General features: G+C 58.6%; 108 protein-coding genes and 1 pseudogene. 43 read left to right on the forward strand and 66 right to left on the reverse strand.

Annotated features, from left to right (window positions below; genetic code table 11):
* The 16 genes from JFN93_RS16745 to JFN93_RS16820 all read left to right on the forward strand — a co-directional run.
* Nucleotides 1–659 (forward strand): HD-GYP domain-containing protein (locus tag JFN93_RS16745; RefSeq protein ID WP_199385276.1); only part of this gene is annotated, 659 nt, incomplete at its 5' end.
* Nucleotides 656–907: a hypothetical protein gene (locus JFN93_RS16750; RefSeq protein WP_199385277.1), complete on the forward strand. Its 252-nt coding sequence runs from the start codon at nucleotides 656–658 to the stop codon at nucleotides 905–907. The genes JFN93_RS16745 and JFN93_RS16750, both read left to right, overlap by 4 nt.
* A 256-nt stretch (nucleotides 908–1,163) precedes the next feature.
* The gene (locus tag JFN93_RS16755) at nucleotides 1,164–1,373 is read left to right on the forward strand and encodes a helix-turn-helix domain-containing protein (protein WP_199385278.1); all 210 of its coding nucleotides are present in this window, start codon (nucleotides 1,164–1,166) and stop codon (nucleotides 1,371–1,373) included.
* Nucleotides 1,370–2,887 carry a type I restriction-modification system subunit M gene (locus JFN93_RS16760; protein ID WP_199385279.1) on the forward strand — a complete coding sequence of 506 codons (1,518 nt, stop codon included), beginning with the start codon at nucleotides 1,370–1,372 and terminating at the stop codon, nucleotides 2,885–2,887. The genes JFN93_RS16755 and JFN93_RS16760 overlap by 4 nt, the downstream gene beginning before the upstream one ends.
* Complete coding sequence (locus JFN93_RS16765; protein WP_199385280.1) at nucleotides 2,884–3,111, forward strand: hypothetical protein; 228 nt, start codon at nucleotides 2,884–2,886, stop codon at nucleotides 3,109–3,111. Before JFN93_RS16760 ends, JFN93_RS16765 begins: the two co-directional genes overlap by 4 nt.
* On the forward strand, nucleotides 3,108–4,631 hold the full coding sequence (locus tag JFN93_RS16770) for a type I restriction-modification system subunit M (protein ID WP_236021780.1): 1,524 nt from the start codon (nucleotides 3,108–3,110) through the stop codon (nucleotides 4,629–4,631). Before JFN93_RS16765 ends, JFN93_RS16770 begins: the two co-directional genes overlap by 4 nt.
* Nucleotides 4,628–5,785, forward strand: a complete 1,158-nt coding sequence (locus JFN93_RS16775; RefSeq protein WP_199385281.1) for a restriction endonuclease subunit S — start codon at nucleotides 4,628–4,630, stop codon at nucleotides 5,783–5,785. Before JFN93_RS16770 ends, JFN93_RS16775 begins: the two co-directional genes overlap by 4 nt.
* 125 nt (nucleotides 5,786–5,910) lie before the next feature.
* Nucleotides 5,911–8,496, forward strand: coding sequence for a DEAD/DEAH box helicase (locus JFN93_RS16780; RefSeq protein WP_199385282.1), 2,586 nt, complete (start codon nucleotides 5,911–5,913; stop codon nucleotides 8,494–8,496).
* Nucleotides 8,493–11,474 carry a type I restriction endonuclease subunit R gene (locus JFN93_RS16785; protein WP_199385283.1) on the forward strand — a complete coding sequence of 994 codons (2,982 nt, stop codon included), beginning with the start codon at nucleotides 8,493–8,495 and terminating at the stop codon, nucleotides 11,472–11,474. Before JFN93_RS16780 ends, JFN93_RS16785 begins: the two co-directional genes overlap by 4 nt.
* A gap of 22 nt (nucleotides 11,475–11,496) precedes the next feature.
* Nucleotides 11,497–13,659: a hypothetical protein gene (locus tag JFN93_RS16790; RefSeq protein ID WP_199385284.1), complete on the forward strand. Its 2,163-nt coding sequence runs from the start codon at nucleotides 11,497–11,499 to the stop codon at nucleotides 13,657–13,659.
* Nucleotides 13,659–16,310: a hypothetical protein gene (locus tag JFN93_RS16795; RefSeq protein ID WP_199385285.1), complete on the forward strand. Its 2,652-nt coding sequence runs from the start codon at nucleotides 13,659–13,661 to the stop codon at nucleotides 16,308–16,310. The genes JFN93_RS16790 and JFN93_RS16795 overlap by 1 nt, the downstream gene beginning before the upstream one ends.
* 4 nt (nucleotides 16,311–16,314) lie before the next feature.
* Nucleotides 16,315–17,919, forward strand: a complete 1,605-nt coding sequence (locus JFN93_RS16800) for an AAA domain-containing protein (RefSeq protein WP_199385286.1) — start codon at nucleotides 16,315–16,317, stop codon at nucleotides 17,917–17,919.
* Nucleotides 17,920–17,968: 49 nt separating this feature from the next.
* Nucleotides 17,969–19,198, forward strand: coding sequence for a DUF6361 family protein (locus tag JFN93_RS16805; protein WP_199385287.1), 1,230 nt, complete (start codon nucleotides 17,969–17,971; stop codon nucleotides 19,196–19,198).
* Entirely contained in the window at nucleotides 19,192–21,006 is a 1,815-nt protein-coding gene (locus tag JFN93_RS16810; protein ID WP_199385288.1) for a phospholipase D family protein, read from the forward strand. The genes JFN93_RS16805 and JFN93_RS16810 overlap by 7 nt, the downstream gene beginning before the upstream one ends.
* A complete protein-coding gene (locus JFN93_RS16815) occupies nucleotides 20,999–24,229 on the forward strand; it encodes a DEAD/DEAH box helicase (protein ID WP_199385289.1) in 3,231 nt (1,076 codons plus the stop codon). The genes JFN93_RS16810 and JFN93_RS16815 overlap by 8 nt, the downstream gene beginning before the upstream one ends.
* Complete coding sequence (locus JFN93_RS16820; protein ID WP_199385290.1) at nucleotides 24,226–25,611, forward strand: hypothetical protein; 1,386 nt, start codon at nucleotides 24,226–24,228, stop codon at nucleotides 25,609–25,611. Before JFN93_RS16815 ends, JFN93_RS16820 begins: the two co-directional genes overlap by 4 nt.
* 29 nt (nucleotides 25,612–25,640) lie before the next feature.
* Here JFN93_RS16820 and JFN93_RS16825 read toward each other — a convergent pair whose 3' ends face one another.
* The 36 genes and pseudogenes from JFN93_RS16825 to JFN93_RS17000 all read right to left on the reverse strand — a co-directional run bounded on the left by JFN93_RS16825 (nucleotide 25,641) and on the right by JFN93_RS17000 (nucleotide 53,547).
* On the reverse strand, nucleotides 25,641–25,916 hold the full coding sequence (locus JFN93_RS16825) for an integration host factor subunit alpha (RefSeq protein WP_199385291.1): 276 nt from the start codon (nucleotides 25,914–25,916) through the stop codon (nucleotides 25,641–25,643).
* 119 nt (nucleotides 25,917–26,035) lie between these two features.
* A complete protein-coding gene (locus JFN93_RS16830; protein WP_199385292.1) occupies nucleotides 26,036–26,191 on the reverse strand; it encodes a hypothetical protein in 156 nt (51 codons plus the stop codon).
* Between the two features lie 167 nt (nucleotides 26,192–26,358).
* Nucleotides 26,359–26,631, reverse strand: a complete 273-nt coding sequence (locus tag JFN93_RS16835) for a hypothetical protein (protein WP_199385293.1) — start codon at nucleotides 26,629–26,631, stop codon at nucleotides 26,359–26,361.
* 23 nt (nucleotides 26,632–26,654) lie between these two features.
* Nucleotides 26,655–27,050 (reverse strand): TSCPD domain-containing protein, encoded by a 396-nt coding sequence (locus tag JFN93_RS16840; RefSeq protein WP_199385294.1) that lies wholly within the window; start codon nucleotides 27,048–27,050, stop codon nucleotides 26,655–26,657.
* Between the two features lie 21 nt (nucleotides 27,051–27,071).
* Complete coding sequence (locus JFN93_RS16845; protein ID WP_199385295.1) at nucleotides 27,072–27,620, reverse strand: hypothetical protein; 549 nt, start codon at nucleotides 27,618–27,620, stop codon at nucleotides 27,072–27,074.
* An 81-nt stretch (nucleotides 27,621–27,701) separates the two neighbouring features.
* Nucleotides 27,702–28,223 (reverse strand): hypothetical protein, encoded by a 522-nt coding sequence (locus tag JFN93_RS16850; RefSeq protein ID WP_199385296.1) that lies wholly within the window; start codon nucleotides 28,221–28,223, stop codon nucleotides 27,702–27,704.
* 1 nt (nucleotide 28,224) lies between these two features.
* The gene (locus JFN93_RS16855; RefSeq protein WP_199385297.1) at nucleotides 28,225–28,899 is read right to left on the reverse strand and encodes a hypothetical protein; all 675 of its coding nucleotides are present in this window, start codon (nucleotides 28,897–28,899) and stop codon (nucleotides 28,225–28,227) included.
* 74 nt (nucleotides 28,900–28,973) lie between these two features.
* A complete protein-coding gene (locus JFN93_RS16860; RefSeq protein ID WP_199385298.1) occupies nucleotides 28,974–29,198 on the reverse strand; it encodes a hypothetical protein in 225 nt (74 codons plus the stop codon).
* Between the two features lie 30 nt (nucleotides 29,199–29,228).
* A complete protein-coding gene (locus JFN93_RS16865; RefSeq protein ID WP_199385299.1) occupies nucleotides 29,229–29,456 on the reverse strand; it encodes a hypothetical protein in 228 nt (75 codons plus the stop codon).
* Nucleotides 29,456–29,899 (reverse strand): hypothetical protein, encoded by a 444-nt coding sequence (locus tag JFN93_RS16870; RefSeq protein WP_199385300.1) that lies wholly within the window; start codon nucleotides 29,897–29,899, stop codon nucleotides 29,456–29,458. Before JFN93_RS16870 ends, JFN93_RS16865 begins: the two co-directional genes overlap by 1 nt.
* 73 nt (nucleotides 29,900–29,972) lie before the next feature.
* Nucleotides 29,973–30,344: pseudogene (locus JFN93_RS16875) on the reverse strand (JAB domain-containing protein); the annotation flags it as partial.
* A 193-nt stretch (nucleotides 30,345–30,537) separates the two neighbouring features.
* Nucleotides 30,538–31,020 (reverse strand): hypothetical protein, encoded by a 483-nt coding sequence (locus tag JFN93_RS16880; protein WP_199385302.1) that lies wholly within the window; start codon nucleotides 31,018–31,020, stop codon nucleotides 30,538–30,540.
* 80 nt (nucleotides 31,021–31,100) lie between these two features.
* Nucleotides 31,101–32,792, reverse strand: coding sequence for a hypothetical protein (locus JFN93_RS16885; RefSeq protein WP_199385303.1), 1,692 nt, complete (start codon nucleotides 32,790–32,792; stop codon nucleotides 31,101–31,103).
* An 81-nt stretch (nucleotides 32,793–32,873) separates the two neighbouring features.
* The gene (locus tag JFN93_RS16890) at nucleotides 32,874–33,824 is read right to left on the reverse strand and encodes a DUF3150 domain-containing protein (RefSeq protein WP_199385304.1); all 951 of its coding nucleotides are present in this window, start codon (nucleotides 33,822–33,824) and stop codon (nucleotides 32,874–32,876) included.
* A 72-nt stretch (nucleotides 33,825–33,896) separates the two neighbouring features.
* Nucleotides 33,897–34,280 (reverse strand): hypothetical protein, encoded by a 384-nt coding sequence (locus JFN93_RS16895; protein WP_199385305.1) that lies wholly within the window; start codon nucleotides 34,278–34,280, stop codon nucleotides 33,897–33,899.
* An 11-nt stretch (nucleotides 34,281–34,291) separates the two neighbouring features.
* Complete coding sequence (locus JFN93_RS16900) at nucleotides 34,292–35,215, reverse strand: AAA family ATPase (protein ID WP_199385306.1); 924 nt, start codon at nucleotides 35,213–35,215, stop codon at nucleotides 34,292–34,294.
* Between the two features lie 97 nt (nucleotides 35,216–35,312).
* On the reverse strand, nucleotides 35,313–35,750 hold the full coding sequence (locus tag JFN93_RS16905; RefSeq protein WP_199385307.1) for a hypothetical protein: 438 nt from the start codon (nucleotides 35,748–35,750) through the stop codon (nucleotides 35,313–35,315).
* Complete coding sequence (locus tag JFN93_RS16910) at nucleotides 35,747–35,950, reverse strand: hypothetical protein (RefSeq protein WP_199385308.1); 204 nt, start codon at nucleotides 35,948–35,950, stop codon at nucleotides 35,747–35,749. The genes JFN93_RS16905 and JFN93_RS16910 overlap by 4 nt, the downstream gene beginning before the upstream one ends.
* Before the next feature lie 295 nt (nucleotides 35,951–36,245).
* A complete protein-coding gene (locus JFN93_RS16915; RefSeq protein WP_199385309.1) occupies nucleotides 36,246–37,211 on the reverse strand; it encodes a PD-(D/E)XK nuclease family protein in 966 nt (321 codons plus the stop codon).
* Between the two features lie 82 nt (nucleotides 37,212–37,293).
* Nucleotides 37,294–37,455 (reverse strand): hypothetical protein, encoded by a 162-nt coding sequence (locus JFN93_RS16920; RefSeq protein ID WP_199385310.1) that lies wholly within the window; start codon nucleotides 37,453–37,455, stop codon nucleotides 37,294–37,296.
* A 90-nt stretch (nucleotides 37,456–37,545) separates the two neighbouring features.
* On the reverse strand, nucleotides 37,546–40,884 hold the full coding sequence (locus tag JFN93_RS16925; RefSeq protein ID WP_199385311.1) for a DEAD/DEAH box helicase family protein: 3,339 nt from the start codon (nucleotides 40,882–40,884) through the stop codon (nucleotides 37,546–37,548).
* 87 nt (nucleotides 40,885–40,971) lie between these two features.
* Nucleotides 40,972–41,520 carry a MurR/RpiR family transcriptional regulator gene (locus JFN93_RS16930; RefSeq protein WP_199385312.1) on the reverse strand — a complete coding sequence of 183 codons (549 nt, stop codon included), beginning with the start codon at nucleotides 41,518–41,520 and terminating at the stop codon, nucleotides 40,972–40,974.
* Between the two features lie 33 nt (nucleotides 41,521–41,553).
* Complete coding sequence (locus tag JFN93_RS16935) at nucleotides 41,554–42,660, reverse strand: ATP-binding protein (RefSeq protein ID WP_199385313.1); 1,107 nt, start codon at nucleotides 42,658–42,660, stop codon at nucleotides 41,554–41,556.
* Between the two features lie 118 nt (nucleotides 42,661–42,778).
* On the reverse strand, nucleotides 42,779–43,186 hold the full coding sequence (locus tag JFN93_RS16940) for a single-stranded DNA-binding protein (RefSeq protein ID WP_199385314.1): 408 nt from the start codon (nucleotides 43,184–43,186) through the stop codon (nucleotides 42,779–42,781).
* Nucleotides 43,187–43,660: 474 nt separating this feature from the next.
* Entirely contained in the window at nucleotides 43,661–43,924 is a 264-nt protein-coding gene (locus JFN93_RS16945; RefSeq protein WP_199385315.1) for a hypothetical protein, read from the reverse strand.
* Complete coding sequence (locus JFN93_RS16950; protein ID WP_199385316.1) at nucleotides 43,921–44,733, reverse strand: DNA/RNA non-specific endonuclease; 813 nt, start codon at nucleotides 44,731–44,733, stop codon at nucleotides 43,921–43,923. The genes JFN93_RS16945 and JFN93_RS16950 overlap by 4 nt, the downstream gene beginning before the upstream one ends.
* 35 nt (nucleotides 44,734–44,768) lie before the next feature.
* Entirely contained in the window at nucleotides 44,769–45,053 is a 285-nt protein-coding gene (locus JFN93_RS16955; RefSeq protein ID WP_199385317.1) for a hypothetical protein, read from the reverse strand.
* Nucleotides 45,046–45,369 (reverse strand): hypothetical protein, encoded by a 324-nt coding sequence (locus JFN93_RS16960; RefSeq protein ID WP_199385318.1) that lies wholly within the window; start codon nucleotides 45,367–45,369, stop codon nucleotides 45,046–45,048. The genes JFN93_RS16955 and JFN93_RS16960 overlap by 8 nt, the downstream gene beginning before the upstream one ends.
* A gap of 319 nt (nucleotides 45,370–45,688) precedes the next feature.
* Entirely contained in the window at nucleotides 45,689–46,183 is a 495-nt protein-coding gene (locus tag JFN93_RS16965; RefSeq protein ID WP_199385319.1) for a hypothetical protein, read from the reverse strand.
* A gap of 22 nt (nucleotides 46,184–46,205) precedes the next feature.
* A complete protein-coding gene (locus JFN93_RS16970; RefSeq protein WP_236021781.1) occupies nucleotides 46,206–47,693 on the reverse strand; it encodes a conjugal transfer protein TraH in 1,488 nt (495 codons plus the stop codon).
* A 32-nt stretch (nucleotides 47,694–47,725) separates the two neighbouring features.
* Nucleotides 47,726–48,646: a hypothetical protein gene (locus JFN93_RS16975; protein ID WP_199385320.1), complete on the reverse strand. Its 921-nt coding sequence runs from the start codon at nucleotides 48,644–48,646 to the stop codon at nucleotides 47,726–47,728.
* A gap of 71 nt (nucleotides 48,647–48,717) precedes the next feature.
* Nucleotides 48,718–49,554, reverse strand: a complete 837-nt coding sequence (locus JFN93_RS16980; RefSeq protein ID WP_199385321.1) for a conjugal transfer protein TraF — start codon at nucleotides 49,552–49,554, stop codon at nucleotides 48,718–48,720.
* Complete coding sequence (locus tag JFN93_RS16985) at nucleotides 49,542–50,993, reverse strand: HD domain-containing protein (RefSeq protein ID WP_199385322.1); 1,452 nt, start codon at nucleotides 50,991–50,993, stop codon at nucleotides 49,542–49,544. Before JFN93_RS16985 ends, JFN93_RS16980 begins: the two co-directional genes overlap by 13 nt.
* Nucleotides 50,990–52,363 carry a type IV secretory system conjugative DNA transfer family protein gene (locus JFN93_RS16990; RefSeq protein ID WP_199385323.1) on the reverse strand — a complete coding sequence of 458 codons (1,374 nt, stop codon included), beginning with the start codon at nucleotides 52,361–52,363 and terminating at the stop codon, nucleotides 50,990–50,992. The genes JFN93_RS16985 and JFN93_RS16990 overlap by 4 nt, the downstream gene beginning before the upstream one ends.
* A complete protein-coding gene (locus tag JFN93_RS16995) occupies nucleotides 52,332–53,054 on the reverse strand; it encodes a hypothetical protein (protein ID WP_199385324.1) in 723 nt (240 codons plus the stop codon). Before JFN93_RS16995 ends, JFN93_RS16990 begins: the two co-directional genes overlap by 32 nt.
* Nucleotides 53,041–53,547: a lytic transglycosylase domain-containing protein gene (locus JFN93_RS17000; RefSeq protein ID WP_199385325.1), complete on the reverse strand. Its 507-nt coding sequence runs from the start codon at nucleotides 53,545–53,547 to the stop codon at nucleotides 53,041–53,043. Before JFN93_RS17000 ends, JFN93_RS16995 begins: the two co-directional genes overlap by 14 nt.
* Before the next feature lie 113 nt (nucleotides 53,548–53,660).
* Here JFN93_RS17000 and lexA point away from each other — a divergent pair, with 113 nt between their 5' ends.
* The 3 genes from lexA to JFN93_RS17015 are packed head-to-tail and all read left to right on the forward strand — an operon-like array spanning nucleotide 53,661 to nucleotide 54,673.
* A complete protein-coding gene (lexA, locus tag JFN93_RS17005) occupies nucleotides 53,661–54,263 on the forward strand; it encodes a transcriptional repressor LexA (protein ID WP_199385326.1) in 603 nt (200 codons plus the stop codon).
* A gap of 3 nt (nucleotides 54,264–54,266) precedes the next feature.
* Entirely contained in the window at nucleotides 54,267–54,512 is a 246-nt protein-coding gene (locus JFN93_RS17010) for a hypothetical protein (protein WP_199385327.1), read from the forward strand.
* Nucleotides 54,512–54,673 (forward strand): Y-family DNA polymerase, encoded by a 162-nt coding sequence (locus JFN93_RS17015; RefSeq protein ID WP_407931888.1) that lies wholly within the window; start codon nucleotides 54,512–54,514, stop codon nucleotides 54,671–54,673. The genes JFN93_RS17010 and JFN93_RS17015 overlap by 1 nt, the downstream gene beginning before the upstream one ends.
* A 57-nt stretch (nucleotides 54,674–54,730) precedes the next feature.
* Here the strand turns inward: JFN93_RS17015 and JFN93_RS17020 are convergent, their stop codons facing one another.
* Together JFN93_RS17020 and JFN93_RS17025 are read right to left on the reverse strand one after the other, a co-directional pair.
* Nucleotides 54,731–55,081 carry a hypothetical protein gene (locus JFN93_RS17020; RefSeq protein ID WP_199385328.1) on the reverse strand — a complete coding sequence of 117 codons (351 nt, stop codon included), beginning with the start codon at nucleotides 55,079–55,081 and terminating at the stop codon, nucleotides 54,731–54,733.
* A 435-nt stretch (nucleotides 55,082–55,516) separates the two neighbouring features.
* Entirely contained in the window at nucleotides 55,517–56,029 is a 513-nt protein-coding gene (locus JFN93_RS17025) for an Hsp20/alpha crystallin family protein (RefSeq protein WP_199385329.1), read from the reverse strand.
* Between the two features lie 360 nt (nucleotides 56,030–56,389).
* Here JFN93_RS17025 and JFN93_RS17030 point away from each other — a divergent pair, with 360 nt between their 5' ends.
* From JFN93_RS17030 to JFN93_RS17075, 10 genes are all read left to right on the forward strand, one after another.
* Nucleotides 56,390–57,445, forward strand: coding sequence for a type IV toxin-antitoxin system AbiEi family antitoxin (locus tag JFN93_RS17030; RefSeq protein WP_199385330.1), 1,056 nt, complete (start codon nucleotides 56,390–56,392; stop codon nucleotides 57,443–57,445).
* Nucleotides 57,408–58,283 (forward strand): nucleotidyl transferase AbiEii/AbiGii toxin family protein, encoded by an 876-nt coding sequence (locus JFN93_RS17035; protein WP_199385331.1) that lies wholly within the window; start codon nucleotides 57,408–57,410, stop codon nucleotides 58,281–58,283. Before JFN93_RS17030 ends, JFN93_RS17035 begins: the two co-directional genes overlap by 38 nt.
* A 6-nt stretch (nucleotides 58,284–58,289) precedes the next feature.
* The gene (locus JFN93_RS17040) at nucleotides 58,290–58,958 is read left to right on the forward strand and encodes an SOS response-associated peptidase (RefSeq protein ID WP_199385332.1); all 669 of its coding nucleotides are present in this window, start codon (nucleotides 58,290–58,292) and stop codon (nucleotides 58,956–58,958) included.
* 108 nt (nucleotides 58,959–59,066) lie between these two features.
* Entirely contained in the window at nucleotides 59,067–59,528 is a 462-nt protein-coding gene (locus JFN93_RS17045; RefSeq protein ID WP_199385333.1) for a MarR family winged helix-turn-helix transcriptional regulator, read from the forward strand.
* 21 nt (nucleotides 59,529–59,549) lie between these two features.
* Complete coding sequence (locus JFN93_RS17050) at nucleotides 59,550–60,380, forward strand: DUF169 domain-containing protein (protein ID WP_199385334.1); 831 nt, start codon at nucleotides 59,550–59,552, stop codon at nucleotides 60,378–60,380.
* Nucleotides 60,381–60,716: 336 nt separating this feature from the next.
* Entirely contained in the window at nucleotides 60,717–61,523 is an 807-nt protein-coding gene (locus JFN93_RS17055; protein ID WP_199385335.1) for a hypothetical protein, read from the forward strand.
* A 147-nt stretch (nucleotides 61,524–61,670) separates the two neighbouring features.
* The gene (gene groES / locus JFN93_RS17060) at nucleotides 61,671–61,958 is read left to right on the forward strand and encodes a co-chaperone GroES (protein WP_199385336.1); all 288 of its coding nucleotides are present in this window, start codon (nucleotides 61,671–61,673) and stop codon (nucleotides 61,956–61,958) included.
* 91 nt (nucleotides 61,959–62,049) lie between these two features.
* Nucleotides 62,050–63,675: a chaperonin GroEL gene (gene groL, locus JFN93_RS17065; RefSeq protein ID WP_199385337.1), complete on the forward strand. Its 1,626-nt coding sequence runs from the start codon at nucleotides 62,050–62,052 to the stop codon at nucleotides 63,673–63,675.
* 136 nt (nucleotides 63,676–63,811) lie between these two features.
* A complete protein-coding gene (locus JFN93_RS17070) occupies nucleotides 63,812–65,209 on the forward strand; it encodes a DegQ family serine endoprotease (protein ID WP_199385338.1) in 1,398 nt (465 codons plus the stop codon).
* Nucleotides 65,210–65,240: 31 nt separating this feature from the next.
* Entirely contained in the window at nucleotides 65,241–65,912 is a 672-nt protein-coding gene (locus tag JFN93_RS17075) for an FKBP-type peptidyl-prolyl cis-trans isomerase (protein ID WP_199385339.1), read from the forward strand.
* 143 nt (nucleotides 65,913–66,055) lie between these two features.
* On the opposite strand, the gene JFN93_RS17080 is transcribed toward JFN93_RS17075, so the two are convergent.
* The 10 genes from JFN93_RS17080 to JFN93_RS17125 form a co-directional block, all read right to left on the reverse strand.
* Entirely contained in the window at nucleotides 66,056–66,502 is a 447-nt protein-coding gene (locus JFN93_RS17080) for a thioredoxin family protein (RefSeq protein ID WP_199385340.1), read from the reverse strand.
* A gap of 1 nt (nucleotide 66,503) precedes the next feature.
* The gene (locus JFN93_RS17085; protein ID WP_199385341.1) at nucleotides 66,504–67,112 is read right to left on the reverse strand and encodes a hypothetical protein; all 609 of its coding nucleotides are present in this window, start codon (nucleotides 67,110–67,112) and stop codon (nucleotides 66,504–66,506) included.
* 26 nt (nucleotides 67,113–67,138) lie between these two features.
* On the reverse strand, nucleotides 67,139–68,269 hold the full coding sequence (locus JFN93_RS17090) for a S1C family serine protease (protein ID WP_199385342.1): 1,131 nt from the start codon (nucleotides 68,267–68,269) through the stop codon (nucleotides 67,139–67,141).
* A gap of 30 nt (nucleotides 68,270–68,299) precedes the next feature.
* Entirely contained in the window at nucleotides 68,300–68,797 is a 498-nt protein-coding gene (locus tag JFN93_RS17095; RefSeq protein WP_199385343.1) for a phosphate-starvation-inducible PsiE family protein, read from the reverse strand.
* A gap of 18 nt (nucleotides 68,798–68,815) precedes the next feature.
* Complete coding sequence (locus JFN93_RS17100) at nucleotides 68,816–69,118, reverse strand: chaperone modulator CbpM (RefSeq protein ID WP_199385344.1); 303 nt, start codon at nucleotides 69,116–69,118, stop codon at nucleotides 68,816–68,818.
* 11 nt (nucleotides 69,119–69,129) lie between these two features.
* Entirely contained in the window at nucleotides 69,130–70,071 is a 942-nt protein-coding gene (locus tag JFN93_RS17105; RefSeq protein ID WP_199385345.1) for a DnaJ C-terminal domain-containing protein, read from the reverse strand.
* Between the two features lie 24 nt (nucleotides 70,072–70,095).
* Nucleotides 70,096–70,257, reverse strand: a complete 162-nt coding sequence (locus JFN93_RS17110; protein WP_199385346.1) for a hypothetical protein — start codon at nucleotides 70,255–70,257, stop codon at nucleotides 70,096–70,098.
* 321 nt (nucleotides 70,258–70,578) lie between these two features.
* Nucleotides 70,579–71,061, reverse strand: a complete 483-nt coding sequence (locus tag JFN93_RS17115; RefSeq protein WP_199385347.1) for an Hsp20/alpha crystallin family protein — start codon at nucleotides 71,059–71,061, stop codon at nucleotides 70,579–70,581.
* 25 nt (nucleotides 71,062–71,086) lie between these two features.
* Nucleotides 71,087–71,485, reverse strand: coding sequence for an Hsp20/alpha crystallin family protein (locus tag JFN93_RS17120; protein ID WP_199385348.1), 399 nt, complete (start codon nucleotides 71,483–71,485; stop codon nucleotides 71,087–71,089).
* Nucleotides 71,486–71,522: 37 nt separating this feature from the next.
* Nucleotides 71,523–71,972 (reverse strand): Hsp20/alpha crystallin family protein, encoded by a 450-nt coding sequence (locus tag JFN93_RS17125; protein WP_199385349.1) that lies wholly within the window; start codon nucleotides 71,970–71,972, stop codon nucleotides 71,523–71,525.
* Nucleotides 71,973–72,193: 221 nt separating this feature from the next.
* Between JFN93_RS17125 and rpoH the strand changes: the two genes are divergently transcribed.
* Nucleotides 72,194–73,027 (forward strand): RNA polymerase sigma factor RpoH, encoded by an 834-nt coding sequence (rpoH, locus tag JFN93_RS17130; RefSeq protein ID WP_199385350.1) that lies wholly within the window; start codon nucleotides 72,194–72,196, stop codon nucleotides 73,025–73,027.
* Between the two features lie 201 nt (nucleotides 73,028–73,228).
* Nucleotides 73,229–73,387, forward strand: a complete 159-nt coding sequence (locus JFN93_RS17135; protein WP_199385351.1) for a hypothetical protein — start codon at nucleotides 73,229–73,231, stop codon at nucleotides 73,385–73,387.
* 167 nt (nucleotides 73,388–73,554) lie between these two features.
* On the opposite strand, the gene JFN93_RS17140 is transcribed toward JFN93_RS17135, so the two are convergent.
* The 3 genes from JFN93_RS17140 to JFN93_RS17150 all read right to left on the reverse strand — a co-directional run bounded on the left by JFN93_RS17140 (nucleotide 73,555) and on the right by JFN93_RS17150 (nucleotide 76,780).
* The gene (locus JFN93_RS17140) at nucleotides 73,555–73,743 is read right to left on the reverse strand and encodes a hypothetical protein (protein WP_199385352.1); all 189 of its coding nucleotides are present in this window, start codon (nucleotides 73,741–73,743) and stop codon (nucleotides 73,555–73,557) included.
* A gap of 191 nt (nucleotides 73,744–73,934) precedes the next feature.
* Nucleotides 73,935–76,169, reverse strand: coding sequence for an NADP-dependent isocitrate dehydrogenase (locus JFN93_RS17145; protein ID WP_199385353.1), 2,235 nt, complete (start codon nucleotides 76,167–76,169; stop codon nucleotides 73,935–73,937).
* Between the two features lie 68 nt (nucleotides 76,170–76,237).
* Nucleotides 76,238–76,780: a helix-turn-helix domain-containing protein gene (locus JFN93_RS17150; protein ID WP_199385354.1), complete on the reverse strand. Its 543-nt coding sequence runs from the start codon at nucleotides 76,778–76,780 to the stop codon at nucleotides 76,238–76,240.
* A gap of 32 nt (nucleotides 76,781–76,812) precedes the next feature.
* Here JFN93_RS17150 and JFN93_RS17155 point away from each other — a divergent pair, with 32 nt between their 5' ends.
* The 3 genes from JFN93_RS17155 (at nucleotide 76,813) to JFN93_RS17165 (ending at nucleotide 78,697) form a co-directional block, all read left to right on the forward strand.
* Nucleotides 76,813–77,259: a magnesium chelatase subunit ChlI family protein gene (locus JFN93_RS17155; RefSeq protein ID WP_328754243.1), complete on the forward strand. Its 447-nt coding sequence runs from the start codon at nucleotides 76,813–76,815 to the stop codon at nucleotides 77,257–77,259.
* 66 nt (nucleotides 77,260–77,325) lie between these two features.
* On the forward strand, nucleotides 77,326–77,925 hold the full coding sequence (locus tag JFN93_RS17160) for a transposase (protein WP_199385356.1): 600 nt from the start codon (nucleotides 77,326–77,328) through the stop codon (nucleotides 77,923–77,925).
* Between the two features lie 361 nt (nucleotides 77,926–78,286).
* Nucleotides 78,287–78,697, forward strand: coding sequence for a response regulator (locus JFN93_RS17165; RefSeq protein WP_199385357.1), 411 nt, complete (start codon nucleotides 78,287–78,289; stop codon nucleotides 78,695–78,697).
* Nucleotides 78,698–79,008: 311 nt separating this feature from the next.
* Here JFN93_RS17165 and JFN93_RS17170 read toward each other — a convergent pair whose 3' ends face one another.
* Nucleotides 79,009–79,851, reverse strand: a complete 843-nt coding sequence (locus JFN93_RS17170; RefSeq protein ID WP_199385358.1) for an EF-hand domain-containing protein — start codon at nucleotides 79,849–79,851, stop codon at nucleotides 79,009–79,011.
* A 542-nt stretch (nucleotides 79,852–80,393) separates the two neighbouring features.
* Here JFN93_RS17170 and JFN93_RS17175 point away from each other — a divergent pair.
* The 4 genes from JFN93_RS17175 to JFN93_RS17190 are packed head-to-tail and all read left to right on the forward strand — an operon-like array spanning nucleotide 80,394 to nucleotide 84,484.
* Nucleotides 80,394–82,391, forward strand: coding sequence for a SpoIIE family protein phosphatase (locus JFN93_RS17175; protein WP_199385359.1), 1,998 nt, complete (start codon nucleotides 80,394–80,396; stop codon nucleotides 82,389–82,391).
* 22 nt (nucleotides 82,392–82,413) lie between these two features.
* Nucleotides 82,414–82,944, forward strand: a complete 531-nt coding sequence (locus tag JFN93_RS17180) for a SiaB family protein kinase (protein ID WP_199385360.1) — start codon at nucleotides 82,414–82,416, stop codon at nucleotides 82,942–82,944.
* 9 nt (nucleotides 82,945–82,953) lie between these two features.
* Nucleotides 82,954–83,334: a DUF1987 domain-containing protein gene (locus tag JFN93_RS17185; protein WP_199385361.1), complete on the forward strand. Its 381-nt coding sequence runs from the start codon at nucleotides 82,954–82,956 to the stop codon at nucleotides 83,332–83,334.
* Between the two features lie 10 nt (nucleotides 83,335–83,344).
* The gene (locus JFN93_RS17190) at nucleotides 83,345–84,484 is read left to right on the forward strand and encodes a diguanylate cyclase (RefSeq protein ID WP_199385362.1); all 1,140 of its coding nucleotides are present in this window, start codon (nucleotides 83,345–83,347) and stop codon (nucleotides 84,482–84,484) included.
* Nucleotides 84,485–84,753: 269 nt separating this feature from the next.
* Here the strand turns inward: JFN93_RS17190 and JFN93_RS17195 are convergent, their stop codons facing one another.
* The 3 genes from JFN93_RS17195 to JFN93_RS17205 form a co-directional block, all read right to left on the reverse strand.
* Entirely contained in the window at nucleotides 84,754–85,623 is an 870-nt protein-coding gene (locus JFN93_RS17195) for a glycine zipper family protein (RefSeq protein ID WP_199385363.1), read from the reverse strand.
* 157 nt (nucleotides 85,624–85,780) lie between these two features.
* The gene (locus JFN93_RS17200) at nucleotides 85,781–86,302 is read right to left on the reverse strand and encodes a Spy/CpxP family protein refolding chaperone (RefSeq protein WP_199385364.1); all 522 of its coding nucleotides are present in this window, start codon (nucleotides 86,300–86,302) and stop codon (nucleotides 85,781–85,783) included.
* 111 nt (nucleotides 86,303–86,413) lie between these two features.
* A complete protein-coding gene (locus JFN93_RS17205; RefSeq protein WP_199385365.1) occupies nucleotides 86,414–87,445 on the reverse strand; it encodes a hypothetical protein in 1,032 nt (343 codons plus the stop codon).
* 496 nt (nucleotides 87,446–87,941) lie between these two features.
* Between JFN93_RS17205 and JFN93_RS17210 the strand changes: the two genes are divergently transcribed.
* From JFN93_RS17210 to JFN93_RS17225, 4 genes are all read left to right on the forward strand, one after another.
* On the forward strand, nucleotides 87,942–89,195 hold the full coding sequence (locus JFN93_RS17210; RefSeq protein ID WP_199385366.1) for a radical SAM protein: 1,254 nt from the start codon (nucleotides 87,942–87,944) through the stop codon (nucleotides 89,193–89,195).
* A 70-nt stretch (nucleotides 89,196–89,265) separates the two neighbouring features.
* A complete protein-coding gene (locus JFN93_RS17215) occupies nucleotides 89,266–89,493 on the forward strand; it encodes a hypothetical protein (RefSeq protein ID WP_199385367.1) in 228 nt (75 codons plus the stop codon).
* A gap of 243 nt (nucleotides 89,494–89,736) precedes the next feature.
* On the forward strand, nucleotides 89,737–90,432 hold the full coding sequence (locus JFN93_RS17220) for a radical SAM protein (protein ID WP_199385368.1): 696 nt from the start codon (nucleotides 89,737–89,739) through the stop codon (nucleotides 90,430–90,432).
* 135 nt (nucleotides 90,433–90,567) lie between these two features.
* Nucleotides 90,568–96,048 carry a PAS domain S-box protein gene (locus JFN93_RS17225; protein WP_199385369.1) on the forward strand — a complete coding sequence of 1,827 codons (5,481 nt, stop codon included), beginning with the start codon at nucleotides 90,568–90,570 and terminating at the stop codon, nucleotides 96,046–96,048.
* A gap of 109 nt (nucleotides 96,049–96,157) precedes the next feature.
* On the opposite strand, the gene JFN93_RS17230 is transcribed toward JFN93_RS17225, so the two are convergent.
* The 9 genes from JFN93_RS17230 to murI form a co-directional block, all read right to left on the reverse strand.
* Nucleotides 96,158–97,528 carry a sigma-54-dependent transcriptional regulator gene (locus JFN93_RS17230; RefSeq protein ID WP_199385370.1) on the reverse strand — a complete coding sequence of 457 codons (1,371 nt, stop codon included), beginning with the start codon at nucleotides 97,526–97,528 and terminating at the stop codon, nucleotides 96,158–96,160.
* A gap of 49 nt (nucleotides 97,529–97,577) precedes the next feature.
* Nucleotides 97,578–99,110 carry a HAMP domain-containing sensor histidine kinase gene (locus JFN93_RS17235; protein ID WP_199385415.1) on the reverse strand — a complete coding sequence of 511 codons (1,533 nt, stop codon included), beginning with the start codon at nucleotides 99,108–99,110 and terminating at the stop codon, nucleotides 97,578–97,580.
* Nucleotides 99,111–99,234: 124 nt separating this feature from the next.
* A complete protein-coding gene (locus JFN93_RS17240; protein ID WP_199385371.1) occupies nucleotides 99,235–100,041 on the reverse strand; it encodes a type II secretion system protein in 807 nt (268 codons plus the stop codon).
* Complete coding sequence (locus JFN93_RS17245; RefSeq protein WP_199385372.1) at nucleotides 100,038–100,970, reverse strand: transketolase family protein; 933 nt, start codon at nucleotides 100,968–100,970, stop codon at nucleotides 100,038–100,040. The genes JFN93_RS17240 and JFN93_RS17245 overlap by 4 nt, the downstream gene beginning before the upstream one ends.
* Nucleotides 100,971–100,990: 20 nt before the next feature.
* Nucleotides 100,991–101,815, reverse strand: a complete 825-nt coding sequence (locus tag JFN93_RS17250; RefSeq protein ID WP_199385373.1) for a transketolase — start codon at nucleotides 101,813–101,815, stop codon at nucleotides 100,991–100,993.
* Nucleotides 101,816–101,924: 109 nt separating this feature from the next.
* Nucleotides 101,925–102,194, reverse strand: coding sequence for a hypothetical protein (locus JFN93_RS17255; protein WP_199385374.1), 270 nt, complete (start codon nucleotides 102,192–102,194; stop codon nucleotides 101,925–101,927).
* A 115-nt stretch (nucleotides 102,195–102,309) separates the two neighbouring features.
* A complete protein-coding gene (locus JFN93_RS17260; RefSeq protein WP_199385375.1) occupies nucleotides 102,310–104,721 on the reverse strand; it encodes a homocysteine S-methyltransferase family protein in 2,412 nt (803 codons plus the stop codon).
* A gap of 69 nt (nucleotides 104,722–104,790) precedes the next feature.
* Nucleotides 104,791–105,354: a GerMN domain-containing protein gene (locus JFN93_RS17265; protein ID WP_199385376.1), complete on the reverse strand. Its 564-nt coding sequence runs from the start codon at nucleotides 105,352–105,354 to the stop codon at nucleotides 104,791–104,793.
* Nucleotides 105,335–106,174, reverse strand: a complete 840-nt coding sequence (gene murI / locus JFN93_RS17270) for a glutamate racemase (protein ID WP_199385377.1) — start codon at nucleotides 106,172–106,174, stop codon at nucleotides 105,335–105,337. The genes JFN93_RS17265 and murI overlap by 20 nt, the downstream gene beginning before the upstream one ends.
* Nucleotides 106,175–106,801: 627 nt before the next feature.
* Here murI and JFN93_RS17275 point away from each other — a divergent pair.
* Complete coding sequence (locus JFN93_RS17275) at nucleotides 106,802–110,248, forward strand: pyruvate carboxylase (protein WP_199385378.1); 3,447 nt, start codon at nucleotides 106,802–106,804, stop codon at nucleotides 110,246–110,248.
* A gap of 131 nt (nucleotides 110,249–110,379) precedes the next feature.
* Here JFN93_RS17275 and JFN93_RS17280 read toward each other — a convergent pair whose 3' ends face one another.
* Together JFN93_RS17280 and JFN93_RS17285 are read right to left on the reverse strand one after the other, a co-directional pair.
* A complete protein-coding gene (locus tag JFN93_RS17280) occupies nucleotides 110,380–113,121 on the reverse strand; it encodes a sigma factor-like helix-turn-helix DNA-binding protein (RefSeq protein ID WP_199385379.1) in 2,742 nt (913 codons plus the stop codon).
* Nucleotides 113,122–114,154: 1,033 nt separating this feature from the next.
* Nucleotides 114,155–114,817: a hypothetical protein gene (locus tag JFN93_RS17285; protein ID WP_199385380.1), complete on the reverse strand. Its 663-nt coding sequence runs from the start codon at nucleotides 114,815–114,817 to the stop codon at nucleotides 114,155–114,157.
* Nucleotides 114,818–115,343 lie beyond the last annotated feature (526 nt).

Genomic DNA, 115,343 nt, shown 5'->3' on the forward strand with positions numbered 1-115,343 from the left:
CGAGCACCTATTTCGACCACCCAAAAATACGCCAAATCCACAGCTGGCGCTACTTTAGAGTCTATGGGACAGCAGTGGCCAGAAATCTAAATCTCTACAAGCACTCCATCCTTACTGCAGAGATAGCAAAGGATATAGTGGTTTGCACCGACAAAGACTTCGGTATTACTCCTGCTCAGGCCTACCTGGCTGGAATGCTTCATGATGTCGGTAAGCTTTTTGTCCAAGACAGGATTCTCGATAAAAGACATCCTTTGACGGAAAAAGAATGGGAAGTCATGGAGAAACATCCTGCATGGGGCCATGAATATGTCAAGGGTACCGTTTTCGAGCACTATGGGGATGTGATTCTCCATCATCATAAACTCCCTGATGGCTCTGGATACCCGAAGGGGCTGGCATCTAAGGAATTGGATGAGCGTGTTCGTCTTATTTCCGCTGCTGACAAAATCGCGGCGTTTATCGAAGATCGGCCTTATCGAAGGCGCATTCCTCATACGGAACTCATATACCAAGAAGTGAGATTAGTAGCGGAATTGTTATTCGATGATGAGAAAGCTGAGACGATCATTGCCACTGTCATGGGAGCCATTGCCATGGACCGCTGGTCACCTCTCCACAAGGAGCAATTTTCTACAATTGCCTGGAGGGAACTGTGAAGATCACCGAACGGATATTGGTCGATTTATGCCGTAAGATGAATGCTGATAAGCTTAAGCGTTGGGATTCAGGGTTGAAAATCGAACGTCGCGGAGATGAGTACTTCGTAATACGACTTTTTCGAAAACCTCAAAATGGAAGACCAAGGTGTCTCGACCTTTATCGAGGATCTTCCCGTGAAATCAAGGCCTTTTGCGACGGTTTTGCCCATGCTGCTGAACTCGTAAATAGCGCCTCTGCCGAATGAAAAATTAATCGAAGATACAGATACCTGCAAACATCCCCCCTACATCTGAAGCCATCCATTTCCACGCAAGTTAATTAGCAATCAAGTGGTTACATCGAAGCAAGTCTTTGCGGTTATTTGCGGCAAAAAGCGGTTGACAATCGGTTTCTGCCAAAGTATTTTGAGTAAAATTTAAGCTGGGATTAGTGTATCCAGGCTGGCCCGCTTCTCCTCCGGTGAAACGTGGCAACAATTCTGCCATGAGGACCAAATTGATATGGCCGAGATAGAAGATCGCTGGTTATCAGTAGACGAGATAGGCAAGTACCTCGGTGTCAGCAGTGACACCGTTTACCGCTGGATCGACAAACATGTGATGCCCGCCCATCGCATGGGCCGTCTTTGGAAGTTCAAGAAAGACGAGGTCGACGAGTGGGTGAAGGCTGGCGGCGCGGCGGACAAGACGAGACAGGATCAAGCTGAATGAGCAGGAAGAACGGAAATAACAATTCAGTCGATCTGGATATCGGGACCCTCTCCGGGCATCTCTGGGAGGCGGCCAATATCCTGCGCGGTCCTGTCGACGCGGCCGACTTCAAGACTTACATCTTCCCGCTGTTGTTCTTCAAGCGGCTCTCCGATGTCTATGACGAGGAGTATGCCGCGGCCCTGGAAGAGTCCGACGGCGACGTGGAATTTGCACAGTTCCCCGAGAACCACCGGTTTCAGGTTCCGGAGGGCTGCCATTGGAAGGATGTCCGGGCCAAGAGCGCCAATATCGGCCATGCGCTCCAGAAGGCCATGCGCTGCATCGAGCAGGCCAACCCGGACACCCTGCACGGCATATTCGGTGACGCCCAATGGACCAACAAGGACCGCCTTTCTGACGCGCTGCTCAAGGACCTGATCGAACACTTCTCATCGCTCAACCTGGGTAATGAGCACTGTAAGGCGGACATCCTCGGCCAAGCCTACGAGTACCTGATCAAGAAATTTGCCGACCTGACCAACAAGAAGGCTGGTGAATTCTATACTCCGCGCTCCGTGGTCGCGCTGATGGTTCGCATCCTTGCACCCAAGGCCGGGGAAACTATCTATGACCCGGCCTGCGGGACAGGCGGCATGCTCCTCGAGGCGCTGCACCATGTCAAAGAGCATGGCGGTGACGAGAACCTCATGCTGGGCAAGCTATATGGCCAGGAAAAAAACCTGACCACCTCCTCCATCGCCCGGATGAACCTCTTCCTCCATGGTGCGGAAGATTTCCATGTCGAACGCGGCGACACCCTGCGCTTGCCCGCCTTTTATTCAGGCGACAGCCTCGCCACCTTTGACTGCGTCATCGCCAATCCTCCGTTTTCCCTGGAAAAATGGGGGGACGACGTCTGGATCAATGACCCCTACGGCCGCAATTTTGCCGGGTTGCCGCCAGCCAAATCCGGCGACTTCGCCTGGGTTCAGCACATGGTCAAGTCCATGGCCCGCAAGATCGGCCGCATGGCCGTGGTGCTTCCCCATGGCGTGCTGTTCCGCATGTCCAAGGAGGGCGAGATCCGGCGCAAGCTACTGGAGATGGACATCCTCGAAGCGGTGATCGGTCTCGGGCAGAACATTTTCTATGGCACCGGTCTCGCGCCCTGCGTGCTGGTCTTCCGCGACAGCAAGCCCAAGTCCCAGCGCCAGAAGGTGCTGTTCATCGACGCCTCGAAGGAGTTCAAGGCCGGTCGCGCCCAGAATGAGCTTCTCCCGGAACACGTGGACAACATCCATCGCTGGTACGAAGGCTACCAGGATGTCGAAGGGATCTGCCGGGTGGTCACGCTCGACGAGATCCGCGAGAACGATTTCAACCTGAACATCCCCCGCTACGTGGAGCCGGTGATCGAGGAGGAATCCATGACCATCGATCAGGCCATCGCCAACCTCAAGGAATCGCTGCAGGCGGCGTACGCGGCCGAGGATCGCCTGAAGGGGCTGCTGCTCCGGGAGGGACTGCTGTGAAGATCTACCAGTATAGATCACCCATCGGTCGCTTCCTCATCAAACCGCAAGCGAACAGTCGCTGGGGGCTTTGGTTCAAAGACGACCTGCTTGGCTCCTATCACTCTGCCATGGCTGCCGCCGATGACGTCTATATGCAGGCGACCGGCGATTACAACTGGGACTCCCTGGATGGCGTCGATATTCCAACGGACATTTCTGAATGGGAAGTGGTAGCGCGATGAAGAAGAACAAACACATTTCCCAATCGGAGCTGGAATCCTACCTCTGGGGCGCAGCCACCTTGCTGCGCGGTTACATTGACGCCGGGGACTACAAGCAGTTCATTTTCCCGCTGCTGTTCTACAAGCGCCTGTGCGATGTGTACGACGAGGAGCTGGCCGATGCGCTGGAGGAATCGGGCGGCGATCAGGAATACGCCGCGCTTCCCGAGCAGCACCGCTTCCAGATCCCGGAAGACGCCCACTGGAAGGCTACCCGCACCAAGGTCAAGAACGTGGGCAAGGCTATCCAGGACGCCCTGCGGGCCATTGAGACGGCCAATCCCGACACCCTGTATGGTGTATTCGGCGATGCCCAGTGGACCAACAAGGACCGCCTGCCGGACCACATGCTGCGCGAGCTGATCGAGCATTTCAGCTCGCAGACTCTTTCACTCTCCAACTGCCCGGAAGATGAACTGGGCGTGGGTTATGAGTTCCTGATCAAAAAATTCGCCGACGATTCCGGCCACACCGCTGCGGAGTTCTATACCAACCGCACCGTGGTTCATCTGATGACCGAGATGCTCGAACCCAAGCCGGGTGAGTCGATCTATGACCCCACCTGCGGTTCGGCAGGCATGCTGCTCTCCGCCGTCGCCCACCTGAAACGGCAGAACAAGGAATGGCGGAACCTGCGGCTGTTCGGCCAGGAGCGCAACCTGCTCACCTCGGCCATCGGCCGGATGAACCTGTTTTTGCACGGCATCGAGGACTTCCGCATCGTCCGGGGCGATACCCTGGCCAATCCCGCCTTTGTCGAAGGCGACCGACTCATGCAGTTCGACGTGGTCCTGGCCAATCCGCCGTACTCCATCAAGCAGTGGGACCGCGATGCCTGGGCCGCCGATCCGTGGGGCCGGAACATCTACGGTACTCCGCCCCAGGGCCGCGCCGACTATGCCTTCTGGCAGCACATCATCAAGAGCATGAAGGCCAAGACCGGCCGCTGCGCCATCCTGTTTCCGCATGGAGTCCTCTTCCGCAATGAAGAACTGGCCATGCGCGAGAAGCTGGTCGCCCACGACGTGGTGGAGTGCGTATTGGGCCTCGGCCCCAACCTCTTTTATAACTCACCGATGGAAGCCTGCGTCGTCATCTGCCGCATGAACAAGCCGAAGGAGCGCAGGAACAAGGTGCTCTTTATCAACGCGGTGAACGAGGTGACCCGCGAGCGGGCTCAGAGCTTCCTCACTGACGATCACATCCAGCGCATTGTCGCCTCCTACCAGGCCTTTGCCGACGAGGACGGCTTTGCCCGGGTGGTCAGCAATGACGAGATCCGTGAGAAAGCCAGCAACCTCAGCATCCCGCTCTACGTGCGGGCGGAAAACGGAAACGGCAATGGAAACGGCGCGGCCGAAGCGGTCAGCCTCAAACAGGCCATTGCGAACTGGCAGGAAAGCTCGATGGCTTTGCGAGAGTCGATGGACGGTCTCTTCGAGGTGCTTGAGGACACACGGGTGATGGGAGGTGCCGAATGAGCACGCGAAGCCTGAAGCCCGGCTGGAAGATGGTCAAGTTCGGCGACATCGCCCAGAACGTTGCTGTGCGGGTGGACCCCGCCGATGCCAAAACCGATGTCTATGTCGGGCTGGAACACCTCGATCCCAGCACGCTTCATCTTCGCCAGTGGGGGCATCCGTCTGATGTGACCGGGCAAAAGCTGGCTTTCAAAAGGGGCGATGTTATTTTCGGCCGCCGCCGTGCGTATCAACGCAAGCTCGCCGTGGCCGAGTTTGACGGCATCTGCTCGGCACATGCCATGGTTGTCCGCGCAAAACCTAAGATGGTTCTGCCGGATTTTCTGCCGTTCTTCCTGCAGTCCGACATGTTCATGGATCGGGCCATCGAAATATCGGTGGGCTCGCTCTCTCCGACGATCAACTGGAAGACGTTGAAAGTGCAGGAGTTCCCGCTGCCGCCCATTGATGAACAGAAGCGCATTGCCGAGATCCTGTGGGCAGCGGATGAAGCGCTGGAACAATTTTCTAACGCATCAGAGAAATTACAGCAGACACGAGAGACGTATCTTCGGGGTCTATCATCAAATGGTGCGGCTAAGAAATGGAAGGTAACAAAGCTTTCTAAATGCTTTGAAATTGTTTCTGGTCAAGTCGATCCCAAAGAAGAGCCTTATCGCTCAATGCCGTTGGTTGCTCCTAATCACATCGAGCAAAACACTGGACGTTTGATATGCATTGAAACGGCCAGGGAGCAAAACGCAATTAGCGGCAAATATTTGTTCCAATCGGGAGACGTTGTTTACAGCAAAATTCGTCCCAATCTTCGCAAAGCATTCATCGCCGAATTTGATGGCTTGTGCAGTGCCGATATGTACGCACTTCGTCCCTTGCCTGATCGGATAATGACTCGATTCCTTTTGTCGATTCTGCTTGGCGAACACTTTACCTCCTTCGCACTTACTCGCTGTGTAAGGACCGGCATTCCCAAGCTCAACAGGCAGGAATTGTCTGAATACGAGTTGCCGCTACCGACAATTGAGGATCAAAAACAAATTTCCTCACATCTCGAAGCGATTGATGCTGAAGAACAAAACTTGATCAGACATCGGGATGAAGTACTTGAGCTTAAGCGGCAGATTAGCCGGGAATATTTGGAGACAGCCCATGTTTAACGAAGAAAACACGGTCGAACAGATGGTTCTCGACACGCCCTGCACTGGCGTGACTTCGAACATGGTTACCTGAGAGCTATCCAGCCACGGCGGCGCATGCAAAAGAAACCAAGGAGGGTTACTCCATGGCATTTAAAATCCCCCAGAAATCTTCGGTATCCATCAAAGACCCTGAATCGTTATTCCGTGACCTGCGGGACCGTACCGTAGAAGGCCTCCTTGCGCAGCAGGCCGATATGCTCCGCAACTATTTGGACCATGTCGACAATCGTGATATCGCACTTGAGCTACCCACCGGCAGCGGCAAGACACTGGTTGGTCTCCTGATCGCAGAGTGGCGTAGAAGAACGAAACGGGAGCGATGTGTACTGCTTTGTCCTACCAAACAGCTTGTCCATCAGGTGGTTGAACAGGCCAAAGAAAAGTATGGAATCAACGCTCTTGATTTTTCGGGATCTAAACACCAGTACCCGGAGGCTGATAAGACCGCTTTTAACAATTGCGAATCAATAGGTGTTGCCACCTATAGCGCTCTGTTTAACACAAATCCGTTTTTCAGCGACGTTCATACACTCATTTTTGACGATGCCCACGCCGCTGAGAATTATGTGTCGAGTTTCTGGTCATTGGAGATCCGGCGCTATCAGGACGAAACTACCTTCGATGCAATCTGGCAGATCATCGCACCTTACACCACAGAAAATGACCAACTCCGTTACGATCAGGGCAACGACGGATCGCTTGATACATCATTCGTCAACAAAATTCCGACGCCTTATCTACTCAAGTGCAGGACAGCGCTGACGGTTGCAATTGATAATACCTCTAGAGATGCTGAAAGCCCAGAGGAATACGGTTATCGATGGCGCATGATCAGAGATCACCTTCACGCCTGCCATCTCTATTACACCAGCAATTCAATACTCATTCGTCCTCTTATTGCTCCAACCAAGAGCTTCGCACCCTTTCAGAATGCGCGGCAGCGCATCTACATGTCCGCAACTCTCGGTGAAGGTGGGGACCTGGAAAGAATTTTCGGCCGTAAAAAAATCGAACGAATACCTGCTCCAGAGGGCTGGGATAAGCAGGGAATCGGCCGCCGATTTTTCGTGTTCCCAATGCGGATGTGGGATGAAGCAACGTCATTAAGTCTCGCGATTTCCTGGGTTACTAAATTTGACAGAGCTCTCGTCCTCACTCCAAGCAACCGCGATGCCGACAAAGTCAAAGAAGTCATCAAAGAACTCCCGGCAACGCAGAGCCATACACTCTTTGACGCTGAACAATTGGAGGCATCGAAAAAATCATTTACCAAGGCCGGTTCCGCCATTGCTGTTCTGGCGAACAGGTATGACGGAATCGATCTGATCGGAGACGAATGCAGATACTTGATAATCTATGGTCTTCCGGAATCTACAAATCTTCAGGAGCGTTTCATCATCAGCCGATTTGGCGCATCTGTACTTTTCCAGGTGCGCATCCGCACCAGGATTACTCAGGCAGTAGGAAGATGCACTCGCTCATCAACCGACTATGCTCTCGTAGTTATTATCGGCGATAAGGTGCATCAATATTTCCATATGCCGGAAAAAAGAGAAACACTGCATCCGGAGCTTCAGGCCGAAGTCAATTTTGGTGTCGAGCAGTCAAAAGTCGATAATCCCTCTGCATTAGGGGATAACATCGACATATTCATTGCCCACGGACCAGAGTGGAAAACGGCCGATAATCATATATTGGAAACAAGAGATGAACTCACTCAATTGCCCATACCTTCCGCAAGTCCGCTCGGAGAGTCGGTTGTTCATGAAGTAAAATTCCACGATGCCCTTTGGTCCGGCGATTTTGACACTGCACTCTCGTCAGCAAAAGATGTGCTTGCCAAACTTGCAGGTGGGCACGATCTGAAGGGATATTCTGCTCTTTGGAATTACCTTGCTGGCTCTGCTGCATATCAGGCAAACAAAATGCCGGCAGCTCAAGAACATTTTTCGGCAGCATTTTCATGCGCAAGTACGTTGCCTTGGCTTAAGCAGCTTCAAAACCTGATCTCCACTCAGACTCAGGAAGCACCTATCGATATTATTTACGGGGAACGTATCGAACGTATAGAAGGAGTCCTCGAACGGTTTGGAAAATCCGGCAGCGCAAAAATTGAAAAGTATTTTCAGACTATAAGGGAAGGGCTTTCAAGTCCGGAATCGAAACCGTTCGAAGAAGCTCAAGTTAAGCTTGGTCACCTGCTGGGTTTTGAATCGGGTAACACTGAGCGTTCTGGTGATCCGGATCCTTGGTGGATCTTTGGGCGACAGGGCGTTGTATTTGAGGACTACACTGCAACTGGCGATAAACCCATTGTTTCCAAAGAAAAAACACTACAGGCCAAAGCTCATCCGGATACCCTCGCAGCCGAACACCCAGGTGTAAATTTCTCGGTCGTACTTTGTTCGAGTTCAGACAAATTACATTTCGCTGCTGAACCTCATACGGGAAGTGTATTTTACATCAGCGTTGAAGAATTCAAAAAGTTTTCAGAAGAGTGCATGACAACAATGCGTGCGCTCTGGGACTCTTACCAGTCCCCCGGAATCATTGAATGGCGAGAATTTGCTGCACGCAAGTTGGTTGAAGCAAGACTGGGTAGTGATGACATTCTGGCAAGATTGACGAGCAAAAATCTTTCCTCGTTGGCAGGAGGCGGACAGAAATGACCTTCTTCAACGAGGAAAATACGGTTGAACAACTCGTGCTGGACACTCTGACTGACAGAGACAACCAGTGGTGCATTGCCGAGCCGCAAGCTGATTATCTTGATTCACACCTCACCCTTCTCATTTCAAACCTCAAATGGCGCTTCGTGGCCGCCGAGGAGTTGCCGCGCCAGCACTCCGACGTGTTGGTGGAGTCGATGATGCGCGACGCCCTCATCCGCCTGAACCCGGAAATCAAGGCCCAACCCGACCGCGCCGACGAGGTGCTCTACCGCCTGCGGACCATTCCGCTGTCGGTGCAGAGCGAAGGCTTGGTGCGGGCCAATGAGCTGTTTGCCGAATGGCTGCGGGGCGAAAAATCCATGCCCTTCGGCGAGCGCGGCGAACACACACCGGTGCGGTTGATCGACTTCGAGAACCTGAGCAACAACGATTACGTGGTCACCAACCAGTGGGTCTATCCGGTCAAGGAAGGTGGCCGCCGCTTCGACATCGTCATGCTGGTCAACGGTATCCCGCTGGTGGTCGGCGAGGCCAAGACGCCAGTGCGCCCGGCGGTGACCTGGGTGGACGGGGCCAGCGACATCCACAACGGCTACGAACAGAGCGTACCGCAGATGTTCGTGCCCAACGTCCTCTCCTTTGCCACCGAGGGCAAGTGCTATCGCTACGGCTCGGTGCGCATGCCCATCGATATCTGGGGGCCGTGGCACGAGGGAAACAACAAGGCCGAGGGGACGCTGGCGGACGTGCAGCGCTCCATCCGCTCCATGCTGCGCCCCCATGTAGTGCTGGACATCCTGCAGAATTTCACCCTGTTCGCTACCGATAAGAAGCACCGGCGCATCAAGATCATCTGCCGCTATCAGCAGTACGAAGGCGCTAACCTGATGGTGGCCCGCGTGGTCAAGGGCTATCCCAAGAAGGGCCTGATCTGGCATTTCCAGGGCTCGGGCAAGTCGCTGCTGATGGTGTTCGCGGCGCAGAAGCTGCGGATGCACCGCAAGCTCGGCAACCCCACGGTGATGATCGTGGTGGACCGCATCGATCTGGACACCCAGATCACCGCCACCTTCAACGCCGCCGATATCCCGAACATGATCGGAGCGGCCACCCGACAGGAGTTGCAGAGCCTGCTGGCGGCCGATACCCGCAAGATCATCATCACCACCATTCACAAGTTCGGCGAGGCGGACGGCCGCCTGAACGAGCGCTCGAACATCATCGTGATGGTGGACGAGGCGCACCGCACCCAGGAAGGCGATCTGGGGCGCAAGATGCGCGACGCGCTGCCCAATGCCTTTCTCTTTGGTCTGACCGGCACGCCGATCAACAAGCGGGACCACAACACCTTCTGGGCCTTCGGCGCGGACGAGGATGAGCAGGGCTACATGAGCCGCTACTCGTTCCAGGACTCGATCCGGGACAAGGCCACGCTGCCGCTGCATTTCGAGGCGGTAGACGTGAAGCTGCATATCAACAAGGACGCCATCGACGAAGCCTACTCTCAGATGACCGATGAGCTGAGCGAGCTGGATCGTGACGACCTGGCCAAGCGGGCCGCCAAGATGGCGGTGCTGATCAAGGCCCCGGCGCGGGTGAACGCCATCTGCCAGCACATCGTCAAGCACTTCCAGGAGAAGGTAGAGCCGAACGGCTTCAAGGCCCAGGTGGTGACCTTCGACCGGGAGTGCTGTGTGCTCTACAAGAAGGCCATGGACGAGTTGGTCGGCCCGGAGGCCAGCGCCATCGTCATGCACACCCAGGGCGGAAAGTCTGACGAGTACGCGGAATGGAAATTGGCCAAGGATGAGGAGGAAAAGCTCCTCGACCGTTTCCGCGATCCGAACGACCCGCTCAAGTTCCTGATCGTCACCTCCAAGCTGCTGACCGGCTTCGATGCCCCCATTCTGCAGGTAATGTACCTCGACAAGCCGATGAAGGATCACAACCTGTTGCAGGCCATCTGCCGCACCAACCGTGTCTACCCCGGCAAGACCCACGGTCTGATCGTGGATTACCTGGGTATCTTCGATGACGTGGCCACGGCCCTCGATTTCGATGAAAAGGCGGTGCAGAAGGTCATCACCAATCTGGATGACCTCAAGAAAGAGCTGCCCGGCGTGGTCGCAAGATGCCTGGCGTTCTTCCCTGGCGTGGACCGCACTGTCGGCGGCTACGAGGGGTTGATCGCGGCGCAGGACTGCCTGCCGGATAACGAGACCCGGGACAAGTTCGCGGCGGAATACTCGGTGCTCGCCCGTCTGTGGGAGGCGCTGTCTCCCGATCCCTGTCTCGGCCCTTATGAAAAGGACTACAAGTGGCTGACCCAGGTGTATGAGTCGGTGAAGCCGCCGAGCGGCAACGGCAAGCTGCTTTGGCACGCCCTGGGGGCCAAGACCATCGAGCTGGTCCATGAGAACGTGCATCTGGAAACGGTGCGCGACGATCTGGACACTCTGGTAATGGACGCCGAGGTCCTCGAAGGGCTGCTCGATGCCAAGGACCCGGACAAGAAATCCAAGGAAATCGAGATCAAGCTCATCGCCCGCCTGCGCAAGCACAAGGACAATCCGAAGTTTGTCGCCCTGGGCGAACGCCTCGAAAAACTCAAGGAGCGGCACGAACAGGGCCTGCTCCACAGCCTCGACTTCCTCAAGGAACTGCTGACCCTGGCCAAGGAGGTTGTCCAGGCCGAGAAACAGGTGGACCCGGTCGATGAACAGGCCAAGGCCAAAGCTGCCCTGACCGAGCTGTTCGCCGAGGTGAAGAACGGCAAGACGCCGATGGTGGTCGAGCGGATCGTGACCGACATCGACGAGATCGTGCGCCTGGTCCGATTCCCCGGCTGGCAAAACACCAAAGCCGGAGAGCGCGAGGTCCAGAAGGCCCTGCGCAAAGTGATTTACGTGAAGTACCAGGTCAAGGACCAGGATCTGTTCGACAAGGCGTTCGGATATATCCGGCAGTACTACTGAGAAGGGATGGTAATGGGGCTCTATGGCTAAAACAAGTCAGGCAAAGCAGATCATTGAAAATCGCAGAGGCGACACCTTTGGCGGTTGGCCTGCCCGTACCCTGCTGGAGGCGGGCGACATTCCCATTGCCCAAATCGCCGAGCTTGCCCTGCGTGAAGGTCAGAGCTCGAATCCTTTGTACCGGGTCCACCGCTGGTTTGCTCGCCGGGTGGGCTCTCAGTTCCGTTCGATCCTCACCGCGCTGACCCTTCCCCCTGACAAGGCCGACACCTTTTGGGATACCTATCTCGGCAAGACCTCCGTGCATGGCGCTGTCGTTCTCGACCCCTTCATCGGCGGCGGGACAAGTTTGGTGGAGTCCATGCGCTGCAACGCCCGGGTGATTGGTTTTGATATCGACCCGGTCGCGACCTTTATTACCCGATTTGAGTTGGCCGCCTCCCGGATGGAGGATCACTACCCGGAAATCGAACAGATTTGCAATGAGGTCGCACAACTCATTACGCCGTTGCATCGCACTATGGTGGATGGTGTCGAACGGGATGTTCTTCATCATTTCTGGGTCCAGGTGAAGCAGTGCTCGAATTGCCAGAGCGATGTAGAGCTTCATCCCCATTTTCAACTGGCCTACTCCAAAGAGAAGTGTCTGCAGTGGGTATTCTGCAAGGACTGTCATGCGGTCCATGAATTGCGGATTGAACGCAAGGTGCTGCACTGCTCTTGCGGCAAGCGCACCACTATCAGCGCGGGCACGCACGGTAACGGGATCATGACCTGCCCGACCTGCAAGCACACACAGAAGATCGCAGCGGATGACCTTGACGGTGCCGAACGCCCCACTTTGAGGCTCTTTGCCCAGGAGTATCTGGTCGGAACCGGCAAGAACTGCACAAGGCATTTCAAGCGCGTCGAAGAGGCGGACCAGGCGTTGTATGACCGAGCCACCCGAAAGCTGCGGATGATCGGGAATGGCTTGCTTGTGCCGACAAGAAGCATTCCCCGTGAGGGCCGTTCGGATGGACGACCTCTGATCCACGGGATTCGGCATTATGCAGACTTTTTCAACGACCGGCAGAAGCTCCACCTGCACCTTCTCGGTTCGGCCATCGGCCGAGTGGAAAGCGATGAGGCGCGGCGCTGCCTTGAGCTGGCCTTCAGTGAACATCTCACAACGAACTGCATGTACACAGCCTATGCGTTTGGCTATCGCCGAACGAGCCCGATGTTCTCCATTCACTCATACCGGCACATCACTCGTCCGGTTGAGCTGAACCCTTGGCAGGATGGCGTCGGACGGGGGACGTTCATCAACACGGTCCGGAAAATATCGAAGGCGATTGCGTTTGCCAAAGCGCCCCAGGAGCTGCATCCGGAAGGCACCAGAGTCGCTTATGAAGATGATTTCGAGCGCGAACAAGCCTGCCTTGGTTCTGTCGATGATGTATTGAGCGGCAGCGCCACGGCGGCGATTGAAACCCAGTCTTCCGAGGAACTCCATTTACTACCGGACGGCTCAGTGGATCTCGTGCTGACCGATCCGCCGTATTTCGACAATCTGAGCTACTCGGAACTCTCGGACTTCTATTTGGCCTGGCATCAGGCTTTGAGAATTGCACCGCACCCGTATGACGACAACGTCACTTCGGCTCCGATACTGCAGAACCTGGCCATCACGCGACGGTCCGATGAAGCCATCAAGGGATACCAGGAACGGCTTCAGCAGATTTTCATGGAATGCAACCGCGTACTCAAGCCGGACGGGATCTGCGTGTTCACCTACCACCATAAACTCGCATCGGCGTGGGATGCTCTCGGCACGGCTCTGCTTCATTCGGGACTCTCGGTAACCAAGGTTCTGCCCATGCGTGGCGAAGGCCAAGGAGGTCTTCACACTTACGATGGGACCATCAAGTGGGACGCGGTGTTGGTCTGTCGCAAGAAGAGCGGTGTCATCAAGGGGGGGGGGGCGGTTATCCGCGAAACAGCCTTCAAAGACGCCATATTGGAGGCGGACTCTCATTTTGAGGTCTTGTCCACCTATAAACGGATCGTCTTCAAAATACCTGATTTCACTAATTTGGCTCGGGCGTTGGTCGTCAGTAGAAGTTTCTTAGGCGAGGCAGATGCCAGCATACGACCGATGTCGGATGCACTGAAGAACATACCAACCCCGGGAGAGATGTGATGGCAAAACTCGATAAAGGAACGCTTGCCCTAACATTCAAATTCGATTGCGACCGGTTTCTCCGGTTTCGTCTGGCCAGTGATGCAGAAAAGGACACGCTTGGCGTCTCGGACGAGACCTACAAACGCCCTGGTATTGAACTTATCAAAGCGGCCGGGCGGCGTTGGGAGGCCGACAAATATCAGGATCTGATCGACACCTCAGATGATGGAAAAGTTGTGTTTCTTCTCGAGGACAAGGTCGATGATCTTCTGGGACGAAAGCCCTTCAAAAAGATTCAGAACCTTTTTGACATCCTCCGGCAACAGGATCCACCCCAGGCTATTATCGAGGCGGAGTTCACGGTTCCCACAAACGTTACTCCCGGCCTTCAAAAGGCATACGACGATTTCGGCCTCGAACAGGTAAGAGTGCGCCCGGACATCCTTTGGATTCGTCCAGGTGGTACTGGTGCGCCGCTGATCGGCAATGGGACTGTGCCTGAATACGAAATCCATATTATCGACGTGAAAATGGCTGCGGAGCCATCACTACGGCACTTCACAGAGGTGACCTACTACGCTCTGGCATTGGCCACTGCCATCCAGCAAGAAGGGCTGAGCGGCAGATATGCCGTTTCGGCGGAAGGCACCATCTGGCCCGGAAGCCACGACATCAACGCGTTCAGGAACCTGGTCCAGCTTTATCAGGCCAAGGGAGCCGCAGATCCCGTTTCCGAGGCCCTCAGCGAGACGCTGATTCGGGTTCCGTATGAGGTCTATGAAGTCCACGTGAAACAGTTTTTCGAGGACCGTCTTCTCCGGGTTCTGCAGACCGATATGGAGGATGCCAGTTGGCATGTCGGTCCCAAGTGCCAGCTTTGCGACTACGTTCGCTATTGCCGAGACAAGGCATCCGAATGCGATCATCTTTCCCGGCTGGCCTGGCTCAATCAGGGGCAGGCGGAACTGCTTCGTTCAAATGGCATCACCACTACGGCGGAACTGACCGACGCTGTGACTACCGCCGATGATCGGTGGCAATCTGTTATCGACTCCAGCCACCAGTTGCGGGCGGATGGGCCAGCACTGGCAACTCGCGCCCGATCCCTGACCGTGGGAGCACCCTTGCCGGTCGAGGGCCGGCGCAGTGCGATGATCCCAGCCTGGACTGATCAGAGCATCTTTATCACGATCCATTTCGACCCGGGCTCCGGTATCTCGTTTGCCTTGGGCGCGGCGCGGCTCTATTTCCCACATGGCCGCAACCCGGGCGATCCTCCGGTGACGGACGAAAAGATTTTCATCGTCGACCGTGTCGATGCGATGAACCCGGAAACGGAACGCGAGAGGCTGAAGGAATTTGCGGCTGTGGTTTCTGAGTGGTTAGAGGAGGTATCGACCGTCAACACGAGTCTACCCGCCCGTGACCGTCTCTCTTCCCATATCTTCTTCTGGGACATGCTGGAGGTACGTCAGCTCAAGCGCATGTTCGAGCGTCATATGCAGAACCCTGACGTGATCGAACTGATCGAGGTGCTTACCCGATTCTTCCCGCCGGACAGCCTATTGCCCGATCCGGATGCTTTCAAGTCTCAGCCTGGGACAATCGTCAAGGAAGTCCTTCGAATGCTCGTTGGGCTGCCGGTTGCCCACGATTACTCCCTTTTTGACGCAGCGAACAGTTTCTTCCCAAATGTGCGGGAGGATGGCACGCCGTATAAGTTCGATCTGCCTTTTGGATTCGCCACCCCAATGAGCGATCAGATACCTTTCGAGCGAGCTTATGAGCTTTGGCAGGACAAAATATTCGTCCGCCATTTCAACAAACTCCACCCTACGGACCCAGCCCAGTGGAGACGCTACACCCGAGACGAACTCTACGATGGCATCAAGCGGGCCACAAAGGTTCACCTGCAAGCTTTGCAGCACATCGTCCGGAGACTGCGTGAGAACTACAAAGACCGGTTGGTACTGAAAAAGAGCGGCTTCTCTGCTGCAAGATCCTCTCAGGCAAGCGTGCCAGAGGCGGCAAGAAGCCTGATCGCTTTTGAGAAGCTCAATGTCGCGTGCCAGGAAATGGAGAACCGGAACACTCGCTCACTACCTGTCGATGAACGAGAGGCGAGGTTTTTCTCGATTCGCGGTCTGACTTTGAAGCCTCAGTCAGAGGCCGATCCGATCATCGATGAGATCAAGTTCGCGAACCCACAGTATCAACACGACACACTCCATGTATTTGATTTTTCCCCGACCAGCAGGGACTCTCGGATCAAGGAAGGCGAATTTACCGTCGCTTTATCCAACGAGTGTGAACATGTGGATCTCGACGAACCATGGCGTCATCGACTCGGTCTGGGCTTCCAGGATGCCGAAGCACTTCTTGGCGAATACGGCCTTACCGAGCGGTGGATGCCTAACAAGTCGATAGGGGCATTGCTTCAGGTAGAGGTCATTCGGCTGGAGGCTATGCAGGACAATCCCTATGTAGTCCTTAAGCCGGGACATCAGGGGCTCTTTCAGTTTGCCGTCGCCCAAGGACTCGTGGCGCTCGACTCGCCGCTTGTCCTTGATCCAATGTATCGGGATTTCTCAAGCGACAGGATAGAAAAGGCATTGAGAGCAGTTGGCGGGATGGCAGCACCGATCAAACGTGCCAGGAAGCGGAGGTAAGGCAATGGCTAAGAAACCGACAAAAATGACTGAACCAGCCCATAGCCTGATGTACACCCCCGGCTCGCTGGCGACGGGAAAAACATTCGCTGACACCAACCAGTTGTACGCGAAGGTAAAACCGTATCTGAAGGATGCATTCAACGAAAAGCAGGAATCCCTTTTCCACGATGCATTCGGCCAAAGGATTTCTTTGCTTTGGGGACCGCCGGGAACCGGAAAGACCACGGTCTTGGCCGGGACCATTCTTGGGTGGATTGAGCATTACGCCGAGGCAGGAATTCCGCTGCGTGTGGGTATCGGGTCCAGCAATTACAATGCTATCGATAACGTCCTCAATGAAACCCTGGAGTTGATGAGCAGGCGGACGGCCACCGTTGGCGCGTTTGCATGCCCAATCCGTGTGACAAGAGTGAGAAGCGACTCCTCCGCGCCCCCCTTGAGTGATCAGATCGAAGACATGCCAAGAACTTCCACAAGAGCTCAGAGCTTTGTGAATACCATGAAAAGTGACGAGCTCGGAATCATCATCGTTGGTGGAACCTGGCAACAGCTTGGACGTCTGGCCGAAAAAGACCATCAGGATAGCGAGCCGACCGCCGAATGGTTTGATCTGCTTGTGATAGACGAGGCATCACAGGTGCAAGTTGCTGCGGCTGCGGCTTACTTTCTGCTATTGAAGTCCGATGGGCATGTTGTCCTTGCCGGTGACGACCGGCAGCTTGGCCCGATATACGGCTTCCAAATGAAGGACAGCGTGCAAGGGCTGTTCGACTGCATTTTCTCTTACATGAAGGAGACGCACGGCATCACCCCGGTGCAACTTAAACACAACTACCGGACCAACGTGGAAATTTCCGCATGGCCCTGCAAGCGGTTTTATAAGGACGAATACGAGGCGTTCTTTCCCGAGAGAAAATTGAATCTCACAATCAACATCGACACCAAGCCTGCCGACTGGCCCGAGCAGTTGCCATGGTCCGACCAGTTCCTGCGCATTCTTGATCCTGCCTGCCCTGTGGTGGTGATCAGCTACTCGGCCAACACCTATACGTTGTCGAATCCTTTCGAGGCGCTGATCGTTTCCGCTTTGACCCTTTTGTTCAAGAAACTGGTCGATAGCCAGCAGGCCGGAGTGAGCCCCCAAGAGTTTTGGACTCAGAAAATCGGTATCGTGACACCCCACCGAGCCCAGATGGCATCCATCAGGAATCTCCTCGTGGACGCGGCAGGGATGACGATGGACCCCCCTCCATTTGTTGACACTGTAGACCGGTTCCAGGGCCAGGAGCGTGACCTGATCCTTTCCAGTTATGTGGTGGCTGACCGGGATTTTGCCGCTTCCGAAGACGCATTCATCCTGAGCCCGAGACGATTCAATGTGACTCTCACCCGGGCGAGAAGCAAGTTTGTGATGCTTATCAGCGACGCGCTTCTCCAGTATCTGCCCTCCGATCCCGACGTGGCCCGGGACGCTGCTCACCTGCAGCTTTTTGCCGAGCAGTATTGCAGCTCGATACGCGACACCATCGATTTGCCGTTCTTTGAGCGTGGCTCTCTTTCGAGTATGAGATGCAAATTGAGGGGGCGATACGAGAATGGGGCTTGATGCAGCAAACACCGATCCATTTGCAGCAGTGCGGAGGGGGGACTGACCTATGCCTTCCGTCCTTGCATGGATTGACCATGACTCGAAAGCGAGGGAGCGCACACTTCGCATCCTTTCCCTTTTCCAGGAAAAGGAAAGTCGTGACGAGCTCGGACTCGGCTCCGTGCGGGACAGCTTTGCCGACCAGTTATTCCCCGGCACAAGCACGATCCAGACACGCCTCCGCTACATGCTTTTCGTGCCATGGATTTACCATTCCCTGGAAGAGAAAAGACTACCAGCGGAGAGCTTTGCGATCCAGGCTGACAAGCTAGAAAGAGATCTGGTTCAGCCTTTGATGGATTCCGATGATCAGGCCGGTGTATTTGGAAAAACCGCAGGAAAAAGGCTCAAACGGTTGCCCAGCTCCGTCTACTGGGCCGGTCTCGGTGTCTGGGGAATACGCCTTACGTCATTCTCACAGGACGAATATCACAGGCGCATCGACGAAACTTACCGTCGCAGGAATGCCCTGAAAGCTCTTGAGAAAGACGCAAAGTCGCGAGGAGATGACATCGACGTTGAGCAGCGAATGGCCACACTCAGTTGGCATCCGCGATTGCCAGCGCCTCCACAAGATTTTCCGTCAAAGGTGGACTTTGCTTTGTCCCGGGAAGAAGCCGAGTTTATCCGGGATCGCATCCAAGTCGCTTGCCCCAACAGCCTTCTCTCTTTCTTGGCGTTGCACTGCGAGCCTGCCGACATCCACGCCCCATGGGAACATCCGGATTACGGCAGCTTTTCCGAGCAGCACAAAGAACTCCTGACCCATGCACGGCTTTTCTCTGAAGTAATGCACGGGGCGGCGCTCTCGTATAACGTCCAGCTCGCCAGGCTTCGAAACCATGAAGAGCTTGTCTCCGAGCATCAGGCAAGTTTCGACGAATGGGCGGCAAACCTCCCCATAGAGGAGATTCACGCCTGGTCGGTGAGCCGCCTCTGGGAGTTGACCATGGATCATGGCCACACCATCACTCCACAAACGAGATCCTTTATTCAAAGGTGGATCGACCACAGCCAGAAGTCCCCTAACGACCTCCTTTCTAACGTCGAGGCGCTCAACCTGATCAAAAGCAGAGAAATGAAACTCAAAGGCACGCGTTCCCGGTTCAGAAATCAGAGGGCGCTTGAGCAGTGGGGTGGGTACTCCGGCGTTGGGAAACTCGTATATCGGTGGCCGAATGTGAAGGTGCTTTTGAACGACTTGCACCAGGGCATGAACCGGGAGGAGAAATGCTGAACCCAAACTCCCGGTGTCTTTATACCTCTGCATTGACCCCTCCGCCGGGAATGATTTTCGACGAGGCGATAGCGACCACCTTTTCGATGGACCCAGCCTTACTGCTTGAGGCTCCTGTCTATCTGGCGTTATTGGCGGCGGATGGTCAGACCGATCCTGACCCGTTGTCTGTGCTTGAAGCCATCCGCAGGTACTCGAAACGAATTACCGTCTATGTACAACGAGGACGTATTCAAGTTCCCCAGACTGCCAAGCCGAACCCCTTGTTTGGTTTTCTGGAGGAAATGGTAATAGAGGTTACAGCCCCTGGCGGAGGCGTCTTTCATCCAAAAGTCTGGGCAATCCGTTTTGTCAGCACTGACAAAAGCAGCTCGATGTATCGCTTGGTGGTGCTGACGAGAAATATGACCACCGATCAATCCTGGGACCTGTCGCTTCAGTTGGAAGGCACGATTGCACGACGAAAGTACAATTCAAATAGGCCGTTGACGCATTTCTTCAAGTTGCTTCCTGATCTGGCTACTGGACAAACAGACGCGGGCCGAGTCGAGCAATCGCTCAGGTTCGCAGAGGACCTGCACCGAGTTCAATGGGAACTCCCGGATGGCTTTGACGAGCTGACCTTCCATCTCCCGGGAACGAAAGGGTTTGACTGGAACCCCCCCACAGCGAATCGGATGGCCGTCATCTCGCCTTTTTGCTCTGACGAAGTCCTGCGAGCTTTGGTGAAGCAAACCAAGGTCGCTGATGCACTGATTTCACGGCCGGAGTCATTATCAGCCCTGAAGAAGGACACTCTTCAGCTCTTCTCCAAATGCCTCAATTTGGATGCAGCAGCGGAAACCGAGGATGGCGAGGAAGACGATGTCGCTGAGCAACCGTTTGCAACAGGCCTTCACGCGAAGGTCTATCTGTTTGAGACTCGATACTATTCCGACTACACCCATGTGGTAATGGGGTCCGCGAATGCGACCAACGCCGCACTGAATGCCTCGAAGAATATCGAGATTCTTGTCGGGCTGGTTGGCAGGAAGAACAAAGTGGGCGGCATCGACGAGCTGCTTGGCGCTGACGGCTTGGGAGAATATCTTGTCGATTTCGACACGATGAGGGAAGCAGAGATTGATGCAGTCCGGCAGGAGGCTGAGGAATTTGTTGAGCGGGCTCGTTCCCGGATATCTGAAGTAGCCCTGTCCATCGAGTGCAGCCCCGGATCGAAGGATGGTCTGTGGGCATTGGTGCTGACCGGAGAAATCCCATCCCTTGAGGGGATCGTCAGTGCTTTTGCATGGCCGATAACCGTCACGCGAGATTTCGCGGTTGACATCCTTGACAGCGATGCTCATGGCGGTATTAGGCTTGGAGAGTTTTCCGCCTCTTCTGTGACGGGCCTTATAGCGTTTGAGCTTAAGACCAACCATCCGGATGTTACGGCCAGATTTGTACTGAATCTTCCCGTTACAGGCGTTCCGGAGGAACGCAATGCCGCCATCCTGCAAACCGTGATCAGCAATAAGGATGGATTCATTCGTTACCTCTTGCTCTTGCTGGGTGATGATTCGGCATCCGGACTTGATCCCGGCAATGGCTCCGGGTTCGCCAAATGGTTGGCCCGGCTTACCGATGGTGAGGATGTCCCGCTACTGGAAGAGCTGACCCGCGCGTACAGCCGACACTCGGAGAGGCTGTCGGAGATCTCGGGGTTGGTTCGTGATCTGTCCCAGGGAAGCCAGAACGCCATTATTCCCGAGGATTTTTTAAACCTCTGGACGGTTTTTGAATCTGCTATCGGGGGGCGTGATGCATAGCAACCGCTTTTCATCAGCGCTCGCTTTGGCAGGTCTGAAAGACTTCCAGAGGAAGACCGTGGAGTACGTCTTCAAGCGACTCTATGGCGATGACTTGACTTCCCGTTTTCTGGTCGCCGATGAAGTTGGACTCGGGAAAACGCTCGTTGCGCGGGGAATCATCGCCAAGACCCTGGAGCACCTGCAAGACCAAGTAGATCGGGTCGATGTTATCTACATCTGCTCCAATGCCGCCATCGCGACCCAGAACGTCAATCGGCTCAACGTCAGCGACACTGATGGTTTTTCAATCGCCACGCGACTGACTTACCTGCCAAGACAAGTACGGTCGCTGCGAAAGAACAAGGTGAATTTCATCAGTCTGACGCCCGGCACCGCCTTCGACCATGCCCGCAGTCGAGGGGGGCATGCCGACGAACGAGCAATCCTCTATCGGATGTTGTATGACTTGCCCCTGGCGCAAAATGAACGACGTAGGCGGTTGCGCGTAGGCCTGCTCAACCTCTTGCAGGCGACAGCAGGCAAGGATAACTGGCGAGCAAAGGCCAATAACCTCCCTGCGGAGGATCTGGATGCAGACCTTTCCAAGGCTTTCCGCCGGGCAATTCTTGAAGATGCCGAACTGTACGCGGCCTTGAAGGAAGGCTGTGAACGCTTTGCCCGTTACCGTGACTACAGCAGAATCCCCTGGGAGGATTCCGAGCTTCGCTACGACCTGATCGGAAAGCTCAGAAGCAAGCTGGCTTCAGTGTGCCTTTCCGCGCTTGAGCCCGACCTGGTCATCCTTGATGAGTTCCAACGATTCAAGCACCTGCTGGACGGCGATGACGAAGCCTCCATGCTGGCGACTGCACTCTTTGAACATCCCGACGTTCGTGTTCTCCTGCTTTCCGCAACGCCCTACAAGATGTTCACCCTCGACCAGGAAAATGACGAGGACGACCACTATCCAGATTTCATCAAGACGCTGAATTTCCTGTTCAATGACTCCAGCAAAGTCGATGAGGTCAAGAGTCTCTTGTCAGAACATCGAACGACGCTTCACGCCTGTGCGAAGGGCTCGGCATGTCATTCAGGGAAAAAGACCGAACTTGAACAGGCTCTCCTTAAAGTAATGTGTCGAACGGAGCGGGTCGCGACAACCCGTGATCACAACTCGATGCTGACCGAGATTGAACGACCGGCACCCCTTACGCATGCAGACCTTCAGCACGCCGCTACGGTTGACGCGGTGGCCATCTGCGTCAAAGCCGGGGAGCCAATCGAATACTGGAAGTCTGCACCTTATCTGATCAACTTCCTGAAACATTATGATCTGAGGCATAAGCTTGATGCCCAGTTGAATGCTCCCTCAGATGCTCTTCGAGGTACTCTCTCAGCGGCAAATGGACAGTTGCTGACGAAGGACAAATTGGAAGGCTATCAGGCTCTCGACCCTGCCAATCCGAGGATGCGCGTACTTTTCGAGGACACGATTGATAAAGGCATGTGGCAGCTTTTGTGGATGCCGCCGTCCATGCCGTATATCGAGCCTGGTGGCGCGTACCGGGACAAGGATGGCTTGACCAAGGCCCTTGTGTTTTCCTCATGGAGCGCCGTTCCAGACGCGGTTGCGTCAATCTGCTCCTACGAAGCCGAAAGGAAGATGATTGCCGGGACCTCGGTTTCCCACAGCGAACTCTATGACAAGATCAAGCCGTTGCTACGGTTTGCGGTGGCCTCAAACGATAATCGCCTAACTGGCATGCCGGTCATTGCCTGGTTACTGCCATCGCCAACCCTTGCCAGCAAGATAGATCCGCTTGAGATTGCGCTTCGTCGTGGACGCGGAACACTGAGCGTCCAAGAGCTGAAGGAAGAGGTCAAGGCTGTTTGCCGCAGTTTGATCGAAACCCTGCCTGATGCCGGGGAAGGAACGCGGGCCGATGAGCGATGGTATTGGGCAGCTCCCATTCTTCTCGATTCCCATAACGGTCTGTTGGACTGGTGTAAAAGCTATTCGGGATGGAGGTCCGCTACGCCTGACCATGAATCAGGCACTCGCTTCAAAGATCACATCGACCTATTGGTTAGCATGGCAGAGGGCAGCATTCCTCTCGGCCCACAGCCGGATGATCTAGTAGATGTGCTTTGCGATCTTGCTCTGGCCGGTCCTGGCGTGTGTGCCTTGCGAGCGCTTCGGCGTATCGGTGCTGGATTCGACGCATCCGATTCGAACCTGCTGTCAGCCGCAGCTAGAGTCGCATCCGGCTTCCGATCTCTCTTCAATATGCCGGAAACGATTGCCATGTTGCGGGGCTCCGGCGAGGATACCTATTGGAGGTTGACGCTTCAGTACAGTATCGACGGCAATCTCCAGGCTGTTCTCGACGAATATGTGCATGTCCTTCGAGAATCTCTTGGGCTCCAAGAGCATTCTCCGGAGGAACAAGTGGCAGGAGTAGCCGAGTGCATTCAATCAGTGTTGTCACTACGGACCGCTCAGATTCGAATCGACGAAATAAAGATGTCAGGCGACGGCTTTGCGGTTGATGATTTCAACACTCGCTGCCGTTTCGCGCTCCGGTTTGGGGATATTCGAGACGACAACAACCAGGCTCTCGTTCGCGCCGATTCGGTACGGGACGCGTTCAACTCGCCGTTTCGTCCCTTCGTTCTGGCTTCGACCTCAATAGGCCAGGAAGGATTGGATTTCCACACATGGTGCCATGCGGTGGTGCATTGGAACCTGCCTTCTAATCCCGTTGATCTTGAACAACGAGAAGGCCGGGTTCATCGCTATAAAGGTCATGCGGTCAGAAAAAATATTGCTGAACGATATGGATTGACTGCTCTCTCTGAGACTCACGTGGGCGGTGACCCGTGGCAGACCCTGTTTAATATCGCTTCTCAAGGCAAAAACAATGGACAGTCCGACCTTATCCCATATTGGATATTTGAAGACGGTTCTGCTCGGGTGGAGCGCCGCATTCCGCTGCTCCCGTACAGCAAGGAGGTCGGGAAGCTCAAACGGCTGAAACAGGGTTTAGCTCTCTATCGGATGGTTTTCGGTCAACCCCGCCAGGAAGACCTGCTGTTCAGCCTCAGCCAGAATGGCAACCATGAGTCAGCTGATTTGGCTGAGTGGCTGATTTCGCTTCAGCCCCCGGAAACTGATTTGAATGATAAACCGGAAAACATGAGTTCTCGAGGGGAGATCTTGTTTACCCAGGAGGGGCCATGAATCAACAGGCGCTGCCGTCACCAAGAGAGCATCATTTCTACGTAGCGATTGCCAAGTTCCTTTTCCATCATCCGCAGTATGGCATTGTATCAGTGCAGGACCCGATCAAGATCAAGGATGCAGAGCGATACGGGCTCAGCCCGCTTATACTCTATGGATTGACCGTTGCGGGGTTGCCCCTTCGGTGGATGACCTTTACCCCAGTCGATCCGCCAAGGGCCGTCCGGGATGTTCTTCTGGAAGCGTGGAGTAACGCCGAGGGTTTGCGTGGCCGACCGGACATCCTGCGGATCAACCGCCACTTGGCCCTGGCCAGCCCGGGACTGATTTTGGATATGGCAAAGATCGAAGTCCAGGTTGAGGTCGCCGATGCCAGGGAGAAATCCCTTCCGGCTTCCCTGCGCTCAGCACAGGACTCCAGCAAGTGGCTGATGGGGAAGCACGACAGAAAAGACCGGTCTCTTACCGGGTCCATCCAGGCCCTTTGCCAAGACGCTCAATATGATCACGATTTTCATGTCAGGGGTGGGCACAGAGGCGTGAACAGCCGCGAGGTGGAAGAAAGAATCCAGCAATGGCTTGCCTTACCGTCACAAAGGCCGGAGCCAACATTGACCGGAGGACTGGACTGGGAACCCGGCTCATGGCTTTCATCCTGGGAATCTTCTCTGCCGCCCGATCAGCCCCGTTATTTCAGCCTCGACGGGTTTAATGGCAGGACCTGGCTGCTGACAGGTGAGAAGGCACCGGAGGATATCGCTGAGGATGATGATTTCTGGGCCGACAGTGACCATGACAACGCAGCCGAAATCGCCAAGAACCTCGTGGCGTGCTGGCCCAATCCGCCTGCAGAGATTGCCAAGTGTGCAGGGGCCACCCTGCGGGAACTTCAGTGGTTCACCTCAGGAAAAGCCCCCCTTGACCGGCATGCGCGCTTTGACCTGGAAGACTTGCTCGGCATCGAATACGACGAAAGCATGGGTGGTTACGTAGGGGCCGGGCCTTATGTCCTGATGGCCAACAAACCCTTGGCCCTCAAAGAAGTCTATGAATCCATTTCCAAAGGCGGAGATGCATGCCCCTGTGAGATTGTCCCTCGCCTAGGAGCCGCAGACCCAAGCTGGCGATACGTGTTGATCAACACGTATGGCGAGCCCCCGAGTATTGTGATGGCACCTCGCGGAGCAAAAATCACGGAGCGCCTTCCGGAATTGCTTATGAATTATGACGGCATCAGGCCTGTCGCTCCGGAGTTCTACCGGGATGTCGTTTCTACCTGCGCCCGGGCCTGCCGCGAACCTGGGGCCAACATTCGCGAGATGAAAGACTTTGTGAAGCGTTACGAAGAGCACTGGGTAGGTTGCGCCTGGCAGCCGGAGTAATGCTAGGCCCAATTATTCTGCATCCACACTTATTGATTGATACGATTTTTCAACAGTACGCTCGGCTTGAACGTCAGAACCTTCCGCGAGGAAATAGTGATAGTTTCCCCAGACTGCGGGTTTCTGCCATTTCGATCAGCCTTCTGCCGAACGACAAAATTCCCGAACCCGCTTATCTTCACATGCCCTTCGGTCGCAATGGCATCCTTGAGAATATCCAAGGTGAGCTCCACCAACTCAACGGCTTCTTTCTTATTGCATGAAAGCTTTTTTTGAATCTTGTCGGCTAAATCGGCTTTCGTCATCTCGGACCTTTCATTTGCACTGATGTGAAATCTGTAAGTACCACAATTCACGAATAATTTCCAGGTACTAATAAGAAAAGGCGGCCACGAGGGCCGCCTCTATCCAGGCTGGATGGGCTTCATCCAACCTGAAGACTCTTGCAGGGTCGCATTCCCGTGAAAATGGATACGACCTCGATTTGGCCGCCGGTAACATCATTCCTCAGCACTGCCTTCTCGAATTCCTCCCACGAAAGCGAATACTCCCTGCCGTTTATTCTTGCCTTGACTGTCATGGTCCTCTCCCCCTTATCTTTGTGATTGGCGCCCAAGAGGGCTCCCCGCAACCACCGTGTTGACGGAGGCTCCGAGGAACCCTCTTGGGCCGAGGAGAGGATTGGGGAGGGTGCATGAAGCACCGCTCCCCTTATCTGAAGGGTGGACTATGCCACCTTCCAACCGGCTACTTCGTCACGGTCTCAGGCGGACCCGTTCGCGACTTTTCCGGGGGTGGTTCCTTTTTCTGCTCCTCTTCGTGTTGCTGCACCTTTTCCCGCAGCTCCTCTTGAGGATCGGTCAGTGCCCTGCCGGCGCTGGCGGTCATGTGGACCACCGTAGCGACGGGGTTCAACCAGGAAGCCCCCTTGGTAGCAAGCTCGACACTGGCCCACTGGCTGTGGCTGCAGCCGCCAAGGACCGTCGCCAGTACCATAAGAATCAGACGCGTCTCTTTCATACCCATGCTCCTCTGTGATGTTTTCATGTGGGGACAACCTCCAAGCCGTTCGCTTCAGCAAACTCCTCATCCTCGATAATGCCGTTCAGATCGGCGCCTGTTTCCAGGTGCCGCAACACCAGCCTGATCGCTGACGCCACCTCGTTGAGGCAGGTCTTAGGCCCCTGGTGGCAGGATATCCCGGCCAGGGCCTTGACAGCGTCATGGGCCTCCAGTCCGGAGCGAAGTCCGTAGGAGACAAGCCGAGCGATGCCGTCGGCCATTGCCGAACCGCAACCGCCGGCCTTTCCGAAGCGGATGAACACCTCGAACGGTTTCCCTTCCATTGTCGTCACAGTCACGAAAATCTTGCCGCAATGCGACCGACGTTGAATTGTGTATCCCGGCGCGGCGGCCGGACGTGGTGTTTTGGGACTCATACCATCCTCCTTTTCCTTGACCTACCATCCTCTCGCATCCAGCTGATCCATGACGGCAGCAAGGCCGATCTCCGCGTGGTCGAAACCCACGTAACGGCCGGTCGCCGTCGAGATGGAGCCGTCCTTTTGGGGCACCTGCAGCAGCTCCTCCTCGTCCGCTCCTTCCGTGTCATAGTCGAGGACCATGAGGTTCATCGGCTGGATGTCATTCGGACGGTTGGAAACGATGCACTGCACCAGGCCCCCTTCGAGGATGACGGCTACGGTCGGTGATTCATGCCGCCGATCCGACAGGCAGTTTCGCACCCGCTCGCGCAGGGTGAAAAACTTGTCGGTCCGCTCCGGGTCCTCGTCGGTCACGTTCTCAATGAAGTCCCAGCATGCCTTTAGAACCGCGAGCGCTTCGCTCTCACGGTTTTCCTCGCAATCGAGGTATTCCCTGACATCCAGGATGAACTCGGAGATGAAATTGACGGCTTCGCAGCCGTTGATCTCCTCGCCATGGAACTCGCTTGCGGGATCGGCCTGGGGAAAGTTCTCTATCAATTCCAGCAGAAGGTTTCTTGCCATGTTCTGTCTCCTTTTCTGTGTGAGGGGGCAGAACTCCCCCAGGGGGGAAAGTTCCGCCCCCTGTCGGGGTGGCATTGTCGGTCAATCTCTCAGCCGCTCGTCCCAGCAGCATTCGCCGATGTAATGGGCGAAATCGTCGCTCTGGTAGAAAATGCGCGCGGTGCTTCTTACGATCAGGTTGCCGCAACCGACGCATTTGACGGCTTTCTCGACGGGGCTGTCCGCAACCGTCAGTTCCCGGATGAACGTTCCATCGCAGTTCTGGCATTCGAAGATCACCCGGTCGATCCCCAGCAGGGTGTCGGTCCGAGAGACTTCGAGAATGCAGCCGCACTCCGGACAGCCGAGATTATTGGGGATGCCCGTTTGCGCCTCCCTTTCATGTTCGTAATTGTCTCGAGCGACACGGAGGTTTTCATCGAAGTCGATTTCCATCCGCTCGCAGAAGTGCATCAGGTCCGTGAGCAGGTCCCTGACGTCATCTCCGTCGCCCTCGAAATCCCTGCCATCGAGAGTCAGGCAGTAGGCCTGCATCACTGTGTCGATCCGCTCGGCACGTTCCTCGTTGGTAGGTTCATCTGTCATCTGTTTCCGGTGGGCCATGTCACCACCCCCTCTTCTTGATCTGATGGACAACTGCTGCTAGGTCATAGTCGGAGTTCGACAGCTTCACGATATGACCCACGGCATGTTCGATCTCGCCGTTGTGCGGGATCTTGAGGAGGCTTTGTTCGTCGAAACCTTCCACGTCGGTGTCGATGACCACTACGTCCATGGATGCAGGAAACTGTGCGGGGAGGTCGGTAACGACCTTCTGAACAGCTCCACCATCCAGGACGACGCAGATGGTGGGAGGCTTCGGTCCCTTGTCCGCGTTTTCCGCTTCATGGATTCTCTGTCCCAGCCATGAACCGGTGCCGAAATACTGCACGTCATCGGCGGTCACGAATACCGCGCTGCCGCCGAATCCGTCCGGCAGGTTCCTGGTGCAGGTGTAAGCCGTCTCCTTCGATATCCAGGGGAGTTCGCCATTGGAGCGGCGGATGATCCCCTGGAGGCAGGAATAGAGAGCCTCCTCTTCAAGTTCGATGTCATCCTTCGGATCTTCCGCGGCAAGGATGCCGTGGGTGCACCAGTCATCGGCGAAGAGGTACAGCTTGTCTTCTCCGTCCGGTGTGATGGTGAGTCCGAAGGCATCGAGAATCTTCATGTCTTCTTCGGTTATCAGATGTTTGGGTATCGAGGGCTGGAACCCCCCCTGGGAAATGTAGTCAGCCATGGCTGTCTCCTTGTGGTTTGAAATGGGGAGACAGAGCCCTTTCCGGGGATTGTCTCCCCGGTTGGGGGTGATGATCAGGACCAGGCGACCTCTTCGCTATTGGCCTTTCTCAAAAGTTCAAGTGCGACGCGGCCGGTGATCCAGTTGAAGCCGCACGTTCTGAGCGACTTCCCGACGATCTCGATAGCCTCCGGAATCCCCGGAGTCGGATCGGAAGGCAACGGCAGCGGCCCGTACTTTATCGACCTGGCCAAAGCCAGGGCTTCGTCAAGGGTGTAGTCGTAGTGGGGATGTCTCATAAGGACTCCTCTCAAGGGTATTGTCTTCTCTCAGCGCAGCGGCCGCAGTTCGCCGTCCTTGTCAGTCCACCACCCGTACCCCTTGATCCTGGCGTTCGGGTTCATGGTTTTGGTATTGACGACGAACATCCGATGGGGATTGACCTTGTTTCTGATGAGCGCGAGTTCCGTGTCACGCGGCCCGTAAATACGGTAGGCGTAGCCCAGAATCCCCGGCTCATCCGTCCTCTCGATCCGGTATCCACTAAGATCGACCATCAGACGGCCTCCTGTTCTTCGTTTACTGGATACTCTTCCCGCTCGTCATAATCGTCGCCACTGTCAAGGTCTGAGAGGTATACCGTGCCGGTTGACCATCGGATGTCAGTGTGCCTGTACAGCCCGGACCAGTAGAAGCTGGTGTCGGTGACGTTGAGGAGGTTGCACTCGGTCCTACCCTGGTATTCCTTCAGCGGCACCTTGCCGCTTTCCCACTGGTCGTAGTCGGTGTTCATGAAGGCGCAGGAATAGTCGAACTCGGAAACCCTGTAGACGCCCAGGTTGCAGACGGCTTCGGAGAGCTTCCTGATCCGCGCGATCATGTCGGCGGTAAGTTCGATTACCGCGTAATCCGCAGCCTCGAAGAAATCGCTGCTGTCGGATACGGACAGGATGAGTTTTTTCGTTGTCGATGTGTCGTTGCCGGTTTCTTCCTTTTTCATTCTTGTCTCCTCTCGGGTCTGTTCGGACAGGGGACAAGAACCCCCGCAGGGAGCTCTTCCCCCTGCCGGGTTGTCAGATAAGGCCTTGCTCGGCGAAGCTCAGATAGCTTTCGCCGATGATGATGTGATCGAGCACCTTGATGCCGAGGAGGTCGCCCGCCTCTGTTATGCGCCGGGTGATCTCCAAGTCCTCGCGGGAGGGGGTCGTATCACCGGTGGGATGGTTGTGGAGGAGAAGAATCGCTGCGGCGCTCGACAGGAGAGCGGTCTTGAAGACCTCCCGTGGATGCACGATGCTCTGGTTCAGGGAGCCGACCGAGACCCTGTCGAGACAGGCGATCCGGTTCTTGCCGTCCAGGTGCAACGCTATGAAATGCTCCTTAGCCTCCAGCCGAAGGTCATGGAACATCTCGAAGACCTGGCTCGCCGACGTGAAGCGTTTGGAAACCCACGCCGGGGCGTCTTCACGCACCACCTCTTTTCGGTACTTGGCCTCGATCGACAGGATCGTTATTTTCTTTTTCTCCGGGGGAAGTTCCTCTCCGAAGAGATTTCTTGGATAGGGGGACATGCGCTGGCTCCTTTCCGGAGGGCGGACGTCCCCATGGGGGACTTGAGCCCCCCGAAGGGTGTTTGGTTTATCGATATGACGTTTGCCGATCGCTACAGACTATCCTGACCGACTGGAACGGTGCGCCCATGACTGCCGGGCCCCCGTCCGATCTCTTGGTCGAGATCTCCAGATGGCACGGTATCCAGCCGGTGGATTTGCCGACCCAGAAGCGCCGCTTCTCGCCGTACCGGTCCACTACCTCGACCCTCTTCCCTTCCAGGCCGATGAGCTGAGGGGTGAGTTCCGCCCGGGAGCGGTACCCGGTCTGCCTGTGTTTCTGATGGACTAGATCCGTCAGCAGCCGGTACTTCTTGTAGGCCTTCATCGTGCCCCGTTCGACCGGTAAGGGAGTCAGGTCCCAGCGGTCCAGCTCTGCTGCAAGCAGGTTCCCCAGTTCCATCACCCGGTCGAAGCCGAGGGTGGTGCATCCTTCCTCGAAATGGATGACGTATAGGCCGTTGCCGGGGCCGAAGTAGTCCGGATTGATTGTCACTCTGTTCTTTTTCACGGTTGCCTCCTGAAGACACTCCTCCCATACGGGAGTGTCGGTTCGAACTCCCGGTAGGGGCGGGGCCTCCTTTGTGGAGGTCAGGCGGCCTTGCGTCTGGTGATAAGCGCCTCCTTGAGGAGTCCGATCAGCGCGGCGGGCAGATCGTCGATCTGCCTGATGACTGATGACGTTTCCTTGAGCCAGCTTTCTATCCAGGAGTCGAGGATGCCGATTCCGTACACCTCGATCCCACAGGCTCTCAGCCGCACCACCGCTCTTTCGGTCTTCTCGTAATCGTCCGGAGCCCCGTCCGTCATCGCGATGACGATCTTCCGGGTTTCCTGACGGTGGGTGAGAAGCATACCGGACCACAGCAGGGCCTCCGCCATGGGGGTGCCGCCGCTGGCGCCGACATTGAAGCGTCCGGCTCTCGGTTTCGCACCGAAAGCCTTCAGCTGCACGATGTCTCTGCCCCAGGGGAAGGCTCCCACGGCGCAGGTCACTCCCGGGAGGAGTTCCAGCGCCTCCGCGGTGACGAATGCGCCCTGCAGCGCCACTCTGATCTTGTTGTTGTCTTTCATCGAACCCGAACGGTCGGTGAGCAGGACGATGGCGGTGTTGTCATCGTCCTTGATACGCCGGGATGCGAATACGCGGGTGTCAGGTGTCCAGCAGCCGATGAGATGGACCGACCGGCCGTCGATCCGGAACCCGACACGTTTCGGATATGCTTGTTTCATGCGGACGGCTTGCAGGAGTCCCGCAAGCTGGGCCCTCAACCTGCTCGTCTTGCGACGGGCTTCGTCGAGACCCATGTCCCCTTCGACCATCTTCTGGTCTCCGGGGCCACTTCCAGCCCCGACATTGAAATGCGAGGTGTCGGGGATATCTTCGAGTGTTCCGTTGCGGGCGGCCTCCTCATGTTCTCTGCCAAGCATCGCGGAAACCATCTGCCCCAGATCGACCCCCTGGGAAGCTTCGGCGGCGTCCGCCCCCTTCAGCTTCTTCAGGTTGTTTTTCTGCCGGTCGGAGAGCGGGTCGCTTCCGCCGGCCGCGCCCTTGTCCTCGTCGGACTCGGGAGCATCGCTCTTGGTGGCGGAAGGACCGTTGCCGCTCTGTGTCGATTTCCCTCCATCGTCCTTTTCATCTTTCTGCCGGTTGCCCTGTCGGGGCGGTGCCGTAGGAGGAGGGTCGGGCGGGTTGTTGATGAGGGCCTCGATTTCCTTCGCGAGCCTGTCGCTGTCGGCCGTCGATCTGCACGAACCGATTCTGTCAACGAGGGCCGCGAAGAGATCGCAGAAGGGGTTACCTAAGGCTTTCCGGCAGAAATCTTCCGCCTTCTTCGCGATCTTGCCGAGGGGTTGGCCGAGCACGTCGGTCCTGGCACGACAGCACGCCCACGACATCAGCATCGAGAGCGGCTGCGCGCGAGTCCCGCGAAACCTGCCTTTTCTTGCCAGGAGCGCCGCCAGGGTCTTCAGGTTGGCGGCGCAGCCGGGATATATCTCCCCTTGTTCCTTTTCGATCCGCACGTCCTCGATGATGTTGGTCCAAGGCGGCATCTCGATGGAAAAGTCCGTGAGCGCTACATGGGCCGCTTCATGATCGACGTAGCCACGGGCGAGTATCGCCGCCTCATGGTCATCTGCGGGAAGGGTGGGGATGACGATGATGTTTCCGTTGGTGTAGGCCTGGTCCCCCTCTATGTGGAGGGTCACGCCCATCTTCGAGGCGAGGGCCTGCAGTGCAATCCGCAGCCCCCCGATGACGGTGGATATTTTCGGTGCCATGGTTTCTCCTGATGACGCTCCCCCCTGCGGGGAGCGTCGGTTGATGACTCCCCGGCAGGGTCGGGATCGTCCTTTACAGGACTAGAACCATTCGGATGGCGCCTCCTCGAACTGAGGCACATAAGGTGTGAACGGGACGACCTCGATCTCCCGGGCTTCTTCCGTCGGTTCCGCTTCTTCCGCCGGAAGTTCCTCTGCCGGTTCTTCCTCGACAAGGGGATTCTCGGCGATCTCGCGGGCCTCCGGGATGTTCCCGAGGAGGTGGATCGCACCGCACAGGGCGGCGAAATCCCTCCCTTTGATCGGTCCGGTTTTCGGCAAACCGGTCAGGGTCAGCCTTATGCCGGTGACCAGCTCGTTCAGGCCGGGTTCGAGAAAGACCAGTCCTTCGATCTTGTCGAGCATCGCCCTGATCGGCCGCACCGCTTTCTGCCCGACCTCCAGCTTGCCCCGGAATGAGCTGTCCCAGGTCGCCAGGGCCTGCTGCCGGACTTCGTGGCGGAGCTGGTCGGCCAGGCCGTTCAACTCCTCCGCGAGGCCGTTTTCATGCCCTTCCACCGGGTTGATGGTGAAGGTCTGCACGGAGAAGGACAGCTGCGTTCGCACGTAGCCTATGTCCTCCACCGCGTTGCGGATCACGCTCTCCCAGCCGGGGTTTTCGGCGATCCACTCTTCGACCGCCGTGTCGTATTCGGCCAGGAAGGTCTCCTTGGCTTCGTCGAACTCCCTGCCGATCTCCGCCAGATCGCCCATGAGGGTTTTCAGCCTCTCCATGGGGACTGCGTAACCCCCGAGGAAACGGGTTCCGACCCCGAGTACAGCCCGCTCGGCCCTCCGCTTGAACGTTGCGAAGGGAGCCAGGGCGCTTGGGTCCATGACCCTCTTGCTCCCGAGAGTGGCGAGCTTGTCGGGTGGGAGTTCGCTGCCGTCCGCCAGTTTCAGATCCTCCGGCCGGAGTTTCTTCGTTCCGGTCCAGAGGGAAACGGACAGGACGATGATGGAAATGTTCTTGAGTATGTGGTCTTGGCTCATTGCGTCTCTCCTCGATGGTTGGGGAGGAGACGCCACCCCCCGCGGGGGTGATAGCATCTCCCCCGGGTTGGGTCAGAACCATTGTTCGCTGTTCTGGTCGGACAGCCACTCCCGCATGACGTTTCCGTTCAGCGGCGGGGTTGCGGCAGCCGGCCTGTTTTGCGATGGTGGGTTCGGTTGTGGTGGCGGTTGGGCCTTTCGTTCGTGCGACCATCCGCTGCCGGGAAACCATTCCCCGACGACACGGTAACCCTTTCCCCTCTTCTCCTCGATCTTCTGGTTGAGAAAAATCCGGGAGGGCGCCGGTCCGATGACCTTGCACTGGTTCACCTGGCCGGTCTTTCCCCATTGACTTATCACTTCCCTGTCGGTGAGGAACCCGATCCAGTCCTTTCTGCCGCTGGAGGAGGGTGCCCTCATCCAGATGCCATATTGGGTGTTGCCGGGAACGAACATGACCCCACCTCCTACGCGATGATCCGCTGCACCAGTTCATGGAGAGCCTGGCGGGAGGCGGGTTCGGCCCGGAAGCCGAGCGCCCGGTCAAGGGCGTAGGTCATGGGGTTTATTCCCGGCTTCGCCTTGAAGAACGTGGCCAGCTGCGCCCACCGGATGAGGGTACGGGTGCAGAAGGTGACCTCGATCTCGCCGTTTCGGAAGAGATCGCGCACCTTGTTGGCCACTTCGATCATTTTTTGCCGGATCGGGGAAGGAACCTCCGGGACAGCCTTCCCCAGAGCCTGATCCTCCTCCGCGGCATTCGCGTAGCCGACCTCCAGCATCATGAACCTCCCCATGGAGGCGAGATTCTGGCGTTTGGTCGACTGGTAGAGACCGGTCGTGTCGCCGTTGCCGGCGGTGTTCCCGGCGTAGATGATCCGGGCGCCGAAACGGAGCGGGTCGATGGTCTCCCCGGTTTCGGGAACGATAATGGAGCGACCTTCGAGAAGGGCGTTCAGCCCGACGAAGGTGCCCGGGTCGAGAGTATCCGCCTCGTCAAGGAGTATCCATGCCGACGCCGGGTCCTTGAGCCCCTGGATGAAGGGGCCGTCCACCCATTCCATCTCGCCGCTTCTGACGACGAAGCGACCGAAGAGCTCGGGGATCTCCATCCGCTCGTGGCACGAGACCACGTAGAGAGGAATGCCGAGCCGTGCGGCGATCTGGGTGATGATGGAACTCTTGCCGGAACCGGTAGGACCTACGAGATAGAGGGGATCGGTCCCCGCCGCTCCTTTCATCCATGCCAGAATGTCCGACAGGATTTCTCTCCGGAACACGTAGTCCGGATTGGAGCGGGGGATCATCGCGTGTATCGCATTGTCGCGCACATCGACGGTGATCGTGGCGGGAGCCTGGATGCCGAATACTTCCGTGATGGATTTTTTCATTATGGTCTGTCTCCTTTCGGAGGCGGACCATCCCCCTTTGGAGGAGATGATCCGCCCCCATGGGGTTTGAAATACGTTCAGGTGAGAGTCCTATGCTTCAGGGTTCACGATCCCCCTCCTCCAGAAAAAGCGTGTCCATGCCGTACCAGTCGTGTGCCTGGTCGGCGATGGCGTCGAGGAGGTTCCGGATTCCTTCCAGAGGTTCCAGGTCGGTGGAAGGGTGCGGTTTCTCCTCTTCGAGGAGGCGGGAAAGCAGTGCCCGCTGTCTCTTGAACAGCGCCGGGTCGATGGAAAACAGGAATACCTTTCCCTCCCCGAGCTCTTCTTCGTAGAGTCTGAACACCGCCGATATCGCATGGTCTATCGCGACACAGCGGGTGATCTGCTCCACGATGGCGGCATAGTCGTCAGGCAAGGCCGCCGCGGACAGTCTGCCCCCTTCGATGCAATCGGACAGGATGTCGTGGAGCTTGCCGTACGTCTTGTGCAGTTCTCTCAGCGCGGTGATCGCGCCGCAATCACATAGGTCCTTCATATGGCCTCCTTCCAGGCGGAAATGATCTTCGGGCATCCCGACGCCATCCTCGCTATCACCGTGACCCCCTTGTAGCGAAAGCGCAGGGGTTTATCCGTGAGAAGCGGGACGGCGAGCTTGACGCCTTCCAGTGCCTCGAGCGGTACCGACCGCTCAAGGATTCGATTGGCGCCGTGCAGCGACAGGGTAAGAGTCGGCATGCCCGTGACCTCCTTTCAGGATGACCGCTTCTTGAGCCTCGGGCTCTGGAGCGGCGGAGGCAGCGAGAAAACAGAAGCTGACCGAGATCACCATGACGACTGCCGCCAGGATGGTCCACAGGAGCTCTTTGAGGTCCTCGCTGTTCATCTTCGACCGGAAGAGATGTTTGTAATCTTTGGGCAGGACGCCCGTTCGTGGTTTCATGACTGCTCCTTTTCAGTGCGGATACGCGCCTCCCGTGAAAAGGAGTGACCCTGGGGGGGCGCGTGATTCGCCCCCGGATGGGGTTTGGTCTCAGGCCGCCTTGGCGAGCGGCGCTGGTGGCAACTGTCTGACTTCCAGCTTCGTGTAGCCCGCTTTCGGCTTGCTGCAGGCCCGGTACACGTCGGGGAAGTCTTTCTTCAGTCTGGTGGAGTCGACGGTCTCGCCCGGAGCGACGGTTGTGGTCGCCACGGCGATCCCTGTGTCGGTGATCCCCTGGAACCGCTCTCCGAAGAAGGAGATCAGCTCTTTCTTCAGCGGGTCCATTCTCTTTTCGAGGGCTTTTTTCTGCCGGTCGAGACTCTCGTAGTCGGCGACACGGTCTGTGACCTCCTGGGGGATCTCCTGGTCCCAGTGGGCCGGGCACCCTGTCCGGTACGAACAGTGGCCGCACAGAATGCTCGGTATGGTGTTCGGTTCGCACTCGCCGCGCATGGCGGAGAGGATGTGACTGCCCCTCTCGATCAGGGGGGTGAAGACCTCCGGGTGGGGAGCGTAGGAGTTGAACTCCCGGTATTCCCCCTTGTTCAGGTCCACCGCCAGGATCGAGCCGCCGATCTCCGCTTTCTCGCCTTCCCTGATTCTGAGAAGGCCCATCTGTACGTGCAGCTGGTCGACCCAGCTGCCGTAAGGTTCCTCGGGAATGCCGCCCGTGGACTTCATCTCGACCACATGGAAGCGGTTTTTCCCCCGAAAGAGGAAATCGATATGACAGACGATGTCATAGGATGGGTGGCAGATCTCGACCTCTTCCTGGAAGGTGGCGCCGCCCGACAGGAAGAACTCCCTGAACATGGCCTGCGCCGCGTGCCCCCTTGCGAAGACGAGTTGCTGCTTGATGGAATGGGCGACCGGCTGAAGCTTGCCAAGTACCGCCTTGCGGGGGCATCCGGCTATGTCGGAGGCCCCGGCATACCTGGTGCGGTCACCAAGATGTGCTGACATCTTTTGCTGATGTGCGGGTATTGCCTTTTTCAGAAAATCGTCGAGGCGTGCCATCGGTTCTGTCTCCTTTTCATGCCCGGGGAGACGGAACGCCCCCGAGAGGGAGTCCGTCTCCCTGATCGGGGTTTGTGATGGTTTACATGCAGGCGTAGGCGATGACCGCCGACGCGAGGAGGGTTGTCCCTACCATGATTCCGGCGATGATGTTCTTGCAGGAAATCTCGACAGCGGACTTCTCCGCCTTCATGTAGATGGTTCTGCCGTTGGCGCATCTGATGGCTACTGTGTTGGATCTCATTTCGTGTCTCCTTTCGGGTTGTCCCAGGAGGAGACACGTATCCCCGGAGGGAGACGGAATCTCCCCGAGGGGTGGTTGATGGTTGGCGTTTTACGCTCGGCCGCGCCTTGCGCACTTCCCGGTCACGAGGTACGTGCCGAAGAGGGTCACTTCCAGCATCCCTTCTTCCAGGTACTCGCGGTACTTCTCAGCCGGGATCTGCCTTTCGACCTCCCAGCCGCCTTCGAAGACGATGACCGGGACGGTTTCCGGAGCGGGCGGCGTCGGTGGTTCCGGCTGCGGAAAGGGTATGACCTTGGCCGCTGCCGGAGGCGATGTTGTGATCTTGTTTTCGTCCCTCACCCTGGCGTTGTCGGTTCGGGTCATCTTCTTGAGCAGGGCGCTAGGGTCCTGGTAGTCGATGTTCCCTTCCTTGAGCGCCTTGGTGATGAGTGCGGAAAACGACTGGTTGCCGCTTGTGCATTCCGCGGGGTCGATGTCCGGTGTTTCCCCTTCCGCCAGCTTGGCGATCATCCTCTTCTCCAATGTGTACGCCAATTGGGCCTCCTGGATCGGCGAAGAGGTGAGATACCAGTATCGGCAGGGACGGACTTCCCCGTAGATCATGCGGTGTATGTCGGCGGTGTTGACGCGCCGGATTCTCCCTTCCCCCTGTTCGGCCAACCTGGTGTTGTCGGAGTAGTCGTACCAGCAGAGGTTGTTGAACTGACTGAGGTTGAGTCCGGTGGCTACCCGGTGGTATGAGGCGATGACGACCTGGGCGGTGGTCTTTTCGAACCACGCCGTCAGTCTTTCGGGAGCTACCGAGTCGGGAAGAACGTCGATGGACAAGCCGGGAACGCTGTCGGCGATGATCCGCCTGAGCGGCCCGCGCATGTCGATCTTTTGCGTGTTCCCGGTGTAGACCAGGAGCCGTTCTCCCCATGTCTCTACCAGACGGGCGATGTTGACGAGCTCTGTTTCCTTTTCGAGCAGTTCATCGACCGGCCGTCGCCACAATGTGCCGAGGAGTTCGCCACGCAGGCGGATTTCGTCGTCTGCATGCCTGAAGGTGTCGGACACCCGCAGGAAGGCCGCCGTTCTTACGCTTGCGACCGGTATTCTGTCCTCGATCGGTAGTTCCGCATTGTCGATGATCTTGTCGATGGTCCTCATGCAATCTTCCACTTCCGTATGAGGGGCGCATTTGATGACTTCCCGTTCGACGGGGGGTAGGTCGTCGAAATCCTCCGAGTCCACGTTCACGAAGTTCGGCAGGGTGTAGACCAGGGCAGCCGGCGAGATCCCCGCCGTGTCGTAGGTCTGCACCTTTTCCGAATCACGGTGGCGGTTTCTCTCGTCGCTTTTCCTGACCTCCTTGTAGGCGCCGAACCGCGCCTGGAAGTCGGTGGCGGACTTCATGTCCCATCCCGCCTCCCGCATCTGCACCGGATTTACCCCCCAGAGCAGGTTGTAGAGGCTCTTCGCCATACCGTTGGTGACAGTCGCGGTGAGACAGAGAACCCGTCTTGCGGAAGCCGCCATGCGGATGAACGCCGTCCCCTGATTGCTCATCAGGTTGGCCGCGTTGTGAGCCTCGTCGAATATGGCGAGGTCGAAGGGTATCCGCTTGAGGAAGCGGAGGTAGGGAAGCTGTTTGTTGTGTGATTTCACCTCCGTTGACGCGCCGTTCCTTTCGATGTCGGCGATCCACTGCCGGTAGCGAAGGCGCGGCCGTTTGTTCTCGGGTATGTAAGTGTAGAGGACGTCGCCGCAGGCGGGGCAGTGTTCCTTGCTCCCCCTGCTGATCCTCTTCACCTCGGCCGAGCAGTTGAGGCAGGCGTCGGTATATTTGATCCCTTCTTTCGTTTTCACACGGGTGGTCTTCGTGACGGGCACGAAGTCCGGGTGCATGCGCAGACGGGTGTAGGCGATGAGATAGAGACCCTTCGGCTTGGTGCGGGCGAGTTCCCGCAGCCGTTGCCAGGAGTCGATCACGTGGACAGCGAAGCCCTCGTATTCGTACTCCTTCACCATCTGGGGGACGAGCTGCGGTTCCGTCACCATGATCGATCTCTTGGCGCCGGCGAGATACTTTACCGCCTTCGACATCCAGGTTTTCCCCGTTCCGGTGTTGGCCCGGATGCCGATCCCCTTCCTCCCTGAAGCAAACGCCTTCATGACCGCCTTTACAGCCTCCCGCTGGGGGGCCTTCAGGCCGATCTCCTTCAGTTCGGACGCGAGATATTCCTCGTCCCGGCCGATCTCGTGAAGGGGTTTGTAGATGGTGGTGAGCTTCTTGAGGAGGATGGTGGACAGCTGGGAATTGAGCTCCACGTAGTCGAAGCCGAGTTCCCGGGCGGCTTTCACCTCGCCCGTCCTGTCCATGAGGAAGGTCTCTACAGTCGGTTTGTGGATGACGGTCGTCGTCTTGATGCCGTTATCGTCGTAATCCTCGAACGTCTCCGGCTTTTCGACGAGCATGTACTTGGCCAGGTAGTGGACGCCGTTTATGGCGACGCTCTCGATCTGGCTGTTCATGGCGGCAAGCTGGACGGCATGGGCCGTTCTGAGGGTGGATACGGGCTGAATGCTGGTGTCGTAGCTGGCCGGATACTCCTTGTCCAGCATCACCGTTATCGCCTTGTCCAGCCTCTCTTCGCACTCCAGGTAGAACCCTGAAAGGTCCCGGCACTGGAGCATGGGCTTGGTCTTGACTCCGCCTGCCTCGACCTCGATGGTGACGGTCGGGTTTTCGGCGTGGGTCAGGATCAGGTCCTCCCCGGCGTTGTCCAGGTTGTCGTAGTTGTGATAGTAGGGTGACCGGTACGAGGTCGTTTCGTTGCTGACATTCTTCCGCAGGAATATGACCAGCTGCCTGAAAGCCCCGTATTCCTCCGATCTGTATGCATACCGGTAGGTGAAGCTTCCCCGCAGGAGTTCGGTCATTTTCCCCTTGAGCTCGTATTCCGGGATGATCAGGACCATGACCCCCCGCTTGGAAACCATGGGGGCGGCCTTTTCGACCCAGGAGATGAGCTCTCCGCCGTTCCTGTTGTAGGGCGGATTCAGGAGAACGATGTCGAACGACCCGGTGTTGGTGGTGTCGAAGAACGATGTGTTGAGTTTCTGATCGGTGCCGCGGATTTTCCTGAAGCGCTCCGCGTCCAGTTCCACTGCGAAAGAGGCGACGGCCGTGTTCTTGGCGCTTGATCCGGTGGCGGCCTGTTTCGCATGGCGGACCATGCTCGACAGGAAAGCCCCTTCGCCGGCGCACGGGTCGAAGATGGTGACCATCTTCTCGTGGACGCTCGTCCGGTCCCAGCCGAAACTTATGCTGACGACCTTTCTGACCAGCTCCACGTCGCGCGGGAAGGTGGGATAGAATCCCTTCGCCAGCTCGTTCCCCTTTGTGCGGGAGTGGTTGTTGATTTTTTCAGTGAATTCCATGTCCGCTCCTCGTGAAAGGGGAGGCGGCATGGCTATCCCTTTGCGGGGAGGTGACCATGCCACCTACCCCTTCCGGGATAGATTGTGCTACTGCTGGGTTTGTTCCTGTTTCACCTCGACCGAGATGCGAGACGCAGGCTCGGGGAAGGCGAACCCGCCGTATCTGATCCGGTTCCTCACTTCATCGGGAACGTTCTCGATATGGCGGTAGCATTTCTTGGTGCCGATGAGCGGTGTCAGTTCCTCTGCCATGTCGAACAGAGGGAGATACCAGTCCCGGTGCACAAACTGCTGCTGATCCAGGATACGGGAGTAGATGCCGAAGCATTCCTCCCGGCTGTTCCCGACAATGAGGCGGCGCTGCCGACTGGGAAGGATGTACAGCCCCGAGTAGCCGTTATCGATCTTGCCGATAAGGCTCACGGTACCTCCCATTGCCACGCGGTCTCTTTTCCTGCCGGTGATTTCCAACACGGGCGCCTCCCGGTCGTGGAGGATCTGGGCGAAGGCCCTGACCTCTTGGGAGGGGCCGTAGGCGGACAGCAGAACGACGAGTTTGTCGTCTTCCAGGATCAGGTTGCTGCAGAAAATGGTGGCCGAAGCACGCTGGCCAATGAGTGAAATGGTGGGTTGCATGGTTTCCTCCCGTTCATGGGGTCCAGATCGCGGTCAGGCCGCCATCTTGATGACCCATGCCTTGTAGGAGGAACTCCACTTGAAGCCTTTCGTCTTCAGGAACTCCTTGGAGGCGGTATCCTGATACGACGGAGTTGCGTAGACCTCTTTGTTGGTTTCGTCCAGTTTGAAGGGGATGCGGCGTGCTGCCAGGATGGCCGTGATGTCGGTAACCGTGCCCGGTGTCCCGTCGCTCTTCTTCGTTTTCGCTTCCAGGGCCTTGAGTGCGGCGGTCATCCGTTCGGCGGGAATATCCTCGAGTCTGTTCACTCCCAGATAGGCGAGGAACTTGTCCCGGTCGGCTCCCACTTCACTGATTTTCGTCTCCAGTTCCATCACCTGATCCTGCGTGATAGACTTCGGCCCCGAGGGTTGTTGTTCCTGGGTGGTACCGGCATGATTCTTCGCCGACTCTCCCGATTCCAGCCAGGCGCGGATGGAGCTTCCGTGTTCCTCCGTCAACTTCCCGTGGAAACCATCGAAAATCTCTGTCCGGTCCTTGCTGGTGGTGGCGATGTGCCGTTCCTGGTCAACATCGAAGACCAGTGTAAATTCAAAGTCCATTCCTTCTCTTTGAATGGGCGCCATGCCGACCTTTTTCGGGACTTTCTTGCCTCTCTCGTCATCGACAAGGACGTACTCGGTCTTGCTGCGCATCGTTGCGATGACATGCATCTGCGACTGCAGCATGGCATCGACGAGGGAGTTGTGCTTGGGGGTCGCTTCACGCCACCCGGCAAACTTGTTCCCCTTCGCCGATTCGGTCCTCGAGTCAACGAACTCCAGGATACCGCCGGTCCCTGCCCATGCATGTGAGAGGGAGTCGATGATGATGAGGTCGTAACCCAGTTTTTCCGCCTCTCTGATGCCGCTTATGTACTTCTCGACGGTGAAGGGGGGCTTGATGACGGCGACGTGGTAGTCGCCCAAGTGGGCGTAGAGAGAAGCGCTTTCGTTCTCCGTATCGAGTACCGCGATTTTTCCGGTGGGGCCGACGATCCCGAATGCCAGCTTGAGGGCCGACATGGTTTTGCCGGAGCCCGCCGGGCCGCAGATGCCGATACGTGCTTTCGCTCTCTTTCTGACTGCTTTCTGGAACATGATCTCGATCTCCTTTCTGTGGGTTGTACCCGGACAGAGGAGACGGACCACCCCGCAGGGGTCTGTGTCTCCCCTGTCGGGCTTGTGTTTGGTTTCGGTCGTTACGGATGGTCAGGGCTCAGAAAGGAATTTCGTCTCCTCCGGAAGGCGGCTGGTAGAAGCTGTCCTGTTCCGGGTCGCCTTCGCGTCCGGTGTCTTTCCTCGACAGCATCTGCATCTTCTCGCCGACGATCTCCGTGGTGTAACGGTCCTTGCCTTCCTTGTCCTGCCATTTCCTGGTCTGGAGCCGGCCCTCGATGTACACCGTCTTCCCCTTTGACAGGTATTCGCCGGCGATTTCAGCCAGACGCCCCCAGAGGGTGAGATTATGCCACTCGGTCCGCTCTTCGTATTCTCCTGCCTTGTTCTTGAAACGTTCCGACGTCGCCAGAGAGAAACTTGCGACCGCCGTTCCGGATGCCGTGTACCTGACTTCCGGATCCTTGCCCAGATTCCCTATCAAGAGAACCTTGTTCAAACTTGCCATGACTGCCTCCTTGCTGGTTTCCCGAACGAGAAGACGGTCACCGATCCCGCGCGGGGAGAGGTTTGGTCTCCCTGTCGGGACAGGTTGAATTCCCGCCGCTTCCAAGGCTTGTCGCGGGTTTTGGGTACAAAAAAACCCGTTCCGGCACGATGTCCGAAACAGGTCTTTAAGGGGTTATGGTATGAAAAAAGGCGCTGTCCGGTTCTGGACGCACCTCTAACGTCGCTGTTTAAAGTCGCCTTTGCCCAAGGTCGACTACCTGGTGCTCGTCGAGCACGCTGACTTCTCACCGGGAAAGGGGCGAAAAGCGCGCCTTGTCTTTCCTTGCGTTGCATCCCTGCCGGGGCGTTCAGATCAGGGGCTATCCCTGAAATTTGTTCCGGGGTGCGTGACCCAAGCGGAATCTCTTCGAGGAAGAGTGTAAAAATATGAAAATCTTCTACCACCTTCGTGATGAGGGGTCAAGCCGGCTTCCTACGCGAAGGGGTTCTTCACCGTATCAGGCTGTTCCACCTCGACCTTGTCGGGCAATTCCTCGCCCGTCATGGCCGCGACCACCGAATCGACTATCTCCTTCAGCTTGGCCGCCTTCTCCAGACCTTCCTTGTCCCGGGTGATGTCGAGGCTGCCGTACAGCGACACCCGGTCCAGGCGGTTCTCGATGGTAAGGCCGTTGATCTGGAGGCACTCCGATTCGTTCTTAAACGGTGCGATACTGAGATCCTTTTTCCTGCTCACCTGTAAGTCCTCCCGTGCCTCTTTCCGCCTCCCCTGCGCTCCTTCGGTTTGGGAAGCGGCATGATCTCCCTCTTGACGGCCGGCGACATGGAGGGGAAGAAATCGATCCCGGCCATCTGCTCGAGTTCGGCCACCGAGATGTAGCGCAGATCCGCCTCGGCGGCGTTGTTGACCAGGTAGACCCCGGCGGCGTTGCGCTTCGGGCTGTACACGATCTTGTAGATATGGGTCGGCACCAGGACCCGGCGCTTGAGAGCCTTGACATTGTTGCCGACGAACAGGGGACCGGTGATGACGTACAGGTTTCCTTCCCGCTTCGCCAGCGTTCTGACCGCACTCTCGATCCCGCTCCAGATTCCCCTGTTGTTGGTGCCGTCCTGGGGGACGATGTTGGCGAGGCTGAAGCTCTCGTGCTGCGCCTGATCGGTGGACATGTCGGCGTTGGGAGACATGTGTCCCCTGTCGAAGCCGCTGCGCGCGTAGTCTGATAGTTCCGCCCGGTCCGACTCCGGCAGCCGCTCTTCGGCGTGGAACGTGTCCTTGCGGACCATCCCCCTGGCGGCATCGAGCCTGGACCTGGTGAGATGCTCGGCGGACCAGAGCGGGGTGCGCGTCAGGCCGGAATGGACCACGCCGAACTCATCGTAGCAGAGTTCCTGGGTCTTTGCCTGCATCTTGGCGTTGATGATGTCCGGCGCCTCGCCTCCGACGTAATGCTCCCCGCAGGAGGTTTTCATTGCGAAAGAGGAAGCGGTGAAAAGCGCCAGGATGAGGGCGGTCACAAGCGTGATCGAAAACCTGTTCTTCATGGGTTTTCCTGTCGATTCTAACGGGTATCCGGATTTCATGGTGTATGGCCGGTCAGAGCGGCACCTGCAACACGATCTGCCTGCAATCTGCGCATAAAATCTTCGGGGGCAATACCTTCCCTACGCAGGTACAGAATCAAAGCGATTTCTTTTCTGCTGTATCCCTCGGCATGATAGATCGTGCGATCATTCGGGCAGTAGTATAGAGAGTCAAGCCACTCTGCAACAGCTAACCCATCTTGCCCAGGTATCTGTTCAGGGTTCTCTCTCAACATTGTACTTAACAAGTTGATCATCTTTGGAACAGCTACTTCACGCATGCGATCCCCTGCTGCCAATCTTCATGAATGCTTCCATTACAAGCGGCTTGATCAAAGCATTCCGTTCCTGTAGAGAGAGAAATTTATCCACCTTTGACACAATATCCAAACCATGAAGGAATGTATTTTTTGCTTCCCGAAAGACCGGATCAGTCTGATGCCAATGAGCTATATAACGCTCGAAGAGTTGGTTTGCCGCGAGATATTCATCATCCGTAAGCCCCTCTTTGTCGTACTTTGATTGAATACGACGAAACTCTTGATCGTCTTCCTCAGTCCAAGTCACTCTGCTAGTGGCGGGATTATTCGCTGGCATCGTCCACCTCGTATTTTGCTTTGAGAGACGCCACAAACTGCTGCCACGCATACCCGATTATCCAACCGGCCGTCATCCACAGGAACAGATGGATGACCCATGTAACACGGACAGGATGGAGTGGTTCCGGTTGGACTCTGCTGACGACATCGAAGGTAACCCCGATCGATGTCACCATGATAGCGATTATAAAAAGGATGACTCGTTTCAAGAATATCTGTCAGGCACTGCTTCAATCATGAAATACGGATACCCAATAAAATGAAACGGCGCACATCATATCATCTTACGGTTGACAAGTGAAGATCTCCCCGACCTTTCAGGCCGACGCCGGCAACTCAATGCCCTCTTGTACCAAGATGGCCGAGCCGGTCACGCCGGCACTCTTTTTCTCCGCACCGGCCTTCTTTCCCGATTGTGCCTCGTCGGCATCCTGGTCGCTTTTTGCCAGCGGGTCGTCAAACCCGCGGGGCGGAATGTATCTGTCTCCCAGCAGCCTACTTATTTGCGCATTGAGGAGATTGATGTCTCCCTTGATTTTGTCGGACTTCTCAATGATCTCCGCCACTACGGCGAAACTGAGTTTCCTGCTCCTTCCTGCCTGCAATCTCAGCTTGTGGAGCATGATGTCGTGGGAGTTGAGAAGACCGATGAAATCGAACTGGTCGTAGGTCCGCCGGCTGATGAACGCCAGGTCGCTACGTTCCGACTTCTTGTGCCGCTCTTCGCGCCATTCCTCAGGGGTAGGGCGGGGTTTCCTCTGTTCCTTTTCGCCGCTTTCATGTTTCTCTTGCCCTTTGGTAGACTTGCTCATGATTTTCTCTCCTTGAGTGTGGTTAGGATTTCCCCAGTGCCCGCCGGGCTACACCCGTCCCGAAGCGCCCCGAGAGTTCCGCGAATACCGTATCGTCGAATCGTTTCATGTTGAGGACGAGCATTTCCACCGAGTTCACCTCGGTTGCCGCGTTGGCGTAACTTTGATGGGCCTCCTGCAGCAGATGCAGGGTTTTCTCCTCGAGGGTCTGGAGATGCTGGAGCCCTTCGCCTAAAAGGGCAATCTGGCATGTCTCGGGCGAAGCCCCCGCCTTGCTCGTCTGCTGGCTCGACATGATGTTCTTGGCGCTTTCGCTGAGCTGCACCGCCCGGTTGAAGAGGTCGAGGAGCATGTAATAACCGAAGGCCCTGGCGGTGACCTCCGAGAGCTTGCCGATGACCTCTCCCTCGGTGTTGGTGGCCGTCGCGTTCTTCAGGATCAGGCCGACCGAGAGGGGGGTGCTCTTCAGGAACGTCTCTTCGTCGGCGGAAAGAGGCTGCCTTGCCTTGAGCTTGCCGGCGATGGCCTGCATCTGGCCGTTCACGTAGGTCAACAGGTTCTTGTTGGCGTCTGTGATGTCCGCGCACGCCCCGCCACTGGCCCTCCGTTGAGCAGTGCCGTCGATGAAGGAGCTGAAGCTCTCATTCTTGTCGCAGGGGGGGATGTACTGGGCACGGTAGGTAGTCCCCGAAGTGGCCGGACTCTGGACCACGACGTCGCCAATGAAACCCCTGATGAGCTGCAAGTAGTCGCTGCTCATCCCCCTCTTCGCGGCCAGATTCTCCAGGACCGACCCATCGCCGAACACGGTCCTCACCTCGTCGGGACAGCCCGCCGTGGCGCTGGCCGCCGATGCCTGGATGGTGCCGGGAGCCATGGGCTTTGTCCCGCTCGCGGACTTGAGCTCGCTGTCGAACAGCTTGCTCACGTCATGGGCCAGGTCTTTCGCCCCGCTGGAAACCAGGAAATCGGTCTGGGCCGACTTCATCTCCGCCTTCAGACTGTCGGACATGATGGAGGAGAACGGGCTAGAAGCCGTAGCCACCAGGGCCTTTGCCGCCTTGCAGTCGTTGAGCTGGAGGGAGTTCAACCGGTCGGTGATCGCCTCCAGCGTCTTGATGGTGTCCGCCACCTGGGGAGCCAGAGTCTTCAGGGCTATGTCGAAGGCGGCCGCCGGCGCCGCGGAAAGGATGTTCTGCAGCTTCTGGACGAGATAATCTACGTTCATGAACGAGAATCCCCCCAGGAAAGCATCGATGCCACCGCACCCCGACTTGAGCTGCGGGAGCGACGCAGTGACAAGGTAGTCGTTGGAATTGGCCCAACGGGCCGAGAAGCCGCCGCCCGTGTAGTAGCCCCGCTTCGCTCCCTCGTAGTAGCTGGGGGAGGTGCTGCTCTTCTGCTTTATCCAGTCGTCCACCCAGCCCGAGCCGGGCGCGAGCCCGGGGAAGGCGGCGAGAGAAACGACCACCGCCACCGCGATCAGCTTGGTTCCCTTGCGACGCATCATGGGTTCAGCCCCTTTCGTCCGGTTGTTGTACATCATGTGACCAGTGCTCCGTACCGAGTTGTCAAACCGGCCGGGTTTCCCCTCTTGTAAGGTTGGGTGATCTGGAAATTCAGGTTACCCATTGAAAAGGCCTCGACGCCTCGCAGATATTTGGCGATGTCGATCTCTACACCTTTTTCCAATCGCCGTTTATGGGCACTCACCCAGTGAAGGATGGGTCGCCTTCGTCCCGATGCGGTCATGGGCAAGCTTCGGGCGTAAAAGAGGCTCTGAATCATAGGTTCTTCGATCCCGAAGTGCACCTTTGCATGACCTTTGCTATCCGACAGTTGGAACGGCTCTTCTGTTGTCACCATCCATAAATATTTCGTGTCAGCCAGCAAAGAGAGGGCGCCAGGGCCAAAGTGCGAGCCGGCATATCGGTCGATTCTGAATGCGGCAATCTTGCCGTCCCTAAATTTCGCAGTGTCAATTGTCAGCCAGACGTCACCATGTGCATCGATGGCGAAGTAGGTGATTTCGATGATAGGGCAAAGCTTGCCGGCCTTCGGCATTTCAACCACATACACCTTGTATATGTAAGCGGGAGCCTTGCATTGGCAGACGACCCCTTTCTTGAACCTTCTGACCCGTTTAACGGCGGCATACGAAAACTCCATTCCCTCACTTGGTTTCACATAAACGCAGCCGGACTCCGGCAATTCATCGACATCGAGATCGAAAGTGCCCCAGTAATAATTTCTCTTCGATCCCGGAATATAGACACCCTCAGTCAGAGCTTGGAAATGCTCCATATCCTTTCTACCGCAGCCGCCGAATTGCATTGCCTCGACTTTTTCGCCGGGTTTCGGCACCCAGTCGAGTATTGCCAGCAAACCGGAATAAGCCTTGTCTACCAGTTCTTCGGAATCCAGTATCGACACGCTCTCGCCAATATAAGGTTTTGCTTTCAAAACGGCCTCCTCTCAACGGGGCTCCCGGCCCGAGCCGGTAGGGCAAATCGTTTGCAGCTTCTTCGTCCTGTCTATTTCTCCGTTGACGCGGGAGGACGCTTCTTCACGTCGAAACCGCCTCCCCGCTGGAAATCGTAGAGGGAGAATTCCTCCGGGGTGATCTCCCCCTTGAGGAGCCTCACGGCCCGGTAGGTTCTGTCCTCGATCTCGTCGGCGGAGATCACGCCGGACGACACCGGGAAATAATCCTGGTTCCCTTTCTGGATCAGGACGAGAGTGGGGGTGATCTCCACTTGGAATCTCGCGGCGAGCCCTGGGTTCTCCTGGGTGTTCACCCTATTCACCACCCACCCGGTCGAGTTGGTGAACCACTCCAGGATCGGCGCCTGTTCGTCGCAGAAGCTGCAGTCCTGCCGGAAGAAATAGATGAGCGCGAAGTCGTCCCGGTTTTCGCGCAGCTTCCTACTCTTTTCCTCCCTGATCCGGGATATGCGACCCAGATTGCCGGGGGTCGTGATCGGATAGTCCTTCTTGGTGGACAGTTCCGGGTATTTCTGCCAGACATACTGGGAGACGTTTGTGAAGGCGAGGGCCTTCTTCCTGGCGATCTCCTGGACTTCGTAGTAGTCCCTGACGTTCTCCTCCGACGGGTTCCGCACCGCCTCCTTCTTCAGACCTTCGGCGAGCTTCTCGAAGTTGTCGGGATGCATGTCCCAGATCTGATCGTAGGTATAGTCCCTGAGCTTTGCGGGCCTGGGGCCGGCGTCACGTTTCTTCTCCTTCTCCTCTGCCGCCTTGGGAGGTTCTTTCTCGTACCACCACCATCCCTTGCCCGCCTCCGAGTAGTAATCGGCGTTGGCGGTGGCGGCGAAGGCGAGGAGCAGGCCGGCGACGATCAGGTTACGCATGTGGCGCCCTCCCTGATCTTCAGCTTGATGTCCGCGACCATCTGTCGCAGCGCCTGCGGCTTCTCGCTCTCCAGGGTCGAGGGGAGTGCGCCGAAGGCCTCGGCGCGGAACGGTATCAGCAGGACTGAATACCCTTTGCCACCCTTGGTGACGACGGTTGTCTGCGTCATGTAGTGGCCGCGGCCCATCAGGTCGGTGGCGATGGCGTTCCTGACCCTGCTCAGTTCCCATACGACGGTGTGGAGCAGGTTCCGCTTCATCTCCTCGTTCGCGTCCGCCAGTTTCACCAGCGGGTCGTGTCCTCCGATCCGGTGAATCACCCGCCACAGCGCGTCCTGGTTGGCGAAGACCAGACCGTTCGGCATGGAGACGATATGCCAGCGGCTGCCGGTGGGGGTCTCCTCCAGTCGATTCACCATCTCTCCAAGAAGCGACATCACGGTGTCCGCGTCGAACCAGGGAGGGAGTTCCAGCGTCGTCGGCGTGAATTTCCCCTCCACCGGAGAGCCGAGCGGGTGGTCCGTCTTCGGCCGATCCGCATCGGCCGTCACCTGTTCGGCCGGCAGCAAGGGGACCCCGACATTTCCGAACGACGCCAGCTCTTCCGCCCGAGCGTCATGGTCGCACCGCTTCAACTGCACGGTGAGTTCGTCCGGAGGGGTTATCGCGTGGTGGTTGCCGATGGCGGCGTCCAGTTCCTGCCTGTTGGGAAGGGAGGCGTACTCGGGTATGCCGCCGAGAACTATCTTGGAAATGACCGGGTGATCCGCGGTGGAGTAGTACTTCTTATGGAAGGACGGAATCTTGCCGATGTCGTGACCGAGCGCGATGATCAGACAGTCGGCCAGCATCGCCCCCTTGCCGGCGGTTGCGGCGAATTTGCGGGCTACCGCCAAGCTGTGCCTGTAAAGGGGTATCGTGGCGAGCAGGGAATACGCCTCGGCCCCATACTGGGCATCCGTTTCTGTCACCTTTCCCCCACCGCCCGCGTGTCCCTTGCCCACGACGGAAGGGCAGGTCCCTTCCGCGTCGAGCATTTTGAGGATCTCAACGATCACCGTCCGGCGGGCCCCTTTCACGAGCCGCTGATTCTCAACCATCGTCCGGTAGAACCCGGCTATCTCCTCGATGGCGAAGGCAGGGGGCGGTGTGGCTACTTCGTCCGTGGCGGAAGCGGGCTTGCGCCAGAGCTTCGCCACTTCCGTGAACTCGATGACGTTGCCCGCCAGCGCGTTGTTCTCGTCCGAGGGAGTGTCGTCCTCTTCGGTCCAGATATGGCTGATCTCCTTGAGGGTGAGGGTCTCCATTTCGCCGTCCCCCTCTTCGCGGCGTTCCTTCTCCTCGGCGGCCCTTTCGGGTCGAAGGGCGATGAACAGCCTGATCGAGAACAGGACCAGGCCGACTCCGATCAATCCGGCGATTAAGGCCAGGGTTTTCATTTCGAGCTCTCTCTCTGCGCTGAAGGCACGTTCAGCGGGGCGGCGGGAAAGTTGATCTTCACCGAAGGGTCTTTCACCATGAGGGTGGTCCCCTTGTATCTCCCCGAATAGGTAAGCATGTAGAACTCCTGCGGCTGCAGGCCGAGAATGTCCTGGACCTTGAGGATGTCCTGTTCCACTTCGCGGGTCGTGACCTGGTTCGAGCCGAAAATCCCCGTGAGCACGTTTCTCACCCCGAAATGCCGCACCACGTACTCGGAGGTCTCGGCGTCAGAGCAGCGCATGAAGATCTTGGTGTTGGTGTTGTCGAGGATCGACTTCCCGAACTCCTCCCCCACGGCGGCGTATATCTGGTTCACGGACTGGGCGAAGGCGTGCACCATCACGTCGGCCGATCCCGCCTTGGCGAACAACTCCTCCACGCCCTGATAGATCAGACTCTGCGCCTCGTCGATGTAAATCGACAACGGAGGAGAGACCTTCTGCCTGTTGGAGAGATAGACCCTGCCGACGAACGACTGGATCATGGAGAGGAGTACCTTGCCGAGGGTGGCGGCTGCCTCGCGGGTGATCAGGGAGCCGGTGTGGACGACCATGATGACCGGTTTTCCCTCCTCCAACCGGTGGATGAAGCGGTTGCTGTCGGCCTGGCCGATGATTTTGCCGATGTTGCCGGAGGAAAGCTCCATGAGGCAGGTGCGAAGCGACGAAGAGACCTTCGAGTAGTACTCCTGGGGCGAGTCGAGGATGTCCCTGAACATCCCCGCGATCAGGTCCGCCTCCGGCATCTCCAGTCTCCGCAGGTGGTTCATGGTGTATTCCAGGGAACTGCGCCGGATACTGTTGCGGATCGTGTCCATGTTCAGGACGAGCTTGTGCCCTTCCTCTTCGGCGAGGATGATGTTGCCGGTGATGACGGCGGTCGTGATCTCCTTGGCGATGTTGCGGTAAAACGGCTCCCGCCCTCCCTGAATGCCGGAGATGATGTGGCCGACCAGTTCGTCGACCATGAAATAGAAGGCCATCGGATCGACCACCGCCGAATACTCGGGGAAGATCGGCGTCACCAGCATCAGGTCCTTCAGCCTGCCGGACTCCCGGGCCACCTCGAATATCTTGGTGAATATCTGCTGGTCCCCCTTGGGGTCGAAGTAGACCACGCTGTTCCCCTTGCGGATGTCCTGCTCGATCAGGTTCTCGCAGAGCCGGGTCTTCCCCACGCCGGTGGTTCCGAACACGAACATGTGCCGTCTCCGGAAGGAGTCCGGGATCGAGATGGGGACGATCCGGGTCGGCTGCTCCATTCGGACGCCGGTGCCGATGTCGGTGGACGGCCCGTCACCTCCCGCTTTTTTCAGCCACGAAAACATACAGGTGTTCTCCCAGTTCCTTTCCGACGGTGTTGATGGCGCTCTTGGGAAGACGGACCGGCGTCGCGAGCCTGCTGAACCCTCCGGCGACCCGTCTCTGGCAAACGATGCCGTCCACTCCCGTGAGTTTTTTCAGGAGCAGTTCCGGCAGCCGCGCCGACGTTCGGCTCAAAAGGATGCGGACACGCGCCGAGTGCCTGCCGGCCTGAACGGCGTGGACCCGTGTAACGTGAAAAGCCCGCATGTCGCCGACCCGGTAAAGCCCACGTTCATGCCCGGGCTGGTAGAATAGTGGGCATTCCCCGCTCAGGATCAGGCGGCGGAAGGCTTCGTCGATCTCCAGCACCACGCGCAACGTCTCACCGTCCTCGATCCTCCCGACAGTGCCGTATATGACCTGGCCCCGCAGTTCCTGAAGGACCTCCGCCTCGCGCAGGGCCTGCCTCCTTTGCAGTTCCAGTTCGACGTTGTGGAGGATGTGGCGCCGGAGTTTCCTCGTTATGGCATGCAGCGGAACCTCGACCGGCCTTCCGATGCGCGGATAGGCGACGATCTCAAGTCCGTTTTCCGCCCTGACCGAGACGGTTGTGTCGAGGGCAGCGGACAGGGTTCTGGTCACGGCAAGTTCCACGGCATCGAGCACCTGGTCTTCCGGCAGCCCGTACTTCTGCAGAAGGTCAGCGGTCAGCACGGCCGAACACCGCCAGCCACGGTGTATCTTGCGCCACGGCCCCGGCCGAGGCCACCTGTCTGATCGGCTGGGTCCCGGCGTGTTCCGACAGAATCCGGAACACCCTTGCCGCGTAGCGGTCGCGCTTCGACGGAGTGCGGGAGTTGTAACAGCCGACCGCCTGCCAGGTGTACCCGTAGTCGGAGACACACTGGGCGAGAATCCAGGCCCCCACCTTCACGTTCGTGCAGGGATCTCCGAGACCACTCCAGGTCTTTCCGAGCCGTCCAGCCCAGGAGGAGTTGATCTGCATGAGCCCGAAGTCGTAGGTGCCGTTGCGGTTCCAGTTCACGGCCCCCGGATCGAAGTTGCTCTCCACCTTGGCGATGCTCCAGAGAAGCTGCGGCGAGATGCCGTAAAGCTCTCCCGCCTCCTGGAAGCAGAAGGCATGAGCGCTTGCAGTGTTTACCGCAAGGCAGAGCATCACCAGGATGAATGCCGACAGTCGGATCATGTTCGTTTTCTCCTAACCCTATATCTAGCGGGGGGACAGCTCTCGTTGTCTTGACAAGACAAGGTGACCCTGATATATAGTGCTCAATTGGACACTATGCGAAGGAGAATACGGTGACCGACCTCACGGCACGACAGCAGAAGGTACTGGACTTCATCGCCCGGTTCATCCAGACGAACAGCTATTCGCCGACTCTGCGGGACATTGCCGGTCACCTAAGCGTGAGCAGCACGTTCGGCGTGAACCGCCACCTCGACGCCCTGGAGAAGAAGGGCTTCATCAGGAGGTCCGGAACGGCGCGGGGAATAGTGCTGGCCACGCAGGGCGCCAAGAGTGTCCCGCTGCCGATCGTCGGCACCGTCCGCGCCGGCCAGCTCCACCCCGCCATCGAGGACATCCAAGGGTACTTTGCCGTCGATCAGGGGCAGGTAAAGGGTGAAGGGTGCTTTCTTCTGAGGGTGAAGGGGGACTCGATGATCGGGGCGGGGATTTTCGACGGCGATCTCGCTCTGGTCCGTCCGCAGCCCGTCGCAGAGAACAGGGACACGGTGGTCGTCATGGTCGAGGGAGAGGCCACGCTCAAGTGGTTCTACCGGGAGCGCGACCGCATTCGTCTTCAGCCGGCCAATCCCAACATGGAGCCGATCATGGTGGGACCGGACAAGGACGTGTCGATTGTCGGCAAGGTCATCGGCATCTATAGGCAGTTGGAGTAGGAATTGGAACGGGTCAGGGAACAGATACGGATCGCCACCATCTTCACGCCGGGGCGCCAGATCAAGCCGGTCTGGTTCGACTGGCACAACCGGAAGCACTCGATCCTCCGGACGACGTACTTCTGGAGGGAAAAAGTGGGCGATGCTCTTCTTCTGCACTTTTCGGTGACGGACGGTGAGGCGCTCTACGAGCTGGTCTACAACACGAAAGACCAGAGTTGGCTGCTGAACGGCATCGAGGTGAAGTGATGAGCCGCGTGATCATGCATCTTGACATGAACAGCTTTTTCGCCTCTGTCGAGCAGGCCGCCAATCCGGAACTGCAGGGCAAGCCCGTTGTCGTCACGGGTTCGAAGCAGCGCACGGTAACCCTGACCGCCAGCTACGAAGCCCGCAAGTACGGCGCTTGAGAAGAAATGATTAAACAGCAGGGTAAGATATGGCGCGAGGTTTCGCCAAAGGGGGGCTCATTGGTAGTCTTTCCACTTTTCAGCGTAAAATTCAAGCCATTCTTCAAACGAAAAATATTTTCCTGTGCCTGCATCATAGCATGACGTCAAGAGTTTGATGTCACCGGTTTTCCTGTGCTCAACGGCCCTATTTTGAAGGTACTCCTTCAGTTCCTGTTTCGATACCCCCCACTCTTGAGCCAGTTTTCTCGTTCCCACGGCGTTCCGGTTTTGCGCCATCTGCCAAAGGGCTTCAAACTGAATCTCTCTTAATTCATTTTCCGCAAGGCCACGAGATGCCGCAATCTCGGCAGCCCTCACAAAATTGTTTCGTTCCAATTCGTATTTCAAGTCGTCATTGCCGACCATATTGGCTCTCCCAATGTAGACCGCTGGGTAACCACAGGCAGGGACAGGGACGGCATGGACCTGTCATGCTTGACAATGGAGTTACCCGACCCTACCCAGAGTCACCCAGCGTAAAAAACACAGCGGCCCGTTTCCCCAACTCCCCTTCAGCCCATACCTTACCCCGCCGTGGTGGGTGATAATGCGTTCCACGGTGGCAAGGCCGATGCCATAAGCCCCGTATTCTTCAGTTTACTGCGAGGCGTTGGAAAGGGCCAAAGAGCTCGGCTGCTGAACCTCCATTCTCCTCCTGATACGAAATATCATAGGACAGTGCATAAGCCGTAAGAAATGAAGCAGCCACCCGTGCGGGAAACCCGACTGTACTTCCAGATTTCACCTCCCCCAATTCCAAAAGACCCGGATTCAGGTACATCGCCCTCCGTCGATGCAAAATCAGTCAATTTTGATCTTTTTAACCTTCTGAACCGCCGCTTCCGTTTTCGGTATCCTGACTTCCAGTACCCCATCTTTAAAGGAAGCCTTAGCCTTGTCGCTCTGTGTTTCAGCGGGCAGGGTCAGACTCCGGGAAAATGATCCGCAGGTGCGTTCAAGCCGGAAGTAGTTCTTCTTCTCAACCTTTTCTTCCGATTTCTTCTCGCCTGAAATTGTGATCACATCATCGGTGACGTTGACGTCGATGTCATCCTTGCCCATTCCCGGCAGTTCGGCTTTCACAACCACGTCGTTTCCTTCTTCAAAGATGTCAACGGTAGGCGAGAACTCTCTCAGTTCCCCAAACTCCGGAAATCTGAAACGAGACATCCACGGGGAGAAAAAAGGTCTTCTGAAAGCTTCGTCAAACCAGCGCTCCATCTCTTCGAAGGGCGTCATGAATCTCCTGGATTCCTGGGGGATCAGTTCCTTTGACTCTTTTTTCGAGACGTCTTTCGACTCCTTGTCGGCCATAGCGTTACCTCCTTTGCTACAGTTTTGTGCTGACCTCAAATTGTGTCCAATTATGAGGTCATCCACTTACTTGGCGTTGTACTTTCCGGGTGGCTACCTGTATACAAATTTAGTGGCGGTTTTTTCAAAGTCAAGGGTCAAAGATATTGAAATAGTTACAGTATGATGGCTTTGGACCCGGAAAGCCAACGCATTCGCTTGCAGGGATAGGAATGAGTAAAAAACATTGGACACCTACGCGGACTTCACCACCTTCGGAAATCTCTCCGGCTTGGCAGCCGATTTGATCAGGAACGTTACTGGACGTTGATTTCTCAACCCTGTTGACTTGCGTTCAATAATTTGGTATGTTCAAAACAAATGAACAAAGAAAATATTGAACACAATCGAACGGCCGGGCATGAAGCCGACATCCTCCGGCAGGCGATGGAAGCGTTGAAGGCGCTCGCTCCCCTGGAATACGAAGCGGAGCCGGTCCGCGACCTTCGTGACCAGGGATACGACTACATTGTTCGTGCAAGGGTTTTCGGGAAGGAATTCGTTTGGTGCGTCGAGGTCAAGGACCGGCTTACCAAGGCGGCGGAACTTCAGGCTCTGATCAACAAGGATAAGACGCAGCATCCGTTTCTGCTGGCGACAGGGTACGTCCCGCCCGAGGCCGCGGCAAGACTGCACGACGGCGGCATACAGTTCATCGACACGGTCGGAAACGCCTTCGTCAATCAGCCGCCCCTGTTGATCTTCGTGAAAGGCAACAGGCCGGGAAAGGAAGAACCCCCCGTTCCCGCCGCCCGTATCTTCAAAGGGGTCGGACTGAAGATCGCCTACCTCCTTTTGTGCCGACCGGAACTCGTCGACAGGCCGTATCGCGATCTTGCCAAGATGACGGATGTCGCCTTGGGCACGGTGAACGGTACCATGACCGAACTGGTCCAGAAAGGCTTCATCCTCGACATGGGGAAAAAGGGGAAGAAGCTCCTGGAGAGGAAGACACTCTTCGAGCGCTGGATTGCGGCGTACCCCGATTACCTCAAGCCGAAGTTGTTGCTGGGGCGCTTCCGGGGTGAAGGCGACTGGTGGAAGGATATCCAGTTGGACCCCGCCCTCGCCCAGTGGGGGGGAGAGGTTGCCGCAGCGAAACTGACCGGATACTTGAAGCCAGGCACCGTCACGCTATACGCGGACAAGAACCGTCTGGCCGATCTGGTGATCGCCAATAGGCTGAAAAAGGACCCGCAGGGTAATGTGGAGATTCTCGAACGGTTCTGGCCGCCGGGAAATGGCTTCGGTGAAGGCGAAACCGTGCATCCGATCCTCATCTACGCCGATCTGGCCGCGATAGGCGAACAACGAACCATGGAAACCGCAAGGATTATCTATGAACAACATCTCGATCGATATTTCGGGGAGGATTGACGCCGGCAGGATATCAATTCTCAGGAGCATCAAGGCAGTCGCCGAGGAGCTCAAAATTCATTTCTTCGTGGTGGGGGCTTTCGCCCGCGACGTGATCTTTGAGCACATCCACCGGATTCCCGCTCCCCGAGTGACGGAAGACATCGATATCGGTGTCGAGGTCGCAAGCTGGGAGGAATTCCAGCGTCTGACCGGCGCCCTGATCGACCGCGAACTGCTCTCGGCGACGAAATCGCCACACCGCTTCATTGCCAGCTCATTTGCCGCCATGGTCGATATCGTACCCTATGGAGGGATAAGCGGCGAGACGAAACGGATCAGTTGGCCACCTGACCATGACATGATCATGAGCATGCTCGGGTTTGAAGAAGCATATCAATCGGCATTGAAGGTGCGCCTCAGCAGCGACCCGCCCCTGGAAATCCTTGTCCCTTCGGTGCCGGCTCTGGCACTTCTGAAGATCATCTCCTGGGCCGACGCGTACCCGAGACGCGAGCACGATGCCCATGATCTTCTCTTCATTCTGGAAAACTACGACGCGACCGGTGTCGAGGCGAAGCTGTACGAGTCCCATGTACCCCTTCTCACCGAGGAAGAATTCGATTCCCGGCTCGCTTCCGTTCGGCTGCTCGGGCGGGACATTGCGCAGTTGGGCAGCCCGGAGACGCTAAAGACGGTAGAGGAGATTCTGATCCGCGAAACTGACGAAGAGCAGGGTTTCAGGATGCTCTCCAATATGGTCAAGGGTGCCTCTTTCCAAGGAACCAAGTTCGAAGCCGCTCTGCAACTTCTGAAAAAGCTCCTGCAGGGAATTCAAGAGGAAAAGCCAAGGGAGTGAGCGGCCGTGTGCGGAAGATTTACAATCATACTGCCGCCGGAGGTTCTGGCTGAAATCTTCGGCCTTCCCGAGTTGCCCCGTATCGAAGCACGCTACAACATCGCTCCGACGCAGGAGGTAGTCGTAATTCGACAGAATGCCGAAGGTTTGCGGCAGTTGGTGACGATGAAATGGGGATTGATTCCCTCGTGGGCGAAAGACCCCCATATCGGCAACAAGTTGATCAACGCCCGATGCGAGTCGGTCCACGAAAAGCCGGCCTTCAGGCAGGCGATCTGCACCCGTCGATGCGTTATTCCGGCCAGCGGATTCTATGACTGGACGCACACCGACAAGAAGATACCTTTCTACGTGAGCATGGCAGACGGCTCGCCGATGGCTTTCGCTGGGATCTGGGATTCATGGAAAGCACCGGACGGATCACGGCTGGAATCTTTCACGATTCTCACCACCAATGCCAACAGCTTGATAGCCCCCATCCATGACAGGATGCCGGTCATCCTGCATCCAGCAGAGTTCGATCTCTGGCTCGACCGCGACATCACCGAGCCTGAAAAGCTAACGCGCCTCTACCAGCCATATCCTTCGGACCTTCTGAGGGCCTGGCCGGTCTCGTCGCTCGTCAATTCCCCCCGCAACGAAACGCCTGCCTGCATTGAGCAGACTGTTTCATGAAGACGGAAACCTCGACCGATACTCCCTGCAGTTAGCCTCAAATTTTGTTCGAATTAAATATTGACAGTATATTGCCATTATGACAACTTATTGTCACAAGGAGACTGAATGCAAATGGAGCATACGCCTTCCGGTGCCAATTTCACCAAACTCATCTTAGAAACTTTTCGGCTGAATGGCACTCTCATTGCTGCTGGAGACCAGTTGGTATGTGATCTGGGGCTGACCAGTGCCCGCTGGCAGGTCCTTGGGGGGGTGTGCGAAAGCTCTGCAACAGTAGCGGAGATTGCACGTCGGATGGGTCTCACCAGGCAGAACGTCCAGCGCATCGCCGATTGTTTGGCCATGGACGGATTTGTCGCAACCTCCGCTAATCCCGCCCATCGCCGGGCAAAACTCTATTCGCTGACCCCCCATGGAAGAACTGTGATGGAGGAAGTCGCACATCGCCAGGCGGAGTGGGCCAATCGGATCGCCGACGGAATCAGTTCCACCCAGATTGTCGAGGCTGTTTCATTGATGACGGCGCTCACGAAACGGCTCGAGCACGACCTGCCACGGCGCAAGTAATTGTAAGAAAGGAAAACTCACATGGAATCTGCAATTGCGAAGGCATTGAAGCTGGAAACGGAACCGGTCGCGCTGATCTTCTCAGATGAGAGGCCGGAGGGGGCAGCACAATTCAAGCCAGGGGCACCGTCCTGTGTCATGTTCATGTTTGCTTCGGCAGCCCGGGGAAAGGCTGCGGTTTTCGATCGGGAATCATATGCCTGCCCTGGTGGCGGGATCGGACTGGGCTTCGGCAATGCGTATGTGAAGTTTCCCGGCGGCCTCCCCAGTTTCTGTCAATTTCTCTCTACGGGCAACGAGAACGATCCTGCCGGCAAAGTGATCGGGGAAGGAATGAGGGCAGCGGGTGCGCCTGCCATTTTTGTCGACCACTTCCTGCACGGCGAGCGGTACAAGCAAACACCGGATTTGGCGGAGCAGTTCGTAAAGACTTTACCGATTGCTGAGGTGCCGACTCAGTACGTCGTGATGAAACCGTTGTCACATCTGGACTCTGATAAGGAGGAACCCGTCTCCGTGACCTTCCTAGTGAACCCGGATCAGCTTTCAGCGCTGGCCATCTTCGCCAACTATGACCGACCCGGCTTGGAAAACGCAGCGGTCCCCTATGCTGCGGCCTGCCAGGTTATGGGTATACTCTCTTACAAGGAGGCACAGTCGGAGAACCCGCGCTGCCTCATCGGCCTCACCGACATTTCTGCCCGCACGTACCTTAGAGGTCAGGGCTGCGCTGACAAGCTCACTTTCACAGTCCCGTTCCGGCGCCTGCTCCAGATGGAATCCAACGTGGAAGGAAGTTTCCTGCAGGGCAACACCTGGGCCGGCGTCTTGGAGAGAGGGGAGGGGTTTTAGCGGCCCTTGATCCAGAATTGCATGGTGTGATCCCGTTTGACGCCATCGGTATCATGTCATATGAAGTGTGTGGTTATCCCAGAGAGCCGGACAAAACCGGTGTGTGCAAGGAACCTTGTGATGGGAACGTAGTATGTAGATGGGCTGGACAAGGGGCTTGCCGTAAGGATGGCCATGTTTGCGGTTGTCATGGTATTGAGTACCGTACTGGTCAGGCAAATGGCCGGCTGGCTGCAATTGCCCCAGATTCGATCGTGGGGAGAATAGCTCACGAACTCCAGTCGCACCTCGGCAGCGCGGCCCAGGAAGCACGGATTCAGCTTGGGAAATACATTTATGTTGATGCGTCTTTTCAAACTTTTCGCACTTACGCTGCCACTCAGCGCGATCTGTGGCTGCGGGACACTTCAAGGAAGTAAGCTCGTTGCACCTGAAAGCTTTGGATTAATATCCATCGCCCCGGACGTCTACATAGAAACAAACGCCGACAGTGCAACCCGCGCAAAACTGCTTGAAGCCGTTGAAAGGGCAAGAGAAGCAGTCCGTGAGACCTACGGCAGTGTGATTTCTCACCCAATAGTCAATGCCTGTGTCAGCGAATCCTGCTATGTGAAATTTGGTGGCAGAGGCTCTATTGCCAAGGTCTACTTCGATCGCATTTTGCTTTCGCCACGTGGCTTGAATTGGCATTTTCTTGCCCACGAATGGTCCCACGCCGAGATGCGTACTCGCCTCGCATTCTGGGCTTGGTGGTGGCGCTTGCCGCAATGGTTTGACGAAGGCGTGGCTGTTACCGTGAGCCAGGCGCCTGAGCACTCGGAAGATCACTGGAACTACCTTCTTTCTCACAACATTCCCTATCCGACCACGGAAGAGCTCCATGCTCTCAGGTCCCTGAGAGACTGGAATAAGGCCCTCGATCATTACGGAGAAAAGAATAATACCGAGCGTCGAGCAAAGGGTGAGGTGGAAATCCGGCCCGTCTACACGGCAGCGGGACACGAGGTGCGGCTCTGGCTTGCCAAGGTCGGTACCACTGGTCTTCTCCAAGTAATTGAGAATCTGAATGGTGGCGAAAAGTTTGAAGACGCCTATCATGATGCCAAAACAGCGGTCGAGAGTTCGCACCTTCAACTGCGCTAGGATCGCCCCAATACACTAAATTTGTTTTCCCCCCCTTGATTTTTCTCTTCACCGTTCTTATTTTTTTTGCGTTTAGCACTCATCTGTAAGGAGTGCTATTTATTTCACTAACCTCGCAACATCATACGAGGAAAGGAGACCAAAAGCATGAATCTGAGACCGCTGCACGACCGCATCATCGTCAAGAGACTGGAAGAAGAGAACAAGACCGCTGGCGGCATCTTCATTCCGGAGACAGCCAAGGAGAAGCCCCAGAAGGGGGAAGTCATCGCTGTCGGAAAAGGCAAGAAGGCCGAGGACGGTAAGGTTACTCCCGTTGATGTCAAGGTGGGAGACAAGGTCCTGTTCGGCAAGTATGCCGGCACTGAGATAAAGATCGATGGCCAGGAATATCTCATCATGCGTGAGGACGACATCCTGGGTGTCATGGAGTAACGGTAGACCTTCACATTAATGGCGATTCCTGTCGTTGCCCGCACCGGGATCGTCCCCATAATCATCAAGAACAAATGGAGGATATGGAATCATGGCTGCAAAGCTCATCAAGTTCGATCAGGAAGGAAGAAAGTCCATTCTCAGGGGGGTGAACACCCTTGCCGACGCGGTGAAGGTGACCTTGGGTCCGAAAGGGCGCAATGTCGTGATCGAGAAGTCGTTCGGTTCTCCCCTCATCACCAAGGACGGCGTTACCGTTGCAAAGGAGATCGAACTGAAGGACAAGTTCGAGAACATGGGTGCCCAGTTGGTAAAAGAGGTCGCCTCCAAGACCTCCGACGTTGCCGGTGACGGCACCACCACCGCGACGGTCCTCGCACAGGCGATCTACCGGCAGGGCTCCAAGCTGGTCGCTGCCGGCCACAACCCGATGGAAATCAAGCGCGGCATCGACCAAGCGGTGGAGACCATCGTCGGCGAGTTGAAGAACATCTCCAAGCCAATCAAGGACCAGAAGGAAATCGCCCAGGTGGGGACCATTTCGGCCAACAACGACAAGACCATCGGCGACATCATCGCCGAGGCGATGGAGAAGGTCGGCAAGGAGGGGGTGATCACCGTCGAGGAGGCCAAGGCGATGGAGACCACCCTGGAGACCGTGGAAGGCATGCAGTTCGACCGCGGCTACCTTTCCCCCTACTTCGTCACCGATCCGGAGCGGATGGAAGCGAGCCTGGAAAACGCCCAGATTCTCATCCATGACAAGAAGATCACCGTCATGAAGGATCTCCTGCCGCTCCTCGAAAAGACCGCCAAGAGCGGCCGGCCGCTTCTCATCATCGCCGAGGATATCGAAGGCGAAGCGCTGGCCACCCTCGTTGTCAACAAGCTTCGCGGCGTTCTCAATGTCTGTGCTGTCAAGGCCCCCGGTTTCGGTGATCGCCGCAAGGCCATGCTGGAAGACATCGCCGTTCTAACCGGTGGCAACGTGATCTCCGAGGAACTGGGCGTCAAACTGGAGCATGCTACGCTGGAGATGCTCGGTCAGGCGAAGAAGATTACCGTCGACAAGGACAACACAACCATCATCGATGGCGCCGGTTCCGAAGCGGATATTCAGGGACGGGTCAAGCAGATCCGGGCACAGATCGAGGAGACCAAGAGCGACTACGACCGGGAGAAACTCCAGGAGCGTCTTGCCAAGCTCGTCGGCGGTGTGGCCGTGATCAAGGTAGGTGCCGCGACCGAGACCGAGATGAAAGAGAAGAAGGCCCGGGTTGAAGATGCCCTCCATGCCACCCGCGCTGCAGTCGACGAGGGGATCGTCCCCGGCGGCGGCGTTGCCTATATTCGGGCTCTTGCATCTCTGAGTTCCCTCAACCTTCCCTCTGAACAGCAGTTCGGGGTAAATATTATCAAAGAGGCCCTCGAGGCACCCATCCGCCAGATCGCTCAGAATGCCGGGGTTGATGGCTCCATCGTGGTTGACAAGGTAAGGAACGGCAAGGACGCCTTTGGCTACAACGCAGCAGATGCTGAGTATGTCGACATGCTCAAGGCCGGGATTATCGATCCGACCAAGGTCTCCCGTTGCGCCCTCCAGAACGCCGCGTCGGTCGCCGGTCTCATGCTGACTACCGAAGCGATGATCGCCGAAAAACCGAAAGAGGAAAAGCCGATGCCGGCCATGCCCGGCGGAATGGATGACATGATGTAGGTACAGGATGCCCTGACGTTGATAGGGGGATGGCGAACGAGCCGTCCCCCTATTTACGTAACGGCAATTGACAAAGCAGTGGAACATCAAGCCGGTTCCAGCGCAATTTGGACGTAAGCCATATCGGAGGTTAACCATGAAGCAAACGGCAGTACGCTTGTTTTCTACGGTGGTGGGGGTAACGCTACTCGTCTCAAGCTGTTTCGGGACGGCTTGGGCAAAGGAACTTGCCCCCGACTTTGTGGAGTTGGCCAAGAAACTGAAACCATCCGTTGTCAATATCAGTACAGCCAAGACGGTAAAGCCGCAAACACAATTCCGACGCCCTTTCAGCAGCCCCTTTGGCAACGACCCCTTCCAGGATTTCTTTGACCGTTTCTTCGACAACATGCAGCCTCGCCAGTACAAGCAACGGAGTCTCGGCTCCGGATTCATAATCGACGGAGGTTACATTCTTACCAACAATCATGTGGTGGCCGGCGCCGACGAGATCAAGATAAAACTGGCCGATGGCCGCGAATTCAAGGCCGAAATCAAGGGGCTTGACGAAAAGCTGGATCTGGCACTGCTCAAAAGCGACGCCAAGGAGGAGTTGCCGACGGCGAAACTGGGTGACAGTGACGCTATCCAGGTGGGGGAGTGGGTAATCGCCATCGGCAACCCATTCGGACTTGCCGAAACGGTAACTGCCGGCATTGTCAGCGCCAAAGGCCGGGTGATCGGCAGTGGCCCGTACGATGACTTCATCCAGACCGACGCTTCCATCAACCCCGGCAACTCTGGGGGGCCCCTCTTCAATGCCAAAGGGGAGGTAATCGGCATCAACACGGCGATCATTGCCGGCGGCCAGGGAATCGGTTTCGCCATCCCCGTCAACATGGCCAAGTCCATTATCCCTCAACTGAGGGAGAAGGGGAAGGTTACACGCGGCTGGTTGGGGGTCTCCATCCAGCCGGTTACCCCCGATCTGGCGAAATCTTTCGGCCTGAGCAGCGAAAAGGGAGCCCTGGTGAGCGAAGTCCTGCCGGAGAGCCCGGCCGAGACGGCGGGGTTTAAGCCTGGTGACATCATTCTGGAGTTCGATGGGAAAGTCATCCATGAGATGAGCGAACTCCCACGGTTAGTGGCTGCAACCGATGTGGGCAAGAAGGTCACGGTCAAGATATTGCGTGACGGCAAGGAAGAGAATGTTACTGCTGTCATTGATCGTTTGAAGGATGGCGGTGGCGATGAGCAGGGTGAAGCTGCCCAGGATAAGCTGGGGCTCACCGTCAGGGAGTTGAACAAAGAACTTGCCTCCAGGTTTCAGCTAAAGGAAACATCGGGTGTGGTTGTGACCGAGGTGAAATCGGACGGGCTGGCTCAGGAGGCGGGCATCGCCCAGGGAGATATCATCAAGGAGATCGACGGGCAAAAGGTGGCCAACCTGAAGGAATATGAAAAGGCCATAGCCGCCCACAAAAAAGGTCAGATCATTCGCTTCCTTCTGAAGCGGGGTGACAGCTCTCTCTTTGTCGCCGCTAAACTCGATTGAGTTGACAACATATCCGCAACCGGAGGATAGAATGCTCAGAATCATCATTGTAGCCATGCTTTTCCTGTTCATCACCATCCCTTCATTTGCCGTCGAGGGGCCTAAAAATGAGGATGAGAAGACTCTTTATGCCATCGGGCTGACGGTTGCCCGGTCTCTGTCGGTATTCAACCTATCCCCCGCCGAATTGGAGCATGTCAAGCAAGGGATTACGGATGCGGTCGAAGGAAAGAAACCGGCGGTAGATTTGGCCGACTATACCGGGAAGGTGCAAGAACTGGCCCGTGCGCGCCGCAAGGCCCAGGGAGAGAAAGCTGCTGCTGCGGGTAAGGAGTTCCTGGAGAAGGCGGCCGGCGAAAAAGGGGCTGTAAAGACCGATTCCGGAATGGTGTACCAGTCCTTGAAGGATGGAAGTGGCGCCAGTCCGACCGCAACCGATACGGTAAAAGTCAACTATCGCGGGACCCTCGTTGATGGAAAGGAATTCGACAGTTCGTACAAGCGTGGCACTCCTGCCGAGTTCCGTCTGGACGGGGTCATAAAATGCTGGACCGAAGGGCTGCAGAAAATGAAAGAGGGTGGAAAGGCCCGGTTTGTCTGCCCGTCCACGCTCGCCTACGGCGATGCTGGTGCCGGAGAACTCATTCTTCCAGGATCAACGCTTAACTTCGAGGTAGAACTCCTCGAAATCAAGAAGAAATAGGAGCGTGCCTTTTAAGGCCGAATCCGGTCGATTTCACCTTTCTATACCGAAAATTTAACTGTTGACGCCTCTATCTAATGGCACGGATAGAGGCGTCTCGCCTATATTCACAGTTTACTCAGCCACAACCTTTCCGTTCAATCTCAGCTCAGCCTATGTTTGAGCCAAGTCAGAATCGCATCGAGCGGTTGCGCTCCCGCAAGTTGACCGACAACGCGCCCCTGCTTCAGCAGCACTATGGCCGGAATTCCCCTGATACCGAATCGAGCTGCCAGATTTGGATTGTCTTGGGTACTGATCTGTAGTACTGCCGCCTGCCCGGCTAGTTTTTCAGCAACTGTCCGCACCACCGGTGCGAAGGTGTGGCAGTGCGGTCAGGTGGGAGACCAGAATTCAGCCAGCACCGGACCAGGATAGGAGTTGATAAAGGAGTCAAAGGTCCGGTCGGTTATCTGCTGGGGATGGCAGTACAACGCCGGTAAAGATGACTTGCAGTTGCCGCAGCGCCCACGCAGACCCTCTTTATCAGCAGGGATACGGTTGCCAGTGCCACAGGATGGGCAGGAAACGATGTAACTTGCCGTAGTCATGTCACTTTACCGCGGTTGCAGGTTGTTGTTCTCTTGGATACTGCCGACGAAGCCGTTCCAGCCCTTTTTGCCAGCTCTCGGCGTCGCCGTACTCGAAGAAGCGCGGATAATGCTCGTGTGCCGCCTTGATCCGGCGAGCATGCTTGATCGGGCACCAGTATTGTTCGGTCCGTGCAGCGATCTCCCGACCATAGGCCATGAGGCCGTTGCCATAGGAACAGTAGAAACAGTTGAACTTCTCGATGACGTTCAGGTACGGGAGGTCCTCCCGGTCGAAAATCAGATAATCGGAGCGCTTTGCCTTGGGAATGCCGTACACAGGAAAGCAGATCGACTGATAAAGCCAGAGAAACAGATCCAGGATCATGAAGGGAATAAACCCGGCGTAGATGACCGGAGCGGTCAGGACATTGAGCGGTCTTGCTTTGATCAGATAGCGGAACCAGCCGATTTTCAGACGACGTTGCTGCCGTGCCACCTCCTCGGCGAACCGAACCCGTTTCTTTTCAATGATGAACTCGAATTCGTCCCGTTTCTTCTTGAACTCGACTTCGAGTTCCTCCTGCAGTTCCTTGATCCGTCGGATGAGATCGTCAATGGTTTGGGGCATTCCGCTTCTCCCTGGCTTGATTTTGCTTACTCTGCCTGCAACTGAACGCTGCGCTGCTGCTGTTTGCCGTCACGGAGAATGGTGATGGTCACCGTATCGCCTACCTTGAAGTCATCCAGTCGAGCCAGCAATTTGGGAATCGTTTCGACCTGTTTTCCTTGTACGGCTGTAATGATGTCTCCCGGAGAAAATGTTCGGTCGCGGTTAATGGTTATGCCTCTGAACCCTGCACGTGCTGCCGGAGAATTTGAACGCACCTTGAGTATAGCCACCCCCTTGACGCCAAGCTGCTCGGTAATCGCTTCGTTAAGATCCTGGTCAATTTCAATTCCCAAGGACGGGCGGACATATTTCCCTTGACCAATCAGTTGCGGAACCACCCGGTTGACGGTATCGACCGGCACTGCAAAGCCGACCCCGGCGGATGCGCCGGACGGGCTGTAGATGGCGGTATTGATGCCGATGAGCCGACCGGCGGAATCAAGCAACGGCCCGCCGGAATTGCCCGGGTTGATGGCGGCATCGGTCTGGATCAGATGCTCAATGACGCTGCCGGATTCCCCCTTCAATGACCGGTCCAGAGCAGAGACGATCCCGGTGGTCAGGGTCCAGTCGAGGCCAAAGGGATTGCCGATGGCAAAGACCTTCTGGCCAACTTTCAGGTTGTGTGAGGTGCCCACCGGCAGCGAATGTCCTTTGAAGCCGGTGCCGATCTTTAGCACTGCAAGATCGTGCATGGGGCTGGCGCCGACCAGGCTGGCCTTGTACTCCTTGCCGTCCGACAATCTGACCCGTGCTTCCGAAGCCCCTTCGATGACATGGTAATTGGTGACCACATGTCCCTTGTCATCCCAAATGAACCCGGACCCGGTGCCACGGGGGATGGTGAAGATATTGCGGCTCCAGAAGTCCATGACCCGTTCCGATGTGGAAATATACACAACCGAATCGCGGGACCGTTCGAACAGTTCGATGGTCGATTTTTCATCAGCGGCCAGATCGCCCCGGGCAGTTACCGCTCGCGGTGTTGCCGATTCTTTCTGGAACGCCCGATCAGCCCACGACAGGGCATGCCAGGCGAACAGCACCGTGATGACTGCGATGGTCAGCCAGCGCAGGCGACGCAGGAACGGGTCACTTGGCGAGTACTGAGGCATGTGGTACTCCGATCATACAAACAATTAATGTTATCCTTCTTCTTGCCGGCCATGTTCCATGTTCCAGGCATCCCGTTCCCGCATAAGCCAGTACACGGCGCCAAGAGCGATAAGTGCCAATGCCAGCGCTGCAATCTTGGCCGCTTCTATGGCCTGGATATCAAGGATAATGAATTTGCGGGCCAGGGCAAGCAACGAAACCAGGATGACCGTCTTTACCTGGATGATGTTCTGCTGCCGTTTGGCAACTACCAATATGGAGTGCTTGAACTCCATGGCGATGAGCAGGGTCATAATCCCGCCGAACACCGTCTGGAAAGTCTCGTGCTTCAGGGGGTCGAAGGCCTTGTTCACCAGCAAATTGATAACATCCTCGCCTAGCTTGAAAAGGGCGATAACCACGATGAATGATATGAGCAGCACCAGAATATTGGCGATCAGGTTCTCGAAGAGATGATATGGTTTCGCTTTACGTGCTTTTTCGGTTGCCTTGTGCAGCCATGTTTGCTGCCAGTTTCGTTCAGTCATGGCAAAGCTCCTCGGACCTTATAGTCGCCGCTCCAGGTCGTCGATGCGGTCCAGCAGTTCCATCACCAGGGCCACGGCATCGAAGTTGAGACCAAGGTCCCGTTTCAGGCGCAAGGCCTTCCTTGCCCTGATAACGGCACTCCGGTCAAACAGAGGAGTTGCCCCTCCCGACAGCGGCTCGATGAGGCCGATGGAGAAGAGCCGCTTTGCTACCGACAGGTGGCATTCGCACAGTCTACACAATTCATGAATGGTGATGCCCGGCACCGAGACCATTTCATGTTTTCTGCTGATAATGATTTCATACTGTCGTGCTGTCATGGCGTCCTCGGTCACGTACGCGGATCAAATCGCGATTCCTTGGCCAATTCCTCGAAGAGATGCCGCTCCCTGGCCGAGAGATGCTTCGGCACCACGATGCGGACTTTCACCAGCAGATCTCCATAGCGTCCCGTGGTAACAGGCATCCCCTTGCCTCGTACCCGCAAGGTCTGACCGCTCTGGGTACCAGCCGGCACGGTGAGATTGATCCTGCCATCGACCGTTGGCACCAGCACCTTGGCCCCCAGAGCTGCCTCCCAGGGAGTAATATCGACCGTCGTGGCCAGGTCATGGCCGTTCAGGGTGAAGCGTTTGTCGGGTTGGATTTGGACCCTCAGGAACAGGTCACCCGCTTCCGCACCGCCGCTGCCGCTGCCACCTTGCCCGGCAAGCCGGATCAGGGAACCGTCCGTAACACCCGGCGGAATGGTGACATCATAACTGCGTCTGGTCCTGATCGGTCTGCCGCTGCTGTCCGCTTCTACCCGTTCCAGTTCGATGTTTTTTCTGACGCCATGATAGGCGTCGGACAGCGTGATGTCGATAGTGGCCTCATGATCCCGCCCCCGCCGTCTCCTGGTACCTCCGCCCCGGAATTCGGCCTCTTCGCCAAAACTCCATCCGCCGCCGAACAGGTTCTGAAAGAAGTCACTGAACTGGCCCGGGTCGGCATTTGAGAAATGGAACCGCACATTGTTGTCACCCTGAGACCCCTGATTGGCGAATCGCCCATCCCAGCTGCTGCCGACCTGATCGTACCTGGCCCGTTTTTCCGGATCTCCCAACACCTCGTAGGCTTCGTTGATCTGCTTGAATTTCTCCTCGGCGGAGCTTTCCTTGTTGATATCGGGATGGTACTTTCGTGCCAGCTTGCGGTAGGCTCGCTGGATCTCTTCCTGGGTTGCCGTTTTGCTTACGCCGAGGATGGCGTAATAATCCTGAAACGTTGCCATTATCTTCTCTCTCGCCTGAACCCATCATTCTTTGTTGTCGTCTTCAGGCCATCTGCGCATGCAGTAGATGCACTGTTCAACATTGTGCGGAATCGTGTCCCGCAGAATTTCTTTCTGAAACTGGACGCCACAGCGCTTTGGAACCGGATAACGATGCAATTTGTTGTCTTTGATGAAGTAATGCATGCCATGCTCCTTTCTCTTGCGGTAGCGAGTTACGTTGTGCGTAATTCCCAGCATTGTTCGGGTCATTCTGTGTCCCGGCAAGAAACTGTAGTACGTTCTGAAGGTTCCTGAGCCTCCTCGCCAAGACTTCCTTTTGCTGCGGGTCGTCGGTAGTTCTGTATTGGCTGTGCAACTCCTTCATATGTTCTTGAACTATCGTAACGGGGTTGATGCATTTACGCTTCATCTATCCTTCCTCCGTGTCTGCAAGAAAGAATAAGGGGCTTTTCCGATAGAACCGGCGAGGGCCGCATCAAGCGGCCCTCAATCGTTCAAGCTGGTTCAGGAGATCGGCACGCGATAGCGGGCATGCCGTCCTTTCTCCGGCTTGGGGAGCCGGATGGTCAGGACCCCGTGTTTGAGGTCCGCCGCAATCGTCTTTTCATCGATTTCGTACGGCAACCGGACAGTTCTGGCGAAGCTGCCGTACCGGCATTCTGAAATTAGGCACCCATCACCTCCTTTCCGCTCGCGTACAACGTTCTTTTCACCTTTTATCGTTAACCGCCTGCCGACAAGTTCGACTGAGAAATCTTCTTTCTTCAGCCCTGGCATTTCTGCCCTGATAATCAGTTCATCAGTGGTTTCATTCATGTCGAGCGACGGACCACCAAACTGCATGAAGGCTGGCAGGGCATCGGCTGTGATCCGCTCCGGGGTATGTTCCTCTTTCTTCCGCGGACTTAGTTTGTTCAGGAAATGGCCGACTTTGTCATGAACCCGCTCCAGCGCCTCGCCCCATTTCTCGGGCAACAGGTTTGACATGGTGATCACCTCCCAATCAGACTCTTCAGCCGACCTGGATTGCGATCCGTTTCGGTTTGGCGACTTCAGACTTCGGTATCCGCAGGGTCAGGATGCCGTTCACGTAGTCGGCATGGGCCTTTTCATGATCGAGGCTCTCGGGGATCGAGAACTGGCGGTAGTAGTTTGCCAGTTCAAATTCCCGATAGGACGAAGTTCCGGGCACCTTGTGCTGGGCCGGTGCGCTGATGGTCAGAATGCCTTTTTCGACGTTGACATCGAGCGATTCCTTGGAGGCGCCCGGGATGTCGGCGGTCAGGACCATACCTTCTTCATCCTCGATGATGTTGACTGCCGGGCGGATATAGCGTTCGTTGGACCGCGTCTCTTCACGGGTCTGCACATTCCGTTCGTCATTTCTTTCCGTAAGACTGTTGACTGCCATGATTGATTACCTCCTTTCCGTATCATGTCGTTCGTTATCACGACAGTTTAATGTCGATTTTTTTCGGTTTGGCATGTTCGGCCTTGGCCAGGGTGACCTGCATGATGCCATCCCTGCAACTGGCCGTGATCTTGTTGGAATCGATGTCGACCGGCAGTTCCAGGGTACGGGAGAATTTGCCGGAGCCGAGTTCGGAGCGGTGCACAATCTGCCCTTCCTTCTCGACGAACGGTTTGCGTTCCCCGCTGATGGTGACTGTGTTCCGCAGTACGGTCAGATCGACATCCTTCGGATCGACGCCGGGAACCAGTGCCTCGATGTAGACATGCCCCTCGTCTTCGCTGAAATTGACCAGCGGAAAACGACGAGTTGTTACCGGCGAAAGGAATGTCGGTCCAAACGGCCGACCAAAACCTGCGCCACGGAACGCTTCATCGATTTCCCTTCTCAGGTTGTCCAGTTCCTTGAATACATCCCAGCTTGCCATGTGGATTACCTCCTTTCGATATGTGATTTTCTGGTCAAAAAATAAGTACGCACTTCCTGCGTGTCAAGAGGGGGGGCTAATTTTTCGAGCTACCTCAACATGCTGATATCATGGAGCATATTTCTCTATTTCTTCTTGAAATCGATATGATGCTTTGCTATTATTTTAGCACTCAGCGCCATAGAGTGCTAATCATGATACAGTCTTTCAGGAGGTGCATCGTGGTTACCAATCTGCCAATCGTTACCGACAGTCTTACCCTCTATCTTTCCGAAATCCGCAAATTCAAATTACTCACTGAAGACGAGGAAAGAAATTACGCCGTCAAGTTCTTTGAGGAAAAGGACCTGGAGGCAGCCCATGCCCTCGTAACCTCAAATCTGCGCTATGTGGTTAAAGTTGCCTCCGAATACCGTCATTACGGTCTGAAAATGCTCGATCTGATCCAGGAGGGCAATATTGGCCTCATGATGGCGGTTCGCAAATTCAATCCCTATAAAGGGGTTCGATTGATTTCCTATGCCGTATGGTGGATACGGGCCTACATTCAGAATTTTATCGTCTCTACCTGGAGCCTCGTCAAAGTCGGCACGACGCAAGCCCAAAGAAAATTGTTTTACGGGTTACGCAAGACAAAGGAAGCACTGCTCAAACTAACTGGCAATGACAGCGACGCCCTGGAAGTGTCAAGCGTGCTCCATGTTCCAGGCCATGAAGTCGTTGAGATGGAGCAACGGCTTAAAGGGGAAGTTTCTCTCGATAGAGAGATATATGACAGCGACGGCTTGACCATTCTCGAAACCATTGCCGATGATCGGATGAATCAGGAAGAAATGCTTGGCGAGTATCAAGAAGAGCATGCACTGAAAATAGCGGTTGCTCATGCAATGCAGGGATTGAACGAGAAGGAGCGCTACATTGTTGAACACAGGATCACCAGTGATGATCCCGCAACACTTCAAGATATTGCGGACCACTTTTCTATCTCTCGTGAGCGAGTACGCCAGATAGAAGAGCGTGCATTGACAAAACTAAAAAATATTTTGAAGACTTAATTGCTACTTGCACATCGGTCAGGAGATCAATCTTCAACTTGAGTTATTTGGTGAGGTTTGTTTATAATATTAGTAGGGGATTACGTCATGAGGAGAAGAAATCATGATCATCCATGCGCGATCAATGATACCGAACGCATGACGAAAATTTATTTTAACAGATGCAAAAGCAGAAGCGCTGGCAAGAAGGAGATATCCGTCATGAAAGGGAGAATTTACGACAAACTCTGCGCCATCGATGACAGTGGAAGAGCAAGCGCTCTGTCGACCGAACCGACGGTTTTCTGTGCGCAGTGCGGCGCCGAGGCGCATGATCCGTCGAGCGTCTGTGAACCGGTGGATATCCAGACCAGAAAGTAGGAACTTGATGTTTCTGGACCTGAGAAGGTGGGCTTGGTCTTTCAAGCTCACCTTTTTTGCTTATGATGAGGCTGATCACTTCCACTATTATTAAGTATAAAATATCCAAACCCGGATATTCGGCATTTTCTCATCAGCGCAAGCCATGGGAGCAGCCCCCAGGAAGATCAGGCTTTCTCGCTCTCCAGAAGGAGTTGCTCCGCGGAGGGGAGATCCTCCTCAGCCAATTGCACTTGTAGCGGGCTGATTCCATTTTCCGGTTCACGAGCCAGTGAATACTCGATCCCAGCCCTTTGCAGCATCGCCTCAATCCTGGCCAGGTCGGCCGCGTCCTTCGGATCGTAGAACTTGACCATAGAGCCACCTCCCTTAGAATTCCTCGTACACGACAACCAATTCTTTTCCGGGTTATTCTACCTCTTCCGGCAGGATTCGCATCCTGCCCTCGATCCGGCATCCGGATGTCTACTCCCGTTCGAGAGCTTTTCGCTCAGACAAAACAATAGTCCTGGGACGGTGCACCATGCGCTGTCCCACTCGTAAGACTCTAGCTGAATATCATCATGTTGCCGATAATAGCATTCAAGGTACCACTTGGTCGCATGGCTTTGGCTGTTTTTACCTTGTCGGGGTGATAGTACCCTCCCATGTCAACGGGTTTTCCCTGGGCACCGAGCAGTTCCTCATTGATCAAGGATTCGTAATTTTCAAATTGCCGTGCCACGTTGACAAAGCGGACCTGAAGCTCCATGTCCTTGTTCTGTTCTGACAGCGCCTGAGCCCAGTACATGGCGAGGTAGAAATGGCTGCCGCGGTTGTCGATCTGTCCGACCTTGCGGGCAGGTGACTTGTTGGCGTCAAGGAACCTGGCGATGGCCCGGTCGAGGGTCTCGGCGAGGACCAGGGCCTTGTCGTTCTTGAAGGTGGTGCCGAGATGCTCGAGGGAAGCGACAAGGGCCGAGAACTCTCCGAGGGAATCCCAACGCAGATACCCTTCCTTGACAAACTGCTGAACATGCTTGGGGGCTGAACCTCCCGCGCCGGTCTCAAACAGACCGCCACCAGCCAGCAGCGGCACGATGGAAAGCATCTTGGCGCTGGTCCCCAGCTCGAGGATGGGAAAGAGGTCTGTCAGGTAGTCCCGGAGAACGTTGCCGGTGACTGAGATGGTATCCAGCCCCTTACGGATCCGCTCCAGGGAGTAGCGCATTGCCTCAACCGGCGGCAAGATCTTGATTTCGAGGCCGGTGGTGTCATGATCCATCAGGTATTTCTCTACCTTGGTAATGACCTGAGCATCATGAGCGCGGTTCTTGTCCAACCAGAAAACCGCATGGGCACCGGTGGCCCTCGCACGCTTGACGGCCAACTTGACCCAGTCCTGGATCGGGATGTCCTTCACCCGGGACATCCGCCAGATATCGCCTTCCTCCACCTGGTGCTCCATCAGAACCTTGCCGTTGGCGTCCACCACGCGGACGGTTCCATCGTAAGGGATCTCAAACGTGGTCGGATGAGAACCGTACTCTTCGGCCTTCTGAGCCATGAGTCCAACGTTGGGGACTGAGCCCATGGTGGCTGGATCGAAGGCGCCATATTTCTTGCAGTCCTCGATGATCTCCTTATAAATCGTGGCGTAGCAGCGGTCCGGAATCATTGCCTTGGTATCATGGAGCTGGCCGTCCGGCCCCCACATCTTGCCGCCGTCACGAACAACTACCGGCATGGAGGCGTCAACGATGACGTCGCTGGGTACATGCAGATTGGTGATACCTTTGTCGGAATCAACCATTGCCAACCTCGGACGCTTGGTGTACTCAGACCTGATGTCGGTTTCGATTTCGAGACGTTTTGTTTCCGGTAGGCTCTGGATCTTCTTGTAGAGGTCGCCGAGCCCCATGTTGGGATTAACGCCAAGCTCCTTGAAGGTTGCTGAGTGCTTCTCAAACACGTCTTTGTAAAAGATGGATACGGCATTACCGAACATGATCGGGTCAGAGACCTTCATCATGGTGGCCTTGAGGTGGAGGGAGAGGAGCAGATCCTGTCTTTTGGCATCCTCGATCTGTTCAGCAAAGAACTGGCGAAGCGCTTTTTTGCTCATGAAGGTGCCGTCAAGTATGTCACCCTTCTCCGCCTTCAACTCGTCTTTCAGGACAGTTGTCTTGCCGTCCTTGTTAACCAGCTCGATCCTAAACTCGAATGTGTCCGCTGCAGTTATGGACTTTTCGTTGCCATAAAAGTCGCCTTCGCCCATATGGGCGACATGTGCTCTGGAATCCGGACTCCAGGGGGCGAGTTTGTGCGGATTCTTCTTGGAAAAATTCTTTACCGACAGAGGAGCTCGACGGTCGGAGTTGCCCTCGCGCAGCACAGGGTTGACGGCACTGCCGAGCACCTTGGCATACCTCTCTTTGGTCTCCTTCTCGGCGTCGGTCTTGGGGGCCTCAGGATAATCAGGGACATTGTACCCCTGGCTCTGGAGCTCCTTTATAGCCTCTTTCAGCTGAGGGACAGAAGCACTGATATTGGGGAGTTTGATGATATTTGCTTCCGGGCTCTGGGTAAGCTCACCCAACTGGGCCAGATAATCGGGAATCCTTTGTGCTTCCGTCAGGTTCTCGGGGAAATTGGCGATAATCCTGCCCGCAAGTGAGATATTCCGGGTTTCAATCTCAATGCCGGTTCCCTTGGTAAACGCCTGAACGATAGGCAGCAAGGAGTACGTTGCCAATGCGGGTGCTTCATCAATTTCCGTCCAGATAATCTTGTGTGTCGTCATGTTACCCCCTTCTTAAGCACTGATTAAACTGACGATATTCTTGAATTATAAATTTAATAACGTCTTGGTCAATTTTCAAGGAAAGGGAGATCGCTCTCTTGTACTGCGCCATAGCCATAAGCGTTTATTAATCTTGTGCAGTCGTCACAATTTCTCATAGATGCCCCAAGAAACCGCTCAATTTTCTCCAGGCTCTTCCTGAACGGCTTGTGCCGTCCGCTCAACCAATCGGAGAGCTGTTCCGGATCACGACCCATCGCTTCCCCTAGTCGCTCAAGACTCATTCCATGTACTCGCTTGAACCATGCAAGCCGGCCGATAGTGTCATCGGGGCAATCGAACGGAACATATCCTAGAAAATTAATGATTTTTGGGTTATATTGCAGTTCCGGTTCGACACCGTGCTCCCAGTTCCAGATGGAGGACTCGGTGACGCCGATGATGTCGGCGACCTCCCGCTGCAGCAGACCTAGATCCATCCGTTTTTTGCGGATGTGCTCGCCGGTGGTGAGGGGATGTTCGGGATACCCGATAAGTGGTTGTTTTTGCAAGGGGATGACAATTAAAAAGGTATGGCGGCGGGAGAGCGAAAAGTAGGAAAAGGTGCACACAGCCCTGTCCTTGCGGGTACTTGGGAGATCCCGTGCACCTCTGTTCGTGCACGCCGCTTATGATCCAGCGCTACCGCTCCCGGATTTCCGGACCGCTGCTGGACCGGATCGACATCCACATCGAGGTCCCCGCGGTGAAGTACCGCGACCTTACCGATCATGCCGACGGGGAATGCTCGGCCGTGATTGCCGCGCGCGTTGCGGCATCCCGCGAGGTGCAAAAGGCCCGTTTCGCCGGAACCAAGGTGCGCTGCAACGCACAGATGACCGCGCGGATGATCCGGCAATACTGCGAACCGGACCCCGCCGGGGCCCGGATGCTGGAACTGGTGACTGACCGGTTGGGCCTCTCCGCAAGAAGCTATACCAGGATATTGAAGGTGGCCCGGACCGTTGCCGATCTCGACGGTTCCGATGGCATCAAGGAGAACCACATCTCCGAAGCGATCCAGTACCGAAGCCTCGACAGAAAGACATAGGGAAGGATCTGCCGCAAAAGTGACTGGCTCCGCAGGTGCCAGTCACTCTCCTGGTGGAGGTGAGACGTGCCTCGCGTACACAGGAAGATCGAAGCCGACAGCATCTACCATATCTTCAATCGAGGTAACGACCGACAACGAGTTTTTCAAAAAGATGGGGACTACCTCGCGTTTCTGACATTGCTTGGGGAGATGAAGCAACGATATCGGATGGACCTATATGCATACTGTCTCATGCCAAACCATTTTCATCTGCTTGTGAAGGCAATTGTCGGGGAAGAACTGAGTAAAGGGATGCAGTGGTTCATGACAACCCACGTCAGGCGTTATCAACGCCATTACCTGAGTACCGGTCACCTCTGGCAGGGTAGGTTCAAGAGCTTGCCGGTAAATGGGGAGGAGCACTTTCTGACCGTCACGCGATATATAGAAGGAAATCCGGTACGAGCCGGCTTGGTGGAAAGCGCGGAGAACTGGGTCTGGTCGTCCCATCGGGGCCGCCGCGGCCTGCAAAGAGAACTTCTCATCGAGCCACTACCGGTGAGTTTTGTGGGAGATTGGACCACCTTTGTCGACACGCCGCTGACCGCAAACGAGCTGGCGAAGGTGAGGAAGAACCCGGGGCGTGGATGGGAACTTTCTGGCCAGCCGGAGGCTGAAGAGTGAGAAGCAGAACCTAACGAACTGCTGCAAACGGGACTGACTTCGCACGTGCCAGCCCCTCGGCCCGGAAAGCGTGGCCGAAATCTTCACATTAAAAGGTGCCTGTCCCCCTAAAGAAACCTAAAGAATGTCCCCCTAAAGAAACGAAAGACATAGGGAGGGATCTGCCGCAAAAGGGACTGGCTCCGCAGGTGCCAGTCCCTCTCCATGGAAAAAGGTGCCTCACATTAAATGGTGCCTGTCCCCCTAAAGAGGTCGACAGAAAGACCGGCTGAGGGGGCTGGCTGCGCAGATGCCTGTTTCCCTTAAACTTTCCGGCTTTCTTGCCGATATGATGTTCAGCAGCCAGTTTGGAGGTTGAGATATGGAGCAGGAACAAAAAAGGAAGCGGATTCTGGTGGTCGACGATCAGCAGATGGACCGGCTTATGATCGCCCATCTCATGGCCGGTTTCGGGGCGGTTGACTTCGCCGCGACGGGGGAAGAGGCCGTTTCCCGCCATGCCGCTGCGATAACGGAGGGATGGCCCTATGACATGATCTGCATGGATGTGAACATGTCCGGGATGCTCACCGGCAATCAGGCGGTTCGCTGTATCCGGGAGCACGAACACCGGGTGAACATCACCAAGCCTGTCGCCATCATCATGGTGTCCGCCGCGAATCGGCGGGAAGAGATCGAACTGTCCCTGGAACTGTGTGGTGCTGACGACTATGTCTGCAAGCCCTTCGACAGCGAGGAGATAAAAGCGATAGCGCGAAAACATCTTACCTGAGCTGGTGGGCATTCTTTCCTGCGTGAGTATCGCCCTCGCAATCAACGCCGCCCAGCACCAGCCGGTTACTCCAAAAGGGTACTCTTGCTCCAGCGGCAGCCGGCCGCGATCGTCGGGGAAGCGAGGTGGAAAGAAAAAGGGACTGGCACCCGAGGGAGCCAGTCCCTTTTCTACGTCTGCCGTTTCACGTCACGCTGCGGGAATACGTCGGTCGGTCGGTATTCCCAGGCTTCCTCTTCGAGGACCAGCCCCATGCTCCGGCACCGAAAAGGCTCGGTGGAAGCGGCATCCGTTCCTGTTTGCTCCGGCTGTTAGCCGTACAGCGACGACGACAGCAGGGTGCTGTTGCTGCTCTGGGCGTAGGCGTTGCTCCACTGCATGTAGTTTTGCACCGCGGAGGCAAGGAGGTCCTTCAGGCCCGATGCCGAAGTGCTGCTCGTCGAACTGCTGGAATCACTGGATGAGGATGAGGAATCCGACGACTGGTCGCTGCTCATCATGCTGATCAGGGACTTGAACAGTTCGTTCTCTTTGCTGGTGGATTGGGTCTGGCCGCTGCCGCCGTCCGGCGGTGCCCCGTGCGGGCCCTGGGCCATCTTCTCTTTGATCTGGGAATAGGCTTCCTTGGCGGCGTCGAGGTCGCCGGAGCTAAGCGCGTTGCTGAGGTCGGTGATCTCCTGGGGCTGGTTGCCGTTGGACGGGGCATTTTCCTGCAGCTTTTGGAAGGCTGCCTGGGCATCGTCCAGGTTCCCGGAATCGAGTGCGCTGCCGATTGCGTCGAAGTTTTCCTTCATCTGGCTCCTCTTGCCCCCGTCCGGGCCCTGCGCGCCGCCCGTCGAGCTCTGGCTCTGCATCTGCTGGGCGACCTTCGCCAGGTTGGCTTCGGATTCCTGAAGCGATAACAGACCGTTGCCGTCGGAGTCGGCGTTGTTGAAGATGCTGTCGACCAGGCTGCTGACGTCGGTACTGCTGCTGGTACTGCTGGAACTGCTGCTCTGAGAGTCGCCGCTCTCGAGGTTCTGGATGAACGAAGTCATCTCGCCCTTGGACACCGTACCGTCGCCGTCACTGTCCATCGCCGCGAACATCTTCTTCTGCATCTGCATCATCTTGGTGAGATCGAATCCCCCCGAACTGCCTACTGAACCTACCATGGTAATCCTCCTCTGTTTGTTTTGGCCTGTCTGATACAAGCACTCACTTCAGACGTATCGCGGATAACCTGCAAAGATTTATGGGGATTGTGTTCAGTGCGTGTAAAGATTTGTCGCGAAATGTAAGAGCTGGCTCGGGCCGTACGGCCCATTGCGGTGCGAGCGCCCTTCCTGGCGCGATCCGCCGGAGGCGGTGACATCGGTCCAGCAGGCAATCAATCTTCCTTAAACGGGAATGAGGGTGCCGATATAAAAGAAGCGCCGGGGTCCCATCTTTGGAAGCCCGCCGCTTCTTTTTTACCAATACCGCCCGCAATCTCCGTTGCCAAGCCGCCCCGCCCCTGGCTGGCGGGGGCGGCAAAGATACAAAGGGACCTGAATGGTCTTAAAAGCCTTGACCGCGACCGCACTGAGGGGGTATGCTGCGCGGACAGGCGATTTGCCCCCCTCTCCTTCCTTCCCGCGCCAACCTGAACTGATGCCGCAATCGCTCTGATTCCATGTCATGACGCCCCTTTTTCGGGCCTTTCTTAGGATAGCAGGTGCAGCTCTACAGCCTGAGGTCGAAATTCATCCTGGTGATCCTGGTCATCAGCGCCGTCATCGGATTGGCGACGCTCTTTGCCTTCGACACCAGCATCAGCCGGATCATCGCCGAAATGGCGCTCCGGTTCGGGACCAAGCAGGCCCTCCTCGAAAAGAACAAGATCATCTCCCTGATCAACCGGGAAGTCGCGCTGGCGCAGAAGATGGCCGACGACGTCTCGGTGAAGCAGTGGGCCGCCCATGAGGAGTCCCCGTCCCTGCGCCGGGAGGCGCTCACGGAGCTGGAAAGCTACCGCCGCTTCTTTCATGACAAGAGCTTCTTTGTCGCCCTCAAAAAGACCGGTCACTATTACCTCTACAACGAGCACGACGGCAACGGCCGCGTCGAGATGGTGCAGCTGGATCCCGCCCAGGGCCACGACCGCTGGTTCTTCGACGGTCTGCGCACCATCGACGGCTGCGCGCTGAACCTCGACTACAATGCGACCCTCAAGGAAGCCAAAGTCTGGTTCAACGCCGTCATGCGGGACGACCGGGGGAACAAGACCGGGATCTGCGGCGGCGGCATCAACGTCAGCGACTTCCTCAAGGAAACCGTCTACTCGTCCGAAAAAGGCCTCTCCACCATCCTCATCGACCGCAACGGGGTGATCGAGGCGCACCGGGACCGGAGCATCGTCGAGCACAACGCGAACGTCCGCGATCCCGCCCAAAAGCTCACCATCTACCGGCTGCTCGACCGCCCCGCCCACCGTGCCGAGCTCAAAGATGCGATCCAATCCCTGGTGGCCGGAAAGGATGAGGTCCGGGCCTTTCCGGCCGTGGTCCACGGCAAGAAGTACCTGCTGGCGGTGTCCTATCTGCAGGGGATCGGCTGGTTCAACGTGGTCCTGGTCGATGTCTCCAGCGTCATCAGCATGAAGGCCTTCTTCCCGATCATCGCGATCATGACGCTTTCCCTGCTGTTCGTGATCGTCACCATCGTCTTGTTGATGAACCGGATGGTGCTGGCGCCGTTGAGCCGCCTCTCCAGCGCTTCCGGTGAGATCGCCGCCGGGCGTTACGACCTGGCGCTGCCGGTTCCGGGGCGCGACGAGCTCGGGGAGCTGACCCGCTCCTTCAACACGATGAGTTCCACCATCCTGGACCATACCAACAACCTGGAAGCCAAGGTCAAAGCCCGCACCGACGAGCTTTCCGCGGCCTATCGGATGTTGGAGAGTTCGCAGCAGCGCCTTTTGGAAAGCATCCGCTACGCCTGCATCATCCAAAGCGGCATTCTCCCGTCGCGGGAGGCCCTCCAGCGCACCCTGGGGGAACACTTCGTCCTGTACCGTCCCCTGGACCTGGTGGGTGGGGACTTCTACTTCTTGCGGGAGTACCCGGAGCACTATCTGCTGGCGGTGATCGACTGCACCGGCCACGGAGTCCCCGGCGCCTTCATCACCATGACGGTCAACGCGGTCCTCTCCCACGTCGTCGACGCGGTCTGCTGCGACGACCCCGCCGCCATTCTCGGCGAGTTGAACCGGGGGGTGCGCGGGAGTCTGGAGATGAGGGAGGTCGACGCCGGACTCGACATCGGCATTTGCCTGGTGCGTCGCCAGACCGGAGAGCTGGTCTACGCCGCGGCGGGACTCCCCCTTCACCTCGTTTCCGGCGGGACCGTGCGCCAGATCCGCGGCGACCGGCAGCGGGTCGGCTACAAGGGATCCCGGCTGGATTACCGGTACACCAACCATCGGATGCTCCTTGCTCCCGGCGACTGCTGTTATCTCACCACCGACGGGCTTTTGGACGAACCGGGGGGAGCCAAGGGTTTCGGTTTCGGGACGCAGCGGCTGCAGTCGGTGCTCGCGGCCAACGCCCATCTCCCCCTGGAGGCCCAGGTGGCCCAACTGGAGCAGACCCTTAACGAATTCCGCGGCATGTACGCCCAGCGCGACGACATCACCACGCTCGGATTCCGGTACCAGCCGGACCCGGGCCGATAGCAGAGCAAACACAGGAGCGAATATGGACCTTTTCCGGCTGAGAGAGCAGTTTTCCCAAGAAGGGATCCTCATGTGCTTCAACGGCCCGTTCTCGCACAGCATCATCGAAGAGATCGGCACCGCCATCAGGAACCACTTGGCAGGGGAGAATATTTCGCGGATGGCGGTGCAGGATGTTTTTTCCGCCTACATCGAGATGACCCAAAACGCCCGCAACTATCTTGCCTTGCGCGGAGTGCCGGTGGCCGATGCCGGTTCCGCCACCATCGTGATCGCCAAGCGCGGCGATTCCTACGCGATCAGCTCGGGGAACGTGATCCTCAAGGAGGACCGCGAGCCCTTGAAGGGGAGGATCGACCGCATCAATGCCTTAAGCCCCGAAGAGCTGAAAAAGGAGATCCGGCAGCAGCTGCGCCGGGAGCTCCCGGAAGGAAGCGTCGGCGCGGGAATCGGCCTGATGGAGATGGCGAAACGGGCCACGCAGGGACTGGCCTACAGCTTCCGCGACGTTGACGACCGGTACTCCTTTTTCACCCTTACCGTACAGATTTAGGAGGAGCTGATGCTTCCTTTTCAAGATATCACCCAGACCGTCTCTACCCCTGAAATCAGGTTCGATGCCGCGCGCTCCTGCCTTTGCATAGCGGGGGAGTCCTACCCGGAAAACTCCTTCGACTTCTACGCACCGATGCTACGCTGGGTGAAAGAGGTCCTAACCGCCCTGGCGGAGTTCCATCTCGACGTCAACGTCAGTTACCTGAACAGCAGCAGCACCAAGTGCATGCTGGATCTTCTCGATTTGCTCGAGGAGGCTCACAAGAAAGGGACCGCGGTCACGGTCACCTGGCAGTACGACCGGGAGAATCCCCGTTCGCTTGATTTGGCGGAGGAGTTCAAGGAAGAGGTCACCTTCCCGTTCGCCGTCGTTGCGCTCAACGAGTGAGGTAGGCACCGTGCCCAAAAAAGCCATGACCGAAGATGTCGCGTTGAAGCGGGCGGCCAAGGTCCTGAAGGAGCCGGCGGCGGTCGACCTGGCCGGCGAATACGCGGCGCTGGCGGAGAACTACCGGAAACTCCTGCGCCGGTTCAACAAGACCCTCACCATCAGTGACGCCTTCGAAACCCAGCACCAGGAGATGGCCCGCAAACTGGAGGAGGCGACCCGGAAGTACCGCCAGCTCAAGGACGTGGCGCTGCCGATCTGCATGTATTGCAAGAAGGTCCGCTCCGATGACGACTACTGGCACCGGCTGGAGACCTTCTTCAGCAGTCACGTCGACATCATGTTCAGCCACGGCATCTGCCCGGACTGTGTCAAGGACGCCTACCGGAACATGGGGGTGAACGACCGCACCGGGAATTTTCTGGCCCAGGAACGGGAAAAGCGCGCTGAGGGGCCGCGGGAGCCGGTCGAGGACGAGGCCCTGAAGGAGATGCGTGCCTTGGTCCGCCAGCGGGCCTTCGAAGGAAACCCGATGGCCCCGGAGGTGGAGAACTTCGTGGAGCGGTACGGCAAGATGCTGCGCCGTTTCAGCAAGACGGTCAGCATCAGCGACAGCTACCAGTCCCAGTTGATGGAGCTGAAATCCCGCCTGGAGCTCATTGCCCGCATCGATCTGTTGACCGGGCTGGCCAACCGCTGGGAACTCGTCTCGCGCCTGGAGTCGGAAAAATCGCGCTCGGAGCGGCGGGGGCAGTCCTTTACCGTGATGCTCGCCGATATCGACCATTTCAAGAAGGTCAACGACACCTACGGCCACCAGGCGGGGGACCGCGTCATCCGCGGCATTGCCGACACGCTCAGGGGCAATCTGCGCGGCGAGGACATCTGCGGCCGGTGGGGCGGGGAGGAGTTCCTGCTCATCCTCCCGCAGACCGGGCTGCCCGAGGCAAAACGGGTGGCGGAAAAGCTGATCAAGAAGGTGCGCGGTACCCGGACGCTGTGGGAGGATGAGCCGCTGATGGTGACCATGAGTATCGGTTACGGCGTCTTCACCGCCGGGATGACCGTCGACGGGTTGATCTCGGCGGTGGATCGCGCCCTGTACGAGGCAAAGCGCGCCGGCCGCAACCGGCACGCCGCGGCGGGGTAGGGTCGGTGCCGATGCTTTTAACTGTGGGAGCGCCATTCCTGGCGCGAGTAAGTCTCGATCGCGCCAGGAATGGCGCTCCCACAGGGCTCGCGCCGATTGTTCCGTTCTCGTCGTGATCGGCTCATTTCCCGCGGCACGAATGCCCATTCCAAAAAGAAAAGCGGCTTCTGACTTCCAGGAAAGTCAGGCCGCTTTTCTTTTTGCATCTCTATATGAAAACAGAAGGGGCTGGGTGAGCTTGAGGTCCCCAATCCCTTGTGGGGGCTCTCTCAGCGGTGCTCTTCCCGGTTGTGCCGGTGGCTGACCCGGTATTGCGGGCGGTAGAGCCGGCCGCGGTAGTGTTCCCGGTCCCGCTCGTAGCGCCTGAACTCGGCCTCGCGGTAGCGCCGGATCTCGCCTACCCGGTAGGAAACGAAGACCCCCGGATAGCTCCGTCTCGGCACGTAGGCCCACGGTCCGTTGTAGTACGGGCCGCGGTACCAGCGGCCGCCGTAGAAGTAATAGTATTCGCTCCCGGTATAGACCAGGTCATAGGGGACTCCCACCGCGACGTAGATGTTCATTTCGGGAGAGTAGATGAAGCGCGGTGCCTCCTCGAAGTACGGCTCGGGCGTTGCGGCATAATCGTCGGCTTCGGCAGGCGGTGGCGCCACGGCCGGCGGCGGAGGCGGCGGGGCGGCCGCCGGTTCGGCCCGGGCCACCCGCCGGTACCCGGGGATCTGGTTTCCGTAGGAATACATGCATTGTACGTAGGCGTTGTCATAGCGACGCTGAGCCACCCGCGCATCGGAGGCCCCCGCGTTGGCTCCGGCCAGCGAGCCGACCAGAAGGCCGTACCCTGCGCCGATGACCGCTCCCGCCCCGGGATTGTGCGCGGCGGAGCCGAGTACCGCGCCGATTCCGGCTCCGACCGCCGTTCCGGTTACCGCACCTTTGGCGACATCCTGATCGTGGGTCTCCTGGGCCGACTGCGTCTGGCGCTCGGCCCACTGCCGGCAGGTCGCATCCTCGGTCCGGAAGGCTTCGAAAGACTTGCAGCGCGCCGGATAGACGGTGACGCTGGGGCCCGAGGGGAGCGTGGCGCAGCCACCGGTGGCGAGCAGCAGTGCTGATGCTATGTATATGCGAGCGTTTCTCATCTCGGTCACCTCGTATCTGCGTACTGGTGCATCTGTTCAGGTAACGCAGGAGAGGGGAAAACGTTTACCGGGTCCAGTTTTCAGCATTTTCCAACGCAACGCAAAGCGCGCCGGACGGGACAGCTCCGGCGCGTTTCGCGTTTGCTGGGGCTTGGTACTAGTCGAGCCCGTTCACCCTTTCCTGGAACCTCTGCTCCCGTTTGGCCTGGATCTGTTTGAGCTTCGTCAGCTGGTCCGGGGTCAAGAGGGCCTGGAACTGCTTGGCTGCCTGGGCGCGCTGGACGACCAGGTCCGCCTGGATGGCGGCCACCTTGGCGCTCTGCGCGCGCAGCGCGGCTTCGTCGGCGGTCCCGGACTGGACCAGGGTGCGCAGCTGGTGTCCCTCCGTCCTCAGGCTGGCGAGAAGCGGTTTCGCCTGGTCACGGTTACTGCGGAAGAGCTCTTTCGCCTGGGCCTTCTGCTGGTCGGTCAACTGGAGCTTGCGGGCGAGCCGGGCAAAGAACCGGTGTCCGCGGTGGTGCTTGCCCCGGAAGTGAGTCGGCTGGTCCGCATCCGAACCGGTCGCGGCCTGGGGTGCGGCCGCCGGAGCCGCAGTGTCGGCGAAGGCCTGGGTGGAGGTGACGGCAGTGGCGGAGGCGAGGGCGGTGACGACGAGCAGTGATCTGAGAACCTTTTTCATCGGCATTCTCCTTATGGTTGGGTGGTGATCAATCGATGGTCCTACGATAGGAGGAGAATGAGGAGCCAATGTGGAGCAATGGGGTGAATATTAAGAAAGCATTGAGGACGACTAGAGGAAACGGCGGGAGTTGTCCGGACCCAGTTCGGTAGCGATGGCGAGGTAGCGGGCGAGCTCCTCCCGCCCCCGCTCCGGATCGAGGAACCAGAGCTCGCTCCCTTCGGGGGTGCTGACCATCAGCTGTTCCGAAGCGGCGTTTCGGGACTGCAGCGTGACTTCGGTGTGGAGGTGGCCGACCCACAGATGCAGGATGCCGTACTGCGGCGCAACCCGCCAGGTGCCGGAAAAGGATGGACGGTAATCGGGGCTCCCGTCGACGGTGTTGCCGATGGACCGGGTGAGGGTGCCGTCTTCGTTGAAGACCAGCAGCCCGAAGGAAAGTTCCGGAGCGATCTCTACCTCGTAGCTTGAGATCGGGACGAGGCTTGGATAGGTGACCCAGTAGACGCTCCGTCCCCGGACCGTTTCGGCGCTGAAGCGCTCCACCGGGGGGACGGCTCCGCTGTAACCGAAGCAGGAGATCTGCACCTGGGCCAGCCCGTCCGGCCCCAGGTACCACGCCTCGACCGATACCGGACCGATCCGCATCAGGGCGGGGAGCCGGGGATGTTCCGCGGAGATCCGGGCGTAGTCCCGATCGCTGCCGGTGAGCCGCGGCCTGAGGCGGAGCACTCCCTGTGGGGTCAGCTCCCAGCTTCCCGCCGGCACCGTCTCCGGCTCCTTGCCGTTGGTGGTGGTGATGGAGGATTCGGCATACGAGCCGTCGGCGGTGAAGACCAGCTTGTGGAAGGAGTTCCGGTAGTCCCAGACGTAGACCGGATGCCGGGTGAGCAGCTCCGGAGCGATCGGGATCGGCGCCGCGGCCCGGATCCGCTCCCGATAGCGGGCAAAGGCCCGGTTTTCTCCCAACCCGCTCAGAAAAGGGGTCATCACCATGGCGAAAAGGACCAGCGCGATCAGCGAGAAGATACCGGTCTTCTCGTAGAGGTTTCCCTCCATGCCGCGGCCGACGCCGGCGCACGCCGCCGGCACCAGGACCAGAAAGGCCAGCGCGGTTCGTTTGATTACCTTGGATAGGGTCATGGCGTGTGGTGCCCGGCCTGCGGCCCCGGGCAAGGGCGGAGTCGGCTTTGGCCCGTTGGGGCTCCGTGAGTACTTCAGCATAGCGCACTCTTGCAAAACGGCCTGCCACTGGAGTTGTTTCCCGATTTTTTCTGCAAAGCCTTCCTTGGGTCCAGTCAGATCCGCACCACGAACTCTTTGACGATACCTGTTCTTTGACAAAGCTGCGACAGGTGATATTTCTTGGACGTTGCTAATCTTTTTGCCGGACTCTTTCCACGGCCCAGAATCCCTTGGAAGAGGAGCCGCACTCTCAGGAGCGGCTACGTGAACTGGCTGAAAAGGTACTTGAGAGGAATCGCGGGAACGATGATTGGGCGGGGAAGCAGCGCTTCGGCAGTTCCGCCGTTTGACGGTAAAACGTTGCCAGGACCACCGGTTCGATGCCGGTAGCAAATGTCAGTTACGGACGCCGCGCAGCAGGCGGCCACCAATCGTTGGGAAAGGGAGGGAAACCATGGCCGACAGTGCTGAGACCAAAAGGCTGGCAGACGAAATCAGCAGGACCCTGCTGGCGGACCTTCCGGACCTGCCCGCCCTGGCGCACCGCCTCCGGGCCGGAAACGTCCTGACCGATGGAGAGGCCCGGACCCTCATCTACCACGCGACGCGGGAACTCAACGCCAGCCTGTTTCCTCCCATCACCAAGATGGAACTGGTGCTGACCGAGGCCTGCAACCTCGATTGCACCTATTGTTTCGGGAAACAGATGCGCCGGCCCCGCAACATGCCGGTCGACGTGGCCCTGGGGGCCGTCGACCTCCTGATCGCCTACTCCGGGAACGCCCCGTGCCTCGACATCACCCACTTCGGTGGCGAACCGCTGCTCAACCTCCCCACCCTCATCGCCGCGACCGAATACGCCGAGGAACGGGCCGCCGAAACGGGGCAGATGGTCCGTTTCAATATCACCACCAACGGGATACTGCTCAACCAGCGTCTGGTGGAGTACCTGGCGCGGCACCGCATCCAGGTGCTGCTCAGCCTGGACGGAACCGCCGCGAGCCACGACCGTTATCGGCGCGACGGGAAAGGGGGGGGGACGTACCTCCGGGTGCTGAACGCGCTGCGGCTCCTCAAGGCCCGGCAGCCCTGGATCGGGGTCAAGATGACGGTGATGCCGGCCAACGCGCCGCAGCTCTTCGACGACGTCAGGGAACTGCATGCCGAGGGGGTGAACCAGTTCCTGATCGGGCACGCCTCGGGGGTGACCTGGAACGGCGCGGAGATCGCGGCCTACGACGAGCAGATGCGACGGCTGGGCGCGTGGTACCGCGAGGGGCAGCGGGAGCTGCGGATCGCCGAATTCGAGGAGGGAGACGGGCCGGTGCCGCGTTTCGGATGCCAGGCCGGGCGCGACAGCATCTCGATTTCGGTGACCGGAGAGGTATCGAGCTGTTCCAAGGTGCTCGCGCTGGACAGCCGGAACCTGCTCGGCAAGCTGGGCGACGTGCGGTACGGGCTGACCCACCTGGTCAACCGGGCCCAGTTGGTCGGCTGCGTCGAGCTGGAGAGCGCCTGCGAGTCCCTGGGGATCGCTGCCGAGTATGTCGGCGGATGCCTGGCCGGCAACTACCAGGAGACCGGGAGCCTGTTCCGGCCCAGCCTGCAGGATCACGCCTTTTCGGTGGCCAAACGGGCGGCAGAGCCGATCCAGACCGAACTGCCGCCGCCGAGAAAGGAAGGTCCCGGGCCCGAGGCCCGGCCGTGATGAATGGGGGAACTGCCCCGCGGTACCGGGGAGTCGGTCGCCGCGGCGGGAAACGCTGAAGGAGGACGCCATGCTCGACGACAGTGAGTACGATCTTCGTGAACTGGCGGCGGAGATTGCCCGCCGTATCGCCGCCGACCCGTCGGTGAGCGCCACCCTGGCCAGCAACTGGCCGGCGCAGCCCGGTACTCCCCCCAAACTCTGTTGTTTTCAGGGCTATGACTGCGCCACCCCCTTCCTCTGCCAGCGGGATTTCAGCTGCTCCAACGGGTTCAATGCCGGCGACGTCGTCCCGTGACGCTACCGGTGGGGCGGGTGCCGCCGGAAGACGGCGCCGGCCTGGTCGTTCCCGGCAAGGTGCACCGGTTGCTCCCCTGACCACGCGGGAAGCGACCGGAGCTTGTTGCTGGGTGAAGATTAAAAAGACTTGAAAAGATATTGTTAATGTAATACGATCGGCGCTTCTCACTCTGAAAACCAGAGCATCGACCATCCTTGCCCGAGTTCCCACCCGGTGTCCCACCTCGGCAAAGGCTCTCCCATGACCGCTCCCTGCATCCTCGACATCGTTCACGGATCCATCACCGATGGCCCCGGGATCAGGACCACCGTGCACTTCCCGGGATGTCCCCTCTGCTGCGTCTGGTGCAAACATCCCGCCGACGGCTCGGCCTGCGCCCCGCGTCCCTCCTTCGAAATGGAACGGGGCGGGGCCGCCGGAGCCGCCGGGGCCTGCGCCGGCAATGCTCCCGCGGGGAACCTTTACGGTGAGCCGTGGCCGGTCGATCAGCTCGTTGCCGCGCTCCTCGAGGACTACGAGCTGCACCAGGCAACCGGCGGCGGGGTCACCCTGGCCGTGGGCGATCCGACCCCCCATGCCGGCTACCTGGCCACCCTCCTCAATAACCTCAAGGAGAAGGGCACCCACCTCACGCTGCAGACCTGCGGCGTGTTCGACTACGACGTATTCCGCCGCGAGCTCCTGCCGTCTCTGGACCTGGTCTACTTCGACCTCAAATTCGTCGACCCGACCCTGCACCGGATCTACACCGGGTCCGACAACGCGCCCATCCTCGCCAATTTCCGCCTGCTGGCCGCTGACCTGGGCGACCGGCTGATCCCGCGGGTGCCGATGGTCCCCGGCATCACGATGACCGAGCAGAACGTCGGGGGGATCGCCGCTTTTCTGCGCGAGTCGGGAGCCTCCAGTTCCATGCTGGTCCCCTACGTGCCGTGAGCCGGCCCACGCCCGAAAGCCGGGGCGCGACCGCCTTGACGACCGGGGACATTTTTCCGGCATCGGCCCTTTTCTAATTTCTCAAATGCTGCTACTATCCGTGGCGCCAATCCTAGCCGTGCTGCGGGAGGAGTCATGACCAAAAAATCGCCGCCTGCCGAAGCCGGGGGGACCGTCTCGACGCGGCCGCCTGGCTCTGCCTTTACCGACCCCGCTGATCCGCTCCTGGATCTGTCGGCAGGGTGCAGCGAGGGCGCTGATCCCCATTTGGGGGAGATCTGCGCCATAGTCAGGTCGCAGACCGGTCACGACTTCAGCTCCTACAAGCGGGGCACCCTGCTCCGCCGCATCCAGCGGCGCATTGCCGTCACCGACGCCTCCGGAACCCGCGACTATCTCTCCCACCTCTCCGAGACCCCAGCCGAAGCCGAAGCCCTCGCCGCCGAGATCCTGATCGGCGTGACCGGTTTCTTCCGGGACCCGGAAGCCTTCACCGTGCTGGAGCAGCGCATCATCCCCCGGCTCTTCGCCGCCGGCGATTCTGAAGAGCCGCTGCGGATCTGGCACGCCTGCTGTGCCACCGGCGAAGAGGTCTACTCCATGGCGATGCTGGTCCGGGAATACCTGACCCGGGAAGCCGTGGCCCGCCCCGTCCTGTTCTTCGCCTCCGACATTGACGAGGCCGCCCTGGCCCAGGCCCGCGCCGGGGTCTATTCCGAGGCCGCCGCCGCGGAAATCGGCGCGGAGCGGCTGCAGCGTTTCTTCGTGAGGGTCCCGGAGGGATGGCGGGTCTCCAAAGAGCTGCGGGAGATGGTGGTCTTCGCCCACCACAGCCTGATCAAGGACCCACCCTTTTCCCGGCTCGACCTTCTGGTCTGCCGCAACTTCCTGATCTACCTGAACCAGGAACTCCAGCAGCGCCTGGTCCCGATGTTCCACCAGATCCTCCGCCCCGACGGCGTCCTCTTTCTCGGCTCCGCCGAGACCATCGGCAGCCGTTCCGACCTTTTCACCCCGGTCAGCAAGAAATGGAAGATCTTCCGCCGCCTCGACTGCGCCGTGCGGGGGGATTGCCTCTTCCCGACGCCGGTGCCGGTCACCCGCTTCGCCACCGTGACGGGGCGCCGCACTGCCGGAAACTCCCAGCCTTCGGCCGCCTCGATCATCGAGAAGGTACTTTTGGAGCGGTACGCCCCCCCTTCCGTCGTCGTCGACGACAAGTACGGGGTGGTGCATGTGTCGGGGCGGGTGAGCCGCTTTCTCGAGATCCCGGAGGGGGAGCTCACCCGGGACGTCCTGAAGATGGCGCGCGAGGAGCTGCGTCCCCTGCTTCGGGCCGCCATCTTCAAGGCCTTCGCCGATCAGCGTGAGACGGTGCTGCGCGGCGTGCAGCTCGCCGACGGGGCCGAGGCGGTAAACCTCGTGGTGCAGCCGCTTCCCGGCACCGGGGCCGCCGCCCAGGCCCTGGTCATCTTCGAGCCGGCCCCACCACCTCCCCCGCTGGCGGTGCCCGGGGAAAGGCAGGAGGGAGGCGCGGAGAAGGACCTCCTGATCCGCCAGCTCGAGGAGCAGCTCCGGCTCACCCACGAGCAGCTCCAGGCGACCTCGGCGCAGATGGAGGCGACCCAGGAAGGGTTCCTCTCCGCCAACGAGCAGCTCGTCTCGATGAACGAGGAGTACCAGTCGGCCAACGAGGAGCTGCAGTCGACCAACGAAGAGCTGGAGACCTCCAAGGAGGAGCTTCAGGCGCTCAACGAAGAGCTGGCGACGGTAAACACCGAGCTGCAGACGACGGTCGAGGAGCTGCACCGGACCAACAGCGACATGGAGAACCTCTTCGCCAGTTCCGAGGTCGCCACCCTCTTTCTCGACCGGGCCCTCAATATCAAGCGCTTCACCCCGAGTTTTGCCCGGATCCTCAACCTGATCCCCTCCGATGTCGGCCGCCCCTTCCGCCACCTGGCGGGGATCGCCGCCTGGGAAGGGCTTGCCGAGGATGCCGAAGCGATCATCAACGGCGGCGCGCCGGTGGAGCGGGAATGGCCCCTGCCGGGGAGCGGGCGGCATTACCTGATGCGGGTGCTCCCCTACCTTGGGGAGGCCGGGCCCGAAGGGATCGTGGTCACCCTGGTCGACCTCACCGAGCGCAAGCGGATGGAAGATGCGATCACCAAGGCCAAGGACGAATGGGAGCGGACCTTCGACACCGTTCCCGACCTGATCGCCATCGTCGACCCGCAGCACCGCGTCTTGCGCGCCAACCGTGCCATGGCGCAAAGGGTCGGGATCACCCCCCAGGAATGGATCGGCCGGATCTGCCACCAGACCTTCCACGGCACCGACACCCCGCATCCCCACTGTCCGCACCAACAGACGCTGCGCGACGGCACCGAGCATACCGTTGAGATCAGCGAGGAACAGTGGGGCGGGAAATTCCTGGTGACCACCACCCCGCTCACCGACGGGGAGGGGGAACTGGTCGGCTCGGTCCACGTGGCACGGGACATCACCGAGCTCAAGCGGGCTGAAGATGAGCTGCGCCAAAGCAAGCTGCAGGTGGAGCGCCATCTGGCTGAAATCCAGACCATCCTCGATCATCTGAACGACGGGGTGGTGACGGCGGACCTGGAAGGAAACCTCTTCCATTGGAACCCGACGGCCCTGGCGATGCACGGCTTTACCTCACTGGAGGAGTGCCGGCGCAAGCTCCCCGAACTGGCCGAGACCTTCGTGCTGGCGACCGAGGAGGGGGAACTTCCGGTCGAGCGCTGGCCGCTGGCGCGGATCCTGGCCGGCGAGACGCTGCGCGATTGGGAAGTCCGGGTGCGGCGCAAGGATACCGGGCTGGAACGTATCTTCAGCTACGGGGGTACCCTGGCCCGCGACCACGAAGGACAACCGGTTCTGGCGGTGGTCTCGGTAACCGACGTTACCGAGCGCCGGCGCGCCGAAGAGGTGCAGGCGCGGCTTGCCGCGGTGGTGCAGAACTCCGACGACGCCATCATCTCCAAGGACCGGGACGGGATCATCGTCTCCTGGAACGACGGCGCGGAGCGGATGTTCGGCTACCGTGCCGAGGAGGCGATCGGCCGCCCGGTGACCCTGCTCATCCCCCCCAAGCAGCAGCACGAGGAGGAGGAGATCCTGCACCGGATCCTCGCCGGCGAGCGGACCGATCATTTCGAGACGGTGCGCATCACCCGCGACGGCCGCCTCCTCGACGTCTCGGTCACCGCCTCGCCGGTAAAAGACCGCCACGGGCGGATCATCGGCGCCTCGAAGATCGTGCGCGACATCACCGAGCACAAGCGGGGGGAAGAGGCGCTCCGGCAGAGCGAACTGCAGTTCCGGACCCTGGCCGACGCGATCCCGCAGCTTTGCTGGATGGCCAACGGCGACGGATGGATCTTCTGGTACAACCAGCGCTGGTACGAGTACACCGGGACCACGCCGGAGCAGATGGCAGGGTGGGGTTGGCAGTCGGTCCACGATCCCGCCGAGCTGCCGGGAGTCATGCAACGGTGGCAGGAGTCGCTGGCGAATGCAGAGCCGTTCGACATGGTCTTCCCGCTGCGCGGCGCCGACGGGGTCTTCCGCCCCTTCCTCACCCGGATCCTCCCGGTGCGGGGCCAGGACGGGACCGTGGTCCGCTGGTTCGGCACCAACACGGACATCTCCGAGCAGCGGCGGATCGAGCAGGAGCTGCGCCGCAGCAACGACCGGCTGAATTTGATCGCCGAGACCACCGCCGATCTTTTGAAGTCGGATGCCCCGCAGCAGGTGGTCGACACCGCCTGCCAGCGGGTCCTCGCCTTCCTGGATTGCGACGTGTTCTTCAACTTCCTCGTGGACGAGGAGGCGGGACGCCTGCATCTCAATGCCTGCGCCGGCATCCCGGAAGCCGAGGCGGAGCTGATCGAGTGGCTCGACTACGGGGTCGCCGTCTGCGGCTGCGCTGCCCAGGAAGGGTGCCGCATCGTGGCCGAAGAGATCCAGACCACCCCGGACCCCCGTACCGACCTGGTCCGCTCCTACGGGGTGCGGGCCTACGCCTGCCATCCGCTGCTGGCCCAGGGGGTGGTGCTGGGGACCCTTTCCTTCGGCACCCGGAGCCGGGACTCGTTCACCAATGACGAACTCGCCCTGATGAAGACGGTTGCCGATCTGGTTTCCATCGCCATGCAGCGCAAGCGGATGCAGGATTCCCTGCTCCAGGCCCACCACGAACTCGAACAGCGGGTACGGGAGCGGACCGAGGAGCTGGCCGCGGCCGTGGAGACGCTCCTTGGGGAGATCTCCGAGCGGGAACGGGCGGAGGCGAGCCTGAGCCGGCTGAACCGTCTGTACATGGTGCTGAGCGAGATCGACCAGGCCCTGGTCCGTGCCACCGACCGGGAATCGATCTTCCGGGATTTCTGCCGGATTGCGGTCGAACACGGCGGATTTCTGCTCGCCTGGGTGATCATTAAGGAGGAAGACGGTGCGGTCCGCACCGTGGCGGCAAGCGGCATGACGAGCTACCTCGACGGCATGCAGATCACGCTGGAGAATGAGCCGGAGGGGGAGGGGCCGACCGGGATCTCCCTGCGCAACGGGACCTATTACATCTGCAACGACTTCCAAAACGATCCGCACACCCGCCCCTGGCACGAGCGGGGACGGCGCTTCGGCATCCGGGCTTCCGCCTCGATCGCGATCAAGGAGGAGAACCGGGTTATCGGCGCGCTCACCCTCTACGCCGGGGAGAAGGACTTCTTCGACCTGCAGCATGTGGCGCTGCTTCGGCAGATGGGGAACGACATCTCGTTCGGGCTCGGCAACCTGATCCGGGAGAGCCGGCGCCGGGCGGCGGAGAAGGCGCTGCAGGAAGAGACCCTGGAGCGGCTGCGGGCGGTCGAGGACCTGCGCGAGAAGGAGCGGTTGCTGATCCAGCAAAGCCGCCTGGCCGCCCTGGGTGAGATGATCGGCAACATCGCCCACCAGTGGCGCCAGCCGCTCAACGCCTTGGGGCTGATGATCCAGGAGCTGCCGATCTGCTACGAGGCCGGGGATTTCAGCCACGCGTACCTGGAGCGGACCGTGGAGAAGGTGATGCAGGTGGTCTTCCACATGTCCCAGACCATTGACGACTTCCGCTACTTCTTCCGCCCGGACAAGGAGAAGGTGACCTTCAGCACGGTGAAGTCGGTGGAGAAGGTGCTCTCCATCATCGAGGGGAGCATGAGGGCCAACCGGATCCGGGTCGAGGTGAGCCAAAACGGCAATCCGCTGGTGCACGGCTATCCCAGCGAATTTTCCCAGGTGCTGCTCAACATCCTGCTCAACGCGCGGGACGTCTTCGCCGAGCGGGGGGTCGCCGACCCGAAGATCGAGGTACGGCTCTTCGAGGAGGGGGGGCAGTCGGTGGTGACCATTCGCGACAACGCGGGGGGGATTCCCGAGGAGGTGCTGGACAAGGTCTTCGACCCCTACTTCACCACCAAAGGGCCGGACAAGGGGACCGGGGTCGGCCTTTACATGTCCAAGGTCATCATCGAGAACAACATGGGGGGGCGGCTGATTGCCCGGAACGCGCCGGATGGGGCGGAGTTCCGGATCGAATCGGCGGCGCAGTAAATAAAGCCCGCGCGGGTCGGTCCGATCCGCACGCCGGGGCTTTTCCCCAAAAAAACAAAGGCCGCTCCGGAATTTCCGGAGCGGCCTTTTGCATGGCAGGTGCGGGGCGCTACTTGAGGAAGCCGAACTTCTTCATCCGGTAGCGGAAGGCGTCGATGCCGAGGTTCAGCTTCTTCGCCGCTTTGGACTGGTTCCAGTCGGTGATTTCCAGCGACTGCTTGATCAGCTCGCGCTCCACTTCCTCGATGTCGATCCCCTCGGGGGGGAGCTTGAAGGTCGCCATCGGAACCGAAACGGTCGAGGCCTTGGCCACGATCTCCAGCGGCAGGTTCTCCAGCAGCAGGTTCTCGTCGGTGCCGAGGATGATGGCACGCTCGATGACGTTTTTCAGCTCGCGGATGTTCCCCGGCCAGTTGTACTCGATGAGGAGCTTCTCCGCCATGCTGGAGATCCCCTTCATCGACTTGTTGAACTCCTTGGAGTACAGATCGATGAAGTGGTTCGCCAGGGGAATGATGTCTTCCTTGCGCTCGCGCAGCGCCGGAAGGAAGATCGGGATCACCTGGAGCCGGTAGTAGAGGTCGTTTCGGAAGGACTTGTCCTCGATGGCTTTGATGAGGTCCTTGTTGGTTGCCGAGACGATCCGGACGTCGACCGGGATCTCCTTGGAGCCGCCGATCCTGCGGAAGGTGCGGTCCTCCAGGAAGCGGAGCAGCTTCGCCTGCATCCCGATTTCCATGTCCCCGATCTCGTCCAGAAAGACGGTCCCGCCGTCGGCAAGTTCGAAGAGCCCCTTCTTGGACGCCTTCGCGTCGGTAAAGGCCCCCTTCTCATGGCCGAAGAGCTCGCTTTCCAAAAGGGTGGCCGGAACCGCGGCGCAGTTGATGGCGACGAACGGCTTTTCGGCGCGGTTCGAGGCAAAGTGGATGTATTTCGCCACCAGCTCCTTGCCGGTCCCCGATTCCCCCTGCACCAGGACGGTGGCCGCGTCGCTTTTGGCGACCTTGGACATCATCTCCAGCACCGTTTTCATGTGCTTGGAGTTCCCCAGGATCTGGGGCGGCCCCTGTTTCTTGTGCTCGCTTCTGAGCTGGACCACCTCGCGGCGCAGGTCCGAAGTCTCGAGCGCCTTGCGGATGACGATCGCCATTTCGTCCAGGTTGAAGGGCTTGTTGATGTAGTCGTAGGCGCCGTGGCGCATCGTGTTGACCGCGGTTTCCAGCCCACCCTGGGCGGTCACCATGATCACGATGATCTCCTCGTCGATCTCCTTGAGGCGCTGCAGCACCTCGAGACCGTTGATCCCGGGGAGGTGGTAGTCCAAAAGGACCAGTTCCGGCTGTTCCTCGCGGGCGAGCCTCAGGGCGTCCTCGCCGGTGCCGGCGGTGCAGACCTCGTATCCCTGCTTCTTCAGGTTCTGCTCTAACGACCAGCGGATCAGGTGCTCGTCGTCTACGACCATTATCTTCGTCTTGCGCATGAAAGCTCCTTCACAACATGGTGTTGCTTACTTCAGCCGGCGGACCGGCTCACACGGACGGCGCGATTCCAGTGACACACGAATGTGCTGCTTCCCCTTCGGCCGGGCCGGACGGCCGCGGGCAGTACGCGGGGAGCTCGACGGTGAAGGTGGTCCCCACCCCGTCTTCGCTCGCCACGGATAGTTTTCCCCCCTGCTGTGCAATCAAGCGGTGGCTGATGGCGAGGCCGAGCCCGGTCCCCTGCGCCTTGGTGGTGAAGAAGGGGGTGAAGATCTTCTCCAGGATGTTGGGCGGGATCCCCTGGCCGGTGTCGTTCACCAGCACCCGGATCCGGTCCCCTCCGTCTTCCCGGACCAGCGTGCTGCGCACGGTCAGGGTACCTCCCTGCGGCATCGCCTGCACCGCGTTCAAAAAGAGGTTGAGGAAGACCTGCTGCATCTGCTTGGCGTCCACGTAGACCGGAGGCAGATCTTCCTGGAGTTCCAGCTTTTTTTCGATGTCCTTGCCGCCGCGGTGCTGGGAGGCGAAGATGAGGATCTTGCGCAGTGAGGCGTTGAGATCGGTGCAGCTCGGCTCGGGGAGGGTCGGCTTGCCGAAGAAGAGGAGATCGTTCACCGTCTTGTCCAGCCGGGAGATCTGCTCCAGGACCTCGTTGATGATGCCGACCCGGCCGTCGTCCGGGGTGAAGTCGTCCTTCATCACGGTGATGGCGGCGGCGATACCGGTGAGCGGGTTCTTGATCTCGTGGGCGATGCCGGCGGCCATCTCACCCACCGAGGCCAGCCGGTCGGCGCGCTCCATCTGCTGGAAGTGGAGATCCTCCAGTTCCTTTTTCGCCTTGTCGAGACGGTCCACCATCGAGTCGAAGCTCGTGATGAGCTTGCCGATCTCGTCCTGCCCCTGGCTGGTCATCCGGACCGAGAGGTCGCCGGCCTCGACCTTGGCCATGTTCCCGGCCAGGCGGTTGAGGGGCTTCTTGACGAACTTGAGCATGACTGCGGAGATGGCGAAGGAGAGAAAACAGATGATGGCGAACGTCGACAGGACGAAGAGCTTGGTGAGTTCGACCATCCGCTTTTTGGTCTCGGCCAGGGAGTAGTTGACGTTGAGCAGGCCGATGATCCGGCTCTTGTTTCCGTGGCAGAGGGTGCAGGACTTGTCGTTGTAGATCGGCTTGACCATGCTGAGCACGTCGCCGTACCCGTCCAGGTTGAAGACGCCGGTCCACTTGTTGTTGAGAAAGAGTTTGAAGTCCCGTTCGTTGACCAGGCGGCCGACCTCGGCGGGCTGGGAGGATTTCAGGATCACGCCGTGGGGGTGGAAGATGCGGACGCCGACCAGTTTTTCGTTTTGCCCGACCATCTCCAGGATCACCTGGACGTCGGCGGTGTTGCCGATGCGCATGGCGTTGTAGACGCTGCGCTCGATGGTGTTGATGAGCAGCTCGGAACTCTCGCGGGCCGAGTTGATGAGCTGCATCTGCTCGCGCCTCAAGGTCAGGAACGCGAAGGTGCCGATCCCGAAGACGAGCAGGAAGATAGTGAGTCCGATGACCCGCGTTGTAAGACTCTTGACTATCAGGGTGCCTCCATCACAAAGCGTCGGGGCAGGGTTTCCCCGCGCCCGGTCTGATCGGACCAGTCGTCGGATCCGACCGATCGGCAGGATCGGTCCGGCGCAAGGGGCGGGCCAGAGTTCTTTCTTGCTACTGCTGCCCCGGCGCCGCCGGGGTCGGGCTTCCCAGCGATTGGCCGGCGGGCGCGTCGGGGGAGGCCGGCCCGGCCGCTGCCCCGCCGCCCCATCCGGGAACGCCCGGGGTGGAGCTTCCCGTCGGAGCACCCCAGCCGGGGACGCCGGTGCTGTCGTAGCTTTGGGACGGGGTTCCCGACGGCATCCGGGTCGACCCGGGGATGTTCACGTTGCCGCCGGTGGACGGTTTCGGGTTGGAGCGGCAGTTCAACAGCCAGTCGCTGTACTTGGTCTTTCCCTCGAAGTCGGCAAACTCGTCGGGGAAGTTCCCCTTCTTGATCGGCTCGGCCTCGCTTTTGCTCTTGATCCCGACGATCCCGGTCGCGTCCTTGACGATGTCGAAGTCCTTGCCGGTCATCGGGTCCTTCATGGCAAAGATCGACTTGCGCAGGTAGCGCACGGTTCCGGCGTTGCCGGGATCCTTGGTCAGGTCCTTGAGGTCGTTGAGCGGCGGGACCTGGGTGATGTTGCTCGGGTTTACCCCGGCCTTGTCGAGGCCGTAGTAGCGCCTGAGCGCGGTGCGGTATTGGGAGAGGATGTAGAGCAGCTGCTCCTCCTTCTCCCGCTGCATCTGCATGGACCAGACCCGGACCGCACCGGACAAGGTGATCCCGAGAATGATCATCATGAGCAGGGCCGCCAGGTAGGTGAAGCCCCCCTGGGAGCGCAGCCTCTGGTTCAGGCCCCAGCCCCCGGAAAGGGGGCAACGGCACCGGATGTGGTCGCGAAACGCTCGACGCGCCGCGCGAAGGGGTGTTTTCATTTCTTCCTCGAAACGATCTCCCTCCCGGCTTCAATGAGGGCCTCAGCGTTCAGCCCAAAGTACTTCAAAAGTTCGTCCGCCTTGCCGGAAAGACCGAAGCGGTCCAGCACCCCGATCCGCTTCAAAAGGGTCGGGCACTCCTCGCTCAAAACTTCGGCGACCGCGCTCCCCAGCCCGCCGACCACGGAATGCTCCTCGCCGGTGACGATGGCGCCGGTTTCCCGGGCGGCCTTGAGCACGAGCTCGCGGTCCAAAGGCTTGATGGTACCGATGTGGATCACCCGCGCCGAGATCCCCTCGCCTTTGAGCTTCTCGGCGGCGATCTGGGCCTGGGCGGTCATCAGCCCGGTGGTGATGAAGGTGAGGTCGGTGCCGGAAACCAGCTCGTTCCCTTTGCCGATCTCGAACTTGTGCCCCTCGGGGAAGACGCTGGCGACCTTGTTGCGCCCCAGGCGGACGTAGACCGGCCCCTTGTAATCGGCAACGGCGCGGATGGCGGCCTTGGTCTCCTCGCCGTCGGCGGGAACGATGACCGTCATGTTGGGGATGGCGCGCATGATGGCGACGTCTTCGACCGACTGGTGGCTCCCGCCGTCTTCACCGACGGTGACCCCGCCGTGGGTGGCGACGATCTTCACGTTGGCTTTCGGGTAGGCGACCGACTGGCGGATCTGTTCCCAGGCCCGGCCGGCGGCGAAGATGGCGAAGGTGGAGACGAAGGGGATCTTGCCCACCGCGGCGAGCCCGGCGGCGGTCCCGACCATGTTGGCCTCGGCGATACCCATATTGAAAAAGCGCTCCGGGAATTTCTTGGCGAAGACCCCGGTCTTGGTGGAGCCGGAGAGGTCGGCGTCCAGCGCCACGATCCGATCGTTCTCGGCGCCGAGCGCGGCCAGCGTTTCCCCGTAAGCGTCCCTGGTTGCTATCATAATGAATTCCTTTCCTTGATCTAGTCGCAGCAGCCGAGGCACTTCAGCGCCACGGGGAGCTCTTCGTCGTTGGGGGTGACGCCGTGGTAGGAGGCCTTGTTCTCGAAGATGTTGACCCCTTTGCCCTTCACGGTCTTGGCCACGATCGCGGTCGGGGCCCCCTTGTGGGACTCGGCATGGTCCAAAGCCTCGATGATCTGCCCCATGTCGTGCCCGTCGATCTCGATGACGTTCCAGCCAAAGGAGCGGAACTTGTCCGAAACCGAGGCCACGTTCATCACCTTGGCCACCTCGCCGTCGATCTGCAGCCCGTTCAGGTCGATCATGGCGCAGAGATTGTCGCTCTTGTAGTGGCCGGCGGCCATGGCCGCCTCCCAGACCTGCCCTTCCTGAAGCTCACCGTCACCCAGGACCGCGTAGACCCGGTTCGCCTTGCCGTCCAGCCTGAGCCCGAGCGCCATCCCGTTGGCCATGGAAAGCCCCTGCCCCAAAGAGCCGGTGCAGACGTCGACCCCCGGGGTCCCCTTGCTGTCCGGATGCCCCTGGAGGTGGCTCCCCAGGCGGCGCAGCATCATGAGGTCCTCGGCCGGGAAGTAGCCGGCTTCCGCGAGGGTCACGTAGAGTGCCGGCGCGGCGTGCCCCTTGCTGAGCACGAAGCGGTCGCGGCCGTCCCAGGCGGGTTCCGCGGGGTTGTGGCGCAACTTGTGGAAGTACAGGGCGCAGATCATGTCGATGGCGGAGAGGGAGCCGCCGGTGTGCCCGGACTGTGACTTGTGCAGGGTTTTCACGATGGAGACGCGCAGGCGTCTGGCCTTTTCTTCGAGCTCTGCAATCTTCTGTTTCACAAAGGTTTCCTTTCGGGGGGTGCGTTCTATCTTATGCATGCTGCATAGGGGGACCGGCATCTTTGGTGCCGGTCCTCTCGGGACCGCGTGAGCGAAGAGTGGGTGGGGGTCAGCCGGGTGGGAAGGCACGAGCGTCGAACTCGCCACCGGTCAGCCGCCGCAGCATCTCCTTGTGCTGCTCCTTCATGATCGCCTCCACGACTTCACGCACCTGGTCGGTGCTGACGATGTCGGCGTAGCTCGTCTTTTGCGAGCAGATGATGGTGCCTCCCATGAAGAGCTGGGTGACGATCCTGGGGTTCTTGATCCCGCCGTCCTCGGTCTGGACGTGGAAGATGACCCCTTTGTAGCGGATATTGTGGTTAAATCCTGCGATCATCGCCGATTTTTCCTGTACGCCAAATGGCGGACCTCCGCCAAATTAGCACAGCAGAACCGCCGTTGCAAGCGATATTACCGAAAGGGGGTTTCCGGCACCGCGGCCGGAAAACCGCCTATTTTCCGAGCATTTTTTTGATCAGCTGCACCGCCTCCATGGCGTCTTTGGCGTACAGGTCCGCCCCGATCTCCTTGGCGTAGTCTCCGGTCACCACCGCACCGCCGACCATGGTAAAGCTCTTGACCCCTTCGGCCTTCAAAAGGGCGATCACCTTTTCCATCTGCGCCATGGTGGTGGTCATCAAGGCGGAGAGCCCCACCGCGTCCACCTGGAGCTCCTGCGCCTTTGCCACGATCTTCGCGGCGGCGACGTTTTTGCCCAGGTCGATCACCTCGAAACCGTTGTTTTCCAAAAGGGTCACCAGGATGTTCTTGCCGATGTCGTGGATGTCCCCCTCGACGGTGGCGATGAGGATCTTGCCCAGCGAGGCGAGGCCGCTTCCCGTCAGCTCCTTTTTGAGCCGGGTGAAGGCCGCCTTCATGGTGTCGGCCGACTGCATGACCTGCGGCAGGAAGAACGACCCCTTCTCGAAACGGCGCCCGACTTCTTCGAGTCCGGGCAGCAGTGCCTCGGAGCTGATCTGCATCGGGGTGAGCCCCTCGGCGAGCGCCTGCTCGACGAGCGCCTCGATACCTTCCCGCTCCCCGTTGATCACCGCGCGGCCCAGGCGGCCCCGGATCCCTTCCGGTTCGGCGGCGCCGGCTGCCCCGGCCGGCTCGGCGACCGCACCCTTGTACGCGTCGATGTAGGCCGCGGCGTTGACGTCGCGGTGCAAAAGCACCATGGCGCTGCGCCAGGCGGCCATCATCGCCTGCTCCTTGGGGTTCACGATCGCGGCGTCCAACCCGGAGAGCATGGCCATGGAGAAGAAAGTGGAGGAGATCAAGGGACGGCAGGGGAGGCCGAAGGAGATGTTGCTGACCCCGAGCACGGTATTGAGGTTCAGTTCCCCCTTCACGCGGCGCACCGCATCCAGGGTTTCCAGCGCCCCTTTCTGCTCGGCGCTGACGGTGAGGGTGAGGCAGTCCACCACCAGGTTGCGCCGGGGAATCCCGGCGGCCGCGGCCCGCTCGGCGATTTTGCCGGCGATTGCCACCCGCCCGGTGGCGGTGGCGGGGATCCCCGCATCGTCCAGGGTGAGGCAGACCAGGGCGGCGCCGTATTTCCTGGCGAGGGGGAGGACCGCGGCGAGGCTCTTTTCTTCGCCGTTCACCGAGTTGATGAGCACCTTGCCGTCGGCGGCCTTAAGCCCGCGCTCCAGCGCTTCCGGCGAGGAAGAGTCCAGCACCAGCGGCGTCTGCACCGCCCCGGTCACGCAGAAGACGGCCCGCTCCATGGCGGCCGGCTCGTCGATCCCCGGGGTGCCGACGTTCACGTCGAGGAGCGTCGCACCGAGCTCGGTCTGCTCCAGGGCCTCGCGCCGGATGTAGGCGACCTTCCCCTCGCGCAGCTCCTGGGAATAGAGTTTCTTGCCGGTCGGGTTGATCCGCTCGCCGATGGTGGCAACCGGGTGGCCGCCGCCGATGGCGGTAAACGAGCCGCGGCTGGAGAGCCAGGTGGTGCTCCCGGCATCCTTCGGGACAAAGGGGACGTTCTTGCCGTCAAGCGCGGCGCGCATCGCCTTGATATGGGCCGGCGTGGTGCCGCAGCAGCCGCCGATGATCCGGACGCCGAGCTCGATGAGCCGGTCGTGGTAGGCGGTCATGTCGTCGGGGGTGCCGGGGAAGACGGTGACCCCGTCCTTGAGGATGGGGAGGCCGGCGTTGGCCTGGGAGATGAGCGGCAGCGAGGTGACCGAACGCATCGCCTTGAGGATGTCGTAGATGCCGTCGACCCCCAGGCCGCAGTTGGAGCCGACGATGTCGACGCCGACCGCTTCCAGGGTGATGGCGGCGGCCTCGGGCGGGGAGCCGAGCACGCTTCTGCCCTTCTCCTCGAAGGTGAGCATGGCGATGATGGGGAGATCGGCGGAGAGCTCGCGGATGGCGATCACCGCGGCGCGGATCTCCTTGATGTCCAGGAAGGTCTCCAGGGAGATCGCGTCGACCCCCCCTTCGATGAGGGCGGCGGCCTGCTCGCCGAAGATGGCGGCGGCCTCGTCGAAGCTCATGTCACCGACCGGCTCCAGGAAGCGACCGGTCGGGCCGATGGAGCCGGCCACGTAGGCGTCGGGACCCGCGGCCTTGCGGGCGATCTCCACCGCCTTTTTGTTGATCTCGGCGACCCGGTCCTCCAGCCCGTAATGGGAGAGCTTTGCCGAGCTGCCGCCGAAGGTGTTGGTGACGATGATGTCGGCGCCCGCCGCGACGTAGGCCTCGTGCACGCCGCCCACGACTTCCGGGGCGAGGAGGTTCAGTTCCTCGGGGGACTGCCCCGGTTTCAGGCCGCGCTCCTGGAGCATGGTGCCCATCGCCCCGTCCAAAACCAGCACCCGCTCCCTGATGGCCTGCAAAAACGGCTTCTTCATCGTCTCCTCCTCGAAATGAAAAACCGATCGGACCGATCCGTCGGATCCGACCGATCAGTCTGATCTGAACTACTTGGTATTCGCAAAATCGGGCTTGATCGGGTGGCGCAGGTCGACGTGCCCCTTCAGGGTCTCCGGGACCGCCCCCTCGACCAGGAACTGGACCTCTTTTACCGTGGGGAAATTGGCCGCCACGGTATCGGCTACCGACGTGACCACGGTGGTCTCGGCAGAGCTTCCCGCCGGGAGCTCGTCCTGCAGCTCGTGCCCGAAGTTGATCTCCGCGACGTCCCCTTTCAGTTGAACCCCGAGCACCCGGGTCTGCGGCGGCAGCGTTGGGGCGAGGCCCCCCACCGGTCCGGAGATCAGCTCGTCCAGCACCGCTTCCATGGTCTCCTCCACGGAATCGCCGATTTCGATCTCGCGCCCTTCGCGCACCAAGCCGCTCGCGTCGGCGGCCTGGAAATAGAGCGAGACCACCCGGGTCCCGGCCGGTTGTACCGGGGGGGCCTGCTCCACCTTGCGCTGTGCCGTCTCGTACTTGCGCGCCACCAGCGCCCCGAGCACCAGGGCGAGCAGGACGAAGGCGAACCCGAGCATCCCCTTGGCTTTCTTAATCTTGCGCCGCACCATCTCCCCCTTCCCGGGCGTCATCCTCCAGGCTTACCTGGTAGACGTCCCCAAGCCGTCCGCCGAGGAACCGGTTCCCCACCCTGATAAAGCCTGCCGGAATGTCGGTCACGTAATAATGGTGGTTCCCCTGCTCACCCTCGGGACGGAGCAGTTTGCGCTCGCCCAGGATCTGTGCCACGGTGAGAGCGGTCTGCTCGGCCGAATCGACCAGGGTCACCTCCGGTCCCATCACCTCGGCGATGGTCCCCTTGAGGATGGGATAGTGGGTGCAGCCTAAGACCAGCGTGTCCACCCCCTCGTCCAGGAGCGGTTTCAGGTAGGTCTGGGCGGTCAGCCGGGCAACTTCGTTGTCGATCCACCCCTCCTCGGCCAGGGGGACGAACAGCGGGCAGGCACGGGTCACCACTTCTATCTCCGGGTTTATCTTCTTGATCGCCTTGGTATAGGCGGAACTCTTGACGGTGGCCGCGGTCCCGATCACGCCGACCTTGCCGCTTCTGGTGGCGGCGGCCGCGGCGCGGGCTCCCGGCTCGATCACCCCGACGATGGGGATGGCGAGTTCGCGGCGCAGGGTGGGGAGGGCGACCGCGGATGCGGTATTGCAGGCGACCACCAGGAGCTTGATGTCGTGGCTCATCAGGTAGGACGCGATCTGGCGCGAGTAGCGGATGACCGTCTCCGGCGACTTGGTTCCGTAGGGAACGCGGGCGGTGTCGCCGAGGTAGATGGTATCTTCCTGCGGCAGGGCGGCGGTAATCGCCTTGAGGACGGTCAGCCCTCCGACCCCCGAGTCGAAGATGCCGATTGCTTTCCAGGGCAAGATTTTTCTCCGTTGGGCGGTTCGGCCGGCAATCGTCTTATTGCGGCGGAACCTGCCGTGGCGGCCGTCCCGTTTCCGAAAGCGGAAAGGAAACGGCCTCAGGAATAACCCGTCGCGGCATGTTTTGGCCGCAGTACGAGCAAGAGAACCATACTATTTGATCCGGCAAGGTATTGTCAAGCTTGCGGCGCTGGCACCGTGCTCAATGAGACAATGAACCAGGAAACCATGAACAATAATGGCCGAGTGACGTACGTCGCAGGTCGCGTGGAGGAACGAAACGCGACGACCGATTCCCCGGCAGGACGGTGGGCACGGGGTGCCGACCCTACGACCTGGCGTAAGTGTCAATGTGGTACGAAAAGGCAATAATTCCGAAAATGGGACAGCCGTTTTACCTTAACGGAAACGCGGGACCGCTGGTTTTCCAGCAATCACTGACACTTCCGAAATGGGCTCGGGTTTGACCGCAATATAACATTATTCCGTATTGACAAACCCGGACCGATCTGCTTTTATAGCGCCGCATTGACGGAACTAGTTGAAATAAAAGCGGTAAAGCGTTACCAGAATTCGGTTTCACTTTTAGGTTTTCACTATTACGCCTTTGGGCAAAAAGGAGCGGCAATGGAGCAGAGGAAATTCAAAAAGGTGATGGCAGCCAACCGCGGTGAGATCGCGATCCGCATCTTCCGCGCGTGCACCGAGCTTGGGATCAGCACGGTTGCGATCTATTCGGAAGAGGACAAGCTCTCGCTCCACCGCTACAAGGCGGACGAGGCCTACCAGGTCGGGAAAGGGAAGAAGCCGATCGACGCCTACCTCGGGATCGACGAGATCATCGCTCTCGCCAAGAAGATCGAGGTCGACGCCATCCACCCCGGCTATGGCTTCCTCGCGGAGAACGCCGAGTTTGCCGAGAAGTGCGAGGCCAACGGCATCGTCTTCATCGGCCCCACCGCCGAGATGCAGCGCGCCCTCGGCGACAAGGTGGCGGCGCGCAAGGTGGCGAAGGCAGCCGGGGTGGCGACCGTCCCGGGGACCGAGGAGCCGATCCAGCACGAAGAAGACGCCCTCATCTTCGCCAAGAACCACGGCTACCCGATCATCATCAAGGCGGCGGCCGGCGGCGGCGGGCGCGGCATGCGCGTTGCCAACGACAAGAAGGAACTCCTGGAAGGGCTCCAGTCGGCGAGCTCCGAGGCAAAGGCCGCCTTCGGCGATCCCAGCGTCTTTTTGGAGCGCTACCTGAAAAATCCGAAGCACATCGAAGTCCAGGTACTTGGTGACTCCTTCGGCAACCTGGTCCACTTCTTCGAGCGCGACTGCTCCATCCAGCGCCGCCACCAGAAGGTGGTCGAATTCGCGCCGTCCATCTGCCTCCCGGGCGCGACCCGGCTCGCGCTCTGCACCGACGCCCTGAAAATCGCGAAGCAGGTCGGCTACCGCAACGCCGGCACCGTCGAGTTCCTCCTCGACGAAAGCGGGTCGTACTACTTCATCGAGATGAACCCCCGCATCCAGGTCGAGCACACCGTCACCGAGATGATCACCGGGCGCAACCTCGTGCAGGCGCAGATCCTCATCGCGGAAGGGAAACGGCTCGGCGATCCGGAGATCAACATCCCGAACCAGGGCTCCATCGAAATGCGCGGCTACGCGATCCAGTGCCGCATCACGACCGAGGACCCGGCAAACAACTTCGCACCGGACTTCGGCACCCTGACCACCTACCGCTCCTCGGCCGGCTGCGGCGTGCGGCTCGACGCGGGGAACGCCTTCACCGGCGCCCAGATCACCCCGCACTACGACTCGCTCCTGGTCAAGGTAAGCGCCTGGGGGCTCACCTTCGCCGAGGCCTCCCACATCATGAACCGCGCGCTGCAGGAGTTCCGCGTCCGCGGGGTGAAGACGAACATCGGCTTTTTGGAAAACGTCATCACCCACCCGGTCTTCGTGGCGGGCGAATGCAACACCTCCTTCATCGACAACCATCCCGAGCTCCTGGAGATCAAGGAGAAACAGGACCGCGCCAACAAGGTCCTCTCCTTCATCGGGGACGTCATCGTGAACGGCTCCGCCGGGGTGGCCAAGCCGCTGCGCTCGGCCGATCTGTTGGAGGCGACCCTCCCCGAGGTCGATCTCTTGACCGCCCCCCCCAAGGGAACCCGCGACATCCTGCGCGAGCGCGGGGCCGAAGGGCTTGCCGCCTGGGTCCTGGAGCAGAAGGGGGTCCTCATCACCGACACCACGATGCGCGACGCCCATCAGTCGCTTCTGGCAACCCGGGTGCGCACCCATGATCTGCTCCAGATCGCCCCGGCGACGGCGCGGCTGGCCAGCGGCCTCTTCTCCCTGGAGAACTGGGGTGGGGCGACCTTCGACGTCTCGATGCGCTTTCTCAAGGAATGCCCCTGGCAGCGTTTGCACGCCCTTTCCGAGGCGATCCCGAACGTCCTGTTCCAGATGCTTCTGCGCGGCTCCAACGCGGTCGGCTACGCGAACTACCCCGACAACGCGGTGCAGCGCTTCGTCGAGGTGGCCGCCGAGGCGGGGATCGACGTCTTCCGCGTCTTCGACTCCCTGAACTGGCTCCCGGGGATGACGGTCGCCATGGAAGCGGTCCGCAAATCCGGCAAGATCTGCGAGGCCGCCATCTGCTACACCGGCGACATCTCCGACCCGACCCGCACCAAGTACCCGCTCTCCTACTACGTCTCCATGGCGAAAGAGCTGGAGAAGATGGGGGCGCACATCCTCGCCATCAAGGACATGGCGGGACTTCTGAAGCCGTACGCCGGGTACCAGCTCGTGAAGGCGCTCAAGGAGGAGGTCGGGATCCCGATCCACCTGCACACCCACGACACCTCCGGCAACGGCGGGGCGCTCCTCCTCATGGCGGCCCAGGCCGGGGTCGACATCGTCGATGCGGCGCTCTCCTCGCTCTCCGGGCTCACCTCGCAGCCGAACCTGAACGGCCTGGTGGCGACCCTCAAGGGGCAGGAGCGCGACACCGGGCTCAACGAGCGCGGCCTGCAGCAGCTCGCCAACTACTGGGAGACGGTGCGCGACTACTACGCCCCGTTCGAATCCGAGCTCAAGAGCTCGACCGCCGAGGTCTACCACCACGAGATCCCGGGCGGGCAGTACTCCAACTACAAGCCGCAGGTGGCCGGCCTGGGCCTCATCGACCGGTGGGAGGAGTGCAAGGAGATGTACCACCAGGTCAACAACATGTTCGGCGACCTGGTGAAGGTGACCCCCTCCTCCAAGATCGTAGGGGACATGGCGATGTTCCTCGTGAAGAACAACCTCCAGCCGGAGGACGTCTACACCCAGGGCGCCGACCTCGCCTTCCCGGAATCGGTCGTCGGGTTCTTCAAGGGGATGATCGGCCAGCCCTACCAGGGGTTCCCGGAAGAGCTGCAGAAGGTCATCCTGAAAGGGGAGGAGCCGATCACCTGCCGTCCGGGCGACCTCCTGGAGCCGATCGATTTCGAGGCGGAGCGCGCCAAGGCCGCCGCCAAGGTGGGGCACCCGGTCAATGACAAGGACCTCATGTCCTTCCTCATGTACCCGAGCGTCTACACCGAGTTCGACAAGCAGCGCCAGGAGTTCTCCGACATCTCGGTGATCCCGACCCCGATCTTCTTCTACGGACTGGAGCCGGGGCAGGAGACTTCCATCGAGATCCAGCCGGGCAAGACCCTGATCATCAAGCTGAACGCCATCGGGCGCACCCAGGCCGACGGCACCAAGCAGGTCTACTTCGAGCTGAACGGCAACGCCCGCTCGGTCACGGTGCGCGACAACTCGATCAAGGCCGACCAGGCCACCCACGAGAAGGCGGACAAGTCCAATCCGAAGCACGTCGGCGCCCCGATGCCGGGCAAGGTCCTCAAGGTGAACGTCGCCGCCGGCGCGGCGGTCAAAGCGGGCGACATCCTCGTCGTCACCGAGGCGATGAAGATGGAGACCAACGTCAAGGCGAAGGAAGACGGCACCGTCGCCGAGGTCCGCTGCAAGGAAGGCGGCCAGGTCGAGAAGGAAGAGCTGATCGTCGTGATGGCGTAAAGCTATCCCGCTTTCGCCCAACAGAAAAAAAGCCACCTCCCGAAAGGGGGGTGGCTTTTTTGGTACCGTAGGCGACAACAGATGTCGCAGCTTCGCGGCGGCGGAAGATTGGCTCCAATCAGGTAAAACATTCAACTCTGGAGCGACCGCGGCAGGACTGCCACTCCCGCCCGGCTGGGGGGCGTTCCCGCAGCCGCTACCACTTGGATCTCGTCCCCCTGTATGGTCACGCGGGGATCTTTCCCCAGCAAAAACTTAGGTAATCTTTGCTTCATCAGCCCCATTCCGCGCAGCACGTTAATAAATGGGGCGATCGCGGCGGTACCGTGAAAACGGGTGCGGAGGACGTAAAGATAGATATCGTTCATGGTCGCGATGACCTGCGGATCGGCGGTCGGGACGATGACGTCCTTTGCGACGCCCAGCGCCAGGTATCTGGACCCTGAGCCGAGTAGACTGTGGAGCAGGACCGACGTCCACGGGATCTCCCCGGGAATTGCGGGCAACTGGTGGTGAAGGACGGGGAATATTTCCGAGACCAGCTCGAACGGTTGATCGCGCTCCCTTTTCTTCAGGTACGACGCCGTCAACTCCTCTATCGTCGCCTGCTTTTCGTCGGTCCACCCCAGGGTCTGCCGCGCCACCACGGCGTTGAGGGTGTACCATACGATCTTCTTTCTGCTTTTCATGAGCTGATAGATGTTGTCGATGTTACGATACTTCGGCCGAAGAAATTCGAGCAACTCCCTCGTGGTACACGGGGCCGCCAGGTCCTTCACGTATCGCACGACCTGGGCGGCCAGCGAAAGCGGTCGCCGGGTGACCACGGGGTGTGCCCCTTTTTTTCTGCCGGGTTTCGATCGGTCCGGTCGGGGTGGCCGGGGTGGGGGTGGGGGGCGGAACCCGGCACGGGAGGGCGAAACGGCGAATTCGCCGGCATGGAAATGATGAATCAGGGAATGGAGAAACAACGGTGTCGTTATCCCTTGCTGCCGGCAGAGGGCGAAGTTGCGCTGGTACACCTGGCCCGCAGTGACCGGAGATACGGTGAATTCGGCCAAGGTTTCGATGATCGGCGCGAGATCGGATTTTTTCACGCCGAGGTTGCCGACATGGACCACCTTCTTCCCTCCGGTCCGGATCAGATTTGGGATTCGAGCCGCGTAATTTTGCAACTGCGTCCTCTCAACCCCCAAGATGGTCAGGGCGAAATTCACCAGCTCGGCCCGAAAAATGGGTTTTCCCCGCTTTAACAGGTAGGCTTCGAGCGCTTCGGGTATGCGGGGTAGCGTGCTGTCGCCCTGCCTCCGCACGTAGGGATAGTCGGGGAAACTCAGGGTGGCACTCCCCCTGCGTCGCATGCAGGAGTACAAAGCTTCACGGGAAGGGACATTCCGGGCTGCCAGCCGATCGCGGTAGCTCTCGAAGATGCCCCCGTTCAACAGTACGAAGGGGAGGTCATGGCTCGTGAGCCGCTCCAGGATGTCGTCTTCTATTTCGGCACAAAGTGTCTCCGGCACCGTTACGAAGTCCGGGTGGATGAAGCTCCCTGGCCCCCATAAAACGGAGGATCCCGATACCCTCGAGTGGGCGCTTGAGGTAGACATCTGCAGGCCTGGCACCAGCTGACCAATTTGCCGCTGGACCTCCTTGAAATGCAAGCTGCTTCCCGCCCGAAGTAATATCTGTTCCACAAGGTAGCTGATCCGCCCCTTTTTTTTGTTCTCGCCAAGGTCCGCGGCCAGAAAGTCACCGTGACGCGAGATTCCCTCTGTGGAGTCCCCGATGCGTCGGACGAATTGAGCTGAGAACCGCACGAGCCAGGAGCTTTCCCGGCAATGCCTTTCCCGGCAGAACCGGGTCATCACTTCCGGCGCCCGCTCCAAGGAGAGCATGCCATCGGGGGCGCGATTGACGTGCTCCAGAAGAGCCGACCTCACTTCTGCGCAGTTGAGGCACCGGTGAGTGGACAGCACCAACTCCAAGGGCCTGCCCGGAACCACTTCGTACCGCGGGGAGAGGACGATCGAAGAGATGAACGCCTCCTCGCTCGGCAGCGTCGTCCACCCCAACCGGTCCTGGAGCTCTGCGGCGATTTCGGAAACCGTGCCAACTCCCCCTCGCGTGGCGAGCAGGACATCGATCCAAAGCCACAGATACCGCAGGTACCGTAGCCGCGCCGGGTCTCCGAGTACGGACCTCATTCTGCTTTCGATCTGTCGCACCCGCTCCCGGCTCACCTGTACCGCCCGCCCCAGTTCCTTCAAGGTCCATACCCGCCCGTCCGCAATCCCCAGGCGTGCCACCATCAGCCCGAAGTCCCTTTTCTTCACCGCGCTCTGGCTCGCGTCGGGGCCGGAATCCTCCGGGAACACAATCCGTAAGTAGGCCTCGAACAGGTGGTGGAATTCCCCGTGAGCTGCTGCCGAAAATCCTGCGCAAGCTGCTCTTTCGAGATCGCCGGCCAGGTTTCTTAACCGCCAAAGCTCTCCAATGGCTTTCAGCGCGGCGACGGTGAATCCGGAGGTCCCGATGATCGTCTGCTCGGTGATTGCCGCGAGGTCTTCCCAAGCCACCGTCGCTATTTCGCCCCCACCGGTTCCCGCGGGGACCGGAAAACCGGACAGCTCATCGAGCCGAATATCCGAGTAGAGAGTGGCATCCGAAACGTTCTCGATTACGATCGAAGCAGCAGTGACGTCGGGCCAGCCGGATAGCTCCCCGAGCACCCTGAGGATGATCGCGATGGCAGCATCCGACAGTCCCGCTTCGATGAGGTAGCCCACACCGGTGCTCCACAGTGTCTCGGCCTGGTCCTCGGGGAAAAGGGCGGTGGCGCGGAGCCGTTCCAGGTCGGCAGCGGGGAGCCCCAAATCCCCTATGGCAGGGCCGGTCTCGTCTGCTTCGAGAGGGGGCAGGGGCGGAAGCTGAAAAACTTCCGGGAGGGAGCGGTTGAGAACGCTCCAAGGGGCGGGGCCGTCTCGGAAGCCGTCCCGTGCCTGAATCGATCGTTTGTCCGACAATGCTTTCGACATTGGTGACGGCGAGCCCATGCGTGAACCTGCCTTCGAAGCAAAAGGAATTTGGCGCATAGCGCTGGATTGTATTAGAAAATACAAATCAATCAACCTTTTTACCATTCCTTTTCCTATCCAATGAGTCATGGGAACAGGCCCGTATGTCATGAGAGGAGCTCACGCGACATGGGAACGGGCGCCCCCTGCGTGGTTAGGGGTTCTCACGTCATGGGAGCAGGCTCCGGCATCATGGGAAGATGCTTCCGTGACGTGCGCCCGGGCATCCCTTATCTCGTCACGTCTCCAACACGACGTGGGAACAGGCACCTCGGCAAGGGGAAGAGGCTTACGCGACATGGGAACGGGCGCCCCTTACCTGGCAACGCGTTCTCACGTCATGGGAGGAGGCTCACGCGTCATGGGAGGAGGCTCACGCGTCATGGGAGGAGGCTCACGCGTCATGGGAGGAGGCTCACGTGACATGGGAGGAGGCTCACGTGACATGGGAGGAGGCTCACGCGACATGGGAGGAGGCTCACGCGACATGGGAGGAGGCTCACGCGACATGGGAGGAGGCTCACGTGACATGGGAGGCGGCTCACGTGACATGGGGACGGGCGCCCCTTACCTGGTAAGGCGTTCTCACGTCATGGGAGCAGGCGCTGGTATCATGGGAAGAGGTTTTCGTGACATATGAACCGACATCCCTTATCTCGTCACGCCTTCAGAGGCCAAGGGAAAGCAGCTCATGCATCGGGGAAAGAGGTCAGTTTGAGAGCATAGATGGGGCCGACCGCAATGGTGCTTGACCCACCGATAAAAAAATGCCGGCGTCAAGAACTTGAACGCCGGCACAAGCTGGCTCGATGCGGGGGGCGATGGGAAGGGGTCAGGTCACGAACGTGGAAACGGGTTTGGACCAGTTGCCAACCCCGTTTTCGGTGATGTCCCGGTACCGAACAAAGGTGTTGGTTCCGGCGGTACACTCCATTTCCATCCTCGCATTAGGGGGGAAGACCGCCGTTTCGCACCATGCCGCGTCATCGGCAGGATTGCCGGTGGTCGTCTGGACTTCCCGGCTGATCACCTCGGGGCTCCAGGGCGCGTGAAGGAGGATCTTGGTAGCTTCGGCAAGATTCTCAGCCATGGGTTCTTGCGTCGGCGCCGCAGCGGAGGACGCAAAAGCGTTGCCGATCTGGGAGCTGCTGGTTTTGCCGTGCCGCTGCCGCAACGGGAAGCCGGAGCTGCGCAGCGCGGCCAGGTTGTCGCCTGCTATCACTTCCACGTAGTGGGCAAGCTTGTCCAAGACGTTCTGAACTTCTATCGCCACCTCGTTTCTGGTGGCGATATTGTCCCGGTCCCCCCTGCCGGCCGCGAAGATCCAGGAGTCATACTTGTCGGCCAGGGCAAGGCAGATAGCAATCGACAACCCTGCGAGCCAGGGTTCAGGGAAATTGCTATTGTTGGTCATGTGAACGATCACGTTGCGAAAAAATACCGAGCGTTCCCCGTGGGTCATCCCCGCCGTGCTGCTTTTCAACTTGGTGCCCATAGAGCCTCCTTGCTGGGAGCTTCCGCTTTCGATGCGGTCTTGATGTTGTCGTTAATGATAAAATACAAATCTATCCGGCGATGACGGGAGCATACCAGGGAGGGGGGCGATTGCAAGCGGAGAGAGGGACAACTCGATAAGTTTTGTTGCGGCACCGATATCAGCCGACCCCGAGCGGATTGGTGATATATAATGATGCCCCAACGATTCCCAACTTAAAATCCGCGCGAGAAGAGCCCCTTCCGGCGTGGGAAGCGGCTCTTTCTCGTTCCGCCAATATCGTGACGGGCGGCGTTGCCGCCCCGAGGTCGGCGCCCAAATCGTGGGCAGATGACCCGGTTGGGCAGGGAAATTGCCGGATGCCCGCCACGGGCAGGTTCACTATCCACAGAATTATCCACAGCCCGCTGCCTCAAAAAGCATCGCAGGATTGCAACCATCAAGGATGTGCAGCAATACATCCTTAAAATTTGTCCACATTTTCGGCATGATTAGCGGTTCCGACATTCTATTGACGCTTGGCCCG

The organism is Geomesophilobacter sediminis, from assembly GCF_016458275.1.
GTDB lineage: Bacteria > Desulfobacterota > Desulfuromonadia > Geobacterales > Geobacteraceae > Geomesophilobacter > Geomesophilobacter sediminis.

Coding starts and splice junctions, on each gene's coding strand:
- JFN93_RS16850 (WP_199385296.1), bottom strand. CDS start 28,223: ATGGCCCACCGGAAACAGATGACAGATGAACCTACCAACGAGGAACGT.
- JFN93_RS16755 (WP_199385278.1), top strand. CDS start 1,164: ATGGCCGAGATAGAAGATCGCTGGTTATCAGTAGACGAGATAGGCAAG.
- JFN93_RS17185 (WP_199385361.1), top strand. CDS start 82,954: ATGCTTCCTTTTCAAGATATCACCCAGACCGTCTCTACCCCTGAAATC.
- JFN93_RS17215 (WP_199385367.1), top strand. CDS start 89,266: ATGCTCGACGACAGTGAGTACGATCTTCGTGAACTGGCGGCGGAGATT.
- JFN93_RS16860 (WP_199385298.1), bottom strand. CDS start 29,198: ATGAGACATCCCCACTACGACTACACCCTTGACGAAGCCCTGGCTTTG.
- JFN93_RS16955 (WP_199385317.1), bottom strand. CDS start 45,053: ATGCGTGAAGTAGCTGTTCCAAAGATGATCAACTTGTTAAGTACAATG.
- groL (WP_199385337.1), top strand. CDS start 62,050: ATGGCTGCAAAGCTCATCAAGTTCGATCAGGAAGGAAGAAAGTCCATT.
- JFN93_RS17105 (WP_199385345.1), bottom strand. CDS start 70,071: ATGGCAACGTTTCAGGATTATTACGCCATCCTCGGCGTAAGCAAAACG.
- JFN93_RS16940 (WP_199385314.1), bottom strand. CDS start 43,186: ATGGCAAGTTTGAACAAGGTTCTCTTGATAGGGAATCTGGGCAAGGAT.
- JFN93_RS17230 (WP_199385370.1), bottom strand. CDS start 97,528: ATGCGCAAGACGAAGATAATGGTCGTAGACGACGAGCACCTGATCCGC.
- JFN93_RS17265 (WP_199385376.1), bottom strand. CDS start 105,354: ATGGTGCGGCGCAAGATTAAGAAAGCCAAGGGGATGCTCGGGTTCGCC.
- JFN93_RS17095 (WP_199385343.1), bottom strand. CDS start 68,797: ATGACTGAACGAAACTGGCAGCAAACATGGCTGCACAAGGCAACCGAA.
- JFN93_RS17200 (WP_199385364.1), bottom strand. CDS start 86,302: ATGAAAAAGGTTCTCAGATCACTGCTCGTCGTCACCGCCCTCGCCTCC.
- JFN93_RS16805 (WP_199385287.1), top strand. CDS start 17,969: ATGCCTTCCGTCCTTGCATGGATTGACCATGACTCGAAAGCGAGGGAG.
- JFN93_RS17285 (WP_199385380.1), bottom strand. CDS start 114,817: ATGGGCACCAAGTTGAAAAGCAGCACGGCGGGGATGACCCACGGGGAA.
- JFN93_RS17070 (WP_199385338.1), top strand. CDS start 63,812: ATGAAGCAAACGGCAGTACGCTTGTTTTCTACGGTGGTGGGGGTAACG.
- JFN93_RS16890 (WP_199385304.1), bottom strand. CDS start 33,824: ATGAGCCAAGACCACATACTCAAGAACATTTCCATCATCGTCCTGTCC.
- JFN93_RS16785 (WP_199385283.1), top strand. CDS start 8,493: ATGACCTTCTTCAACGAGGAAAATACGGTTGAACAACTCGTGCTGGAC.
- JFN93_RS16820 (WP_199385290.1), top strand. CDS start 24,226: ATGAATCAACAGGCGCTGCCGTCACCAAGAGAGCATCATTTCTACGTA.
- JFN93_RS17210 (WP_199385366.1), top strand. CDS start 87,942: ATGGCCGACAGTGCTGAGACCAAAAGGCTGGCAGACGAAATCAGCAGG.
- JFN93_RS17195 (WP_199385363.1), bottom strand. CDS start 85,623: ATGAGAAACGCTCGCATATACATAGCATCAGCACTGCTGCTCGCCACC.
- JFN93_RS16795 (WP_199385285.1), top strand. CDS start 13,659: ATGGCAAAACTCGATAAAGGAACGCTTGCCCTAACATTCAAATTCGAT.
- JFN93_RS16920 (WP_199385310.1), bottom strand. CDS start 37,455: ATGAGATCCAACACAGTAGCCATCAGATGCGCCAACGGCAGAACCATC.
- JFN93_RS16925 (WP_199385311.1), bottom strand. CDS start 40,884: ATGGAATTCACTGAAAAAATCAACAACCACTCCCGCACAAAGGGGAAC.
- JFN93_RS17165 (WP_199385357.1), top strand. CDS start 78,287: ATGGAGCAGGAACAAAAAAGGAAGCGGATTCTGGTGGTCGACGATCAG.
- JFN93_RS16900 (WP_199385306.1), bottom strand. CDS start 35,215: ATGAAAAAATCCATCACGGAAGTATTCGGCATCCAGGCTCCCGCCACG.
- JFN93_RS16790 (WP_199385284.1), top strand. CDS start 11,497: ATGGCTAAAACAAGTCAGGCAAAGCAGATCATTGAAAATCGCAGAGGC.
- JFN93_RS16950 (WP_199385316.1), bottom strand. CDS start 44,733: ATGAAGAACAGGTTTTCGATCACGCTTGTGACCGCCCTCATCCTGGCG.
- JFN93_RS16775 (WP_199385281.1), top strand. CDS start 4,628: ATGAGCACGCGAAGCCTGAAGCCCGGCTGGAAGATGGTCAAGTTCGGC.
- JFN93_RS16895 (WP_199385305.1), bottom strand. CDS start 34,280: ATGTTCGTTCCCGGCAACACCCAATATGGCATCTGGATGAGGGCACCC.
- JFN93_RS16970 (WP_236021781.1), bottom strand. CDS start 47,693: ATGATGCGTCGCAAGGGAACCAAGCTGATCGCGGTGGCGGTGGTCGTT.
- JFN93_RS17115 (WP_199385347.1), bottom strand. CDS start 71,061: ATGTCAAACCTGTTGCCCGAGAAATGGGGCGAGGCGCTGGAGCGGGTT.
- JFN93_RS16830 (WP_199385292.1), bottom strand. CDS start 26,191: ATGACAGTCAAGGCAAGAATAAACGGCAGGGAGTATTCGCTTTCGTGG.
- JFN93_RS17240 (WP_199385371.1), bottom strand. CDS start 100,041: ATGAAAACACCCCTTCGCGCGGCGCGTCGAGCGTTTCGCGACCACATC.
- JFN93_RS17025 (WP_199385329.1), bottom strand. CDS start 56,029: ATGGCCGACAAGGAGTCGAAAGACGTCTCGAAAAAAGAGTCAAAGGAA.
- JFN93_RS16960 (WP_199385318.1), bottom strand. CDS start 45,369: ATGCCAGCGAATAATCCCGCCACTAGCAGAGTGACTTGGACTGAGGAA.
- JFN93_RS16885 (WP_199385303.1), bottom strand. CDS start 32,792: ATGGCACCGAAAATATCCACCGTCATCGGGGGGCTGCGGATTGCACTG.
- JFN93_RS17075 (WP_199385339.1), top strand. CDS start 65,241: ATGCTCAGAATCATCATTGTAGCCATGCTTTTCCTGTTCATCACCATC.
- JFN93_RS17255 (WP_199385374.1), bottom strand. CDS start 102,194: ATGATCGCAGGATTTAACCACAATATCCGCTACAAAGGGGTCATCTTC.
- JFN93_RS17100 (WP_199385344.1), bottom strand. CDS start 69,118: ATGACAGCACGACAGTATGAAATCATTATCAGCAGAAAACATGAAATG.
- JFN93_RS16800 (WP_199385286.1), top strand. CDS start 16,315: ATGGCTAAGAAACCGACAAAAATGACTGAACCAGCCCATAGCCTGATG.
- JFN93_RS16990 (WP_199385323.1), bottom strand. CDS start 52,363: ATGTTTTCGTGGCTGAAAAAAGCGGGAGGTGACGGGCCGTCCACCGAC.
- JFN93_RS16770 (WP_236021780.1), top strand. CDS start 3,108: ATGAAGAAGAACAAACACATTTCCCAATCGGAGCTGGAATCCTACCTC.
- JFN93_RS17030 (WP_199385330.1), top strand. CDS start 56,390: ATGAACAAAGAAAATATTGAACACAATCGAACGGCCGGGCATGAAGCC.
- JFN93_RS17135 (WP_199385351.1), top strand. CDS start 73,229: ATGAAAGGGAGAATTTACGACAAACTCTGCGCCATCGATGACAGTGGA.
- JFN93_RS17045 (WP_199385333.1), top strand. CDS start 59,067: ATGCAAATGGAGCATACGCCTTCCGGTGCCAATTTCACCAAACTCATC.
- JFN93_RS17035 (WP_199385331.1), top strand. CDS start 57,408: ATGAACAACATCTCGATCGATATTTCGGGGAGGATTGACGCCGGCAGG.
- JFN93_RS17055 (WP_199385335.1), top strand. CDS start 60,717: ATGTTGATGCGTCTTTTCAAACTTTTCGCACTTACGCTGCCACTCAGC.
- JFN93_RS16930 (WP_199385312.1), bottom strand. CDS start 41,520: ATGCAACCCACCATTTCACTCATTGGCCAGCGTGCTTCGGCCACCATT.
- JFN93_RS17220 (WP_199385368.1), top strand. CDS start 89,737: ATGACCGCTCCCTGCATCCTCGACATCGTTCACGGATCCATCACCGAT.
- JFN93_RS16840 (WP_199385294.1), bottom strand. CDS start 27,050: ATGAGTCCCAAAACACCACGTCCGGCCGCCGCGCCGGGATACACAATT.
- JFN93_RS17225 (WP_199385369.1), top strand. CDS start 90,568: ATGACCAAAAAATCGCCGCCTGCCGAAGCCGGGGGGACCGTCTCGACG.
- JFN93_RS17085 (WP_199385341.1), bottom strand. CDS start 67,112: ATGCCCCAAACCATTGACGATCTCATCCGACGGATCAAGGAACTGCAG.
- JFN93_RS16780 (WP_199385282.1), top strand. CDS start 5,911: ATGGCATTTAAAATCCCCCAGAAATCTTCGGTATCCATCAAAGACCCT.
- JFN93_RS16910 (WP_199385308.1), bottom strand. CDS start 35,950: ATGCCGACTCTTACCCTGTCGCTGCACGGCGCCAATCGAATCCTTGAG.
- JFN93_RS17140 (WP_199385352.1), bottom strand. CDS start 73,743: ATGGTCAAGTTCTACGATCCGAAGGACGCGGCCGACCTGGCCAGGATT.
- groES (WP_199385336.1), top strand. CDS start 61,671: ATGAATCTGAGACCGCTGCACGACCGCATCATCGTCAAGAGACTGGAA.
- JFN93_RS16965 (WP_199385319.1), bottom strand. CDS start 46,183: ATGAGCAAGTCTACCAAAGGGCAAGAGAAACATGAAAGCGGCGAAAAG.
- JFN93_RS17245 (WP_199385372.1), bottom strand. CDS start 100,970: ATGATAGCAACCAGGGACGCTTACGGGGAAACGCTGGCCGCGCTCGGC.
- JFN93_RS16935 (WP_199385313.1), bottom strand. CDS start 42,660: ATGTTCCAGAAAGCAGTCAGAAAGAGAGCGAAAGCACGTATCGGCATC.
- JFN93_RS16985 (WP_199385322.1), bottom strand. CDS start 50,993: ATGAAAACCCTGGCCTTAATCGCCGGATTGATCGGAGTCGGCCTGGTC.
- JFN93_RS17170 (WP_199385358.1), bottom strand. CDS start 79,851: ATGGTAGGTTCAGTAGGCAGTTCGGGGGGATTCGATCTCACCAAGATG.
- JFN93_RS16810 (WP_199385288.1), top strand. CDS start 19,192: ATGCTGAACCCAAACTCCCGGTGTCTTTATACCTCTGCATTGACCCCT.
- JFN93_RS17110 (WP_199385346.1), bottom strand. CDS start 70,257: ATGCATTACTTCATCAAAGACAACAAATTGCATCGTTATCCGGTTCCA.
- JFN93_RS17015 (WP_407931888.1), top strand. CDS start 54,512: ATGAGCCGCGTGATCATGCATCTTGACATGAACAGCTTTTTCGCCTCT.
- JFN93_RS16905 (WP_199385307.1), bottom strand. CDS start 35,750: ATGAAGGACCTATGTGATTGCGGCGCGATCACCGCGCTGAGAGAACTG.
- JFN93_RS16825 (WP_199385291.1), bottom strand. CDS start 25,916: ATGACGAAAGCCGATTTAGCCGACAAGATTCAAAAAAAGCTTTCATGC.
- JFN93_RS17000 (WP_199385325.1), bottom strand. CDS start 53,547: ATGATCCGACTGTCGGCATTCATCCTGGTGATGCTCTGCCTTGCGGTA.
- JFN93_RS16815 (WP_199385289.1), top strand. CDS start 20,999: ATGCATAGCAACCGCTTTTCATCAGCGCTCGCTTTGGCAGGTCTGAAA.
- JFN93_RS17020 (WP_199385328.1), bottom strand. CDS start 55,081: ATGGTCGGCAATGACGACTTGAAATACGAATTGGAACGAAACAATTTT.
- JFN93_RS16870 (WP_199385300.1), bottom strand. CDS start 29,899: ATGAAAAAGGAAGAAACCGGCAACGACACATCGACAACGAAAAAACTC.
- JFN93_RS16760 (WP_199385279.1), top strand. CDS start 1,370: ATGAGCAGGAAGAACGGAAATAACAATTCAGTCGATCTGGATATCGGG.
- JFN93_RS16915 (WP_199385309.1), bottom strand. CDS start 37,211: ATGGCACGCCTCGACGATTTTCTGAAAAAGGCAATACCCGCACATCAG.
- JFN93_RS17120 (WP_199385348.1), bottom strand. CDS start 71,485: ATGGCAGTCAACAGTCTTACGGAAAGAAATGACGAACGGAATGTGCAG.
- JFN93_RS17205 (WP_199385365.1), bottom strand. CDS start 87,445: ATGACCCTATCCAAGGTAATCAAACGAACCGCGCTGGCCTTTCTGGTC.
- JFN93_RS17275 (WP_199385378.1), top strand. CDS start 106,802: ATGGAGCAGAGGAAATTCAAAAAGGTGATGGCAGCCAACCGCGGTGAG.
- JFN93_RS17260 (WP_199385375.1), bottom strand. CDS start 104,721: ATGAAGAAGCCGTTTTTGCAGGCCATCAGGGAGCGGGTGCTGGTTTTG.
- JFN93_RS16865 (WP_199385299.1), bottom strand. CDS start 29,456: ATGGTCGATCTTAGTGGATACCGGATCGAGAGGACGGATGAGCCGGGG.
- JFN93_RS16980 (WP_199385321.1), bottom strand. CDS start 49,554: ATGCGTAACCTGATCGTCGCCGGCCTGCTCCTCGCCTTCGCCGCCACC.
- JFN93_RS17090 (WP_199385342.1), bottom strand. CDS start 68,269: ATGCCTCAGTACTCGCCAAGTGACCCGTTCCTGCGTCGCCTGCGCTGG.
- JFN93_RS16855 (WP_199385297.1), bottom strand. CDS start 28,899: ATGGCTGACTACATTTCCCAGGGGGGGTTCCAGCCCTCGATACCCAAA.
- JFN93_RS17050 (WP_199385334.1), top strand. CDS start 59,550: ATGGAATCTGCAATTGCGAAGGCATTGAAGCTGGAAACGGAACCGGTC.
- JFN93_RS17145 (WP_199385353.1), bottom strand. CDS start 76,169: ATGACGACACACAAGATTATCTGGACGGAAATTGATGAAGCACCCGCA.
- JFN93_RS16835 (WP_199385293.1), bottom strand. CDS start 26,631: ATGAAAGAGACGCGTCTGATTCTTATGGTACTGGCGACGGTCCTTGGC.
- JFN93_RS17125 (WP_199385349.1), bottom strand. CDS start 71,972: ATGGCAAGCTGGGATGTATTCAAGGAACTGGACAACCTGAGAAGGGAA.
- JFN93_RS16845 (WP_199385295.1), bottom strand. CDS start 27,620: ATGGCAAGAAACCTTCTGCTGGAATTGATAGAGAACTTTCCCCAGGCC.
- JFN93_RS17180 (WP_199385360.1), top strand. CDS start 82,414: ATGGACCTTTTCCGGCTGAGAGAGCAGTTTTCCCAAGAAGGGATCCTC.